The organism is Nonomuraea endophytica (assembly GCF_014203235.1).
Taxonomy (GTDB): Bacteria; Actinomycetota; Actinomycetes; order Streptosporangiales; family Streptosporangiaceae; genus Nonomuraea; species Nonomuraea endophytica.
Genome location: NZ_JACHIN010000003.1, coordinates 115590 through 230932 on the forward strand (window position 1 = coordinate 115590; position 115343 = coordinate 230932).

The following is a 115343-nucleotide window of genomic DNA, read 5'->3' on the forward strand; positions in this document are numbered from 1 at the left end:
TCTGAGCGGCCAGGGCTTCTCTGAGCGGCCAGGGCTTCTCTGAGCGGCCAGGGCTTCTCTGAGCGGCCAGGGCTTCTCTGAGCGGCCAGGGCTTCTCTGAGCGGCCAGGGCTTCTTGGAGCGGCCGGGTCTTCTCGGGCGGTTTCTTGGGCGGTTTTCTTGGGACTGCCGGTGCCCGGTGCGGGTCTGGGGTTTCCCTAGAATCGGAGCGTGCAGATCTCGCCCAGCATCCTGTCCGCCGACTTCGCCCGGCTCGCCGACGAGGCCGCCGCGGTGCCCAACGCCGACTGGCTCCACGTGGACGTCATGGACAACCACTTCGTGCCCAACCTCACCCTCGGGCTGCCCGTCGTCGAAGCGCTGCTCAAGGCCACGTCCACGCCGATCGACTGCCACCTCATGATCGAGGACCCGGACCGCTGGGCACCCGCCTACGCCGAGGCCGGGGCGGGCAGCGTGACCATCCACGCGGAGGCGGCCAAGGCGCCGGTGCGTACGCTGCGCCAGATCAGGGCGCTGGGGGCGCGGGCCGGTTTCGCCCTCAACCCCGCGACCGACGTCACCCAGTACGAGGACCTGCTGGGCGAGATCGACATGCTGCTGCTGATGACGGTCGAACCCGGCTTCGGCGGCCAGCGCTTCCTCGACGTCGTGCTCCCCAAGATCCGCCGCGCCCGTGAGCTGGTGTCCCGCCACGGTGGCCAGATCTGGATCCAGGTGGACGGAGGGGTGGCCGCCGACACGATCGAGCGCTGCGCCGAGGCGGGCGCGAACGTGTTCGTAGCGGGCAGCGCCGTCTACGGCACCACCGACCCCCGCGCCGCCATCGACCACCTTCGCGCCCTGGCCGAAAGCGCCCCCCGCCCAGGCGGCGCCATCTAACCCCTCAGGTCCACGCTCCCACCCTCAACCCGGCCCCACCCTCAACCCGGCCCCACCCTCAACCCGGCCCCACCCTCAACCCGGCCCCACCCTCAACCCGGCCCCACCCTCAACCCGGCCCCACGCCTCGACCTCAAGGCCCCACCCTCAGCCCGGTCCCGTGCTCAGGCTCGGCCTGGCGCACACCGGGTCCTCGGTGCGACGGCTCCTGCCTTCGACACCGGAAACCCGCCTTGCGGGTGTCGGCGTCTTGGACTTGGGCGACCCGGTCCCCCGGCGGCAAGTGGGCTGTTTGTCGCGCCGAGTGCCCCTTGTGCACGGGAAGCTCTCGGCTGCACGTGGGCAGGCTCGTGACGTGGGCAATCCCCGGGGTCTGGGTGGGGCAATCCGGGGTGCCGGGTTCGGGGGGCGTTCTGGAACGTTTGTCTGGTCGGGGGTTATGGGTAACTGCTTACTTATGACGGACCATGGGCTTTTCGGGCCGGAATCGGTGACCTGGCGGGTGATGGGGGAGCCCATCCTTCTGGTGGGCGGGTTCCGGGCACTGTTGATGCAGGGGCTGCACCCCCGGGCGATGCGCGGCGTCCTGCAGAACTCCGCGCTCATGCACCCCGACGAAGCCTGGTCACGGTTCATGCGGACCACCGAGTTCGTACGCGTCCGGACCTACGGCACGCTGCCCGAGGTCGAACGGGCCGGCAGGCGGGTACGGAAGATCCACGCCACGCTCCGCGCCGACGACCCCGACACCGGTGAGCGCTTCCGGCTGGACGAGCCCGGTGCGCTGATGTGGGTGCACGTCGGCGAGGTGGACTCCTACCTGTCGGTGGCGCGGCGGGCGGGGGTGCGGTTGTCGGCCGAGGATGCCGACCGGTTCGTCCTGGAATGGCGGCGGGCCGCGACGGTCGTCGGCCTGAATCCCGATGACGCCCCGGGCAGCGTCGCCGAGTTGCGCGCCTACATCGAGGCCGAGCGGCCGGGCCTGCGCCTGGTGCCCGAGGCGGCACACCCGCTGCTGCAGTCGCTGACCGCGCCGCTGCCGCTGCGCCTGGCGCCGCTCAAACCGGTGCTCCCCGCCCTGACGCTGCTGGCGTTCGCGACCCTCCCGCGCTGGGCGCGCCGCCTGTACGGCCTGCCCGCCACCCCGGTCGGAGACCTGTGGGCCACCGCCACCCTGCGAACGTTGCACGCGGGACTCGGCCTGGTACCCGCCCAGATGCGCTACGCCCCCGACGCCCGCCGGGCCCGTAAGCTCATGGCGGCTTGACCAAGCGAGCGCTTGGTTGAGAATATGGGGGCGGTCGCAGATGCCGATTCGGGCATGGCAGACTGATAGGCGAAAGAAGAGCTAGCGTGCTCCGGGGTCGGTGAAATTCCGAACCGGCGGTTACAGTCCGCGACCCGGCCGATGCCATCGGCCGGTTGACTCGGTGAAATTCCGGGACCGACGGTTAAAGTCCGGATGGGAGGAAGCGCGCAGGCGTCCGGCCGTGGCCGGGCGCCGTTGTGGTGGCGTACGCGCACCACGCACCCCCGGGGTTCGCCGTGGCTTGAAGCTACTGGCGAGTAGGAGGTCCGGGGGTGGACGAACCCTTCCGGGACAACCCCCTTTCTGAAGAACGGCCCGCCACAGGCGACCGGCACCCCACCGGTCAACGGCCCGCCGCATCCGAGCGGGATGCCGCAGGTCAACGCCCTGCCGCAAGTGAACGGCACGCCGCAGGTCAACGCCATGCCGCAGATGAACGGCCCGCCGCCGGTCAACGGCAGGCCGGTGACCGGGATGCCGGTATACGGGATGCCGGGCACATGGCGCGGGCCGTCGAACTGGCCGCGTTCGGGCTTGGCACGACCAGCCCCAACCCCGTCGTAGGCTGCGTCATCCTCGACGCCCACGGGCAGGTCGCGGGCGAGGGCTTCCACGCCTACGCCGGCGGCCCCCACGCCGAGGTCGTGGCCTTGCGTGACGCCGGTGAGCGGGCCCGTGACGGCACCGCTTACGTCACCCTCGAACCCTGCGATCACACCGGAAGCACCGGCCCGTGCACCGAGGCGCTCCTGGCCGCCGGCCTCGCCCGGGTCGTCTACGCGGTCCCCGACCCCAACCCGCTCGCGGCCGGCGGCGGTGAACGGCTGCGCGCCCACGGCGTCGAGGTCGCGCACGGTCTGCTGGGCGAGGAGGCCGAGCGGGTCAACGTGGCGTGGCTGACCTCCGTGCGGCTGGGCAGGCCGTATGTCACGTGGAAGTTCGCCGCCACCCTGGACGGCCGCTCGGCCGCCGCGGACGGCACCAGCAAGTGGATCACCTCGCCCGAGGCCAGGCAGGACGTCCACCGGCTCCGGGCCACCTCTGACGCGATCATCGCCGGCATCGGCACCGTCCTGGCCGACGACCCGCTCCTGACCGCCCGGCCAACACAACCCGTACCGGACACGGGAGCCGTATCGGACGCGGGAGCCGTGTCGGACGCGGGAGCCGTACCGGAGAAAGGGCTGGATGGGGCGATGCGGGAGCAGCTTGCCGAGGCGCGGCGGCGGGCGCGGGCGCCGTTGCGGGTGGTGGTTGATTCGGGGGCCCGTACGCCTCCCGGCGCGCGGGTGCTCGACCGGGCGGCGCCGACCCTGGTGGCCGTCGCCGACAGCACGCGGACGGGGCTTCAGGCCGAGCTGGTGCGGCTGCCGTACCGGCCGGACGGGCTGGATCTGCACGCGCTGCTCAAGGAGCTGCGCCGCCGCGGCGTGGTCAGCGCCTTCCTGGAGGGCGGCCCGACGCTCGCGGGCTCCTTCGTCAGGCAGGGCCTGGTCGACCGGGTCGTGGCCTACGTCGCGCCCGCGCTGCTCGGGTCGGGGCGGGCGGCGCTGGGGCAGGCGGGCGTGTCGACGATCGCCGGCATGCACGCCTTCGTCTTCGAAGAGGTTTCCATGATCGGTCCGGACCTGCGGATCACCGCGCGGCCGGGCACCCCTAAGGAGAAGTGATGTTCACCGGAATCATCGAGGAAATGGGCGAGATCGTCGCCCTCGAAACACGCGGGGACTCGGCCGTGTTGTCGGTGCGCGGCCCGATCGTCACCTCCGACGCCAGCCACGGCGACTCCATCGCCGTCAACGGCGTCTGCCTGACCGTCGTGGAGTCGGCGGACGGGGTGTTCACCGTCGACGTGATGAAGGAGTCGCTGGAACGCACCTCGCTGGGCGAGCTCAAGGCGGGCTCGGTGGTCAACCTGGAGCGCGCGGTCCGCGCCGACCAGCGGCTCGGCGGTCACATCGTGCAGGGCCACGTGGACGGCACCGCCGTACTGCTGTCGAGAGAGCCGGGCGAGGCGTGGGACAACCTGCGGTTCAGTCTGCCCGCCCAGCTCGCCCGTTATGTGGCGGAAAAGGGGTCGATCGCGATCGACGGAATCAGTCTCACGGTCACGACGGTTGACGACGACAGCTTCGGGGTGAGCCTCATCCCGACCACGCTGCGGCTGACCAACCTGGGCCGGCGGGTGGCGGGGGAGCTGGTGAACCTGGAGGTCGACGTGATCGCCAAGTACGTGGAAAGGCTGGTGGCACTGCGGTGAGCTGGGCAGATGCCTCAATCAATGTTTTCGGGTTGCCGGTCAAGTGGACCGATCTGCTCGGCAACGTGTTCGCGGTGGCGACCGTGCTGTTCGCCATGCGCAAGTCCATCTGGACGTGGCCGGTGCAGTTCACCGGGGCGGTGCTGCTGTTCGTCGCCTCGGTCAGCGCGCACGTCACGGGCAACGCCCTGAAGCAGGTCCTGTTCGCCGCGCTGGCGGTCTACGGCTGGTGGAAGTGGCGCCAGGGCACCCAGGGCGGCCAGGCCCTTGAGGTGCGCCCGGCCCGGATGTGGGAGCGCGTCGGGCTGATCACCGCGATGCTGCTCGGCACCGCCCTGGTCGCCACGGTGTTCTACGGGGCGTGGGTGCTGTTCGAGCTGCCGCTGTCGTGGGGCGTGCACGCGCCGGCGCCCGAGAGCTTCTTCCTCGTGGCCGCCGACGCCTACATCTTCGTCGGCGGGGCCGTCGCCACCTGGGCGCAGGGGCGGGCGCTGGTCGACTTCTGGATCGTGTGGATGGCCGTCGACCTGGTCGGCGTGCCACTGCTGTTCCGTTCCCAGCTCTACGTCTCCGGCGCCGTCTACGGCCTCTTCTTCATCCTCGTCCTCATCGGCTTCGTGAAGTGGCTGCGCGAGTACCGCACACGAACGGCCGAGCTCAAGCCCATGGCGGTGGCGACATGACCATGCTGGACCAAGTCGAACGGGCCATCAACGACATCCGCGACGGCCGGCCCGTCATCGTCGTCGACGACGAGAACCGGGAGAACGAGGGCGACATCATCTTCGCCGCCGCGAAGGCCACCCCGGAGCTCCTGACCTTCACCATCCGCCACACCAGCGGCGTCATCTGCGTGCCGATGGAGGGCAAGGAGCTCGACCGGCTCGGCCTGCCGCTCATGGTGTTCCAGAACCGCGAGCGGATGCGCACCGCGTACACCATCAGCGTCGACGCGCGCGACGGCGTCACCACCGGCATCTCTGCCGCCGACCGCGCCAAGACGATCCGCGCGCTCGCCGACTCCGCGACAGAACCCAATGAGCTGGTACGGCCCGGCCACATCTTCCCGCTGCGTTACCACGACGGCGGCGTCCTGGCGCGCAGGGGCCACACCGAGGCAGCCGTCGACCTGGCCCGCCTGGCCGGGCTGTCACCGGCGGGCGTCCTGGCCGAGATCGTCAACGACGACGGCACCATGGCCAGGCTGCCCGAGCTGCGCGCCTTCGCCGACGAGCACGACCTCGCGCTCATCTCCATCGAGCAGCTCGTCGAGCACCGGCGGCGCACCGAGAGCATGGTCACCCGGGTCGCCGAGACCCGCCTGCCCAACCGCCACGGCACCTGGCGCGCGTACGGCTACTCCAGCTCGCTGGACGGGGGCGAGCACCTCGCGCTCGTGCTCGGCGACCTCGGCGACGGCGAGAACGTACTGGTCCGCGCCCACTCCGAATGTCTGACCGGCGACGTGTTCGGCTCGCTGCGCTGCGACTGCGGCGTGCAGCTCGAGCACGCCATGGCCGCCATCGCCGAGGAGGGCAGCGGCGTCGTCGTGTACCTGCGTGGTCACGAGGGCCGCGGCATCGGCCTGCTGGCCAAGCTCAAGGCGTACAGCCTGCAGGACAACGGCAGCGACACCGTCGACGCCAACCTGGAGCTGGGGCTGCCGGTGGACGCCCGCGAGTTCTCCAACGCCGGCCAGATGCTGGCCGACCTGGGGGTCAAGTCGGTCCGGCTGCTGACCAACAACCCGGCCAAGCTCAAGGGCATGGACGGCTACGGCATCAAGGTGCTCGGCCGCGAGGCGATGCCGGTGGCCGTGAACCCGCACAACGAGCGGTACCTGACGGCCAAGCGGGAACGCCTCGGCCACTTCGTGGAGGAGACCTCATGAGCGGCGAAGGACGGCCCGGGGCGGCCGCGGTGGACGCCTCCGGCCTCAAGGTCGGGATCGTCGCGGCGAGCTGGCACGCGGGGATCACCGACCGGCTGGTGGCCAGGGCCGTACAGGCCTGCGCCGACAGCGGCGCCCAGGCCACCGTGGTGCGGGTGGCCGGCTCGCTGGAGATCCCCGTGGTGGCGCAGGCGCTGGCCAGGCGCTGCGACGCGGTGGTGGCGCTCGGCGCGGTCATCCGCGGGGAGACCGCCCATTTCGAGTACGTCTGCGACTCGGTGACCGCAGGGTTGACCAGGATCTCGCTCGACGAGGAGACCCCGGTCGGCAACGGCGTCCTGACCTGCGAGAACCTCCAGCAGGCCGAGGACCGCTCCGGCGGGCCCGACGCCAAGGAGGACAAGGGCTACGAGTCGGCCATGGCGGCGCTGGAGACGGCGCTGCTGCTGCGCGGCCTGACCGTCTGACCGCCCGTCAGGGGTGACCGGCGGATTCGCCGGCCACCCCTGACGGCCGCCCGCCGTCCGCTGGCCGGACCGACCCCGACGTGCGATAAGTTTCCTGCGTGCCCGAGCCAGTCAGCCCTCCGCCGCTGCCCGTGACCTTCCGTCCGCGCCGCGGCAGAATCGTCCCGTACGGCTTCGCCGTGATCATCCTCATCGGCGCCGTGCTGATGGCCCTGTTCATCGCCGAGCCGTTCCAGCTGGCCGACCGGATCGCCATCGTGCTGTTCGGCTGCGCGGTGGCGTACATCCTGCATCTGCTGGGCCGCGTCCGGGTGGAGGCCGACGAGCGGGGCATCACGCTCGTCAACGCCCTGCGCACCCACCACTACACCTGGCCCGAGGTCCTGGACGTCACGCTGATGGTCGGCGACCCCTGGCCCAAGATCGACTTCTCCGACGGCCGCACGGTCGGCGCCATGGGCATCCAGGGCTCGGAAAAGGCCCGCGCCAAGCAGGCCACAGCCGAGCTCAAGGCCCTCATCCGCGCCAAGGGCGAAGCCGGCGAAGACTGAAGTGGCCCTGAGGTTCGGGGCCGAGGTGGACCTTTGCCGGTGGCCACCCCGAGGCTACGCTGCACGGACATGAACGTGATCGCGCACCTCAGCGACGTGCACATCGACGCCGACCCCCGCAGCTCCGACCGCACCCGCGCCGTCATGGACTACCTGAACGACCTCCCGCACGACCTCGACCTCGTCCTGGTCACCGGTGACATCGCCGACCACGGCCTGCCGGAGGAGTACGAGCGGGCCCGCGAGCTGCTGGACTCCCGGCACCCCGTCCTGGTCTGCCCCGGCAACCACGACGACCGGGCCGCGTTCCGCACGCACCTGCTCGGCACGGACGCCGGCCGGGGCCCGGTCAACCAGGCGCACCACGGCTCCGGCTTCGTCGTCGCGGCGTGCGACTCCTCGGTGCCCGGCAAGGACGATGGGCTGCTGGAGGACGAGACGCTCCGCTGGCTGGACCAGGTCCTGGCCGAGGCGGGGGAACGGACGGCTCTGGTCGCCTTCCACCACCCTCCCGCGCTGCTGCACGTGCCGTACATCGACGGCATCAGGCAGTACGGCGAGCAGCGCCTGGCCGAACTCCTGGACCGCCACCCCCACGTGGCCGCCCTGCTGGCCGGGCACGCCCACACCCCGGCGGCCACCACGTTCGCCGGCCGGCCCCTGCTCGTGGCGCCCGGCGTCGTCTCCACGCTCCGGCTCCCCTGGGAACTGCCCAAGGGCGTGGTGGACCTCGACCAGCCGCCGTCCCTGGCCTTCCACGTGCTCGACGGGGGCCGCCTGACGACGCACTACCGAACGATCCTCTGAATGTCGGCGTAGCCTGAAGAGGTGCTGAGGCGGACCATCAGGGCAGCGGACATCGAGTCACCGGAAAAGCTGATCGAGCTGCTTGACCGGTACTCCTACCTGGCCGACGAAGGGCTGGCGACGGCGGCGTTCCTGGCGCTGCGGATGGGCCGGCCGTTGTTCCTGGAAGGGGAGGCGGGGGTCGGCAAGACCGAGCTGGCCAAGACGCTGGCCGAGCTGCTGAAGGCGCCGCTCATCAGGCTGCAGTGCTACGAGGGCCTCGACGCCGCCCAGGCGCTCTACGACTGGGACTTCGCCCGCCAGCTCCTCCACCTCAAGGCCGCCGAGGCGGCCGGGGTCACCGACGTGGCCCGGCTGGAGAGCGAGATCTACGACCGGCGCTTCCTCATCGCCCGGCCCCTGCTGAAGGCGGTCGAGACGCAGCCCAGCGTGCTCCTGGTGGACGAGATCGACCGGGCCGACGACGAGTTCGAGGCGTTCCTGCTGGAGGTGCTGTCCGACTTCACCATCTCCATTCCGGAGCTGGGCACGATCAAGGCGGCCACGCCGCCGGTGGTGGTCGTCACCTCCAACCGGACGCGGGAGGTGCACGACGCGCTGAAGCGGCGCTGCCTCTACCACTGGCTGGAGCACCCGGGGTTCGACCGTGAGGTGGCGATCCTGCTGCGCAGGCTGCCCTCGTGCACGGAGACGCTGGCCGTACAGGTCGCGGGGGCGGCGGAGCGGCTGCGGGCGGCCGAGCTGATCAAGCCGCCCGGCGTGGCCGAGACCCTCGACTGGACCGAGGCGCTGCTGACGCTCGGCGCGCGCGAGCTCGACCCGGGGCTGGCGGCGGCCACGCTGGGCGCGGCGCTGAAGTACCGGGAGGACGTCGAGGCGGTGCTCGCGAACGGGCTGCTGCGCCATGGATGAGCTGGCCGCGACGATGACCGGGTTCGCCAGGACGCTGCGGGCGGCAGGGGTCGCGGCCGACCACGAGCGCACCCGCAACCTGCTGCTCGCGCTGGACCACCTCGACGTGGCCGACCCCGCGCGGGTGTACTGGGCCGGGCGGCTGACGTTGTGCGCCGCGCCGGACGATCTGCCCAGGTACGACCGCTGCTTCGCCGCCTACTTCGGTGGTCTGCGGGCGGCCGGCCGTACCGCTGACAAGGTCGTCACCCGGCACGTGGCCGCGGGCGAGGCACGCGAGGACGGCGAGCAGGAGGACGCGGACGCGGCGCCCGGCACGGCCAGCCGCACCGAGATCCTGCGCCACCGCGACGTGGCCGGGATGACCGAGGCGGAACGCGCCGAAGTGCACCGGATGCTGGCGATGCTGCGCGACCGGCGGGCCCGCCGCCGCTCGCGGCGCTACCGGCCCGCCCACCGCGGCGTCCTCGACCCGAGGCGCACGATCCGCGAGGCGCTGCGCAAGGGCGAGGTGGCGCGGCTGCGCAGGAAGACCCACACCACGCGCCCGCGCGAGGTGGTGCTGCTGGTCGACGTGAGCGGGTCGATGTCGCCGTACGCGGAGACGCTGCTGCGGTACGCGCACGCGCTGGTGCGCGGCGAACCCCGGGCGACCAGGGTGTACTCGATCGGGACGCGGCTGACGCACGTCACCGCCGAGTTGCGCCACCGTGATCCGGGCACCGCGCTGAACGCGGCGTCGCGGGTGATACCGGACTGGAGCGGGGGCACCAGGCTGGGGGAGGAGCTCCGGAGTTTCCTGAAAAATCATGACGCGCGGGGGGCGATCGTCGTGCTCGCCTCCGACGGCTGGGAACGGGGTGATCCGGCGCTGCTCGGCGCCCAGATGGCCAGGCTCGCCCGGCAGGCGTACCGGGTGATCTGGGTCAACCCGCATAAAGGGTATGAGGGGTATGAGCCGCTCACCGGTGGGATGCGGGCGGCGTTGCCGTACATCGACGACCTCGTGGCCGGGCACAGCCTGGCCGCGTTCGAGGCGCTCAGCGAAAGGCTCGGCCATGCGTGAGGTGCTCCCGGAGATCATGCGGTGGTGGCGCTCGGGGCAGAGGTTCGGGCTGGCGACGGTGGTGAGCACGTTCAGCAGCGCGCCCCGGCCGCCCGGCGCCTCGATGGCCGTGCGCGGGGACGAGGTCGTCGGCAGCGTCTCCGGCGGCTGCGTCGAGGGCGCGGTGTTCGAGCTGGCCGCCGAGGCCGAGGTCCCCGTCCTGCGGAGGTACGGCGTGAGCGACGACGACGCCTTCGCGGTCGGGCTGACCTGCGGCGGCATCATCGACATCCTCGTCGAGCCGGTCTCCATCGAGACGTTCCCCGAGCTCGGCGACATCTACTCCTCGCTCCGCGCCCACGAGCCCGTGGCCGTCGCCACCATCGTCGCCGGGCCCGGCCGGATGGGGGCCAGAAGGGTGATCTGGCCCGACCGCACCGCGGGAACCCTCGGCCTCGACCGCCTCGACCAGGCCGTCGACGACGACGCCCGCGGCATGCTCGCCCAGGGCCTGACCGGCATCCGCCGCTACGGCGGCCACGGCGAGCGCCGCCTGGACGACCTGTCGGTGTTCGTGCACTCCTTCGCGCCGGCGCCGCGCATGCTGGTCTTCGGCGCCATCGACTTCGCCGCCGCCGTCGCCCGGGTCGGCAAGTTCCTCGGCTACCACGTCACCGTCTGCGACGCCCGCCCCGTCTTCGCCACCCCCAAGCGCTTCCCCGAGGCCGACGAGGTCGTGGTCAAGTGGCCGCACGACTACCTGGCCACGCAGAAGGTGGACGAGCGCACGGTCATCGCCGTGCTCACCCACGACCCCAAGTTCGACGTGCCGCTGCTGGAACTGGCCCTGCGCACCGACGCCCGTTACGTGGGCGCGATGGGCTCCCGCCGTACCCACGAGGACCGGCTGGAACGGCTGCGCGAGGCCGGGCTCACCGACGACGAGCTGGGACGGCTGCGCTCGCCCATCGGCCTCGACCTGGGCGCCCGCACCCCGGAGGAGACGGCGGTGTCGATCGCCGCCGAGCTCATCCAACTGCGGTGGGGCGGTTCCGGACGGCCGCTGAGCGAGACGCGTGGACGCATTCACGGATGGGCAGAAATGCGGGATGAAGCGATCTAGCGTGGCCGGGCTGCTGCTCGCGGCCGGGCGCGGGGCGCGGCTGGGCACGCCCAAGGCGCTCGTGGAGTACGAGGGCGAGCGGCTGGTCGATCGCGGGGTGCGGCTGCTGGAGACCGGCGGCTGCCATCCCGTCGTGGTGGTGCTCGGGGCCGCGACCGTGCCGGTGCGCGGGGCCGTCGTCGTGCGCAACCCCGAATGGCGCACCGGGATGGGCTCCTCGCTGCGCGTCGGGCTGGCCGCGCTGCCGCCGGACGCGGCCGCCGTCGTGGTGGCGCTGGTGGACCAGCCGTTCGTGACGCCCGCCGCCGTGGCCGCGCTGATCGCCAGCGGCGGCGAGGTGGCCGTCGCCACGTACGGCGGCGCCCGGCGCAACCCGGTGCTGTTCGGCCGGGACCACTTCGCCGAGGTGGCCGGGCTGGCGGTGGGGGATGTGGGGGCCAGGCCGTTCCTGAAGGCTTATCCGGAGCTGATCACCGACGTGCCGTGCGACGGGCTGGGCAGCCCGGCCGACATCGACACGCCCGAGGACCTGGAGCTTCTGAAGGGTCTCTAGCCTTTAGCTTCTGGCCGCTACCGGCCCGTCAGGGCTCTTATGACAGTTTCAGAGATGCGAGTGCGGCGCGGTGGTCGCTGCCGACGGCCGGGGCGACGCCCGCCTTGGTCGCGGTCATGCCCTTGTACAGGATGTGGTCGGGCCGGGTGATCGGGAACGACGACGGCCAGGTGAACCCGAACCCGTCGCCCGCCTCGCGCTGCGCGTCCCGCAGCGGCGGCGTCAGCCCGGACATGCCGCGGTCGGTGGTGGCGGTGTTGAGGTCGCCCATGAGCAGGATGCGCTTGCTGGAGTCCTTGTCGACCAGCGAGCGCGCGTGGGCCAGCGACTTGTCGCGGAAGGCGGTGTGCCCGGGGCGCGCCGAGGCCAGGTGCATCACGTACACGGTGACCTTGCCCTTAGGCGTGTCGGCCACCGCCCGCAGCGCCCTGGGCCAGCCCATGCCGACGTCGAGCTTCTGCTGCTTGCTCAGCGGGTAGCGGCTCCACAGCCCGACCGTGCCGACGGGGTACTTGTGCGGGAACATCCGGTCGAGCTGCTTGGCGGCCGGTCCGCCCGGGGTGAGTTCCTGGGCCGCGACCAGGTCGAGCCCTTCGGCGATCTTGCGCATGGCCTCGCCGGACGCGCTGTTGGTGACGCCGACGTTGACCGTGGCCACCTTGAGGTCGCTGGCGCCGCCGGGCGGCGACTGCAGCATGGTCGAGCCGAACATCAGCGCCCACACCAGGCCGGGCACCAGAGCCGCGACCGCCGCGCCCTTCGAGCGTGACAACGCCGCGCCCAGCAGAAGCACGGGCACCGTGAGCCCCACCCAGGGCAGCATGCTCTCCCAGATAGGTGTGAATCCACCCATGGCCGGAAAGAGCTGATGACCCGCCAAGGCCACGGCGACCAGGGCGGACACGACGATGACGACGCGACTCAGCACCTGTCCCAGGCTAGCCGGTGTGGGCTCGCGATGCGGACAGGCTAACCTGGTGCCGAATATAGTTCGGTTACTGCTCGGTTCGAGGGAGTCCGGCATGCGGATCGGTATGGCGCTCAACTATTCAGGCGGCTTCAAAGAGACGGTCGCCGAACTGGCCGACTACGAGCGGGCCGGGCTCGACATCGTCTTCGTGGCCGAGGCCTACAGCTTCGACGCCGTCAGCCAGATGGGCTACATCGCCGCCAAGACCGACCGCCTGGAGATCGCCTCCGGCATCCTCCCGATCTACTCCCGCACCCCGACCCTGCTCGCCATGACCGCCGCCGGACTGGACTACGTCTCCGACGGCCGCTTCACCCTGGGCCTGGGCGCCTCGGGCCCGCAGGTGATCGAGGGCTTCCACGGCGTGCCCTATACGGCGCCGCTGGGCCGTACCCGCGAGGTCATCGACATCTGCCGCCAGGTCTGGCGCCGCGAGAAGCTCACCTACTCCGGCAAGCACTACACCCTGCCGCTCCCTCCCGAGCAGGGCACCGGCCTCGGCAAGGCCCTCAAGATCATCAACCATCCGGTACGGCCGCGCATCCCGATCGTGGTCGCCGCCATCGGCCCCAAGAACGTCGAGCTGACCGCCGAGGTCGCCGAGGGCTGGGAGCCGATCTTCTACGTGCCCGAGAAGGCGGCCGAGGTCTGGGGGCCGTCGCTGGCCGCCGGGGCTGACCGTCGGGACCCCGCTCTTGGCCCCCTGGACACGATCGCGCAGGCGGCCCTTGCGATCGGCGACGACGTTCAGGGGCTTCTTGAGCTGGGGCGCGGCATGGCCGCCCTGTACATCGGCGGGATGGGCGCCAAGGGGCGCAACTTCTACAACGAACTCGCCCGGCGCTACGGCTACGAGAAGGAGGCCGAGCAGATCCAGGACCTGTACCTGGAGGGGAAGAAGCAGGAGGCGGCGGCGTTGGTGCCGCAGGAACTGCTGGAGAAGATGTCGCTGATCGGCTCGGAAGGCTTCGTCCGGGACCGGATCCAGGCACTGAAGGAGTCCGGAGTCACCACCTTGAACGTGACGCCGCTGGCCAACACGCACGAGGAGCGCCTCCGCCTGATGGAAAAGGTAAAGGCCCTAACCGCCTAACCGCCTAACCGCCTAACCGCCTAACCGCCTAACCGCCTAACCGCCTAACCCTGCCCCGCCCGCCCACGCCCCAGCCTGCCTGTCGCCCGCTCGGGACCTCGGCGTCCTGGGTCCGGTGTTCCGGGGCCGGGGTTCTTGGGTTTGGGTTGGTCGGGTCTGTGGGGCTTGCTGGGCTTTTGTGCGCCGCACGGACGGACGGGGTGCGGCGGAGCCCGGCGCACCCGGTGCGGCGGCCGGGGTGGGCCATGGCGGCCGGCCGGCGGATGGCTGTTGCGGCGCCCCGCCGGAGTGCGGTGGGGAGCATCGGCTGCGGCGGCGCGCCCGGGGCGGCGGGCGGTGGTTCGTGGGCGGAGCCGTACGGGATAGTGACCCAGATCACAGAGGGCGGCGGGAATAGCCAGAGATAAGAGCGGTGTTGTGACGATTCGTGAGGTTTTCGGTAGTCATCGTGTGGCTCGTTGAGCGGCTGCACATCGACCTGTGCCGCGTGACGGGGACGAGCTGTCGCTGATCGCGCCATGACGCGCTAGATCGCCACTCACCCCTTTTCTCCTTTCCGGTGTGCCTTCGGCATGCCGTCATCTCCGGAGCCTTCCTCACGTGAAGAGATTCAGCTTCTCCCTGCAACTGCTCGCCGGCCTCGTGGTCGGCATCGCCCTCGGATTCGTCGCCAAGATTTGGGACGTCTCCTGGCTCGCAGAGACCCTGACCCAGGTCGGCAAGATCTTCGTGCAGCTGCTGAAGCTGGCCGTGCCGCCGCTGGTGTTCACCGCGGTGCTGGTCAGCGTCGCCAACCTGCGCAACGTCAACGGCGCCGCCAGGCTGGCCTCGAAGACCCTGTTCTGGTTCCTGGCGACCGCCTTCATCTCGGTGGCGTTCGCCATCGGCCTGGGCCTCATCATCAACCCCGGCCAGGGCGTCACCCTCGACACCAGCACCGCCAAGGCCGTCGACACCGAGGGCGCCGGCACCTGGCTCGACTTCGTGACCGGCATCATCCCCACGAACATCGTCACCGCCTTCACCGAGCTGAACGTCCTCCAGATCGTCTTCCTGGGCGTCGTCCTCGGCGCAGCGGCCCTGGCGATCGGCGACAAGGCCGAGCCGTTCCTGAACCTGAGCCGCTCCGTCCTCGAACTCGTCCAGAAGGCCCTGTGGTGGGTCATCCGCCTCGCCCCCATCGGCACCGCGGGCCTGATCGGCAAGTCCGTGGCCACCTACGGCTGGGACCTGCTCGCCCCGCTCGCCAAGTTCTCGGCCGGCGTCTACATCGGCTGCTTCATCGTCCTGCTGGCGATCTACCCGACGCTGCTGGCCGTCTTCGGCAAGGTCAACCCGCTGAAGTTCTACCGCAACGCCTGGCCCGCCATCGAGCTCGCCTTCGTCTCCCGCTCCTCAGTGGGCACCCTCCCCCTCACCCAGCGCGTGACGGTAGAGCGCAACGGCGTCGACCGCGACTACGCCTCCTTCGCCGTCCCGTTCGGCGCCACCACCAAGATGGACGGCTGCGCCTCGGTCTACCCCGCACTCGCCGCCATCTTCGTGGCCCAGGTCTTCAACGTCCCGCTGGGCGTGGGCGACTACCTCCTGATCGCCTTCGTCTCAGTAGTAGGCTCGGCGGCCACGGCAGGCCTCACGGGCGCCATCGTCATGCTCACCCTGACCCTGAGCACCCTGGGCCTCCCCCTGGAGGGAGTCGGCCTCCTCCTGGCCATCGACCCCATCCTGGACATGATCCGCACCGCCACCAACGTCGCGGGCCAGGCAGTGGTCCCGGTCCTGGTCGCCCGCTCCGAGGGCCGCTTGGACGAGGCCGTCTTCAACGCCCCACCCCAGCCCCTCGACGACGACGCCCCCGCCGCCAAGTCCCCTGCCCGGGAACCGGCGCTGGCATAACCGCATAACGACAAAGGGCGAGAGGCTCCCGGCCTCTCGCCCTTTGCGCGCGCTAAAACCTCTATTTATGTGTGCCTTATCTCACATTTCCTCATGTTTGAGGGGTGGAGGTTACTCTCCGTATATCTCATATCCCGAAATAGGATCTTGTGGCCTGTTTGGGTGGTAGTTACGATTTGCCCGTTTGGTAATTTGCTCTGAGCCTCCGATCGAGCGGACGTGGTCCATGTCGGATGGCAGGGCGACGTCTGGCGTCCTCTTATTTGGATTGCCCTCGTTGGTTCGGAGTGTGGCGACGCATGCGTCGATTGTTGACGGGCTCTCGTATTTGGCATGCCATTACCCTGTCGGCCGTTTTAAGCTCGGGCCTCATTGTCCTTCCCATGGCGCCAGTGCTGGCCGCCTCAGAAGCGGCGAGCGCAATTGCCGACGGCGAAGTCGTAGCGCCCGTTCAGCAGAACGGAGCGGGTGCGCCGAAGGATTTCCTCGTGTCATCCGACGCGACGGCCGCGTCGGCGTCGGGCGGTCAGAGCGCGAGGCAGTTGCGGCGGCCTGCGGATGCGTTGCGGCTGGACGGCCGGGCCAATGGTGTGAGACCGATCAGCCGCACGATGAAGACGGGGCCTGCCCCACGCTCAGGTGCGGAACGTACGGAAGCGGTCGACCGGGCCGCTGCCCAAAGGCCCTTCATCGACGACATGTTTCCCGATGACCAGTCCCTGGCCGGCTCTGTGACGCCTGTGTTGAGTGTGGTCGCCACCAGGCTGGGCGGTGGCACGTCGGCCCAGTTCCGCTTCTTCTTCACGGTTTGCGAGAAGGTGGAGGCGGGTTCGCCGAGCGTGCCGTGTGTGGAGTCGGGCGGCTTGGACGGAATCGACGCGTGGCAGGTGCCCGCGGGCAAGCTCGCCTGGGCCAAGGAGTACGAGTGGCGAGTGCGGGTCACCGACCCCGAGCGCGGCACCGAGACCACGACGGAGACCAGGACGTTCACCACGGGTGTGCGTCAGCCGTTCATCGGGGCGACGCTCGGCGAGCGCGGCGCCGACGGGCAGGACTTCCACCAACTGTCGGGCAACTACCGCACGCAGATCACCGATGCCGCCGTCCCGGTGGCAGGCCCCCCACTCTCGGTGGTTCGAACGTACAACAGCCTCGACTCGCGTAGCCCGGGAATCTTCGGCGCTGGCTGGTCCAGTCGATGGGACATGAAGATCACCCCGGAGGTCAACACCGCCGGGACGGCGACACTACTGGTCACCCTCGCCAACGGCCGGCAGGCACGCTTCGCAGCCAAGGGCGCTGGAGCCTTCCAGCCGCCGCCCGGACTGGACGCGACGCTCACGGAAGTCGCTGGTGGAGGCTGGCGGCTGATGGACAAGTCATCCACGAACTACTTGTTCGACGCTCAGGGCCGTCTCACCCGGGTGGCCGACGCGCGCGACAGGGCGCAAGAACTGCTCTACGGCACCGGCGGGAAACTGGCGAAGGTGACGTCCACCGGCGGACGCTCGCTCACCTTCGCCTGGAACGGCAACCACGTCTCGGAGGTGTCGACGGACCCGGTCGACGGCACGAGCCTGAAATGGACCTATGAGTACGTCGGCGACAACCTGTCGAAGGCGTGTACGCCGGTGGCGGCGAACTGCACTCAGTACGGCTACGAAACCGGATCTCGATACCGCAGCCTCATCCTGGACGCCGACCCGGTCGCCTATTTCCGTCTGGGTGACAAGCAGTACGAGCCGCCTGCGAACGAGGGCAACACCGGTGGAAACGGCGTCTACGTCGATGTCGCCGTCGGTCAGCAGGGTGCGCTCGCCGGATCGGGCGACACCGCGGGAGGCTTCACGAAGTCCGCGCTCACCCTGCCGAGCGGGACCGTGGCCGAACTCAAGGACCGCTTGTCGATCGAGAACTGGTTCAAGACCACGTCCAACGGCGTGATCTTCTCCGCGGCCGACATCGGCTACCTGTACGGCGCGATGTTCCCAGCCCTCTACGTCGGCACCGACGGCAAGCTCCGAGGTCAGTACGGGAACGTCAGAAACGGCGCGGGTCAGTGGGTGTACACCCCGATCACCTCCGCCGGCCGGGTCAACGATGGCCAGTGGCACCACACGGTGTTGAACGTGGTTGGCGACAAGCAGCAGCTCTTCCTGGACGGTCAGTTGGTCGGTGAGCTCACCGGAGAGCTCGAGAACTCATGGCGGACCCACGCGGCCCTCGGCGGCGGTGACCGCGGATCCAACTGGGCGGATGTACCCGCCGGTTCCACCGTGGCCGGCGCCTGGACGTTCAAGGGCTCACTCGACGAGCTCGCCATCTACGGCAGGGCACTCACCACCGACGAGGTCAGCCGTCACTACGCCGCGCGCTTGGCGGCTCCCAACAAGCTGGCGAAGGTCACCCTGCCCTCCGGGCGAGTCTGGGCCCAGAACACCTACGACTCGGTCAGCGAGCGCGTCGCCACACATGTCGACCAGCACAACGGCACGTGGAAGGTCGGCAAGTCCGAGTACGACTGGATGACGGGCGAGTCGTCCATCACTGTGACCGACCCGCAGAACGCGACGCTCAAGTACGTCCATGACAGGTGGCGCGTCAACCAGCTCCTCTCCCAGACCGACCAGCTCGGCTACACCACCTCCTACGCCTACGACACCGGCGGTTACCTGGCGAAGATGACCGACGCCAACGCCAACGTCGTCGAGCAGGATCATGACAAGCGCGGAAACGTGATCAGCACGAAGACGTGCCGGGCGAACGGCAGCTGCCAGCGATCCTGGGCGGAATACCACGTCAACAAGGACGACCCTTTCGATCCAAAGAACGATCGTGTGCTGAAAGTCCGTGATGGCCGTTCCAGTGGTGAGACCGACAACACCTATGTGACGTCGTTGGAGTACAACCAGTTCGGCGAGCAGACCAAGCAGACGAGTCCCGCCACACCCGACTTCCCGAACGGACGCTCTTCCACAGTCGCCTACACCGATGGGACAGAACCGGCTGTAGGCGGCGGCACCACGCCCGCCGGACTGACCAAGACCAAGACAGACGCTCGCGGCAACTCCTGGACCTACCGCTACACGAAGGCCGGGGACCTCGCCGAGCAGACCGACCCCGAGGGGCTGGTCATGAAGCTGGAGTACGACACCGTCGGCCGGTTGGCCAGCTCGACGCAGGTGTCGTCGGCGTATCCCGGCGGCGTGAAGACCACGTTCACCTACGACGCCCTCGGCCGCCTGGAGACGCAGACCGATCCGGGCGTGAAGAACGAGGTCTCCGATGTCACCCACTCCAGGAAGACCACCCTGGCCTACGACCCGGACGGGAACAAACTCAGCGAGACCTTCGCGGACCTGACCGGCGGGGACGCGGCGCGGTCCACCGTCTACACCTATGACGGCCAAGGCCGGATGGAGACGTCGACCGGGCCGGAGGGCGGTGTCGTCCGGCAGATGTGGAACACACTGGGGCAACTGGCCCGGGTTACGGACGCTCGCGGGACAGTGATCGAGAACGGCTATAGCCCGCGCGGAGAGCTGATCACACGCACGGTGAAGGGCTGGACAGGCAGTCCGGTCAATCCGCAGCCCGCCAGGGACGTGGTGCTGGAGTCGTTCGCGTACGATCCGGCCGGTCGTGCGGCGACGCGGACCGACGCGATGGGGCGCAAGACGTCCTTCACCTACTTCGGCGACAACCTCCTGTCGCAGAAGATCAGTGACGATGCGAAGCTGAACGGCTCCGCGACCCCCAGAGACGTGGTGCTTGAGGATCACACCTACGACGCCGCCGGTAACCGTGTCAAGCTGGTGACTGGTGGTGGCACGGTCACCACGGAGGTCGTTTACGACGCCGCGGGCCGTATCACGTCGCAGACCTTCGACCCCGGGACACTCAAGCGCAAGACCGCGTTCACATACGACGCCAACGGCAACGTCCTCAAGGCCATGTCTACCGGCGCGGGGACGACGCGTACGGAGATCAAGGAGTTCGCCTACAACAAGGCCAACCAGCCGACGCGGGAGACCGTCGAGAACGGCGATGCAGATCTGGTTGCCAGCCTCGCCTACGATGACCGGGGTCTCGTCACGGCGATGACCGATCCACGGGGCAACGTATCGGGTGCATCGGCAGCGGACTTCACCACCACGATGCGCTATGACGCCATGGGGCGGCTGGTCGAGGCGGTGGGTCCGCAGGTAGCGGTGGACAAGGCCGGGTCGAGTGCGGGTGCGAAGCCGACAGCTCGCATCGGGTACGACACCTTCGGCGGTACGACTCACAAGACCGATCCTGAGGGCCGTACGATCACCTCGGTGTTCGACAAGGCGGGCCGATTGACCGGTGAGATAGCACCGTCGTACACGCCGCCCGGCGGGACGGCGGTGACGCCGACGACCGCTCACGCCTACGACCTGGCCGGACAACTCGTGCGCACCACCGACCCGCGCGGCAACAGTTCGACCTTCGAGTACGACCAGCTGGGTCGGCAGGTGCGTGCCAACGATCCGGCTCCCCAGGGGCAGCCCGCAGGGCAGTCGGTGGTGGACTACGACCTGGTGGGTGAGAAGCTGGCGGCGACCGGTCCTACCGGGGCACGTACCGAGGCGACATATGACGATCTGGGCCGGATGATCACCTCGACACAGGTCGAGCGCAAGCCGGCAGCGGCGGCGTACACGACGAAGCTCGAGTACAACGACGCCGGAGTGCTGACCAAGCAGATCGCGCCGGGCAATCGGACCACAGGCTTCGCGGTGAACGCGGCCGGTGAGGTCACCACCCAAACAGACCCGGCGACGAACAAGACGCTGATGGCATATGACCTGGCCGGCCGCTTGGTCAAGACCACCGATCCAGAGGGCAACGCCACGGTCGCCGAGTACGACCTGGCCGGACGCCAGACCGGCACCCAGGACCTGAACGCCACCGGCGCGCTGGTCCGCTCAGCCAGCACCGCCTACGACGCCGCAGGCAACCCCACCTCGGCGACCTCGCCCGAAGGCCACATCACCAAGCAGACCTACGACGCGCTCAACCGCGTGACCTCGCTGATCGAGCCCGTCTCGGCCGGAGAGTCGATCACCACCTCGTTCGGCTACGACGCCAGCGGCGCCCGCACCCGGCTGACCGACGGGCGCGGCAACGCCACCTGGACCAGCTACAACACCCTCGGCCTAACCGAAAGCGTCACCGAGCCGTCCACCACAGCACACCCGAGCCTGGCTGACCGCACCTGGACCAGCGTCTACGACCAGGCGGGCAACCCGGCCGCGTCGCTGCTGCCCGGTGGGGTCCGCATCGACCGCACCTTCGACCACCTGAACCGTCTCACGGCCGAGACCGGCGCGGGCGGCGGAGCGGCCAGCGCCGAGCGCACCTTCAGCTACGACCTCGCTGGCCGCGCCACCGCGATCGGCGACCTAACAGTGGACTACAACGACCGCGGCCTGCCCCTGAGCGTGAAGAAGGGCACTGTCCAGCAGACCGGCTACGCCTACAACGAGCTCGGCGCCCCCTCCCAGCGCGTCGACGCCGCCGGGACCGCCACCTTCACGTGGGACAACGTCGGCAGGCTGGCCACTGCTGTCGACCCGGTCACCGGCCGCACGCTCACCTACGGCTACGACAAGTCCAGCCGCCTCAAGACGCTGACCGGCAAGACCAGCACTGGCGCCGCGGCCGACTCCCAAACGTTCACCTACGACGCCGTCGACCGCCTCGAATCCCAGACGTTGAAGAACGGCGCGGGTACGCAGCTCGCGAAGATCACCTACGGGTGGGACAAGGACGACAACCTCACCACCAAGACCACAACGGGCACCGCCGGGGAGGGCAGCAACACCTACTCCTATGACCACGCAGGCCGGCTGACCTCCTGGACCGCCCCCGACGGCGCGAAGACCGACTACGGCTGGGACGCCTCCGGTAACCGCACCAGAGCCGGCGACAAAACATTCACCTACGACGAGCGCAACCGCCTCATTACCGGCGACGGCACCGAGTACACCTACACAGCGCGCGGCACGCTGGCCGCCGAGACCAAGAACGGCCACACCACAAACCTGACCTTCGACGCCTTTGACCGCCTCATCGCCGACGGCGACAGCCTCTACAGCTACGACGCCCTCAACCGTGTCACCTCCCGCACCCGAGGCACCGCCAAGCAGACCTTCGCTTACTCCGGCCTCAGCAACGACCTGGCCGCCATCAGCGACATCAGCGGCGGCATCCAGGCAAAGTACGGCCGCGACCCCTTCGGTGAACTGCTTGGCCTACAAGAAGGCACCAGCCCGGCCGCAGGCGCCTTCACCGACCTGCACCGCGACCTAGTCGCCACCTTTACCACCACCACGCTGGCCACCAGCACCGCCTACGACCCTTTCGGTGCCGTCACCGCCCAGACTGGAACCAAGACAAACCTCGACTACCAGAGCGAGTACACGGACCCCGATACCGGCAAGACCAACATGCACGCACGCTGGTACGAGCCTGGCACCGGCACCTTTACCAGCCGCGACACCGCCACCCTCAACCCGAACCCGTCGGTTCAGGCCAACCGCTACGCCTACGCCAACGCCTCCCCCCTCACCGGCATTGACCCCACCGGCCACGCGCGCGAATCCACCGGCCTCGAATACGGCGGCGGCGGCTACTCAGGCGACATCTGCAGCATTCCATCGCAAATCCAACGTTGCGGCGAAGAAAGTGGAGCCGGGGGCCTTCCTGTTGGAAACTCCTACGGAGGTGGGGGAGCAGTCGCCTGCAGCGGAGCTGGTCTGGATATTTGCGGTGCTTTTTACTACGGCGTCACAGTGATGACCATAGAGCAGATGAAGCGGGAGAATGTGCTGCCGAATGGCTGGACTCCAAAGAAGGGGTTCTGGAAGGCCGACAAAAGGGTAATTGACCAGTTCATTGAAGAGGCATACAACGGGGTGGACCCAGCCGACCTTGATCTCGCCTGGGAAGGCTACTTGGAAATGGTCGCCGCTGGGGATTTGCCTGTTGCCGGTGGAGCGAGTGGGGGATCCCGTAAGAAATCGAGTAAGAAGACCTCGAAGGCGAAGGGTGGAGGTAGTGACCGATTGTCAGAAGCGGAAAGGGCTTGGTGTAAAGCCAATATCGTACGCTGCTCGCACGCCTACGGTTTTGCAAAACTGGTATCAGAGTATCTCGATGACAAGCTTGGGGAGGGAAAGGGGGGTGCGCGCAGAAATGCGATCCGTCATTTCATCTGGCAAGTCCTGTTGACCTGGGAATATGGAGTCAGTGGAGCGGCAGAGATCGGCGATACTCACGAAAAGGGTGGGCAGCCGTGTCGGGCAGGTGTCCCGTGTGACACAAGAATAGATCAGTTTAATAACGCTGCGGCTCGAAAATGGGCGACCTATAATAGGACAGCCTGGTATCCCAGGTATCGGGAGGCGAGAAACAGCACTTACCCTATGGCGGAAGCATTCAAGCCCGTGCTGGACGCTTTGTTTAATGTCGGAGCCAGCCTGTATCAGACTGGGACGCTGACAAAGAAGGACCCCACGTGCGCGAAGGTCGGATGCAAATCTTAGCCTCATGGGCTAGCCTTGGTACGGAGGTCCGGACGGAAGGACGGCTCGATGAAGAATGGGCTGACCTGGCTCATACTCGTTGTAACGGCTGTTGCCACTGGATGCGCGAGCAGGGGCGGGCAGCAACCGTATCCCGAAGCGATGAAGTCCTGTTACGAGAGGGATAAGCGGGAAACCAGCCAGCTCGCCGCGATCACGCAGCGACTGCTCGGGGCTGATGTGGGAAAGACGCTACAGGAGCACAGCGACTGCGATTCAGAGGAAGCTGGTGGGGCGTGGATAACGTACGATCTTGATCGAAAAGCGTCACCCAAGCAATCGCTTAAGAAGTTCTACTCTGATGGATGGGTCAATGTGCCGCTTCCTATTGAATCATGCGGGGCAACGTGCATCGCGGGGGTAAAGAAGATGATTCAAGGGCGCCATATCCTGGCGACAATTGAAGATTTTCCGGACAGTCGCGACCTTGTTGTCGTGTTCGAGGAATGATTGCGGTCTTATTAGATGGGGGCGCGCGTCTCGCTGGATTGGATACTGGGAGGATTTTTTCCGTTGCTGGGGTGTCGGGTTGGAGCTGAGCTGTCGGCGGAAAGCGCATTTCAGGGCAGTGGGATTAAGCGTCGCGATGGAAGCTCCAATGCGGTGTGCCTGACAAGGCTCTGCCTGGTAGAAGACGCGATTCCTGGCCTACTTAGGCCTTCGCTGAAGTAGCTCCTGACCGGTACAGTGAGAGCTTTGCTTTGTCAACGACTCTGACTTCGGCGATGAAGAAGCCATGTGCATCGGCGCGGTGCTCAACGGCCTGCCGGGTCCCAAGACTTGCCCGACCAGCCTGCGCTAGTCGGGACCCAAGCTCAACTAGCTTGGGAACATCTCGCTGAGGCAGGGCTTTCTGCATCAGGATCTGTCTCCGCTTCCTCTTCGTAAGGTGAAGCGTGTGCGTGGGCGGTTGGCATTCATCACGTAATAGCAGCTGATCTGGCTGAAATCCTTGCAATTATCCATCCGTCCAGATCATCTCATCCACTTGCGCTCAGGTTGTAAATATCCCAGACTCAGTGGATATCTTCTTACCATCCAGACGGTGGTTATGGCCCTGGCGGGCACTCTTGACTATGACGAGGATGCATCTACCTTACGCACATTCATGCTGGCCCCGTTCACGGGGGAGGGTAGGGCAAAGCGATCGCCACGCCGGGCGCCTCACTGTCCCACTGTCGGCAGGGGTCCGCAGTCTCGAGTTACCCGTGCATTGCTGAGAAAGGCCGGTTGCACGGATGGCGGATGAGGTTCCGCAGAAGCGGTGAGGCTCGTAAAGGGATTCGGGGCGCCAAACGCAGAGAAACCTTGTGGTGAGAAGCAGCTGGACGATCAGGCGAGCTCATATTTGCTGTGAAACTCATGTGCTAAGGTGCGGATTTCGCGGAGGCCATCGACCTTTTCAGCCGCTCGGGCCTGGACGAGGATGTTGCCCAAGGCGGTGGCCTCTACGGGGCCTGCGACCACGGGGAGGCCGGTGGCGTCGGCGGTCAGCTGAGACAAGAGGCGGTTGCGGGCGCCGCCTCCCAGCAAATGGATGACTTCTACCTGGTGGCCGGACAATGCTGTCGCATCGGCTATGGCGTTTCGGTGGGCCAGGGCCAGGCTTTCCAGGATGCAGCGGACTGTTTCCGGCTTTGTTCTTGGTACGGGCTGGCCTGCTTTTCGGCAGGCTTCGGCTATGCGGGTGGGCATGTCGCCGGGGGCCAGGAATGAGGGGTCGGCGGCGTCGATCAGGGAGCGGTGGGGTTCGGCTTCCTCGGCGGACTGCAGCAACGCGGGGAGGTCGGGGGAGCCCCAGGTGGTGAGGCATTCCTGGAGGAGCCACAGGCCCATGACGTTGCGGAGGTAGCGGGTGGTGCCGTCCAGACCGGTCTCGTTCGTGAAATTTCCGGTACGGCTGGCCTCTGACAGCACCGGAGCGGAAAGCTCCACGCCTACCAGTGACCAGGTGCCGCAGGAGATGTAGGCGAAGGCGTCCGTCGCGGCCGGGGTGGCGATCACGGCGGAGGCGGTGTCGTGGGAGGCGACCGCCACGACCGGGGCCGACCAGGCCGGGAAGGCGTCGCGGCAGCACGCTTCGGGGGCGTGGGCGGGGGTCATGACGCCGATGGGGGAGCCGGGGTGGCGGATGGGGGGGAGCAGGTGGGTGGGGATGCCTGCTTTGCGCGCCACGTCGTGTGACCAGGTTCGGGAGTGGATGTCGAGGAGGCCGGTGGTCGAGGCGTTGGTAACCTCGGCGCCTGTTTCGCCGGTCAGCCAGTACGCGATCAGGTCCGGGATCAGGAGCATGGTCGCGGCGTCGGTCAGGTCGTCGGCCAGTAGCTGGAAGATGGTGTTGATGGGGTGGGGCTGGATGCCGGTGGCCTCGTAGAGGGGCTGGGCGCCCAGGCGGTCGATCGTCGCGGACACCACGCCTTCCGTACGGCTGTCGCGGTAGCTCACCGGGTCGCGGAGCAAGGTGCCGTCCGGGCCCAGGAGGCCGTAGTCGACGCCCCAGGAGTCGATGCCGATCGAGTCGACCGGGCCCGCTTTGGCCAGGCCGTACAGGATCTCGTGGAAAATGCGGTGGATGTCCCAGCGCAGGGCGCCCGCGCGCATCGTCGCGCCGTTGGGGAAGCGGTGGACCTCGGTCAGCGTCAGGGACTCGTCGCTGACGATGACGCGACCGCTGGAGGCGCCGAGGTCGATGGCGGCGAAGCGGGTCATCGGGTGGACTCCCTCACGACCAGTTCAGGCTGGAAGACGATCTGCTGGTGGGCGTGGGCGCTGGGGCGGTCGCACTCGTCGAGCAGCAGTTCCGTGGCCACTTTGCCCAACTGGTAGGTCGGCTGGCGGACGGAGGTCAGAGAGACGGCCGAGGCCGAGGCGAAGTCGATGTCGTCGTAGCCCATCAGGGCCACGTCGTCGGGGATGCGGACGCCGAGTCGCGTGAGGCCGCGCAGGACGCCGAGGGCGAGCAGGTCGTTGGCGCAGAAGACGGCGTCGGGGATGCCGGAGTCCAGGAGGAGCTGGGCGGCCTTTTCACCGGCGCGGGCGGTCATCGTGGGCATCTGGATCAGGCGCATGGCGCCGGGGAACGTCTGGGACGCGCCGTCGAAGCGGTCCTGGCACTGGCGGATGGTCAGCGGGCCGCTGACGTAGGCGACGGAGGTGGCGCCGACGGCCATGAGGTGTTCCACGGCCAGCTTGCCGCCGACCACGTCGTTCACCGCCACCGAGCACTGGTCGGCGCGGTGTGGCGGGTGGTCGACGAGGACGACGTTGATGTTGTGGGCGCGCAGGCGGTCCAGGCGCGCGGGGTCCTCGTCGGACGGGGTGATGAGCACGCCGCGGACGCGCTGCTCGGCCAGGACGCGCAGGTTGCGTTCCTCTTTGGTACGCGAGCCGGCCGAGTTGCCCAGGATGACCGCGTACCCCAGGGCACTGGCGGTCTCCTCCACCCCGGCGGCCACGTCGGTGAAGAACGGGTTGCCGATGTCGATCACCGACAGGCCGATCGTCCGGCTGTAGCCCGCGCGCAGCGTCGAGGCCGAGGCGTGCCGGACGAAGCCCAGGTTCTCGATGGCCGCCTCCACCCGTCGGCGGGTCGTCGGGGAGACCTTCTCCGGGCGGTTCAGGACGTTCGAGACCGTGCCGGGGCTGACTCCGGCCAGTTCGGCGACCTCCTTGATGTTCACCACGGGACCTGATTAAAACGTAACAACCGCGATACGGCAATTGACGGCAGCGAGATCGCTGTCTAGCGTCGCACACGTTGTTAAAACGATTCAAAGGATTGCGTGCATGGACATCAGACCGCGGCTCAGGGAGCAACGGATCGAGACCCCCTCGTGGGCGTACGGGAACTCGGGCACCCGCTTCAAGGTCTTCGCCCAGCCCGGCGTTCCGCGCGACCCCTACGAGAAGCTGGCCGACGCCGCCCAGGTGCACCGCTTCACCGGGATCGCGCCGAGCGTCGCCCTGCACATCCCCTGGGACAAGGTGGACGACTACGCCGACCTGCGCCGCCACGCGGACGGCCTCGGGCTGAGCATCGGGGCGATCAACGCCAACGTCTTCCAGGACGACGACTACAAGCTGGGCAGCGTCGCCAACCCCGACCCGCGCGTCCGCCGCAAGGCCCTGGACCACCTGCTGGAATGCGTCGACATCATGGACGCCACCGGGTCGGACACGCTCAAGCTCTGGTTCGCCGACGGCACCAACTACCCGGGCCAGGACGACATTCGCGCCCGCCAGGACCGCCTGGCCGAGGCTCTTGAATCGGTTTACGCGCGGCTGGGGGATGGGCAGCGGTTCCTGCTGGAGTACAAGTTGTTCGAGCCCGCCTTCTACACCACCGACGTCCCCGACTGGGGCACCGCCTACGCCCACTGCCTCAGGCTGGGCCCGAAGGCGCAGGTCGTCGTGGACACCGGCCACCACGCGCCGGGCACCAACATCGAGTTCATCGTGGCCTTCCTGCTGAGGGAGGGGAAGCTCGGCGGCTTCGACTTCAACTCGCGCTTCTACGCCGACGACGACCTGATGGTGGGGGCGGCCGACCCGTTCCAGCTGTTCCGGATCATGTACGAGGTGGCGGAAGAGCCCGGGATCGCGTTCATGCTCGACCAGTGCCACAACCTGGAGCCCAAGATCCCCGGGCAGATCCGCTCGGTGATGAACGTTCAGGAGGCCACCGCGAAGGCCCTCCTTGTCGACAAAAATGCCCTTAAATCCGCGCAGGAAGCCGGCGACGTCCTCGCCGCCAACGCCGTCCTCATGGACGCCTACAACACCGACGTACGCCCCCTGCTGGCCGATCTCCGCCGGGAGGCAGGCCTCGACCCGGACCCCATGGCCGCCTACGCCAAGTCCGGATATTTCCAGGAAATCAGCGCCACCCGCGTCGGCGGCGCCCAGGCAGGCTGGGGCGCCTGATGAGCAACGACACCCCCACCCAGGTCGGAGAACTGCTCGACCGCGCCCACGCCCTGGGCGGCGACCCCCGCAACACCAACTACGCGGGCGGCAACGCCTCCGTCAAGGCCGCCGGCCACGACCCCGTCACCGGCCAGGACGTCGATCTCATGTGGGTCAAGGGCTCCGGCGGCGACCTGGGCACGCTGAAGGAGAGCGGCCTGGCCGTCCTGCGGCTCGACCGCGTACGCGCCCTTAAAACGATCTACCCCGGCGTTGAACGCGAAGACGAGATGGTCGCGGCGTTCGACTACTGCCTGCACGGCAAGGGCGGCGCCGCGCCGTCCATCGACACCGCCATGCACGCCCTCGTCGAGGCGGCGCACGTCGACCACCTGCACCCCGACGCCGGCATCGCGATCGCCACCGCCCAGGACGGCCCCGCCCTCACCGAGCGGATCTTCGCCGGCCGCGTCGTCTGGGTGCCCTGGCGCCGTCCGGGCTTCCAGCTCGGCCTGGACATCGCCGCCATCCAGGCCACGAACCCGCAGGCCATCGGCGCCATCCTCGGAGGCCACGGCATCACCGCTTGGGGCGCCACCTCGGAGGAGTGCCGCGCCAACTCGCTGGAGATCATCCGCACCGCCGAGCAGTACATCGCCGCCCACGGCCGCCCCGACCCCTTCGGCCCGATCGTCCACGAGACCCCCGGCGAAGAGGTACGGCTGGCCAAGGCGGCCCAGCTCTTCCCGCTGCTGCGCGGCCTGGCCTCGACCGACGCGCCCATGGTCGGCCACTACACCGCGACCCCCGAGGTCCTCGACTTCCTCGCCCGCGCCGAACACCCCCGCCTGGCCGCGCTCGGCACCTCCTGCCCCGACCACTTCCTGCGCACCAAGGTCGCCCCGCTCGTCCTGCCCCCGGACCCGGCCGAGGAGCTGATCAGGCACCTCCACGCCGCCTACCGCGCCGACTACGCCGCGTATTACGCCCGCCATGCCGTACCGGAATCACCCCCCATGCGCGGCGCGGACCCCGCGATCGTGCTGGTACCCGGCGTCGGCATGTTCTCCTTCGGCAAGGACAAGCAGACCGCGCGTGTCGCCGGCGAGTTCTACCTCAACGCGATCAACGTCATGCGCGGCGCCGAGGCTTTGTCGGCGTATGCGCCGATCGAGGAGAGCGAGAAGTTCCGCATCGAGTACTGGGACCTGGAGGAGGCCAAGCTCCGCCGTCTGCCGCCGCCCAAGCCGCTGGCCACCCGGATCGCGCTGGTCACCGGCGGCGGATCCGGCATCGGCGCGGCGACCGCACGCAGGCTGGCCGCCGAGGGGGCCCGCGTGGTGGTCGCCGACCGCAACCTCGCCGCCGCCGAGAAGGTGGCCGCGCTGATCGGCGGTGCGGACGCCGCGGTGGCGGTCCGCGCGGACGTGACCGACGAAGCGCAGGTCCAGGACATGGTACGGCGGGCCGTGCTGGCCTTCGGCGGCCTCGACCTGGTCGTCAACAACGCGGGACTGTCCCTGTCGCGCCCCCTGCTGGAGACCACGGCGGACGACTGGGACATCCAGCACGACGTCATGGCTAAGGGCTCGTTCCTGGTCTCCCGCGAAGCAGCCCGGGTCCTGATAGATCAGGGCATGGGGGGAGACATCATCTACATCTCCTCCAAGAACTCGATCTTCGCCGGTCCCAACAACGTCGCCTATGGAGCCGCCAAAGCCGACCAGGCCCACCAGGTCCGCCTGCTCGCCGCCGAACTGGGCGAACACGGCATCCGCGTCAACGGCATCAACCCGGACGGCGTCGTCCGCGGCTCCGGCATCTTCGCCTCCGGGTGGGGCGCCAACCGCGCGGCCGTCTACGGGGTGCCCGAGGAGCAGCTCGGCGAGTTCTACGCCCAGCGCACGTTGCTGAAGCGCGAGGTCCTGCCGGAGCACGTGGCGGCCGCGGTGTTCGCCCTGACCGCCGGCGACCTGGACCTCACCACGGGCCTCCACATCCCGGTAGACGCAGGCGTCCCCGCCGCCTTCCTCCGCTAACCCACCCCCACCCGGCCGCTCCGCCCCACCCGTCCGGCTCCCGGTCACAGCTCGACGCGGGGATCGGGCGACGGCCTGTGGTGGGGCCGGGGCGGTTGCGCGGTGTGGGGAGGGGGCCGGGACACCGGTGTGGTGGGTGGCCTGTGGCGGACTGTGTAGGTGGGGCGGGATGCCGGGGTGTGGGCGGGTGTCGCGGTGTGGGTGGTCCCGGTGGGCCGGGGGCGTGGTGGGGGAGTTCGGGGGCTTGGGGGTGGGTGAGCCCCTAAGGTTGGGGGCAAATTGCCAACCTTGAGCGCATTGGCGGGGATATGTCCGAGGAGACGCTGGTCGCCGGCCGCTACCGGCTGGACGAGCTCATCGGCCGGGGGCAGGCCGGTGAAGTGTGGCGGGCGCACGACGAGAACGCCGACTGGACCGTCGCGGTCAAGATGCTCACCGCGGGCTCCAGCGAGCTGGCTCACAAACATGCCCAGACCGTGGCCAAGGTCATCCATCCCCATGTGGCCATGGTTCTGGACATCGGTGGTCATAACGGCGTGCCGTACCTGGTGATGGAGTTTCTGACCGGGGCGAGCCTCGGTGAGGAGCGGGTCGCGCACGGGCCGTTGGGGATCGTCGAGGCGTGTGACCTGTTCGGACAGGCGGCGGCCGGGCTTGACGCGGCGCACCGCGCGGGGGTGGTGCACGGGCAGATCGACCCGAACTCCTTCCGCCGGGCGGGCAGCGGAGTGCTCAAGGTGGTCGGATTCGGGATTCAGGGGGCGGATCAGGGGCCGGTGACGCCGTACCGTGCGCCCGAGCAGCTTGACGGGCCGGGCGGGCCCGCCGCCGATCTGTATGCGCTGGCTGCTGTTTGTTATGAGATGTTGTGCGGGCGGCCGCCGTTCGAGGGCGAGGGGGAGGAACTGGCCGAGCGCATCCGCACCGCCGAGCCGGAGCCGCCGACGCGGCACCGTCCCGCCGTTCCGGCCGAGCTGGAGCAGTTGTTGCTGGCGTTGCTGGCCAAGGATCCCGCCGCACGTCCCGCGGGCGGTGACACGGTACGGCGCCGCCTGGCGAGCATCGCCCGCCCCGGAGCCACCCAGCGCACCGGCCCCCTCCCCAACCTCCCGGACGCCCAGACCCCCTTCAACGCCCCCGTAACCGCCGAAGGCCAGACCGGTACCCATGCCGGAGCCGCCCCGCAAGCGGGCCACGGCGCCCCAGGCCAAGCAGGCCACGGTGCCCCAGGCCACGGGGGTCCACAAGCGGGCTACGGTGCCCCGGGCCAAGGCGGTCCACAGACGGGTGCCTCAGGGTACGGCGGCCCGCAAACGGGTGCCTCGGGGTTCAGCGGCCCGCAAGCGGGTCCCTCGGGGTACGGCGGCCCGCAAGCGGGTGCCTCAGGGCTCAGCGGGCCGCAAACGGGTGCCTCAGCGTATGGAGGCCCGCAAACGGTCCGAAACAGCTCCCAGCCAGGCATGCCGGGAGCTCCCGGCGGCCAGCCGCCCTTCAAGGACGGTCACACCCAGATCTTCGAAGGCCCCATCGAGGACCCTCCCAACCAGAACCGGCGCCTGATCATCCAGATGGTCGCCGCCCTGGCCGTGATCGCCCTGGTCACGATCGGCTTCATCGTCCTGTCCGGCCGCGACCAGCCGGCCGCGACCCCCGTGCCCAGCACGACGCCCAGCCCGACCCCGACCTTGGAGGTGCCGGTCCCCACGCCCACCCCGGAGGAGCCGACGCCGGAGCCGACAGGCCTGGTCGACACGCTGGGACCGGCCAACCCCCTGGACAACCTGACCCCTCAGCCGCGCGACACCACCGGCCTCACCCAGACCCCGCCGGGCGGCTGGCAGAACTGGCTGGGCCGCTTCGACGAGGCAGTCAGGCTTCAGCAGCAGTTGAAGGGCATCGACGGCAAGGTGGCCGCCGATGCCCGTAAGAAGATCGCCAAAGCGATGGACCGGGCCCGGAAGGGCCGCGAGGACCAGGCCCGCCGCCACGCCCTGGAGGCGGCGGCCGACCTGCGCGAAGCGGCCGGCGACGGCGACATGGCCGCCACTGGCCCCCTCGCGAACTTCCTCGCCGACTGGGGCCTCAACCGCCCCAGGACATCCGCGTGAACGGCTGAGGTCTCACCCGCTCCAGGGACGTCCGCGTGAGTGGCGGGGGGTCTAACGCGCCCCTCGACGTCCCCGTGAGCGGTTGAGGTCTCACCCGCTCACGGGACACGATGAACAGCGGGGCTTGCCCGCTGCGGGACATCCGCGTAGGGGGGTCCCCGTGAGCGGGTGGGGTCTCACCCGCTCACGGGACGGTCAACGGCGGGACTTACCCGTTGCGCGACATCAGCGTGAGCGCGTACAACGCCACCGCGGCGAAGTCGTCAGCCGGCTCGGACGCCTGCCACGACCGCACATCATCCACAAAACGGCTCCCACGGCCGGTGAAGGGGGCATAGCGGTCGACGCCGTCGGCGGGGCAGGGGCTCATGCGGTCCATGTGCCCGCCCAGCCCGTCGTCGAACAGCGAAGCGCTGTTAGGACCATTGACGACGGCACCGGTAGGCGACCGGCCGGTGATGTTGGACATCTGGTAATGCGGGCAGGTGATCGCGTTCTCGCCGACCCCGGAGACGAACGACACGCCCCACGCGTTGGCCCCGAAGGCCCAGCCACGCTGCCGGGTGCCGAAGGAGTCAAAGGATCGGTCACCGCTGACCGACCGGTACAGCCGCGAGGTGGCCGCCAGGCCGAACGCGTGCGGCACGGAGTCGAACTGGTCATAGCCGGCACCAGCCTGGAACGGATCCTGTGACGCCCGCGCCGCGCCGATCTCCAGCTGCGCCTTCAGGTCGCCGACGAGCTGCCGCTCGGTGACAGGCAGGGTGCCGCCTCGGGCCTGGCGGATGGCCTTGACCAGGTCGGCGTGGCCGAGGGCGCTGACGTCGTACAGGTTGAAGGTGTCGCCGCCGGCGTCGTGCTTCAGGTACTCGCCGGCCCAGTGGGCGGCCTGCCGCAGCCATTCGCCGGCCCGCGGGTCGCGCAGGCGCTGGGCGGCCAGGGCCAGTTCCGCGCCGCCGAGCTCCATGTCGTCGCGCCAGACGCTCTCCGGGTAGAAGGCGTGGGGGAGCGAGGTGACAAGCCGGCCGACGTTCTCGGTCTTGGCCATGGCGTAGACGGAGGCGCCCTTCTCCAGCAGCTCGCGGGCGCGCCCTCGGTCGGGCTCCACCTGCGCGGCCAGGGCGAAGGCGGCGGCGGTACGGCCGGCCAGGTTGGGGCTGATCGGCTGGCCGGGCGCGGCGGCGCGGAAGACGGGCCGGTCGCGGATGTACTTCTCGGTGGAGTGGTCGTCCTCCTCCGGCATGCGCCAGATGTCGTGGTCGCCGGCGAAGGTGCCCTCGGCGTTGCCGGCCCCGATGCCGACCTGGATGTAGAGGGTCTTCGACGTCTCGTCCCACATCTTGTCGAGGAACTTCAGGCCGTGGTCGGCCTCGCCGCGCAGGCGCGGGTCGATGGCGCCGTCGCGCTTGGCCGCCCACAGGAGCGTGTCGACATAGGCGAGGATGTGGGTGAACTTCAGGTAGTCGCCGGCGTCGAACCATCCGCCCGACACGTCCACCGGGCCGCCGACCTTGGTCAGGTCGCCCTTGATCTGGTCGGTGTCCGGGCTGGTGAACTCGGGCCAGTCATAGACCGAGGCGGCCTTGTCGCTCTTGTGCCAGCGGTCGCGCTGGCCGCCGAAGAACGTCACGATCTTGGCCGCGGGCAGCGACAGGGCGATCGAGGGGGCCACGGCGAACTCGGCCGAGGTCTGCCCGCCCGCCTTGACCCGGTAGCTGCCGGGGGTACGAACCCTGGACAGGTCCAGGTGGTAGACGTGACGGTAGGTGTCGTTCCACTTGCCGAGGTCGCGGCCCGCCGTACCGCGGAGGACCACCCGCCCCCGGCGATCGACGACGGTGAACGGGAGTGGACGGTCCGCCATGAGGTAGGCCTCCTTGGCCTCCTCCGGCGCGAAGCCCACCTGGTCGACCCTGATGAACGACGCGCTCTCGGCCATCGCTGGGCTCCCTGCGATCAGGACGGATAACGCGGTCAACGCCGCTGCCAGCTTCATGCACGCTCCTTGAAGGTTAGGAAACCTTACTAACCTTGCTGGGCACGGTAGCCGCGGAGCGTGAGGAAGGTCAATACGCGTACATTGACGAAATGACCGACACTCACGCGCGGCGCCGAGCCGCCCTGGCCGCGCTGCTGCCCGAGCGCGCGGTTCCCGCGGTGCTCGTCTCCTCCCTGGTCAACGTGAGATACCTGACCGGACTCGACAGCTCCAACGCCGCGGTCCTGGTCCGCGAGGACGGCAGCGCCACGCTCGCCACCGACTCCCGCTACATCGAGATGACCCGCGACCTCGGCGTCGAGGTCGTCGAGGCGCCGGACACCGCGGGCGCCCTGGCCGCGCCGGGCACGGGGATCGAGGCCGCGCACATGTCCGTCGCGACGTTCCGGCGGCTGGGGGAGGGCCTGGTCCCGCTGGAGCCGCTGGTGGAGCTCCTGCGGACGGTCAAGGACGAAGAAGAGATCGAGCTCCTGCGTACGGCATGCGCCATCTCTGACCAGGCATTCAGCGATATTTCCGAAAAAATCCGCCCAGGCACCACCGAACGCCAGCTAGCCCGCATCCTCGAGCACCGGATGATCGAACTCGGCGCCGACAAGATCGCCTTCGAGTCCATCGTCGCGGCGGGCGAGCACGGCGCCGTCCCGCACCACACGCCCACCGACCGCGAACTGCGCGCCGGAGACCTGGTCACCCTCGACTTCGGCGCCAACTACCAGGGCTACCACGCCGACATGACCCGCACCGTCAGCCTGGGCGAGCCCGCCGCCTGGCAGCGCGAGATCTACGACCTCGTCGCCGCCGCGCAGAAGGCGGGCCGCGAGGCCCTCGCGCCCGGCGCCACGGCCAAGGAAATCGACTCCGCCGCGCGCGACCTGATCGCCGAGGCGGGCCACGCGGAGCACTTCCGGCACGGCCTCGGACACGGCGTCGGCCTGGAGATCCACGAGGAGCCGTTCCTGGGCCCCGTCAGGAACGGTAGACTAGAGGATCGAGTTCCGATCACCGTCGAGCCGGGGGTCTACCTCCCGGGACAGGGCGGGGTCCGCATCGAGGACACGCTGGTCACGCGTGTAGGCGGGCCGGAACTCCTCACGAAGACGACCAAAGAGCTGCTCGTCCTTTAAGAGCGGCAACACGCGGGAGAAAACGAGTGGCGACGACCAACGACCTCAAGAACGGCATGGTGCTGAAGCTCGACGGCGGTGAGCTGTGGGCCGTTGTGGAGTTCCAGCACGTCAAGCCGGGCAAGGGCGGCGCGTTCGTGCGCACCAAGCTCAAGAACGTGCTCTCCGGCAAGGTTGTCGACAAGACCTTCAACGCCGGGGTGAAAGTCGACGTGGCCAACGTCGACAAGCGCGAGATGCAGTATTCCTACAAGGACGGCGACGACTTCGTCTTCATGGACACCGAGACCTACGACATGGTCAACGTGGGCGCCAAGACCGTCGGCGACGCGGCCAACTACATGCTCGAGAACACCATGGCCACGATCGCCTTCAACGAGGGCGCAGCGCTCTACGTCGACCTTCCGGCCGCGGTCGAGCTGCTGATCTCCAACACCGAGCCGGGCCTGCAGGGCGACCGCTCCACCGGCGGCACCAAGCCCGCCACGCTGGAGACCGGCGCCGAGATCAAGGTCCCGCTGTTCATCACCACCGGCGAGAAGGTCAAGGTCGACACCCGCAGCGGCGAATACCTCGGCCGGGCCTGAGGTGTCGGCACGCGGCAAAGCTCGCAGGCGCGCCCTCGACATCCTCTTCGAGGCGGAGGCCAGGGAAGAGGACCCGCTGAAGATCCTCGCCGAGCGGGTGGAGCGGAGCGAGCCGCCCGTCAACGAGTACACCTCGGCGATCGTCGAGGGCGTGGCCCGCCACCGGGCCCGCATCGACGAGCTCATCACCACCTACTCCGAGGGCTGGACGCTGGAGCGCATGCCCGCCGTCGACCGCAACCTGCTGCGCGGCGGCACCTACGAGCTGCTGTGGATGCCCGACGTCCCCGAGGGCGTGGTCATCAGCGAGTGGGTGCACCTGGCCGGCGAGCTCTCGACCGACGAGTCGCCCAGCTTCATCAACGGCCTCCTGGCCCGTTTCAAGCAACTCAAGCCGAGTCTTTCTCTCTGAAGGGAGCGCGCCGTTCTCCGGCGCGCTCCTTTTCTCATCCGTTACGGCTCCGCCACCCCACCCGCCCCGCCGTCGCTGGCGGGCGCCCGTCGAGCGCCGCTCGTGAGGGCTCACGGGGTCCCCGCCGCGACGACTCCGCTCTTGACCAGATCAGAGCTCAAGAAACCCGGATCAGAGCTCAAGGAAAACCCGGTCAGGGCTCCAAGGTCGTCGACTGGGTTCGTAGGTGGTCGAGCATGACCTTCGCCGCTGGGGTAAGAGCGCGGGACCCGGGCAGGGTGACGCCGACCGAGCGTTTCACCGAGGCCAGCGGCACCGGCAGGCACACGAGCTGCGGATCGGACCTGACCAGCAGCGCCGGCAGCGCGGCCACCATGTCGGTCTGCAGCAGCAGCGACCGGATCGTCAGGATCGACGTGCACTCCACCCGGTCCTCCGGCAACGGCAGGTCCTGGGCCTTGAAGACCTGCTCCAGCTCCTGCCGCAGCGACGTCTGCTCCAGCGGCAGGATCCACGGGTAGCCGAGCAGCCCGGCCAGCGTCGAGGTCGTCGAGGCGGGGTGGCCGGAGCGGGCGACCAGGAGGATGGGCTCGTCGTAGAGCGGGATCTGGCGTAGCCCGTGCCGGTCGTCGATGGGGTTGAGGCGGCCGAGGACCAGGTCGGTGTCGCCGTCGATGAGCCGGGGCACCAGCGAGTCGAACGTGCCCTCGCGCACGATGACCGTGATGCCGGGCCGTTCCGCCTTGAGCGCGGCGATGGAGCGGGGCAGCAGGACGTTCGTCGCGGCCAGGAGGGTGCCGACGGTGACGGTGCCGGTCTCGCCGTTGGCCAGGCCGGTGATGCGGTCACCGGCCCGGCGCAGTTCGGCCTGGACGGCGCGGGCGTGGTCGACGAAGGCGGTGCCGAACACGGTCGGGGTGACGCCGCGCGGCCCTCTGGTGAACAGTTCGACGCCGAGGATCTGCTCCACCTCGCGCAGGCCGCGCGTGGCGGCGGGCTGGGCGAGGCGGAGGTGCTCGGCGGCGCGCAGCACGCTGCCGTGGTCGGCGATGGCGGTGACCAGCACGAGGTGGCGGAGTTTGAGGCGGCCGCCGAGCAGGTCCAGGGCGCGGGTCATCACCATTTCAGCATAGCTTTCAGCCCTTGGCGGCCCGATCGGGTATGGCTTCGGGGACGTCGCCGAAGCGTTCCGCGTCGTTGCGGGGCAGGACCAGCGCGGCCACCAGGCTGACCGTGGTCACGACCGCCAGGTACGCGGTGATCGACCACGACGAGCCGGTCGAGGCCAGCAGGGAGGCGGCCACCAGCGGGGTGATGCCGCCGCCGAGCAGCGCGGCGAGCTGGTAGGCGGCCGAGGTGCCCGAGTAGCGGATCGCGACGGGGAAGAAGCTGGCCGTCAGCGTGCCCTGCGCGGCGTGGGTCATCGCCAGCACCGCGCCCATGGCCACCATGAAGACCGCGATCAGCACGTGGTTGCCGGTGTTGACGACGGGCAGGATGGCCACGGCTCCGGCCAGCAGGACCCACGAGCCGCGGGAGAACAGGGCCCGGAGCCCGAGCCTGTCGCCCAGGTGGGCCCAGAGCGGCGCGGTCGCCAGCCAGACCGTCGCGCCGCCGATCACGCAGGTCAGCAGGAAGGTTCTGGACAGGCCGAGTGGCGGGGCCTGGCCGTACTGGAGGATGTAGACCATGAAGATGTAGGCGACGGCGCTGTTGCCGATGATCACCGCGATGCTGTGCACGACGCCGCGCCAGTGGCCGCGCAGGACCTCGGCGATCGGCAGCTTGACGGGCTTGCGCCCCACCACGAAGTCGGGGCTCTCCTCGATGCGCAGCCGCAGGTAGATGCCGACCACCACGAGTACGACGCTCAGCAGGAACGGCACCCGCCAGCCCCACGCCATGAAGGCCTCCTCGCTCAGGGCCGAGGAGGTGCCCAGGAAGACCAGGTTGGCGCAGAGCATCCCGGCGGGCGTGCCCATCATCGGGAAGGCGCCGAACAGGCCGCGCCGGCCCTTCGGCGCGTGCTCCATGGTCAGCACCACGGCCCCGCCGAGTTCGCCGCCGAGGCCGATGCCCTGGGCGATGCGCATCACGACCAGCAGCACCGCGGCCCAGATGCCGATGCTGGAGTAGGTGGGCAGCAGGCCGATGAGCGTGGTCCCGATCCCCATGATCAGCAGCGAGACGACCAGCGTGTTGCGGCGGCCGAGCCGGTCGCCGAAGTGGCCGAAGACGATGCCGCCCAGCGGGCGGGCCAGGAAGCCCACGGTCATGGTGCCGAAGGCGGCGATGGAGCCGGCGACGGGGTCCATGGCGGGGAAGAACTGCTTGTTGAAGACGAGCGCGGCGGCCGTGCCGTACAGGAAGAAGTCGTACCACTCGATGGTCGTGCCGATGAAGGCCGCCCACGAGACGCGGCGCGCCGCCCTGCGGCGGTCAGTGTCCATTGTGCGTCTGTACCTTCCGATCAGGGGGTACGGACGAGGATGCACGCTGGTGGTATGTCACGGCGAATACTGTTCTGGCCGTCACCTATGTAAAAAGCGTCATATATCGGGATTGTCATAGCTCAGCCGCGATCAGGTATTGGCCTGATATGGCGACGCGGCCGGACAATGGCGACCATGAAGCATTACGTCAACGGGGTCTTCGAGACCTCGGGGACGGCCTTCCCGCTGATCTCGCCCGTCGACGGGCGCCAGATGGGGACCGTACCCGAGGCCCCGCGCGAGGTCGTGGACGCGGCGGTCGCCGCGGCCAGGGGGGCGCTGGCCGGTCCGTGGGGCGCCGCGAGCACCGAGGAGCGCTGCGCCTACCTGCGGCGGATCGCCGACGGCATCGAGGCCCGGTTCGACGAGTTCGTCGACGCCGAGGTCGCCGACACCGGCAAGCCGCGCAACCTGGCCGCCACCGTGGACGTCCCGCGCGCGATCGCCAACTTCCGCGCCTACGCCGACCTGTCCTACGGCCGCCCGGAACGCGCCCACCACACCCGCGTCCCCGGCTGGAGCGGCACCGGCGAGGCGCTCAACTACACCGTGCGCCGCCCGCTCGGCGTCGTCGCCGTCATCTCCCCGTGGAACCTCCCGCTGCTGCTGCTCACGTGGAAGGTCGCGCCCGCCCTGGCGGCGGGCAACGCCGTGGTGGCCAAGCCGTCGGAGGAGACGCCCTCCACCGCGACGCTGCTGGCCGAGGTCATCCACGACGTACGGCTGCCGCCCGGCGCCTTCAACCTGATCCACGGCCACGGCGCGGGAGCGGCCGGCGAGTTCCTGACCTCCCACCCCGGCGTGGACGCCATCGCCTTCACCGGCGAGTCGGCCACCGGCTCGGCCATCATGCGCGCCGCCGCCGACCACGTCACCCCGGTCTCCTTCGAGCTCGGCGGCAAGAACCCGGCCCTGGTCTTCGCCGACGCCGACCTGGACGAGGCGGTCGAGGGCACGGTCAGGTCGAGCTTCACCCACTCCGGCCAGATCTGCCTGTGCACCGAGCGCGTCTACGTGCAGCGCGAGATCTTCGCCGAGTTCACCCGGCGCCTGGCCGCCAGGGCCCGCGAGCTGAAGGACTACGGCCCGATGATCTCGGCCGGGCACCGCGACAAGGTGCTGTCCTACTACCGCCTGGCCGTCGAGGAGGGCGCCACGGTCCTCGCCGGGGGCGGCGCCCCGAGTTTCGGCGACGAACGCGACGGCGGCTTCTACGTCGAGCCCACCGTCGTCACCGGCCTGCCCGAGACCGCCAGGACCGTCCGCGAGGAGGTCTTCGGCCCGATCTGCCACGTCGCGCCCTTCGACGACGAGTCCGAGGCGATCCGGCTGGCCAACGACAGCCCGTACGGCCTGGCCGCCACCCTCTGGACCGGCGACCTGTCACGCGCCCACCGGGTCGCGCCCAGGATCGAGGCCGGGATCGTCTGGGTGAACTGCTGGAACCTGCGCGACCTGCGCACCCCGTTCGGCGGGGTGAAGGCGTCGGGCATCGGCCGGGAGGGCGGCGAGTACTCGCTCGACTTCTTCTCTGAACCGGTCAACGTGTGCGTGAAGTTCTGACGTTAAAAGATTTGAGGTCATCGGTGACGAACGTTCAACAGGCCGCCGAGCGGCTGCTGGGGGCGCACGCCTCCGGTCAGCCTTGCGAGCCCGTGCGGGACCTGGTCGGCGGGGTCGAGGAGGCGTACGCCGTACAGAACTGGCTGACTGACAGGTGGCTCGGTGAGGGACGGCGGCTGAGCGGCCGCAAGATCGGCCTGACCAGCGCGGCCGTGCAGAAGCAGCTCGGCGTGGACCAGCCGGACTTCGGGGTGCTGTTCGCCGACATGGCGGTCCCCGACGGCGCCGAGATCCCGGCCGGTACCGTGCTGCAGCCGCGCGCCGAGGCCGAGGTGGCGCTGGTGCTGGAGCACGACCTGCCGCACGAGCGCCACACGGTGGCCGACGTGGTCAGGGCGACCGCGTTCGCGCTGCCCGCGATCGAGGTCGTCGGCAGCCGGATCCGCGGCTGGGACATCACGCTGGCCGACACCGTCGCCGACAACGCCTCATCCGGCCTGTACGTGCTGGGCAACCGGCCCGTCCCGCTCAAGGACCTGGACCTGCGCCTGGCCGGAATGGTCATGGAGCGCCGCGGCGAGCAGGTCTCGACCGGGATCGGCGCCGCGTGCCTGGGCCACCCGCTGCACGCCGCCGTCTGGCTGGCCGACACCCTGGCCCGCCTCGGCCGCCCGCTCCGGGCGGGCGACACCGTGCTGACCGGCGCGCTCGGGCCCGTGGTGCCGGTCGTGCCCGGCGACGTGCTGGAGGCCAGGATCGACGGGCTCGGCGACGTCCGGGCCGCCTTCGCGAAGGAGCCTTACGCGAAGGAGAGCACGTGAACCGCCTGGCCCAGCGCCTGGACGAGGCGGCGCTGAGCCGTACCGCCATCGCGAAGCTGACCGAGGAGACGGCGCTCGACGTGCCCGCCGCCTACCAGGTGCAACGCGAGGTCATCGCGCGCCGCGAGGCCCGCGGCGAGAAGCTCATCGGCGTCAAGATGGGCTTCACGAGCCGGGCCAAGATGATCCAGATGGGCGTGGACGACGTCATCTGGGGCCTGCTCACCGACGCCATGCTCATCGAGTCCCACCTGGACACGGGCACGCTCATCCACCCGAGGGTCGAGCCCGAGATCGCCTTCCTGCTGGAGCGCCCGGTGCGCTCGCCCGCCGACGTGGGCGCGGCCGTCGGCGGCGTGGCGGTCGGCTACGAGGTGCTCGACTCCCGCTTCGCCGACTTCTCCTTCACACTGGAGGACGTCATCGCCGACAACGCCTCCGCCAGCGGGTTCGGCCTCGGCCCCTGGCACCCGCCGCGCGCGGTCGCCAACGTCGGCCTGACCCTGGAGATCGACGGCCGGACCGTCGCCTCGGGTTCGTCGGCGGCCATCCTCGGCGACCCGATGCGCTCCCTGCACGCCGCCGCCCGCCTGGCCCACGCCGCCGGGATCGAGCTGGAGGCGGGCTGGATCGTGCTGGCCGGCGCGGCGACCGCCGCCGTGCCCCTGCCGCCCGGCGCGCACGTGCGGGTCAGCGGCCAGGGACTCGGGCACGCGGAGGTGACCACATGAGCGACGACGCTGTGCCGGCCACGGGGCTCGTGCCCGGCAAGGCCCGCCCGCGCGGGCGCTTCCCGCACTTCAGGCGGGCCGGCGACCTGGTCTTCGTTTCTGGTACGAGCTCCCGCCGCCCCGACGGCACCTTCGCCGGGGCGAGCGCCGACGAGATGGGCACCACCAGCCTCGACATCCGCGAGCAGACCCGCGCCGTCATCGAGAACCTCGCCGACATCCTCAAGGCCGCAGGAGGCGGGCTGGCCGACGTCGTCAACGTCACCACCTACCTGGTCTCCATGAACGACTTCGGCGGCTACAACGAGGTCTACGGCACGTACTTCGACGAGAACGGCCCCGCCCGCACCACCGTCGCCGTCCACCAGCTGCCCCACCCGCACCTGCTGATCGAGATCTCCTGCACCGCCCACATCCCGACGAGGAGCATCCCATGATCCCGCCGTTCAACCTCGCCACGTGGATCGACGAGCACGCCGACCAGCTCAAGCCGCCCGTGGGCAACGTGCAGATCTGGAAGGAGGCCGACCTGATGGTGACCGTCGTCGGCGGCCCCAACCAGCGCACCGACTTCCACGACGACCCGATCGAGGAGTTCTTCTACCAGCTCAAGGGCGGCATGGTGCTGCGCGTCATGGAAGAGGAGGGCAAGCCGCCGGTCGACATCCAGATCCGCGAGGGCGACGTCTTCCTGCTGCCGCCGCACGTGCGCCATTCACCGCAGCGGCCGGTGCCCGGCTCCATCGGCCTGGTCGTGGAGTACGCCCGCCCGCAGGGCGACCTGGACGCCTTCGAGTGGTACTGCGTCTACTGCCACCGCCTCGTGCACCGCGCCGAGGTGCAGCTGGAGTCGATCGTGGACGACCTGCCGCCGGTCTTCAACGCCTTCTACGGCAGCGACCGCACCTGCCCGCACTGCGGCGCGGTGCACCCGGGCAAGGACTGGCCCGACGAGCTCCGCCCGGTGGTCCAGTGATCGACATCCACGCCCACGTCTTCCCGCGGATCTCCCGCGAGGAGGCGCGCACCCTGGCCGGGGCCGGCGAGCCGTGGCTGCGCGAGGGCATGATGATGAGCGGCGACGAGGACTACCGCCCCGTCACCCCCGAGCTGTGGGACGCCGGGGCGCGCCTGGCCGCGATGGACCGCACCGGCGTGGCGGTACAGGCCGTCTCCTCCACGCCGCTGCTGTTCGGCTACGAGGCCGAGCCCGGCCGCGCCGCCGACTGGTGCGACATGGTCAACGACCGGATCCTCGCGTACTGCTCGGAGGACCTCGCCCGGCTCGTCCCGCTGTGCCAGGTGCCGCTGCAGGACCTCGGCCGCGCCACCGAGACGCTGGCCAGGGCGAAGGCGGCCGGGCACCGGGGCGTGCACATCGGCAACCACGTCGGCGAGCGCAACCTCGACGACGCCGATCTGCTCGCCTTCCTGGAGCACTGCGCGCACCAGGACATGCCGGTCCTCGTGCACCCGTGGGACATGATGGCCGCCGAGCGCATGCGCGGCTACATGCTGCCCTGGCTGGTCGGCATGGCCGCGGAGACCCAGCTCGGCATCCTGACGATGATCCTTTCCGGCGCGTTCGAGAAGCTGCCCGGCAACCTGCGGCTGTGCTTCTGCCACGGTGGCGGCAGCTTCGCGTTCCTGCTCGGCCGGGCCGACAACGCCTGGCACCGGCGCGACCTGGTCCGCCGCGACTCGCCCAAGCCGCCCTCCGCCTACACCGACCGCTTCTCCGTGGACTCCGCCGTCTTCGACCCCCGCGCGCTGCGCCTGCTCGTCGACGTCATGGGCGCGGAACGCGTCATGCTCGGCACCGACTTCCCCTTCCCGCTGGGCGAGGAGGACCCCGGCTCGGTCGTGCGCGCCTGCCCGGGGCTGTCGGAGGCCGAACGCGAGGCGATTCTCGGCGGCAACGCCGCCCGCTTCCTGGGCCTGACCGAGAGCGCGCCGCGCGCATGACGCTCGCCCACACCCCGCAGGGCACGCTGCGGGGGCTCGCACTCGGGGGAGCGCTGGCGTTCGAGGGCATCAGGTACGCCGCCCCCGCCCGCCGCTTCACCGCCCCCGAGCCGCCCCGGCCATGGGAAGGGGTACGCGACGCGCTCACCCCGGGCCCGCCCGCCCCGCAGCGGCCGGGGCGGATGGCGTGGGTGCCCGGCCTGGAGATCGACCCGGCCACCGGCCGCGAGGACTGCCTGTTCCTCAACGTCTGGACCTCGGGCACCGAGGGCCGCCGCCCCGTGCTGGTGTTCCTGCACGGGGGCGCGTTCGTGTTCGGCTCCGGCGCGCAGGCCATGTACGACGGGACCGTGCTGGCGCGTGATCACGGCCTCGTGGTGGTGACCGTCAACTACCGCTTCGGCGCCACCGGCCTGTGGTACGGCCCGGGAGTGCCGTCCAACCTGGCGTTGCGCGACCAGATCGCCGCGCTGGAGTGGGTCAGGAACGCCATCGACGCGTTCGGCGGCGACCCGGGCAACGTGACGCTCGCCGGGCACTCGGCGGGCGGCACCAGCGTCCTGGCCCTGCTGGCCTGCGCCCCCGGCCTGTACGCGCGGGCGGCGGCGATGAGCCCCGTCCCCTACGGCTTCGCCACCCCCGGCCAGGCGGAAGCCTGGACCCGCGCGGCGGCCGTCCCCGACCCCGCCAAGACGCCGATCGAGGCACTGCTGGCAGGCGAGGAACGGGCCGCCCGCGCCCGGCCCCCGGCCGGAGGACTGCTGCCGGTCGCCCCGGTGCTGGACGGCGACCTGCTGAAGGAACACCCCATGTCCGGAAATCTCGCGAAAGTGCCGCTGCTGGTGACCACCACCGCGCAGGAGGCACGGCTGTTCACCGCGGCCGGCATGGGCGAGCCGTCCACCCGCGAGATCTTCACCGAGCCCGCGCGGGAACTGGTGCGCGTCCACCCGGGCACCGCCCGCCACCTCGTCAGCGACGCGCGTTCACCCATGACGCGCGACGGCGTCGAACTCGGCGCCTGCCACCTCGCCGACGTGCCGCTGTACTTCGGCAACCACGGCACCCCGCTCACCGGCCACAAGCCGGTGCCGGAGATGACCCAGGAGTTCGCCCGGTTCTGCCGCGGCGAGGAGGACACATGAGCAAGATCGCCATCATCGGGTCCGGCAACATCGGCACCGACCTGATGATCAAGGTGAAGCGCACGTCCGCTTCGCTGGAGGTGGCCGCGATGGCCGGGATCGACCCCGGCTCCGACGGCCTGGCCAGAGCCCGGCGGATGGGCGTGGCCACCACCCACGAGGGCGTCCAGGGCCTGATCGCGCTGCCCTGCTTCGAGGAGGTCGCGGTGGTGCTCGACGCCACCTCGGCCGGGGCCCACCGGCACAACGCGGCGGCGCTGGCGCCGTACGGGAAGAAGGTCGTGGACCTGACGCCCGCCGCCATCGGCCCCTACGTCGTGCCCGCCGTGAACCTCGGCGACCACCTCGGCGAGGACAACGTCAACATGGTCACCTGCGGCGGCCAGGCCACGGTGCCGATCGTCGCGGCCGTCTCCCGCGTCGCGCCCGTGCGCTACGCCGAGATCGTCGCCTCGATCGCCTCCCGCTCGGCCGGTCCCGGCACCCGCGCCAACATCGACGAGTTCACCGAGACCACCGCGCGCGCCCTGGAGAGCGTCGGCGGCGCCGAGCGCGGCAAGGCGATCATCGTGCTCAACCCCGCGGAACCACCGGTGATCATGCGCGACACCGTCTACTGCCTCGTGCCCGGCTGCGACGAGGCCGAGGTCGCCGCCTCGGTCAAGGAGATGGTGGCCGCCGTGGCCGCCTACGTGCCCGGCTACCGGCTCAAGCAGGACGTGCAGTTCCGCCCGGCCGACGGCGGCACACTCGTCTCGGTCTTCCTGGAGGTCGAGGGCGCCGCCCACTACCTGCCCGCCTACGCCGGCAACCTGGACATCATGACGTCGGCGGCGCTGCGCGTCGCGGAGAGGCTCGCGGCCCGATGAAGCTCTACATCCAGGACGTGACGCTGCGCGACGGCATGCACGCCATCCGCCACCAATACACCGCGGACCAGGTCGCGGCCATCGCGCGCGCCCTCGACGCCGCCGGGGTGGCCGCCGTCGAGATCGCCCACGGCGACGGGCTGGCCGGAAGCAGCGTCAACTACGGCTTCGGCGCCTGCCCCGACGAGGAGTGGATCGAGGCCGCCGCCTCCGCCATGGACCGCGCGGTCCTCACCACGCTGCTGCTGCCCGGCATCGGCACCATCGCCGACCTGCGCCGCGCCCACGCGCTCGGCGTCCGCTCGGTACGCGTGGCCACCCACTGCACCGAGGCCGACATCTCCGCCCAGCACATCGGCGTCGCCCGCGAGCTCGGCATGGACGTCTCCGGCTTCCTCATGATGTCCCACCTCGCCCCGCCCGCCGAGCTCGCCCGCCAGGCCAAGCTCATGGAGTCGTACGGCGCGCACTGCGTCTACGTCACCGACTCCGGCGGCAGGCTGACCATGGACGGCGTGAAGGAGCGGGTGCGCGCCTACCGCGAGGTCCTCGACCCCGGCACCGAACTCGGCATCCACGCCCACCACAACCTGGGGCTGGGCGTCGCCAACTCCGTCGTCGCCGTCGAGAACGGCGTCACCCGCGTCGACGCCTCCCTGGCCGGCATGGGCGCCGGGGCCGGCAACTGCCCGCTGGAGGCGTTCGTGGCCGTCGCCGACCTGATGGGCTGGGAACACGGCTGCGACCTGTTCGCGCTCATGGACGCCGCCGACGACCTCGTCCGGCCCCTGCAGACCCGCCCCGTCCAGGTGGACCGCGAGACCCTCACCCTCGGCTACGCGGGCGTCTACTCCAGCTTCCTGCGCCACGCCGAGGACGCCGCCGCCCGCTACGGGCTCGACACCCGCGCCATCCTCGTGGAGGTCGGCCGGCGCGGCATGGTCGGCGGCCAGGAGGACATGATCGTGGACATCGCGCTCGATCTGGCCGGCCGCCGGAGGTGACAATCGGTTCATGGTGACCGAGGAAGACGTCCGCCGCCTGGCACTCGCCCTGCCGGAGACCGGCGAGAAGCCCATGTACGGCACGCCAGCCTTCTACGTGAAGGCCAGGTGGTTCGCCCGCATCCGCGAGGAGGGCGACGTGCTGGCGCTGCCGCTGGCCGCCGAGGAGGACAAGCACGAGCTGATCGCCGCCGACCCGGACGTCTTCTTCACCCTGCCGCACTACGACGGCCACGCCGTGGTCCTGGTCCGCATGCCGGTGGTCGGGGAGCAGGAGATGGCCGAACTGCTCGCCGACGCCTGGCGGCTGCGCGCGCCCAAGAAGCTGCGCTCACTCGTGCCCTGAGCCCTCGTGGGCGGCGTGCCCGGCCGGCTCCAGCTGGATCGTGGAGTGCTCGACGTCGAAGTGCCCGGTCAGGCACTCGTGCAGCTCGTCCAGCAGCCGCCCGGCGTCGGGCAGCCGCTCGTCGGCCACCACGACGTGCGCCGTCAGCACCGGCAGCCCGCTGGTCAGCGTCCAGGCGTGCAGGTCGTGCACCCCGAGCACGCCCTCGCGCTCCAGCATGTGCGCGCGCACCTGGGACAGGTCCATGCCCTTGGGCGTGGCCTGCAGCAGCACCTCGACCGCCTCCCGCAGCAGCCGCCAGGCCCGGGGCAGGATCATCACCGCCACCACGACCGAGGCGATCGGGTCCACCACGAACCACCCCGTGACCTGGATGACCAGCGCCGCCACCAGCACCGCGACCGACCCGAGCATGTCGCCCAGCACTTCCAGGTACGCGCCGCGCACGTTCAGCGACTCCTTCTGCCCCCGGTAGAGCAGCGCCATCGAGACCAGGTTCACCGCCAGCCCGACGCCCGCCACCACCAGCACCGTCCCCGAGGCCACCTCGGGCGGCTGGAAGAACCGCTCCCACGCGGCCGCGAACACCCACACCGCGATCCCGAACAGCAGCACCGCGTTGGCCACCGCCGCCAGGATCTCCAGCCGGTAGTAGCCGAACGTGCGCCGCTGACTGGCCGGGCGCGCGGCGAACATGGAGGCGATGAGCGCCATCAGCACCCCGGTGACGTCCGTGGCCGAATGCAGCGCGTCGGAGATCAGCGCCAGGCTGTTGGCGAGCAGCCCGCCTGCGATCTGCGCCACGAAGATCACCGAAGTGATCCCGATGACGACCGCCATCCGCCCGCGATACCGCGCCGTCGCGCTCGCCGAGCCGTGCCCATGCCCCCCGGTCATGCAGATCGTTTTCCCGCTACCCTGAACGTTCATGCAGGTAGCCGCCTTCACACAGTTCATGAGCGCCGACCGGATCGCCTCCTACGTCTACGGCGGCGCCGACCCCGGCGATGACCCGTTGTGGCGGCAGTCGGGCGCGCGCACCCGGGAGGAATACTCCCGCTGGTGCCGCCACGCGTGCGGGATGGCCTGCCTGCGCATGCTCCTGCACCACCGCGACGGCCACGCGCCGCCCCTGCTCGACCTCGTGTACGGCTGCCGCGCCTACGGCGGCTACCGCGAGGAGCCCGAGGGCATCAAGGGCCTCTACTACGCCCCCTTCGCCGACTACGCGCGGGCCGAGCACGGCCTCACCGCCGACGTCCACCCGCTGATGGACCTGGGCGAGCTCGAAGAGCTGCTGGCCGCCGGCCGCATGGTGATCGCCTCCGTGCACCCGGAGATCCGCCGCCCCGAGCGCCCCGCGCCCGGCCGGGGCGGGCACCTGGTCCTGGTCACCGGGTCCGCGAACGGGACGGTGCGCTTCAACAACCCCTCCGGCCACACCGAGGAGAGCAGGCGGGCCAGGCTCCCGCTGGCCCGCTTCGGCGACTTCTTCGCCGGTCGGGGCATCAGCGTTCTCGCCCCGGACACCGGGGTGGCGCCGGAGAGCGTAGGCTGACACCGGCTGGCTCGAGTGGGAGGGGAACACGTGACGAGGAGCCCGGTGCGCACTGCCGTGGTCTGGGACGCTCTGCGGGCAGTGCTGGCCGAACGGGCCGGATCCGCCGGGCGCGGCGTGCTCGACATCGTGGACGCCGGAGGGGGCACGGGCGGCTTCGCCGTACCGCTGGCCGAGCTCGGGCACAACGTCACCGTCGTCGACCCCAGCCCCGACTCGCTGGCCGCGCTGGAGCGGCGGGCCAAGGAGAAGGGCGTCGGGGTCAGGGCGATCCAGGGCGACGCCGCCGACCTCGGCGAGCTGCTGCCCAAGGACAGCGCCGACCTGGTGCTGTGCCACAGCGTCCTGGAGTATGTCGAGGACCCCATCAGCGCGCTCACCGCCGTCTCCGGGCTGCTGCGCCACGGGGGAGCCGTCAGCGTGCTGGCCGCCAACCCCGTCGCCAGTGCCCTGCACCGGGCGCTCACCGGCCACTTCGACGAGGCGCTGGCCGTACTCGACGATCCGCAGGGGCGCTGGGGCGATCGCGACCCCACGCCGCGCCGCTTCACGCCCGCCGCGCTGTCGGAGCTGCTGGCGGTGACCGGGCTCGCGGTCGGGCCGGCGCTCGGGGTGCGGGTCTTCGCCGACCTGGTGCCCAGCAGGCTGGTCGACGGCGAGCCGGGGGCCGCGGCGGCGCTGGTGGCGCTGGAGCAGGCCGCCGCCGCCCATCCGGTCCTGCGGGAGATCGCGTCCCAGGTCCACATCCTCGCCCACAAGCCGTAGAACGTCTGTTCGGATAGAATCACGGAGTGGCACGCAAGCAGATCACCGGCATCGGCCCCGCTCCCACCACCGGGGCCGACGACACCGGCTGCCCGATCCTCCACGTCGACATGGACGCCTTCTTCGCCAGCGTCGAGCTGCTGGAGCGGCCCGAGCTCAGGGGCCGCCCGGTCATCGTGGGCTCGCCCGCGGGCCGCGGCGTGGTGCTCAGCGCGACCTATGAGGCCAGGGCGTTCGGCGTGCACTCGGCGATGCCCATGAGCAGGGCGCGGCGCGTGTGCCCGCAGGCCGTGATCATCCCGCCCAGCCACGGCAAATACTCCGAGGTCTCCAAGGGCGTCATGGAGATCTTCCACTCGATCACCCCGTTGGTCGAGCCGATCGCCTCCGACGAGGCCTTCCTCGACGTCGGCGGGGCGCGGCGCAGGCTGGGCTCGCCCGCGGAGATCGCCGTGCTGGTCCGGGAACAGGTTCGGGAAAGATATGGCATCACCTGCTCCGTGGGTGTGGCGGCGAGCAAGTTCATCGCCAAACTTGCCTCAAAACAGTGCAAGCCCAACGGGTTGCTGGTGGTGCCGGCCGACCAGGTCGTCGCCTTCCTCCACCCGCTGCCGGTCTCGGCGCTGTGGGGGGTGGGCGAGCGCACCGAGCAGGCCCTGGTCCGCCTCGGCATCCGCACCGTGGGCGATTTGGCCAGGGTGCCGCCCACGACGCTCCAGCGCGAGCTGGGGCCCGCCGCGGGCGGTCATCTGGCGGCGCTGGCCTGGGGGCGCGACGAGCGCGCGGTGACCGTCCACACCCCCGACAAGAGCATCGGCAACGAAGAGACATTCGCCACAGATGTGGACGATCCCGAGATGATCAAGCGCGAGCTGCTCCGCCTGTCGGAGAAGGTGGCCGCCAGGATGCGTAAGAGCGGACACGTGGGCAGGACGGTGAGTGTGAAGCTGCGCCGTGCCGACTTCTCCACGATCAGCCGCTCCCGCACGCTCAGGGAGCCGACCGACGTGGCCCAGGAGATTTACACCACGGCCTGCGACCTGTTCGACGCGGCCGGCCTGGAGCGCGTGCGGCTGCGCCTGGTGGGCGTCCGGATGGAGAACCTCGGGCCGGCCGAGACGGCGTCTCGCCAGCTCAGCCTGGGTGCGCGGGAGACCGGCTGGCGCGAGGCCGAACAGGCTATGGACAAGGCGATCCGGCGGTTCGGGCCGGATGCGGTACTCCCGGCTTCGCTTGTTCGGGGCAGACTTGATGAAATGGAGGCATGACGCCCATGTCGCGAATGGCCCAAAATGGAGGTATGACGTCACCTCCGGTTTGGTCTGCGTTGGACGTTTCCTTTCGCCTACGTCTACAGGCTCGTATTCTGGGGATAACCGACCGCGAGGTTCGGACACCCCGTGTCGTCCGTTGCCGTCTTCCCCGTCCTGGGGCCGTCCTTGGGAGGCGCCGTGCCGCTCTCTGAGCACGAGCAGCGCTTGCTCGACCAGATCGAGCAGGCCCTCTACGCCGAGGACCCGAAGTGGGCCAACACCGTAAGGATCAGTGACCCGCGCAGCCATTACAAGCGTCGCCTGATCAAAGCCTCCATCGGCTTTGCTCTGGGCGTCGTCATCATGATGGTTGGCGTCGTCATCCAGATGATCCCGCTCGGCGTCGGCGGTTTCGTGGTCATGCTCGCCGCGTGTCTGTGGGGTCTGTCCAGCTGGAAACGTATGAACGGGTTCGGTGACTCCGGCTCTGCCCAAGGCGCTCCGGTGCCCGGCAGCAGCAAGGGAGCCAGGAAGAGCCGTGGCTCGTTCATGGAACGCATGGAGGAGCGCTGGCGCCGTCGTCACGACGACCGCTGACTATCTCCATACGTCACGGCGGTGCCGCCCCACCGCCACCCGCCGATGAGGGCTGGCCTCGATCGGGGGGATCGCTTCTCACGTCGGACGTGGTCCCCGCCGTCACGGTCACGCTCGACCGGCTGACGGGGACGATCTGACCGGGGCGCACAGACGAAGGTGGCCTGCCCAGAACCGGGCAAGCCACCTTCCTTCATCTGACCTGTGATCTACCTGGTCGCGCTCCTCCTGAACCTGAGGGTCTCCAGGCGGTCGAAGCCGTCCAGCACGCCCTCGCCCATGGACCGCAGCCTGCGCAGCGTCGACGGGGGCAGCAGCGCCGCCCTGATCCGCCGGCCGCGGGAGAGCGTGGCGGCCAGGGCCCGCCGTACCTTGCGCAGGTCCTTGCCCAGCGGCCCGACCACGCCGGGGTCGCGGGCGAACAGCACCCGCTCGACCGTCGCGGCGATCGAGGTCATGGCCGCCGCCGACTCGGCGTCGAACTCGTAGCGCTGCGTCAGCCGCCGGGCCAGCGCCCGTGGCGTCTCGCTGGGCTCACGGGCCATGCCGTAGTCGTACAGGATGTCGTCCAGCTCCGCCCACGCCGCCGCCACAGACGGGTGGCTGCCCGCGATCACGCGCGCGGTGAGCTCGTCGGAGGGCGCGGAGACCTTCCAGCCGAGCGCGCGCACCCGGCGGCTGCGGGTGATCTGCCGGATCGCCGCCGGGATGAGCAGGAGCAGCAGCAGGATCGCGACCCCGATGCCGATCTTGGCGATCAGCGGCGTCGGCTCCTCCGCCGGCAGGCCGGCGCCGCCGAGCCTGGCCTCGCGGTCGTCGATCTCGCGCGGGTTGCGGCCGGGCTGCTGACCGGGGGGCAGTTCCTCGCCCCGCGCGGTGGCGCCGGGCGTCGGGCTGGAGGACGTCGCGGTCGGCGTCGGCTGCGGGCGGGCGTACTCGGGGACCCGCGCGCTGCCCTGACCGGCCGAACCCGCCGGAGTCGGCTCGAACGGCAGCCATCCGACGCCCTCGAAGTAGAGCTCCGGCCAGGAGTGGGAGTCGTCGGTGCCGACCGTCCACCGGTCGCCGACCTTGTCGCCGCCGGTGTAGCCGACCGCGACCCGGGCAGGGATGCCGATCGCCCTGGCCAGCACCGCCATCGCGCTGGCGAACTGCTCGCAGTACCCGACCTTGCTGCTCAGCAGGAAGTCGCGCAGCGCCGAGGTGCTGCTGCCCTGGGTGCGCAGGTCGTAGGTGAAGTTGCCGGTCTTGGTGAAGAACTCCTGCAGCTTCAGCGCCGCGTCGTACTGCGTCTCGGCGCCCTTGGTCTGCTCATAGGCCAGGTCGCGCAGGTCGGCGGGGAAGTCCTCGGGCAGCCGCAGGTAGCGCGCCTCGACGTTGGGCTGCTGCGGGGGCTGGAGCGCGCGCAACTGGTCGGGCGTCGGCTGCGGCTCGCTCGTGGCCACCTGGTACTCCAGGCCGGAGGCGCTGTCGCGGGTGGAGAAGACCATGAGCGTGCTCACGTCAGCCCGCCAGTCGCCGTCCGCGCGCACCTCGCGCGGCGGGTACGGCAGCGGCAGGAACGCCAGGTTCTCGACCTCTTCGCTGATCTTGATGTCGGTCACCGCGTTCACCGTCTCGACCCCGCCGCCCAGCCCCGGAGGAGGCGGCAGCGGGCCGGCGTCGGTGCGGTTCTCCGGCGCGCCCTTCGGCTTGGTCAGGCCGAACTGGTCGCCGTCGAAGATGTCCAGCGAGTAGATCCGCAGGTAGCGCGGGACGTCGTCGTTGTTGGTGTAGGTCAGCACGGTCCGCTTCTCGGGAAGCGTGAGCTGGCCCTTCATGTTCGTGACCGGATTGGGGATCTGGATCATGTTTCCCCGGCCCCCGGTGCCCTGGCCGCCCACGCCGAAGCTGAAGAACGACACCGGCTCCAGCGGCGGCAGGAACGCCGGCACCACCACGGCGATCGCGATCGCGGCGAACCCGATCCGCTTGCCCGACAGCCGCAGCCCCCGCGTGTCCGCGCTCTCGCCCGGCGACGGGGTGGTGGCCGCGCGGGTCCTGCGCACCAGGACCGCCCGGCCCCAGTGCCCCACCCGCTCGCGGCCGTCGGCGATCAGCAGGCCGGTGAAGCCGAGCGCGGCGATGATGAACGCCCACCAGGCGATCGGCTCCAGCAGGATCGTCGCGGGAACGGTCGCCAGCGCCAGCATCGGCAGCCCGGCCAGCGCCGCCCGCCGCATCCGGGCGGCCAGCAGGTCCACCGCGATCGCGATGATCCCCACGCCGCCCGTGGTCAGCAGCGCGATCCCCGGGTTGTCGCCGGGCACCGGCGCGGCGAAGCGCTGGATGTCGTCCCAGCCGGTCGCCAGCAGCTTCAGCAGCTCGGCCGCCGAGCCCTTCGTCGGCACGAACAGGGCCCACGCCTTGTCTCCGGCGAACGACGCGGTCAGGTAGACGCCGAGCGTGGCCAGGCTGACCAGCCCTGCCGCCCACGTGGGCAGGGACAGCCGGCCGCTGATCGCGCTGGCGACCAGCACGGTCAGGACCGCGCCCAGCGAGCCCCAGAACCAGGCGCCGCCCTCGAACAACGGGTGCAGCAGGATGGCCGCGCAGAACGTGGCGACGGCCGCGGCGACGGACAGCCTCATGCGGCACCTCCCGGATGGACGGCGAAGCGGCCCCGGCTGGCGGCGTCCTGCCACACCGAGGCGATGGACGTGCCGGCCGGGAGCCTGACGGTGCGCCAGCCGTACCCGGCGAGAACGGTCTGGACCGCCAGATAGCTCTCCGAGGTGGTCGGCTCGACGGCGTCCCAGGTGTCGACGTCGAGCAGGACGGCCACGCCGGTGATGCCGCTGTGCCTGATCCTGGCCAGGTCGCGGGCCTCCTCCGGGTCCATGGAGCCGAGCACGGCGACGACCAGGCCGTCACCGCTGCCCTGCCGCAGCGCCGAGACGCCGATCTCCAGCGAGCGCGCCGGGCTGTTGCGAACCATCGCGAGCGTGTCGAGCAGCGACCAGCTCAGCCCGCTGTCGGTCAGGTGCTCGGCCCCCTGGTCGGTGACCAGCCGCAGGCCCAGCCCCTCGTGCGCCAGGTGCACGCCGATGGAGGCCGCGGCCGAGACCGCCACCTCGAACGACGAGCGCGGGCCCTCGCCGCGGTGCGCCGAGCGCCGGGTGTCGAGCAGGAGCGCGCCGCGGCTCTGCCACTGCTGCTCCTCGCGCCGCACCATCAGCTCGCCGTGGCGGGCGGTGGAGCGCCAGTGCACGCGCCGCAGGTCGTCGCCCTGGCGGTACTCGCGCGGCGCCACGTCGTCGTCGCCCGCAGCGGCCACACTCCTGGTACGGCTGTCGCCGCCGCCGGTCCACTCGCCCGACAGGCGTACGTGCGGCAGGGCCACGACCTGCGGCGTCACCACGAGCGTGTCGCTGATGGTGAACGCGCGGGCCAGCTCCACCAGCCCGAACGGGTCGGCGATGCGCACCGACAGCGGCCCGATGGTGAACCGGCCGCGCAGGTCGGAGCGGACCCGGTAGTCGATCTCCCTGATGCCCTTGGCCTCCACCCGGTCCAGGACGAAGCGCGGGCGCACGCCCAGGGCGTACGGGACGGTGTCCTCGATGAGCAGCAGGCCGGTGGGCAGCCGGGTGACGTTCTCCAGCCGCAGCGTCACGGTCGCCTCGCCGCCGACCTCGGCCCGCGAGGGCGACAGGCGGCGGGCACAGCTGAGCCGGTACCTGGTGCGCGCCACCACCATCGCGGCCAGCAGCGGCAGCGCCGTCACCAGCACGCCGATCCGCAACAGGTCGTGCTCACCGAGCATCAGGGCCATGACCAGCGCCGCCAGCCCCGCGGCCAGGAACGACCTGCCGCGCGCGGTCAGTGCCCGCAGTCCCGTTCTCACGCCCGGGTCTCCGGTACGGGCACCCTCCTGACCAGATCGCCCACGACCTGCTCAGGCAGGCGGCGCTGGCCCTGCGCCTCGACGCTGGGCAGCAGCCGGTGGGCCAGGACCGGCACGGCCAGGTCCTGAAGGTCGTCGGGGATGACGTAGTCGCGCCCGGACAGGGCCGCGTGGGCGCGGGCGGCGCGCACGAGCTGCAGCGTGGAGCGCGGGGAGGCGCCCAGTCGCAGGTCGGGGGAGTGGCGGGTGGCGACGGCCAGGTCGATGGCGTACTTCTTGACCGGCTGCGAGACGTACACGCCGCGCACCGCCTCGATCAGCGCCCGCACCTCGGCGGTGGTGGCCACCGGCTCCAGCTTGTCCAGCGGAGGGGTGCCGCCGTGCACGTCGAGCATCTCCAACTCGGCGGCCGGTTCGGGGTAGCCCATCGCCACGCGGGCGGTGAAGCGGTCGCGCTGGGCCTCGGGGAGGGGATAGGTGCCCTCCATCTCGATCGGGTTCTGCGTGGCGATGACCATGAAGGGCGACTCGAGGTGGTACGTCACGCCGTCGACCGTCACCTGGTGCTCCTCCATGCACTCCAGGAGGGCGGACTGCGTCTTGGGGGAGGCGCGGTTGATCTCGTCGCCGACCACGATGTTGGCGAAGACGGGACCGGGCTTGAACTCGAACTCGCGCGTCTGCTGGTTGTAGGCGCTGACGCCGGTGATGTCGCTGGGCAGGAGGTCGGGCGTGAACTGCACGCGGCGCACCGGGCAGTCGATGGAGCGCGCCAGAGCCTTGGCGAGCATGGTCTTGCCGACTCCGGGCACGTCCTCGATGAGCAGGTGCCCCTCGGCGAGCAGCACCGTCAGGGTGAGGCGGACGGCGTCGCTCTTACCCTCGATCACCGACTCGATGGCCTGCCGAATGCGGTGCGCGGTGGACACGAGCTCTTCCAGCCGCTGAGGGACATCATGGGTTACTGCCACCAGGCCTCCATGAGAAGTGCGACGGCTGTCCCGCTGGAGCGTGCCTTGGCGGGAGCCATGCCATTCCTTTTCCATTGTGTGTACCGACCCTACGACGCTGGGGGTTCTTGAGCGACATTTGTCGGTATTCCTCCAGACCTGACAGTGTTCGAAGGAACCTTCGTGTTCGTGTCCCGTCGCGGTGCGAATCCCGTGACAGTCGGTGGCGCGAAGCGCTCCACTTTCCTCCACCACTGCCCCCGAGAGGGCTCCACAGGCCCTATTCCGTGGGCCGTTTCAACTCTCGACACGCCCATGAGGGTTGACCGGCCGCCCAGCCCGCTCCACCGAGCTCCATCGCGCTGACCTGGGGTTTTGCAAGACGTATAGGCGGCGACCTGGGTTGTAATCAGTTGACGGTGGGGAGAAGTGGAGTATGGTGGTGCGCAGTGGAGGGCCGGTGCACCAGCGCTAGGCGCTTCATGAGGCACGGGAGGTGGGGCCGATGTTCCTCGGCACCCATCAGCCGCGTCTCGACGACAAGGGACGGCTGTTCCTGCCGGCTAAGTACCGTGAGGAGCTGGCGGAGGGTCTTGTGATTACCAAAGGCCAGGAGCGATGCCTCTACGTCTTTCCCGTGGAGGAGTTCCAGCGCATTACCGAGGCTCTCAGCACCGCCCCGGTCACCGCCAAGGCGGTGCGTGACTACAGCCGTGTCTTCTTCGCCAGCGCATCCGATGAGACTCCGGACAAGCAGGGACGCATCACGATCCCGCAGGGTCTGCGCACGTACGCGGGCCTGGAACGTGACTGTGTGGTCATCGGGGCCAACACCCGCCTGGAGATCTGGGACGCGCAGGCCTGGGAGACCTATCTCAACGCACAGGAGCAGGCCTTCGCCGATCTCTCGGAGGAGGTGCTGCCAGGGATTCTGTAATCGTCACGGTCGATTCGACGGTGTGGTCGTTCGGCGAGGTCTCCACCCGCAACCACTGTCCGGCAGCTGATGCACCTTCCCCGGTGTCAGATGACCGGTATCTCGAAGAGGATGCGGATGGGGACCTGGCCGGACGGGCACCGGGTGGGGACCTTTGGAAGGATCGGCCGTCGCGTCATCCGCGAGCAAGGACGCGAGAGGGGGGTTGGAGAGATGGCAGAGAGCGCTCACGTTCCGGTGATGCTCGAGCGCGTTCTGGAGTTGCTGGCGCCGGCGTTGACCGGTGCGCACCCAGTCGTCGTCGACGCCAACCTCGGCCTCGGTGGCCATACGGAAGCCCTGCTCGCCGCCCACCCTTCACTGCACGTGATCGGGATCGACCGCGACCCTTTCGCGATCGAGTTCTCCACGCGACGGCTGGCGCCGTACGCCGAGCGGACCTCGCTCGTCCACGCCACATCGGACGAGCTGGCCTCCGTGCTCGCGCGGCTGGGCCGTGAGAAGGTCGACGGAGTGCTGTTCGACCTGGGCGTCTCCTCGCCTCAGCTCGACGAGGCCGAGCGCGGGTTCGCCTATTCCTACGACGCTCCGCTCGACATGCGGATGGACACGAGCCAGGACCTCACGGCGGAGAAGGTGGTCAATACCTACTCGGCTGGGGAGCTAACTCGCATCCTTCGTGATTACGGAGAGGAACGGTTCGCACCGCGTGTCGCGGGCCTAATTATCAAGGAAAGGGCCAAGGAGGCCATAACGTCGACTAAGCGGCTTGCCGACATCGTCCGCGAGGCGATTCCTGCCGCTACTCGGCGCACAGGGGGAAACCCCGCCAAGAGGACTTTTCAAGCGCTGCGCATCGAGGTGAACGCGGAACTCGCCGCCCTGGAGGCGGCGCTGCCCGCCGCCCTCGACGCGCTGGTGCTGGGTGGGCGAGTCGTCGTGCTCGCCTACCACTCCCTGGAGGACCGGCTGGCCAAGCAGGTCCTCACGGCGCGAACCAGGGACACCAGCCCGCACGGGCTGCCCGTCCCGCTCCCGGCCCACCAGCCGAGGTTCCGCCTGCTGACGAGGGGAGCGGAGCTCCCAAGTGAAGAAGAGGTCACCCGCAACCCGCGGGCGACTTCGGCCCGGCTGAGGGCGGCAGAGAGGATCCGTGTTGACGACGAGGACTGAGCAGGAGATCAGGAGGAGCGCGCCCGCACGCGGCGCCGGCACGCCGAAGAGTGGCGCCGGCAGGTCCGGTACGGCGGCCAAGCCCGTCCCGCCCCCGCGTCCCGCCGCCTCCACCCTTGACCACGCCGACGAGGCCCGCGACGAGCGGACCGGCCAGGCACGGCCCCGCCAGGGCGCCGAGCCCCGCGACGGGCGCACCACCACCCGCGCCCGCCGCGGCCCGACCGGCCGCGCCCGCCGCCCCGAGGACACCGACGACCACACCCCGGCCCGCGGCACCACCACGCGGCAGGCCGAGGACGGCGTCGACGAGCGTTCCGGTGGCATGCGGTCCCGTCAGGGCGAGGCGCGTGTCACGACGCGCGGCGCCGACCAGGACGGGCGTGTCAGCGCGCGGCGTGCAGACGGCGAGGAGCGGGTGACGTCCCGGCGTGCCGACGGTGGCGAGCGTGTCTCGGCGCGGCGTGCTGAGGACGTCGTCGACGAGCGGGCCAGTGGGCTGCGGACGCGTCAGGGTGACGAGCTTCGCGACGGACGCTCCGCCGGTTCGCCCGAGGCCGAGGGCGAGCCTCGGGTCGCGTCGCGGACGCGTGGCGGGCGGTCGGTGCGGCCCCAGGGGACGCGGCGGCCGGCGAGCGCGCGGCGCGGGCCGGCGCGGCGGCAGCGGGGTCCGTTCATCGTGCTGGTGCTCGGGCTGCTCGGCGGCGGGCTGGTCAGCCTGCTGCTGCTCAACACCGTGCTGGCGCAGGACTCCATCCGCGCGGGCAACCTGAAGTCCGAGATCGCCCAGCTCGAGCTCGGCAACCAGCAGCTCGGGGTGGACAACGAGCGCCGCAAGCAGCCCGCCGAGATCGCCGAGGCGGGCAAGCGGCAGAACCTCGAGCCCGACTGGAAGGACCCCAACGTCATCACCCCCGCCAGCGAGGATTCCAGCAAGGTGGGCGGCGCGAACCGGTGAGGGACTCAGGCGGCCGAGGGCAGGGACCCGGCCGCGGACCAGGCGGCGCCGGCTCTCAAGGAGGGCCCGGCGCCGCTCGGCGTACGCCCCGGGGCACGGGCGGCGCCGGGCGGAGCGGCAGGACCGGGCGACCGGTGTCGGGCGACGATCCGTTCGACCTGCCCTTCACCGACGACCGCCGCCGCCCCAAGCCCGGCGACGGGCCGCAGGACGAGCGTCCACGCGGCCGCGCCTCCCAGGACGGCCGGACGTCCCAGGAGGGCCGGACGTCCTCAGAGGGGCGCACGTCCTCAGAGGGGCGCACGTCCCAGGATGGCCGCACTTCCCGCGAGCGGCGGGGCGCTCAGGACGACGAGGAGCGGGGGCCCCGGCAGCGGCCGGGCAGGGCGGACGAGCGTGATCCGCGGACGCGGCCCGGCAGGTCCGGCGCTGACGGTGGGCGCCCTGACGGAGGGCGCGCCGACGGAGGGCGGACGAGGGGTGAGGTGCCGCGGCCGCGTGGCGGGGCGCCGCGTGGGCCCGGCGACCCCGAGCGCGGCCCGCGCAGGGGTGGCATGCCGCCGCGCCGGCCGCCGGTTCCGCCGCGGCCGCCCAGGCCGCCGCTGGTGCTCAGGCTGGGCAACCCGCGCCGCCGCATCAACATCGGCATGATCGTCATGACGTTCATCCTGTCGATCTTCGCCGGCCGCCTGATCCAGATGCAGGGGCTCGACTCCAAGATCTACGAGGCCAAGGCCGTGGGCCAGCGCATGATCACCGAGGTCATCCCAGCCAAGCGCGGCTCGATCACCGACGTCAACGGCCACGCCCTGGCCATGACCGTCGAGGCCCGCGAAATGGCGATCGACCCGTCGAAGGTGCACCCGAACGTACGCGCCAAGGTGGCCAACGTCCTGGCGGCCGAGCTCGGCAAGTCCCAGCAGGAGATCGCCGGCAAGCTCGCCAAGGACACCACCCAGTACCAGCTCCTGGCCAAGGACGTGGATCCGGTCGTGGCCAACCGCCTGCTCAAGGCGCAGATCCCGGCGCTGACCGCGAAGAAGCAGTACAAGCGCATCTACCCGGCCGGCGACCTGGCCGGCACGCTGGTGGGCTTCGTGGGCGTGGACGGCACCGGCCTGGGCGGCCTGGAGGAGGCCAAGAACTCGGTCCTGGCGGGCCGCGACGGCAAGCAGCGGGTGGAGCAGGGCCGCGACGGCCAGCGCATCCCGATGACCCACAGCCAGCGCCAGGCGCCCCTGGAGGGCAGCCACGTGCGGCTGACGATCGACCGCGACATCCAGTGGGCGGCCCAGAAGTCGATCGCCGAGCAGGTCCGGGCGGTCGGCGCGGAGAGCGGCACGGTCATCGTCATGGACGTGAAGACCGCGCAGGTCGTCGCCATGGCCAACGCCCCCGAGCTCGACCTCAACAACTGGCGCCAGGCCCCCCAGGAGAACTACGTCAACCGGGCGGCGGCCGACGTGTTCGAGCCGGGCAGCACCAACAAGGTGATCACCGCCGCGGCGGCGCTGGAGAGCGGCGCGGTCAGGCCGACGACGAGCTTCCGCGTCAAGGACAACATCCGCTGCTACGACCGCACGCTGCGCGACGCCGAGCCGCACCCGACGGAGACGATGACGTTCCAGACGGCGATCGCCAAGTCCAGCAACGTCGCCACGATCATGGCCGCCCGCAAGGTGGGCTCGCAGCGGCTGCACGGCATGCTGAAGTCCTTCGGGTTCGGCGCCAAGCCGGGCGGCGGCGTGCCGGGCGAGGAGGCCGGGCTGCTGCCCGACTACAAGACCTGGTCGGGCAGCCAGAGCTGCACGATCGCCTACGGCCAGGGCGTCTCGGTCACGGCGCTGCAGATGGCCAGTGTCTATCAGACGATCGCCAACGGCGGCGTCAGGGTGCCCCCGCAGATCGTCGCGGGCACCACCGGCGAGGACGGCAGGTTCACCGCGGCCGCCACCGGTAAGCAGACCAGGGTGGTCAGCGACCAGACGGCCAAGGAGATCACCGCGATGCTGGAGAGCGCGGCCAGCGAGGAGGGCACCGGCGGCCTGGCGGCCATCCCCGGATACCGCGTGGCGGGCAAGACCGGTACCGCGAACCGCTACGATCCGAAGCTGGGCCGCTACGACGGCTATACCGCATCCTTCGTGGGCTTCGCGCCCGCCGACGCGCCCCGCCTGGTGGTGCTGTCGGTGCTGCAGAACCCGCAGAAGGGCCACTTCGGCGGGCAGCTCGCGGCCCCCGTGTTCAAGCAGGTGATGACGTTCGCCATCAAGAGCAGGAAGATCCCGCCCACAAGCTCGACCGCGCCTCCGGTGCGGTTGAGCGCCGGACAGTGACCGGGGAAGGTACGCTCTCGCCGTGCGTCCCCCGTCGTCTATGCGTCCCACGACCAGCCCGCCGCGCCCGCTGACCGGCCTGGCCACCATGCTCGACGCCGATTCCGGCACGGCGCGTTCGCCGCATGCCGCGATCACCGGCGTCACCATCGACTCCCGCCAGGTGCGGCGCGGAGACCTCTACGTCGCGCTGCCCGGCAGCCACGCCCACGGGGCGAGCTTCGCCGCCGAGGCCATGGCCCGTGGCGCGGTCGCCGTCCTCACCGACCCGGCCGGCCGCGACGCCGCGGTCGCGACCGGGCTGCCGGTGCTGGTCGTGCCGGAACCTCGCGGCCTGCTCGGGCAGATCTCCTCCTGGGTGTACGGCCAGCCGTCCCACGACCTGTCGGTCATCGGCGTGACCGGCACGAGCGGCAAGTCCACGACCACGTTCCTGCTGGAGGCCGGGCTGCGCGCCGCGGGTCACACGACGGGCCTGATCGGCGGCGTGGAGATCCGGGCCGGCGAGGTGCGCTTCGAGTCGCGGCTGACCACGCCGGAGGCCTCGGAGCTGCACGGGCTGTTCGCCTTCATGCGCGAGCAGGGCGTCTCGTCGGCGGTGATGGAGGTCTCCAGCCACGCGCTGGCGCTGGGCCGCATCGACGGGATCTTCTACGACGTGGCCCTGTTCACGAACCTGTCGCAGGACCATCTCGACTTCCATCGCGACCTGGACGACTATTTCGCCACGAAGGCCAGGCTGTTCCAGCCGGAGCTGAGCCGGGCCGGCGTGACGAACCTGGACGACCCGCACGGGCGCGAGCTCCTGACGGTGGCCAAGATCCCGATGACGACGTTCTCGCCCGCGGGCGACCCGGAGGCCGACTGGCGGGCGCTGGACGTACGGCTGGGCGCCGACGGCAGCTCCTTCCGCGTCGTGGGCCCCGGCGGCGTCGAGGCCGACGCCCAGGTGGCGCTGCCGGGCTCGTTCAACGTCGCCAACGCGCTGGGCGCGATCGTGACGCTCGTGGAGGCGGGCGTGCCGTTGCAGGCCGCGGTGCACGGCGTGGGCACGCTGAAGGGCGTTCCCGGCCGCATGGAGCGGGTGACGGCGTCCGAGGACGAGTTCCAGGCCGTGGTCGACTACTCCCACAAGCCGGGCGCCGTCGAGTCGGTGCTCAATTCGCTGCGCCAGGTGACTTCTGGCAGGCTCACCATCGTGCTGGGCTGCGGCGGCGACCGCGATAAGGGCAAAAGGCCCATTATGGGAGAAGCTGCGGCGCGCCTCGCGGATGTGGCCATTTTCACCAGCGACAATCCACGCACAGAGGATCCTCTCCATATTCTTGCCGCAATGATGGAGGGGGCGCTCGGCGTTCCCCAGCATGAGCGCGCTCATGTGATCATTGAGCCCGACCGCGCGGCGGCGATCGACCTGGCCGTGCGCCGGGCCGGGCGCGGCGACGTGATCGTCGTGGCGGGCAAGGGCCACGAGCAGGGCCAGTACATCTCAGGTGAAGTGATCCCCTTCGACGACCGCGAGGTGGTCGCCGAAGCGATCCACAGGAAGGTTTACCAATGATCCCGTTGCCACTGGCCAGGATCGCCGAGCTCACCGCGGGCGCTCTGTCGGGCATGGCCGACCCTCGGGCCGTGGTGCGCGGCCCCGTCGTGATCGACTCGCGGCAGGTCGAGCCGGGATCGTTGTTCGCCGCCTTCCGGGGCGCCAACGTCGACGGGCACGAGTACGCCGTCCAGGCGGTGCGCGCGGGCGCGGTGGCCGTGCTGGCCAGCCGTCCGGTCGAGGCGCCCACGGTGATCGTCCCCGACGTGGCCGCGGCCCTGGCGGCGCTGGCCACCGCGGTGGCGGGCTCGCTGCCGCAGGCGACCGTGCTCGGCGTGACCGGCTCGGCCGGCAAGACCACCACCAAGGACCTGCTGGCCCGCCTGACCGGGCGGATCGGGCCGACGATCGCGCCGGTCGGCTCGTTCAACAACGAGATCGGCCACCCGCTGACCGTGCTCAAGGCCGATCTCGACACCCGCTTCCTGGTGCTGGAGCTGAGCGCCCGCGACGCCGGGCACATCGCCCACCTGGCCGCCATCGCGCCGCCGAGCATCGGCGTGGTGCTCAACGTCGGCACCGCCCACCTCGGCGTCTTCGGCGGCAAGGACGCCATCGCCAAGGCCAAGGGCGAGCTCGTCGAGGCGCTGCCCTCCACCGGCGTGGCCGTGCTCAACGCCGACGACCCGCTGGTGCGCGACATGGCCGGGCGCACCGACGCCCGCGTCACGTTCTTCGGCCGCGGCGAGGAGGCCGCCATCCGCGCCGAGGAGGTGACGCTCGACGAGCGTGGCCGCGCCTCCTTCCGGCTGCGCACGCCGTCCGGCGTCGCCTACGTGCGGCTGCGGCTGTACGGCGAGCACGCCGTCGACAACGCGCTGGCCGCCGCCGCGGCCGGCTACGAGCTCGGGCTGCCGGTGGCCACGATCGCCGAGGAGCTGTCGGAGGCCGAGCCGCGCAGCCGCTGGCGCATGGAGGTCACCGACCGCCCCGACGGCGTGACCGTCATCAACGACGCCTACAACGCCAACCCCGACTCCATGCGGGCCGCCTTCGAGGCGCTCGGCGTGGTCGGCGCCGGGCGGCGGCGCTTCGCCGTCATCGCCGCGCTGCGCGAGCTGGGCGAGGAGAGCGCCACGCTCAACGAGGAGCTGGGCCGCCTGGCCGGGAACGCCGGGCTGACCGGGCTGATCGTGGCGGGGCCCGACGCCGGGCCGGTGCTCGAAGGCGCCTTCGCCGCCTCCAGCCAGGCGGCAGCGGCCCAGGGTGCCCCGCCGCCGGGTGCGCCGCCGGCCGGGCCGTACCCACAGCAGGGCACGAGAATCGTGCACGTCGCCGACGCCGAGGCGGCGGCGCAGGAGCTCGCGTCGTGGCTGATGCCCGGTGACGCGGTGCTGGTCAAGGGCCCGCGGGCGATGGGGCTCGAACGCACGGCCGAGCGCGTTCTCGGGAGCGCGCGGTGACCAACATCATCATCGCCGGCGCGGTGGGATTGATCCTGTCGATGCTCGGCACCCCCCTCGCCATCCGCCTGTTCGCCAGGCGGGGCTACGGACAGGAGGTCCGCGAGGACGGCGTCCAGGCGCACCTGAGCAAGAAGGGCACGCCCACGATGGGCGGCGTGGTGTTCGTGCTGGCCTCGCTGCTGGCCTACGGCGCCTCGCACCTGGTCACGTTCGAGTCGCCGACGATCTCGGGCCTGCTGGTGCTGTTCCTGATGACCGGGCTCGGCGCGGTCGGCTTCCTCGACGACTTCATCAAGATCTACAAGCAGCGCAGCCTCGGCCTGCGCTCGGGCGCCAAGGCGCTGGGCCAGCTGATCGTCGGCGCCGTCTTCGCGGTGCTGGTGACCCAGCAGGCCAACGTGTACGGCATCACGCCCGCCGAGACCCGGCTGTCGTTCCTGCGCGACTTCGGGCCGTCGATCGGCCTGGTCGGGTTCACCATCTGGGTGCTCATCATGATCGTCGGGTTCTCCAACGCGGTGAACCTCACCGACGGCCTCGACGGCCTGGCCAGCGGTGCGACCGCCGTGGTGCTGGGCGCGTACGTGCTGATCGGCAACTGGCAGCTGCGCAACAACTGCATCGACCAGCTCGGCCCCAACTGCTACTGGGTGCGCGACCCGCTCGACCTGGCGGTGGTGGCGGCGGCGGTGCTGGGCTCGCTGATCGGGTTCCTGTGGTGGAACGCCCCGCCGGCCAAGATCTTCATGGGCGACACCGGGTCGCTGGCGCTGGGCGGCGTGCTGGCCGGTCTGGCGATCGCCACCCGCACCCAGCTCCTGCTGATCATCCTGGCCGGGCTCTGCGTGATCATCACGATGTCGGTGATCATCCAGGTCGGGTTCTTCAAGATGACCGGTAAACGGGTGTTCCGCATGGCGCCGCTGCAGCACCACTTCGAGCTGAAGGGCTGGGCGGAGACCACGATCGTGGTCCGCTTCTGGCTGATCGCCGGGTTGTGCGCGGCCGTGGGACTCGGACTGTTCTACGTGGAGTGGATGCCACGCCCATGACGTTGACGTGTGTCGCGGGGCTCGGAGTCTCCGGTACGGCGGCCGCCCGGGTGCTGGCCGAGCGGGGCGAGCGGGTCGTCGTCCTGGAGGCGGTCGAGGGGGAGCGGCAGCGGCTCGTCGCCGCCGAGCTGGCCCGGCTGGGCGTCGAGGTGCGCTTCGGGCCCATGGAACTGCCCGAGCGGACCACCCGGCTGGTCACCACCGGCTGGGCGCCCCACCACCCGCTGATCGCCGCCGCGCTGGCGGCCGGGGTCGAGGTCGTGGGCGAGGTCGAGCTGGCCTGGCGGCTGCGCCCCGAGCAGGCGGCCCCCTGGCTGGCCCTGACCGGCACCAACGGCAAGACCACCGCCGTGCGCATGCTCACCTCGATGCTGCTGGCCGCGGGGGAGAAGGCGCTGGCCGTCGGGAACGTGGGCGTGCCGGTGGTGGAGGCCGTCGCGGAGCCGTACGACGTGCTGGCCGTGGAGCTGTCCAGCTTCCAGCTGCACTGGTCGGGGTCGCTGGCGCCCAAGGCGGCGGCGCTGCTCAACGTCGCGCCCGACCACCTCGACTGGCACGGCTCGCTGGAGGACTACGCGGCGGCCAAGGCGAGGATCTTCGAGCGGGCCGCGACCGTGGTCTACAACGCCGACGACCCGATCGCGGCCGTGCTGGCGGCGCCTTATCGGGGCGCGGTGGGCTTCACGCTGCGGGTGCCGAGGGCGGGTCAGATCGGCGTGGTGGAGGACCTCATCGTCGACCGGGCCTTCTGTCCCGACCCCGTGCACGCCGCCGAGGAGCTCGCGAACCTGGCCGACGTGCACCCGTTCGCGCCGCACAACGTGGCCAACGCCCTGGCCGCCGCCGCGCTGGCCCGCGCGCACGGCGTACCTGCCGATGCGGTACGGCAGGGCCTGCGCGACTTCGTGCCCGACCCGCACCGCATGTCGTTCGTCGAGCGGGTCGCCGAGGTCGACTACGTGGACGACTCCAAGGCCACCAACCCGCACGCCGCAGCCGCGGCCCTGGCCGCCTACCCGTCGGTCGTCTGGGTGGCCGGCGGGCAGCTCAAGGGCGCCGATGTGGAGGACCTCGTCCGCACGGCGGCGCCGAGGCTGCGCGGCGCGGTGCTGATCGGCGTGGACCGCGCCAGGATCGCCGAAGCGATGTCGCGACACGCGCCGAATGTCCCCGTGGTGGACATCGCCGACCAAGACACTGGGGTGATGGACCGCGTCGTCACCGAAGCCGCAGCGCTCGCCTCCCCGGGGGACACCGTGTTGCTGGCGCCCGCGGGCGCCTCGCTGGACATGTTCGCCAACTACCCGGCGCGGGGGGAGGCCTTCGCGCGAGCCGTACACGAGCACGGCCTGCGCCGGGAGCCGCGGACGTGAGCGCGACCACGGACGAGCGGCCACGCAAGAGCGGCGCCGTCGAGGGGCCGACGGTGTGGGCGCGCGAGCAGATGGGCGCGCTGCGCGAGCTGCTCGGCAAGCCGCTGACCACCTACTACCTGATCATCGGTTGCAGCGCGCTGCTGCTGATCCTCGGGCTCATGATGGTGCTGTCGGCCTCCAGCATCGAGGCGCTGAACAAGACCGGCAGCCCGTTCTCGTGGTTCATCAGGCAGACGGTGTCGGCGGCGATCGGCGTGCCGGTGATGTACCTGTGTTCCCGGCTGCCGCACAAGTTCTTCCGCTGGGCGGGCTACCCGCTCATGGTGCTGTCGATCATCGCGCTGGTCATGGTGCTGTTCATCGGTTCCTCGGAACTGGGCGCGCAGCGGTGGATCTACATCGGGCCACTGACCGTCCAGCCGTCGGAGCCGGCCAAGCTCGGCCTGGCGCTGTGGGGCGCGGACATGCTGGCCCGCCGGGCGCGCGCCGGGCGGATCGAGTGGCGGCAGATGCTCATCCCGCTGATGCCGGGCACCGCGATCCTGGCCGTCATGGTCATGCTCGGGCGCGACCTCGGCACCACGCTGGTGCTCATGATGATCTTCCTGTCGCTGCTGTGGGTGGTGGGGGCGCCGGTGAAGCTGTTCGGCGGCATCCTGGGCGTGGCGGTGCTGGCCGCGGTCATCATGATCAAGGTCGAGCCGTACCGTATGGCGCGCATCGGCGCCTTCCTCGATCCGTGGGCCGAGGCGCAGGGCGCCGGATATCAGGCCGTCCAGGGGCAGATCGCGATGGGCTCCGGCGGCTGGTTCGGGCTCGGGCTCGGGTCCAGCCGGCAGAAGTGGAGCTGGCTGCCGCACGGCGAGAGCGACTTCATCTTCGCCATCCTCGGCGAGGAGCTCGGCCTCATGGGCACGCTCGTCGTCGTCGCGCTGTTCGGCCTGCTCGGCTACGCCGGTCTGCGGGTGGCCGGGCGGGTGAAGGACCCGTTCATCAGGCTGGCCGCCGCCGCGGTCGTGGCCTGGATCTGCGGGCAGGCCATCGTCAACATGGGCGCGGTGATCGGCGTGCTGCCGATCACCGGCATCCCGTTGCCGCTGGTCTCCTACGGCGGCTCGGCCCTGCTGCCGACGCTGGCCGCGCTCGGGATGCTCCTGTCGTTCGCCAAACAGGAACCCGGCGCGCGCGAGGCGCTGGCCGCTCGTGGCCCCGGACCGGCCGCTCGGGCTCTAAGCTGGCTTGGCCTGGGGGGAAGAACGAGCAGGGGCCGAGCGAGACGTTAGGGAGTGACCGATCATGAGGGTGGTCCTCGCCGGTGGCGGGACGGCCGGGCACATCGAGCCCGCTCTCGCCCTAGCGGACACGCTGCGCGGGCTCGACCCGGGCATCGGCATCACCTGCATGGGCACCGACCGCGGCCTGGAGACCCGGCTGGTGCCCGCCCGGGGGTATGAGCTGGAGCTCGTGCCCGCCGTACCTCTGCCCAGGGCGATCACCCCGCAGCTGCTGACGATGCCGGGCCGGCTGGCCGGGGCGGTCAACGCCGCGGCCGCGGTGCTCGACCGGGTGCGGGCCGACGTGCTCGTGGGCTTCGGCGGGTACGTGGCCACGCCCGCGTACCTGGCCGCCAAGCGGCGCGGCGTGCCCATCGTCGTGCACGAGGCGAACCCGCGCCCCGGCCTGGCCAACCGGCTGGGCGCCAAGCTCACCGACCACGTCTTCACCGGGCACCCCGACTGCGTGCTGGCCAAGGCCGAGTACATCGGCACGCCGCTGCGGCGCGAGATCGTCCAGCTCGACCGGCTGTCGATGGGCGACAAGGCGCGCTCCTGGTTCGGCCTGCAGACCGACCGGCCGACGCTGCTCGTCTTCGGCGGCTCCCAGGGCGCCCGCTCGATCAACCAGGCCGCGCTGGCCGCCGCGCCCGCGCTGCGCTCGGCGGGGGTGCAGGTGCTGCACGTCGTCGGCCCGAAGAACACCGTCGAGCGGGAGCCGCCGCCGGGCGACCCGCAGTACGTGCTGCTGCCCTACCTCGACCGCATGGACCTCGCCTACGCGGCCGCCGACCTGGCCCTGTGCCGCAGCGGCGCGCTCACCTGCGCGGAGCTGACCGCGGTCGGCCTGCCCGCGGCGTACGTGCCGCTGCCCCACGGCAACGGCGAGCAGCGGATCAACGCCGAGCGCATCGCCGGGGGCGGCGGCGGGCTGCTCATCGACGATGCCGATTTGTCACCTGATTGGATCATCCAGAACGTGCTGCCCATACTGCGGGACCCCGAACGCGTCGCCGTCATGTCCGAGGCCGCGGTCAGACTGGGACGCAAGGACGCGGACACCACGCTGGCCAGGAAAGTGTTGGAGATAGCCCAATGAGTCTCGTGAAGCTGGTCGATCCGGTCGCCGCCGAGGACCTGGGGAGGGTCCACTTCATCGGCATCGGCGGCGCCGGGATGTCGGGCATCGCCCGCATCCTGCTCAAGCGCGGCGTACGCGTGACCGGCAGCGACGCCCGCGGCTCCGAGCTGGTGAACGAGCTGCGCGAGCTCGGCGCGACCGTCCACATCGGGCACGCCGCCTCCCACGTCAAGGACGCCGACACCGTCGTGGTCTCCACCGCCATCCGCGACTCCAACCCGGAGCTGGGGGAGGCGCTCAAGCGCGGGGTGCGGGTCATCCCGCGGGCCGCCGCGCTGGCCTCGGTGATGGCCGGGCGCACCGCGGTGGCCATCGCCGGAACCCACGGCAAGACCACCACCACCTCGATGCTGACCGTGGCGCTGCAGAAGTGCGGGGCCGACCCGTCCTACTGCGTGGGCGGGCAGCTGGTCACCACCGGGCTCGGCGCGGACGAGGGCAACGGCGACGTGTTCGTGGCCGAGGCCGACGAGAGCGACGGGTCGTTCCTGATGCTGGCGCCGGACATCGCGCTGGTGACCAACGTCGAGGCGGACCACCTCGACAACTACGGGGACCCGCGGGCCGTCTACGACAGCTTCAACCGGTTCGTGGAGCGGGTCGGCTCGCTGCTGGTCATCTGCGCCGACGACCCGGGGTCCGCCGCGCTGGCCGAGGTGGCCGCCAAGCGCGGGCTGAAGGTCAGGACCTACGGCACCGAGTCCGACGACTACCGCGTCACCGGGGTGCGGCCCGACGGGTTCGGCACGCGCTTCACGATCGAGGGGCGCGGCGAGGTCAGGCTGGCCGTTCCCGGGGCGCACAACGCGCTCAACGCCACCGCGGTGGTGGCCGTGGCCGATGCCTTGGGCCTGCCGTTCGAGGAGATCAGGGACGGTCTGGCGGCCTTCACGGGGGCCAAGCGGCGCTTCGAGGCCAAGGGCGAGGCGGGCGGCGTGGCGGTCTTCGACAGTTACGCCCACCACCCCACCGAGTTGGCCGCCGACCTGCGCGCCGCGCGTGACGTGGTCGCCTCCTACTCGGGTGACGGGCGGGTCATCGCGGTCTTCCAGCCGCACCTGTACTCGCGGACCCGGTTCTTCGCCGACGAGTTCGGCGCGGCGCTCGGCCTGGCCGACCGCGCGATCGTCCTGGACGTCTACGGCGCCCGCGAGGATCCCGAGCCCGGGGTGTCGGGCGCCATGGTCGCCGAGCGGGTCAACCTGCCCGAATCCCACGTCGACTACGCGCCCGACAAGGCCACCGTGCCCGCGCTGGTGGCGGACAAGGCGCGGCAGGGCGACATCGTCCTGACCATGGGCGCGGGCGACGTCACCGAGCTCGGGCCGCAGATCGTCGCGGAGCTGTCCACCCGGTGAGGGCACGGACCGCCTTCATCGGGCTGCTGACCGCCGGGGTGGTAGGCACGGCGGTATGGCTGGTTTTCTACTCACCTGTCCTCGGCGTGCGAAATGTCGAGATCGTGGGGAATCTCACAGTTCCCGCCGACCGGATCGAGCAGCAGGCCGCCATCGCCGCGCTGCACCCGCTGGCCACCGTCGACCTGGCCGCGGTCGAGAGCCGCGTGCTGGGCATCAGGCAGCTCGCGACCGTGAAGGCCGCGCGAGTGTGGCCGTCCACGCTGGAGATCACCGTCGCCGAACGCGAGCCGGTCGCCGTGCTGCCCGTGGGCGGCAAGGCGGCGCTGGTGGACAAGCAGGGCGTCGTGACCGAGATCCGCGCCATCGGGCCGCCGCATCTGCCGGTGCTGCACATGGACCGGCCCAGCCCGACCGACCCCGTGACACTGGCCGCGCTCAAGGTGGTCAGCACACTTCCTGACACGTTGTCGGGGAAAGTGAAGACGGTGCGCGCGTCGTCGGCCGAGGGGATCACGTTCGGCCTCAACGACGGGCGGACCGTGGTGTGGGGCGGCGCCGACCGTGGCGAGGACAAGGCGGCCGTGCTGCTCTCCCTCCTCTCCCGCAAGGCGGACGTGTATGACGTCAGCTCTCCTGACGTCGTGACGCTCAAGTGATGCCTTTTCTCCTTTACGGCAAGCCGGCCTGACGCCACCCGCCCGCGCGGGGAGGTGTGATGTCCTCTCTCCTTTACGGCAAGCCGGCCTGACGCCACCCGCCGACATGCGCCGGGGCAGGTCGGGGGGATCGCTTCTCACGTCGGACACCTCACCCGCCGTCACGGCCCCGGTCAACGGGCGGTCCCTCCACTTGACCGGCGCCACCCCGCCGGGTCGTCCGGCGCGCCCTGCTCCTCCCCGCCGGGTCATCCGGCGCCCCGCTCCTCCCGGCCGGATTCCGCCGCGCCTCGTCCCGCCGCACCTCGTCCCGTGGATCCCCGACTCGCCGTGCGCCAACTCGGCGCGCCCGGTGCTTTTCCGGAGCGTCCTGGTCGGTGCGGGTGGTCCTGGCGCCTGCGCGCACCCCGTTGGCCGCCCGGCGTCCTTGCTTCGGTAGTGGCCACGTGGCTGCTCTGGGGGTGGCCGTGCGGGTCGGCGGATGGTGCCCTCTGTGGGCTGGCCGTACCCGGGGGTGGGGGGTGTGAGCTGGGGTGGGAGTGGGTTAACACATGTATTGCCCGATGCGTGGTAGTTGCCAGGCAACCCGGGGCGGCTTGGGGTGGTGAGGGTTTGGGAGGAGAATGGGTGGAGCCTGTCCGATCCGGGGGGTGGAGCGTGAGAGTCTGTATCCCGGACGGGAGCCCGGCCAGGCATGACACGGGAGCGAATCGGACAGCCCGCGACACGCCGGACGTGCTTGCGGCGCGGTTAGTTGACCCGCCCGGAGCGTAACTCCTACTGTCCGTATCAATCCTCAGGTTGACATAAATCTAAATCTCAACCTGAGGTTGAGAGTTACCCGAAGTGAGAAATGGCGGAGAACAATCCGCACCGAAATGGCAAGTCAACGAGCGGAAAGGCCCCTCGTCGTGGCAGCACCGCAGAACTACCTCGCGGTCATCAAGGTCGTCGGCATCGGCGGCGGCGGAGTCAACGCCGTCAACCGGATGATCGAAGAGGGACTCAAGGGCGTCGAGTTCATCGCGATAAACACCGACGCCCAGGCGCTGCTGATGAGTGACGCCGACGTGAAATTGGACGTGGGCCGTGAGCTCACGCGCGGACTTGGCGCGGGCGCCAACCCCGATGTGGGGCGCAAGGCGGCCGAGGACCACCGTGAAGAGATCGAAGAGGTGCTCAAGGGCGCCGACATGGTCTTCGTCACGGCCGGCGAAGGCGGCGGCACCGGCACCGGTGGCGCACCCGTGGTGGCCAACATCGCCAGGTCACTTGGCGCGCTGACGATAGGTGTAGTGACCAGGCCGTTCAGCTTCGAAGGGCGGCGCAGGGCCTCACAGGCCGAAGCCGGCATCGAGACGCTGCGCGACGAGGTCGACACCCTGATCGTGATCCCGAACGACCGCCTGCTGTCGATCTCCGACCGCCAGGTCAGCGTGCTGGACGCCTTCAAGGCGGCCGACCAGGTGCTGCTGTCCGGTGTCCAGGGCATCACGGATCTGATCACCACGCCCGGTCTGATCAACCTGGACTTCGCGGATGTGAAATCCGTCATGTCCGGCGCCGGCTCCGCCCTCATGGGGATAGGGCATGCGCGCGGTGACGACCGTTCCGTGGCGGCGGCCGAGATGGCGGTCTCCAGCCCGCTGCTGGAGGCCTCGATCGACGGCGCCCACGGTGTGCTGCTGTCCATCGCGGGCGGCTCCGACCTGGGCCTGTTCGAGATCAACGAGGCCGCCCAGCTGGTGTCGATGGCCGCCGCGCCCGACGCCAACATCATCTTCGGCACGGTCATCGACGACGCGCTCGGCGACGAGGTGCGGGTCACCGTCATCGCCGCCGGCTTCGACGAGGTGCCCAAGCTGCCTCCGGCGGCCGTACGGCCGGCCGCGTCGTCGGCCACCGCCGCCCAGGCCTCGGCCCCGGTGCGCCCGAGCAGCGTCCAGCCGCCGAGCGTGAAGGCCGAGCCGGTGGCGCCGCCGCGCGCGGAGCCCGCCCGACCCGAGCCCGTACGCTCGGACTCGGTGCCCTACTCGCAGCTGCGCGCCGAGCCGATGCGCCCCGACCAGCGGCCGGAGCCCAGGCCTGAGCCCAGGCCTGAGCCCGTCCGCCCGGCCGAGCCGCACACCCCGGAACCTGCGCCCGCGCAGCCCGCGCCCGCCGCCCAGGTGGCTCCCGCGGTGGAGCCGGTCGCGGAGGAGCCGCCCGCGCCGGTGTCCATCCCCCGCCCGGCCCCCGAGCCCCCGAACCCGCCGACGCCGATCAACTCCCGGATGTCGGAGCCGGCCAAGCGCCGGCCGGTGGTCTTCGAGGAGCAGGAAGAGGAACTGGACGTCCCGGACTTCCTCAAGTAGCCGCAGCACCACTGTGCGCCCGCGCCGCGACCGGCGCGGGCGCTCTGCTGTCCACCGCCCGCCAACCCCGCCGATCAGCGGGAGAGGACTTCCTGCTGCCGGACCCTCACCGATCCTGCGGCGAGCCCGCCCTGCTGCCGGACCCTCACCGATCCTGCGGCGAGCCCGCCCGGTTGCCGGACCTCACCGATCCGCGGCGAGCAAGATGCCCCGCCCGCAGGGCCGCGCTGATCTGTGGCGCGGAGGCCCTGCCGCTGTCCCTGTGTTCTCCCCATGGCGACATGCCGCCCAAAACAAAGAGTGATCGAACTCACGTGCGAGGCTCCACCCTGCCCTGGAGTAGCGTTCTTACGGCAGGCCTCCTGGCGACGGCGGCCTGCCGTACAGGGAGAAAGGTGTGAAGTGACGCGCAAGGCGGAGATCGGCGAGCGGCTGGGCGAGGTGGAGGAGCGGATCGCGCAGGCGTGCCGCGCCGCCGGACGGGACCCGGCGGAGGTGACGCTGATCGCGATCACCAAGACCTATCCCGCCGACGATGTGCGGATCCTCGCCGAGCTGGGCGTCCGTGACGTCGGCGAGAACCGCGACCAGGAAGCCGCCGGCAAGGCCGCCGAATGCGCTGATCTGCCGCTGACCTGGCATTTCGTGGGGCAGCTGCAGACGAACAAGGTCAGGTCCGTGGTCGGGTACGCCGACGTGATCCACTCCGTCGACCGCGAGCGGCTGGCCAGGGCGATCTCCAAGGAGGCCGTCAGGGCGGGGCGCGAGGTGACGTGCCTGGTGCAGGTGGCGCTCGACGACGACCCGGAACGCGGCGGCGCGCTGGCGGCGGACGTGCCCGCGCTGGCCGATGTGATCGCGGCGGCCGAGAACGTGCGGCTGGGCGGGGTGATGGCGGTGGCGCCGCTGGGGGAGGATCCGGGCAAGGCGTTCGGCAGGCTGCGGGAGATCGCGCTCGCGCTCCAGTCGCGGCATCCAGGCGCGGTCATGGTGTCCGCGGGGATGAGTGGGGATTTGTCCGAGGCTGTGGCAAACGGTGCGACACACGTGCGGGTCGGTACGGCGTTGCTCGGTCGCCGCAAGCCCTTCGTCAGGTAATGTCCCCTCAAGTGGGTCTTAGTAGAGGTCGATCTGCGGTGAGCTCCAAGGGGGTACGGCTACCGCCTCGGGACCCCGCCCGAGCGAGTGCGACCATGAGCAGGAGGACGACGTAGTATGGCCGGCGCAATGCGCAAGATGGCGGTCTACCTCGGTCTCGTGGAGGACGACCGTTACGAGAGGTACGAGGCCTACGCGGACTACGACCCTCCGTACGAGGAGGAGTCGCCGCGGACCGGTGAGGAGCGGGCCGTCGCGGTCCAGGACCGCGATGACGAGACCGACCCCGGTGTGCCCGCACCCAGACCCTCGACGACGGTCCTGGAGCGGCGCACCACCGACCTCGCGAGGATCACCACGCTCCATCCGCGCACGTACAACGAGGCGCGTACGATCGGAGAGCACTTCCGGGACGGCACCCCGGTCATCATGAACTTGACTGAAATGGTTGACAGCGACGCGAAGCGGCTTGTGGATTTCGCGGCAGGTCTGGTCTTTGGCCTACATGGCAGCATTGAACGTGTTACCAACAAGGTGTTCCTGTTGTCCCCTGCCAATGTCGAGGTGACCGCCGAGGACAAGGCTCGAATCGCGGAACGCGGATTCTTCAACCAGAGTTAGAGTCTCTGTATGTCTATCGGACCCAACCTGGTCTCACCGAGACCGTCGGGAGGGCTCATCAGAAGTGGAGGCGCGGCCACGCCGTGGGGATCGTAGGTCAGATCTTGGTGGTTGTCCTGTCCCTCTACCTGGTGTTGCTCATCGGAAGAATGATCTTTGAGACGGTGCAGGCGTTCGCCCGCCAGTGGCGGCCCTCCGGCGTCGTGCTGGTCCTCGCAGAGGCCACATACACCGCAACCGACCCACCTCTCAAGTTTCTCCGCCGTTTCATTCCTCCCCTCCGGTTGGGTACGGTGGCCTTTGACCTAAGCTTCACAGTCCTGTTCATCGTGGTGCTGATCCTGATCCAGATCGCGGGATCGCTCGCCAGGTGACGTGCCTGCGAGGTCCGGTCGAGAACCGACTCGTGTCCGCGCTGATGTGATTCGGGTCTGCCCCCTCCGGACAGACCCCAAGCGCGCCAAGGAGACCAAAAAATGCCGCTGACGCCCGCTGACGTGCGGAACAAGCAGTTCAGTACCACCCGGCTGCGGCCGGGCTACGACGAGGAAGAAGTAGACGCCTTCCTCGACGAGGTGGAAGCTGAGCTTGACCGCCTGATCCAAGAGAACGAGGAGCTGCGCGCCAAACTGGCCGAGTGCCTGCGTGGGAAGGTGCCCGGCGGCATGAACATGCCCATGGCCTCCGCCCCCGTGCAGGAGCCCAAGGCCGAGATGCAGCTGCCGCCGCAGCCGGAGCCCATGCGGGCCCCCGAGCCGCAGCCGATGCAGCCCATGCAGCCGCAGCCCCAGCCCGTTGCCATGAACATGCCTCCCGCCGAGGACAACATGGACACCGCGGCCCGCGTGCTCGCCCTCGCCCAGCAGACGGCCGACCAGGCCATCGCCGACGCCCGCCGCGAGGCGGACGAGACCGTCACCCGCGCCCGCCGCGAGGCCGACGACATCCTGACCAAGGCTCGCCGCCAGGCCGAGCAGGTCATCGGTGACGCCCGTGCCCGCGCCGAGACGCTGGAGCGCGACGCGCAGGAGCGCCACCGTCAGGCCATGGGCTCCCTCGTCCAGACCCGTGACGAGCTGGAGCGCAAGGTCGAGGAGCTGCGCAGCTTCGAGCGCGAGTACCGCAGCCGCCTCAAGCTCTACCTGGAGAACCAGCTCGCCGAGCTGAACGTCTCCGCGGAGGGCAGCGGCGGGTTCCCGGTTCTGCCGAACCCCGGCGCGCCGGCCATGTCGCACGCCGTACCCCAGGGTGGTCAGCAGCCGCTTCCCGGCGGTCCCAGCCCGTTCGGCGGCGAGGCTCCCCAGGGCGCCTTCCCCGGCGCCGACGGCCCGCACAACGACCGCCGGTAAAGTAGCGGGTCAACACAAGGACCCGTCACTCGAGAGAGCCCCCTAGTGATCCTTATCTCTGCTGGTCTGGTGCTCGCGGCGGTCGTGCTACTGATCGCGGGCTTCGTGCTGGCAAAGCCGTTTCTGATCATGTGGTCCATCGTGGTGAGCGTGCTTTCCGCGTTGTTCCTGGTGATCGGGGCGCTGCTGCGGCGTCATGAGCTGTTCCCCGGCGGGCGTGCCGGGGCCACGGCCACCCCTCCCGAACCCGCGAAGTTCGGGTACCCGCAGCCGCCACACTCCGACCAGGCTCCCGCGGGAGCGCCGCCGTCTCCTCCGCGTACCCAGACGTTCCAGCAGACGGCGACCATCCCCTCACCGGCTCCCCGCCGGCCCGCGGCACGCGGGATCTCCCCGGACGCGCTCGTCCTGGTGATCCCCGGGCGCAAGCGTTACCACGTACCGGGATGCCGCCAGCTGATCGGACGGGATCACGAGGAGCTCACCTTCGAGGAGGCGCGCGAGGAGGGCTTCACGCCCTGCACGAGCTGCCTGCCCGACGCGGCGCTCGGTGGACGGCAGCTGCCGCCTGCCGCCGACCCCGAGCCCGTCACGCCCCACCCCGCTGCCTCGCCGGAGACCAGGACCGTCTCCGCCGAGCTTCCGGCGGAACCCTCCGAGGCGACCCGCGACCTGCGGCCCGCGGGCCCCGTCGCAGCGCCGAAGCCGGCCCCCGCCGCTTCCACCCCCACTCCGGAGTCCGGGCCCGACCAGCCTGGCGGCTGGTTCGCCCCCAAAGCCTCTTCCTCCGGTACGGCGAAGCCCTCCGCGGCCGGTGACGACACCCCGCCCGCACCGGGGCCGGACGACGAGTCCGACGCCGAGACGACCAACCCGCACCTCCGGCTCCCCGCCATGGATTCCCCGTCCAAACCACCGACGGGCGGTTCTACGAGCGCGGCAGGCAGTTCGACGAGTGCGACGGGCAGTCCCACGGGTGCGGGCAGGCCCGCGAGTGTGGACGGCAAGCCCGAGAGTCCTTCGGGCGACAAGCCCGCAGGTCCTTCCGGCAAGGCCGCGAGCCCTTCGGACAAGCCCTGGAAGGACGAGAAGTCCGGGGCTGACAAGCCCGAGCGTTCTGCTCTGACCGGGCAGGGGCCTTCGGCCGGGCAGCGGCCTCCGGCCGAGGAGAAGATCGGGCATCCGGTCACCGGTGACAACGGCGCGGGCCGACGGCCCGAGGCGCCGGTCGCCGACGAGGGCAGGCCCACCGGCAAAAGCCCGTCAGGGCCCCGCGTGGCGCCCTATGTCGCCCCCTCGGCCACCAACGGCGAGGCCAAGCCCGCACCCCCGGAGAAGAAGCCTGAGCCCGGCTCACGACCCACGCCCAGGCCTGGCGAGGAGTCCGGCAAGCGGTCTGCGACCACGTCCGCGGCAGAGGGCAAGCCCGAGGGGCCGTCCCCGGAGCCGGAGCCGAAGCCCCGACCGGCCGCCGAGGACGTCGCCGGTGATGTCGCGCCCGCCAAGGACACGCGGCCGGGCACGGTGAAGGTCATCGTCGGCACGCGGCGCTACCACAGCACCGCCTGCCCGCTGATCCGCGGCGCCGGTGACACGGGCGTGGAGACCATGACCCTGGCCCAGGCCGAAGCCGCCGGGCTGACCAGCTGCTCGGTCTGCCAGAACGACCGCGAATCAGTCAGCTGACGTACCGGTCCCGCACGTAAGAAAGACGCGGCCCCCAAACAACGGGGACCGCGTCTTTTTCGCGTCTACGCGCGGCGGAGCTGGAAGGTCAGGCCCAGGTCGGTGTCGGTGAACACCGGCAGGTCGGACGAGCCCTCCGTGACGGACAGGGCCAGGACCTCGTCGGCCACCAGCCCGCCGTCCGACCGCAGCGCTTCGGCGAGGTCGGCCGAGTCAGCGGTCCACCACAGGTCGATCCGGTCGGTGATCGCCAGCCCGCTCGACTTGCGGGCGTCCTGCACCAGCCGGATGACCTCGCGGATCAGCCCGGCCCTGCGCAGTTCGCCGGTCATGGCCAGGTCGAGCGCGACGGTCTCGCCGGTGCCGGTGTCGACGGCGCCGGTCTCCACCGCCCAGCCGGAGCGCGGCTGCTCGGTGACGATCACGTCGTCCGGGCCCACCTCTACGGTGCCGAGCTCGGCCGCCTCCAGCGAAGCCGTACCCCCGGAGCGCAGGGTGCGCGCCAGGGAGGTGGCGTCGGCGGCGGAGACGGCGGCGGCGACCAGCTTGGTCTGGGAGCCGAACCGCTTGCCGAGCGCGCGGAAGTTGGGCTTGACCGTGTAGGAGACGAGGTCGGCGCTGTAGCCGGACATGTCCTCCAGTGTCTGCACGTTCAGTTCGTCGGCGATGAGCTCGCGCAGCTCGTGGGGCAGGGCGGGCCAGTCGTGGGCGCCGACCAGCGCGCGGCCCAGCGGCTGGCGGGTCTTGACCCCGGACGAGGCGCGGGCGGAGCGGCCCAGTTCGACCAGCCGCCGCACCAGCGCCATCTGCTGGGACAGCGCGGGGTCGAGCAGATCCTCGCGTACGGCCGGCCACGTGGTCAGGTGCACCGAGGCGGGGTCGCCCGCCCGGCGCAGCACGTCCCACAGGTAGTCGGTGACGAACGGGGTGATCGGCGCCATGAGCCGCGTGACGGTCTCCAGGCACTCGTACAGGGTGGCGAAGGCGTCCTGCGAGCCCTGCCAGAACCGGCGGCGCGAGCGGCGCACGTACCAGTTGGACAGGTCGTCGAGGAACTCCGCCAGCCGGCGCCCGGCCCGCACGGTGTCGTACTCGTCGAGCGCCGCGCTCACCTCGGCGACGGTGCGGTGGAGCTCGGCCAGCGCCCAGCGGTCGATGAGCGGCCGCTCGGCGGCGGGGGAGGCGTCCTGGGGCGTCCAGGATGAGGCGTTGGCGTAGAGGGTGAAGAAGGAGGCGGTGTTCCAGTAGGTCAGCAGGACCTTCCTGACGATCTCCTCCAGCGTGCCGTGGCCGACCCGGCGCGCCGCCCAGGGCGAGCCCGAGCAGGCCATGAACCAGCGCAGGGCGTCGGCGCCGTGCTGGTCCATGAGCGGGATGGGCTGCAGCACGTTGCCCAGGTGCTTGCTCATCTTGCGGCCGTCCTCGGCCAGGATGAGGCCGAGGCAGAGCACGTTCTCGTAGGAGGACTGGCCGAAGGTCAGCGTGCCGACGGCCATGAGCGAGTAGAACCAGCCGCGCGTCTGGTCGGTGGCCTCGCAGATGAACTGCGCCGGGTAGACGCCCTCGGGCTTGCCGCGGGCGCCCCACTGGGCGAACGGCATCGAGCCGGAGTCGTACCAGGCGTCGATGACGTCGGGCACCCGCCGCGCCTCGGCCGAGCAGGACGGGCAGGGGAAGGACACGTCGTCCACGAACGGGCGGTGGGGGTCGAGCGCGGACAGTTCCTGACCGGCCAGCTCGCCCAGCTCCTCCAGGGAGCCGACGCAGGTGATGTGGCTCTCGTCGGCGGTGCACACCCACAGCGGCAGCGGCGTGCCCCAGTAGCGCGAGCGCGACAGCGACCAGTCGACGTTGTTGCGCAGCCACTCGCCGAAGCGGCCCCACTTGATCGTGTCGGGGAACCAGTTGGTCTTCTCGTTCTCGGCGAGCATCTGGTCCTTGACCGCGGTGGTGCGGATGTACCAGGAGGGCAGCGCGTAGTAGAGCAGCGCGGTGTGGCAGCGCCAGCAGTGGGGGTAGCTGTGCTCGAAGTGACCGCCGCGGAACAGCAGGCCGCGGGCGCGCAGGTCATCGGTGAGTCCCTCGTCGGCGTCCTTGAAGAACTGGCCGCCGACCATGGGCACGTCGTCGAGGAAGCGGCCGTCGGGGCCGATCGGGTTGACGACCGGCATGCCGTACTTCTTGCAGACCGTGAGGTCGTCGGCGCCGAACGCGGGGGCCTGGTGGACCAGGCCGGTGCCGTCCTCGACGGTGACGTAGTCGCCGAGCACGACGTAGTGCGCGCCCGGGATGTCGACGAGGTCGAAGGGGCGCGCGTAGGAGGTGCGCTCCAGCTCGCGGCCGGTGAAGCGGGCCACCTCGGTGGCGCCGTCGCCCAGCACGCCGAGCAGCGGCTCGGCGACCACGAGCACCTCGCCGTCGGCGGTGCGCGCGGCGACGTAGGTGACGTCGGGGTGTACGGCGACCGCCGTGTTGGACACCAGCGTCCACGGCGTCGTCGTCCAGACCAGCAGCGAGGCGCCGAGCTCCTGGAGGCGGCCGGAGGTGGCGGGCATGCGCACGTACACCGACGGCGACGACACGGTCTCGTAGCCGCCCGGCTGGCCCAGCTCGTGGTCGGACAGGCCGGTGCCGCAGCGCGGGCAGTACGGGGTGATGCGGAAGTCGCGGAACAGCAGGCCCTTGTCGAAGATGACCTTCAGCGACCACCAGACCGACTCGATATAGGACGGGTCCATGGTCCGGTAGGCGGTGGACAGGTCGATCCAGTAGCCCATCCGCTCGGTGAGCTCTTCGAAGGCGTCGACGTGGCGCAGCACGGACTCGCGGCACTTGGCGTTGAACTCGGCGATGCCGTACGCCTCGATGTCCTTCTTGCCGGACAGGCCGAGTTCCTTCTCGATGCCGACCTCGACCGGCAGGCCATGGCAGTCCCAGCCGGCCTTGCGGGGGACGCTGAACCCCTGCATGGTCTTGTAGCGCGGGAACAGGTCCTTGAAGACGCGCGCCTCGACGTGGTGGACGCCGGGCAGGCCGTTGGCGGTGGGCGGACCCTCGTAGAAGACCCACGACGGGTTGCCTTCGTTCTGCTCCACCGAGCGCTCGAAGATCTTCCCGTCGCGCCAGCGGTCGAGGACCTCGCGCTCGAGCGCGGGCAGGTCGACCTGCGCGGGAAGAGAGCGGAAAGAGTGGGAAGACATCTCGGGCGGGACCTCCACGCTGGTCACAAGCTGACAGGTGCGTGAAGGGACGAAGCCGGACGGCTCCGCGGTACCACCCTTCTTGGCCCCGGAAAGGGGCCCTCTTCGTTCAGGGCTGCGGCCGGTTCTAGTGAGCTCGGTGACGAGCCGTTCTTCCGGCGGCTCCGGGGTGATATCCCTCACAGTCGGGCCCCATCAACGCCTTGCAGGCTCAAACCATAACGCAGAGTGGAGCGAAAGACTTCCCCGTTTTCCGAGGGCCGCGTCCGTGGCGGGCAAAGCGGTGGGAATGGACTCTTCAGTGGAGGAGTTGAATTCGCGGGGCGGGATAGTACGGGAGGGGTAAACCGCACGGCGGGTCGTTTGCCGATCCGTTATCGGGCACCTAAGCTGCCCGCACCATTCACCGGCCTTGATCAGCATGGAGGCAGCCATGGCGGCAGTCACGCAGACCGCAACACCGTCGATGTGGTCGGAGCAGGAGCTGGCCGAGGTACGCGAGTCCCTGCAGAGGGAGATAGACGAGCTCAACGCGGACATCCGCCGCCACGAGTCGGAGATCGCCTCGGGCGACGTGACGCAGGGCGCCGGCGACGACCAGGCGGACGCCGGAGCCAAGACCTATGAGCGCGAACGCGAGATCGCCCTTACCCTGAATGCGCGCGACCTGGTCGCGCAGAACGAACGTGCGATCGCCAGGATCGACGCAGGGACTTATGGAGTGTGCGAATCGTGCCAGAAGCCGATCGGCAAGGAGCGCCTGCAGGCGTTCCCGAGGGCGACGCTGTGCGTGACGTGCAAGCAGCGGGAGGAGCGCAGGTAAAGCGCAAGCTCCTCCTCCTGCTGGGCGCGCTCGCCTTCGTGATCTACGTGGCGGACCTGGTCACCAAGACCGTGGTGCTGCGGACACTCGAAGGCGAGCCGCCCAACGTGATCATCCCGGGCGTGCTCCAGTTCCGGGTGATCTTCAACTCCGGCGCCGCGTTCAGCATCGGGACCGGGATGACGTTCGTGTTCACCATCATCGCTTCGGGCGTGGTGGTCGCGATCATCCGGACCGCCCGCAAGCTGCGCAGCCTGCCGTGGGCGATCACGCTGGGCCTGTTGCTGGGCGGCGCGCTGGGCAACCTCACCGACCGGTTGCTGCGCTGGCCGTCCGGCTTCGGCCGGTCGACCCAGCTGCAGGGGCACGTGGTCGACTTCATCGAGGTGCTGCCGGGCAACTTCCCGATCATCGACTACTTCCCGGTGTTCAACATCGCCGACTCCGCGATCGTGTGCGGCGGCATCCTGGCGGTCATCCTGGCCTGGCGTGGTCTGCAGATCGACGGCACCCGCGAGGTGAAGAAGTGAGCGAACAGCGCAGCCTGCCCGTCCCGGACGGGCTGGAGGGGGAGCGGCTGGACGCCGCCCTGTCGCGGCTGTTCGGCTTCTCCCGTACGCGCGCCGCCGAGCTGATCGCCACCGGCGAGGTGCTGGTCGACGGCAACGAGGCGGCCAAGTCCGACCGGGTGCACGCGGGCGCCTGGCTGGAGGTGACGATGCCGCCGCCGGTCACCACCCCGATGCCGGTGGCCGAGCCGGTGCCCGGCATGACGATCGTGTACGAGGACGACGACATCGTCGTGGTCAACAAGCCGATCGGCGTGGCCGCCCACCCGACCGTCGGCTGGACCGGCCCCACCGTCATCGGCGGCCTGCTCGGCGCCGGGCACACCATCGCCACCAGCGGCGCGGCCGAGCGCCAGGGCATCGTGCACCGGCTCGACGCCAACACCACCGGGGCGATGGTCGTGGCCAAGAGCGAGCACGCGTACTCCCACCTCAAGCGCGCCTTCAAGGAGCGCACGGTGGACAAGCGCTACAACGCCCTCGTCCAGGGGCATCCCGACCCGTTCCGCGGCACCGTGGACGCGCCGATCGACCGGCATCCGGCCGGTGACGGGCGCTGGGCGGTAGTGGCGGGCGGCAAGCCGTCGGTGACGCACTACGACACGATCGAGGCGTTCCGGGCGGCGTCGCTGCTGGACATCAAGCTGGAGACGGGCCGCACGCACCAGATCCGGGTGCACATGTCCGCCCTGCGGCACCCGTGCGTGGGCGACCTCCTCTACGGCGCCGACCCGACGCTGGCGGCCCGGCTGGGCGTCACGCGCCAATGGCTGCACGCGGTGTCCCTGGGCTTCGAGCATCCCTCTTCGGGGGAGTGGATCTCCTTCACCACGGACTACCCCGAAGACCTCCAGAAAGCCCTCGACCTGGTGCGCTCCGAGTCCTAACCTTTCTCGGGCTTTCCATCCGTTACGGCGAGCCGCCCCCACGCCACCCGCCGCCGTGCGCGGGCGCAGATCGTGGGGGTCGCTTCTCACGTCGGACAGACGCGCCACCGTCACGGCCCACCCTGACCACCTGGACCGGCCCCACGTGTGCCTTTGAGGGCCGGGACCGGGTTAGCCGGTGGGTACCGGGGTTCGGGTGAGGTAGTCGGTGACGAACGCCGTGGTGTGGGTGCCCGCGGCGAACTCGGGCTGGGCCAGCAGTGCGCGTAGCAGCGGGATGGTGGTGGCCACGCCGGGGCCCTCGACGGCGAACTCGGCCAGTGCCCGGTCGGCCCTGGCGATCGCCTGTGCCCTCGTCGGCGCCCACACGACCAGTTTGGCGATCAGCGAGTCGTAGTCGGGTGGCACTCGGTCGCCCTGGGCGAAGCCCGAGTCGACGCGGACGCCCGGCCCGCCCGGTGGGCGGAACACGGTGAGCAGGCCCGGTGTGGGGCGGAAGCCGGTGGCCGGGTCCTCGGCGTTGACGCGGCACTCGATGGCCGCGCCGGTGAGCGTGACCTGGTCCTGGGTGAGCGAGAGCCGTTCACCTGAGGCGGCCCTGATCTGTTCGGCGATCAGGTCGACGCCGGTGAGCAGTTCGGTGACCGGGTGTTCGACCTGGATCCTGGCGTTGATCTCCATGAACGTGGCGTTGCCGTCGGCGTCGACCAGGAACTCCATCGTGCCGGCGCCGGTGTAGCCGACGTGCCTGGCCCCGGCGACCGCGTACGCGCCGAGCCGGTGGCGCAGGTCGTCCGGCAGCAGCGGGGATGGCGCCTCCTCGACCAGCTTCTGGTTGCGGCGCTGCAGTGAGCAGTCGCGTTCGCCCAGGTGGATGACGGCGCCCGAGGCGTCGCCGAGCAACTGCACCTCGACGTGCCTGGCCGCGGGGACGAACCGTTCGACGTAGACCGACCCGTCGCCGAACAGCTGCTGGGCCAGCGCGGTGGTGGCGCGGTAGACCTCGCGCAGCTCGCCGGCGTCGCGGGCGACCGCGATGCCGCGCCCGCCGCCGCCCGCCGCCGCTTTGACGATCACCGGGTAGCCGATCTCGGCCCCGATCCTCTCGGCGTCGGCCGGCGAGGGCACCGCGCCGTCGCTGCCGGGCAGCACCGGCAGGCCGGCCTCGGCCATCAGCGCGCGCACCCGCGCCTTGTCGCCGACCAGGTCCATGACCTCGGGGCGTGGGCCGACGAACGTGATGCCGTGGGCGGCGCAGATCCGGGCGAAGTCGGCGTCCTCCGACAGGAAACCGTAGCCCGGGTGGATCGCGTCCGCCCCGGTGCGCAGCGCCGCCTCGATGATCGCCGGCACGTAGAGGTAGCTGCGGCGGGCCGGGGGCGGGCCGATGCTCACCGCCTCGTCGCAGGCCGCCACGTGCCCGGCCGTCCGGTCGGCGCTCGAGTACACGGCCACCGTGGGGATGCCCAGCTCCCGGCAGGTCCTGGCCACGCGGACCGCGATCTCGCCCCGGTTGGCGATGAGGATCTTGCGCGGCCTCATCCGTCCACCCTGATCCGCACCAGGTCCTGGCCGTACTCCACCGGCTCGGCGTTGCCCGCCAGCACCTCCACGACCTCGCCCGACTGCTCGGCGGCGACCGGGTTCATCAGCTTCATCGCCTCCACGATGCCGATCGTCTGGCCCGCCTCCACCCGGTCTCCCGCGCGCACGAACGGCGCCGCCCCCGGCTCGGGCGCGACGTAGAACGTGCCGACGAGCGGCGCCGTCACGACCGCCAGCGCCGGATCGGCCGCCTCCTGCGGCGTCTCCTCCCACTCAGCCTGTACGGCCGGCGGCCCCGCGGGCACGGCTCCGGCCCACGACACCTCCAGGGAGCAGTCGCCCAGCCGTACCGAGACCGACGACACCGGTCCGGGAACCGTCTTGACCAGGTTCCCCACTTCCTCGCGCAGCAGCCGCAGCGCCGCGTGCAGATCCTGCTCATCCACCCTCGACCACCCCCAGCCGGCGAAACCGCTCGTACCTGTCCTTGCGCAGCTGGGCGCCGTCCATCCCGGCCAGCTCGCCCAGCGCCTCCAGCACCGCCTCGCGCAGCGCGTCCATCGCGGCGGCCGGGTTCTCCTGGGCGCCGCCGGGCGGCTCGGGCACGACGCCGTCCACGACGCCCAGCCGTAGCAGGTCGGGCGCGGTGATGCGCAGCGACGACGACAGCTCCAGCGCGTGCGAGGGGTCGCCGTGCAGGATCGTGGAGCAGCTCTCCGGGCTGATCACCGAGTAGACGGCGTGGCGCAGCATCAGCACCCGGTTGGCCACGGCCAGCGCCAGCGCGCCGCCGCTGCCGCCTTCGCCGATGACGGCGGCGACCACCGGCACGGCCAGCTCCGACATCCCGGCCAGGCACTCGGCGATGGCCCACGACTGGCCGCGGTCCTCGGCGCCGACGCCCGGTGCCGCGCCCTGCGTGTCCACGAAGGTCACCACGGGCAGGCCCAGGCGGTCGGCCAGGCGCATCAGGCGCAGCGCCTTGCGGTAGCCCTCGGGGTGGGCCAGGCCGAAGTTCCTGGCGACCAGCTCCTTGGTGTCGTGGCCCTTCTGGTGGGCCACGATCATCACCGGGGCGCCGCCGAGCATCGCCGGGCCGCCGACGATCGCCGGGTCGTCTCCGTGCAGGCGGTCGCCGTGCAGTTCGACGAAGTCGGTGCACAGGTGCCAGATGTAGTCCAGGGCGGTGGGGCGGGCGGTGTCGCGCGCCAGCCGTACCGTCTCATGGGGGCGTGACGGACCGGTCAGCTCGTCGGGGTCGCGCACCACAGCGGGCGGGCGCGGGCTGGTCAGCTCGTCCGGGTCGTGCACCACGACGGCGGGTGGCTGTGGGGGGTGCGGGGTGGTCAGGGCGAGCAGGCGGGAGAGCAGGGGGCGCAGGCCCTCGCGGGGTTCGACGCGGTCGAGCATGCCGCCGGCGAACAGGTACTCGGCGCTCTGGAAGCCCTCGGGCAGCCGCTCCCTGGTGGCCGCGGCGATGACGCGCGGGCCGGCGAAGCCGATGAGCGCGCCCCGCTCGGCGACCAGCACGTCGCCCAGTGTCGCGAACGACGCGGTCACGCCGCCGAACGTGGGGTCGGTGAGCACGCAGACCGACAGCAGGCCCTCCTGCCGCAGCCGGCTCATGGCCTGGGCGGTCTTGCCCATCTGCATGAGCGAGAGCGTGCCCTCCTGCATGCGGGCGCCGCCGGACGCGATGGCCAGCACCAGCGGGAGGCGGGTGCGCACGGCCAGTTCGCAGGCGCGGGTGACGGCCTCGCCGACCGCCGAGCCCATGCTGCCGCCGAGGAAGGCGAAGTCCATGGCGGCCACGACCGCGGGGCGGGCGCCGATGCTCGCGCGGCCGTAGACGATCGCGTCGTCGAGGCCGGTCTTGGCCCTGGCCCGCGTCAGGCGCTCGGTGTAGGGGAGGGTGTCGGAGAAGCCCAGCGGGTCGCCGCCCCTCACCTGGGGTACGGCCGGCCGGAAGGAGCCCTCGTCGACCAGCGTGGCGATCCGCTCCATCGCCCGCAGACGGTGATGGTGGCCGCACTCGGGACAGACCTGGTGCGCGCGGGCCAGGCGGGGCAGGTAGACGATGGCCGAGCAGCCGGCGCACCGGGTCCACTCGTCGGTGGCGGTGACGGTCACTGCGCACCTCCGCCGGGGGTCCAGTGGTAGAAGCGGGTGGCCATGGCGTCGGCGGGGCTGCGCCAGGTGGCCGGGTCGTACGGGGCGACGTGCGGGCTCAGCTCCTCGCTCAGGCCGCGGAAGTCCGCGCGGTCGCGCGCCTGGGCCATCGCCTGGCCGGCCGGGCCGTCGAAGTCGACGACGTGGAAGTACAGTTCGCGGTACTGGTACAGCTCGCGCCGCCGGACCCCGAGCGCGTGGGGGAGCTCGCCGTCGTCGGACTCGCCGAACAGGCGGGCGACCTCGGGGGCGCTGCCGGGACTGAGCCTGGCGACGATGAGGATCCTTTCGGACACGTGACCTCCTGGTGGCAAGAGCCTTCGCGAAAAGAGCTTTCGCGAAAAGAGCTTTCGCGAAAAGAGCTTTCGCGAAAAGAGCTTTCGCGAAAAGAGCTTTCGCGAAAAGAGCTGCTGTGTCGGTCTCACCGTAGGAAGCGCCCCCGGCGGGTGTCGCCCACCGCATGCCTGATTGCCCGCCTCCTCCGCGCGGGGGAGAGCCCTAACGCGCGGAGGAGGGGACCAGGCCGTTCTCGTAGGCGTAGATCACGACCTGGACGCGGTCGCGGACGCCGAGTTTCTGGTAGAGGTGCTGGACATGGGACTTGACGGTGCTGTCGCCGAGGACGAGCTCCCTGGCGATCTCGTCGTTGCTGTAGCCGCGTACCAGGAGGCGGAAGACGTCCCGCTCCCGGTCGGTGAGCTGCTGCAGGCTGCCGCCGGTCGTGCTGGAGAGGGTGGGCCGCTTGGCGAACTCGTCGATGAGCCGCCGGGTGACCGAGGGTGACAGCAGGGCGTCGCCCTCGGCTGCCTCGCGTACGGCCTCGATGACCCGCTCGGTGGGCGCGTGCTTGAGTATGAAGCCGCTGGCGCCGTTGCGCAGGGCGTCGAACAGGTGCTCGTCCTGGTCGTAGATGGTGAGGATGACGACCTTGGCGGGACTGCGCGCGCCGATGATCTCCCGGGTCGCGGTGAGGCCGTCCATGCGCGGCATGTTGATGTCCATGAGCACGACGTCGGGGCTGAGGCGCTTGACCGCCTGCACGGCCTCCACCCCGTTGGCGGCCTCGCCCACGACGGCGAGGTCGGGCACGCCGCTGAACGTGGCGTGCAGGCCGGTCCTGATGAGCGGCTGGTCGTCGACGATCAGGACGCGGATCGTTCGCACGGGCGGTCCTCCCATAAGTGGCCGCCCTCCAGCGGGAGCAGTGCGCGTACGGCGAAGCCGCCCCCGGCCAGCGGGCTCGACTCCAGCACGCCGCCGTGCTCGGCCACGCGCTGCCGCAGTCCTTCGAGTCCGGTGCCGCCCCCTCCTTCGGGCGGGACCGCCTTGGGCCCGCCGCCGCCGTGGCTGATCACCTCGACGGTGAGGCAGCCGTCGATCGAGGCCGACAGCAGGATCGGGCCGTCGGCGTGCTTGAGCGCGTTGGTCAGGGCCTCCTGGGCGACCCGGAAGGCGGTGTGCTCGACGTCCGCCCCCGCGGCGTTGACGCTGGAGAGGTTCTCCAGCACGAGCGTGATCTGGCCCTCCGGGGCGCGGCCGGTGAGTTCGGCCAGCCGGACCGCCAGTGGGGTCCCGGATGGCGCCACCAGGCCGGGCTCTCCTCCCGGCGGTGGAGCGGGCATGGCCCGCAGGCTGCCCAGGGCGCCGCGCAGTTCGCCCAGTGTGGCCTGCGCGGTGCTGTCGATGACGTCGGCCGCGTAGCGCGCCGAGGGCAGCGCGGCGGCGAGTTGACGGGCGTGGAAGGCGATGACGACGAGGCCGTGTCCGACGCCGTCGTGCAGGTCGCGGGCGATTCGGCTGCGCTCGCGCAGCATGGCGCCGGACTTGAGCCGGCAGTGCGCCCCGGTGACGACCAGGGCCGCGGTGGTGAGGCCGAGAAGCACGGCCAGCAGTACCTCTACCTCAAGGAGCTGGATGTCCCCAAGTAAGTGAGTATTTCCCCATTTAACCCCCATGATCGGGGAGCCTAGTTGACCCACATACCCATGACAAGAAAATCGTAAGAATGGTCACAGGGGCTTCACATAGAGCGTTATTCGGTTCGCTGGAGCTCCGTCTGTGCAGGGCATACCATGCTGACCTGCCCGGATCAAGCGCTCACAGCGTTCTCCCAGCGTTCGCTATGGCTTCTCTATGCCCCGCGTAACACTGCGAAATGGTGTGCGCTTCAACAATTTACATTTGGGTTTTATTAGGGTGAATCCTTTATGTCTCATTCGAGGAGGGGAGGAGATCCCCCGAAGTGAGGGGACGCGGGTTCGCCAAAGCGGTGGAAGACACCCGGCCCCCCTCCGAACACGCTGAAGGCATGCAACGTCATGCGATCACATTCCAGATCAAGCCCGGCTCTGAGGCGGCCGTACGCGAGCTGCTGGCCACCTACGATCCGCCCGACTGGGACACCCCCGACGGCGCGCGGCTGATCAGCACCTCGATCTTCATGAAGGACACCACGGTGATCCGCGTCGTCGAGATCGACGGCAGCCTGCCGAGCGTGATGGCGCACCTGTCCAGGCAGCCCAGCATCCAGCAGCTGGAGCGCGCCCTCGACCCCCACCTGGCCGTGCCCCGCGACCTGAGCACGCCCGAGGGCGCCCGCGCCTTCTTCATGACCGCGATCATGGAGCACGTCACCACCCGCGTGGCGGAGCCCGTCCGATGACGGCGCCGGCGCTCATCGTCACCGGGGCCACCGGCGGCCTCGGCCCCGCCGTCGTCAGCCGGCTGGCCGAGCGCGGCGACCGCCTCCTGCTCACCGGCCGCGACAAGGCCAGGCTGGCCGAGCTGGGCAAGGAGTACGACGTCGAGACGCTGGCCACCGACGTCTCCGACCCTGCCGGCGCCCGGGAGGCGGCCGAGGCCGCGCTGGCCGCCTTCGGGCGGATCGACGGGCTCGTGCACCTGGTCGGCGGGTTCCGGGCCGGGCCGTACTTCCTCATGGACCCGGCCGCCTACGAGGGCATGCTGCGCGACAACTTCCTGTCGGCCGTCACCGCCACCCAGGCCCTGCTGCCGCATCTCACCGACGGCGGCCGGCTGGTGTACTTCAGCACCCCGCTGGCCGACGAGCCGATGCCCGCGCTGTCGGCTTACGCCGCCTCCAAGGCCGCGCTCGTCGCGTGGGTGCGTTCGATCGCGCACGAGCTCAAGCGCGGCGGCGTGCACGCCAACGTCGTGTCCATGACCATGGCCGACACCCCGCAGAAGCGCCGGGAGCGCCCCGACCTCGACACCGACCACATGGTCGCGCCCGAGCTCGTGGCCCGCGTGGTCGCGTTCCTGACCAGCGCCGAGTCCGACGGCCTGTACGGCAGCGTGGTGCCGGTGCTCGGCCGCTTCGAGTTCACCTCCGAGCTGTCCGGGAGGCCGCCCCGATGAGCGCCCGCATCGTCTTCCTCATCCGGGTGCCCGCCGAGCGCACCGACGACTTCCTCACCGCCTACGAGAAGATCCGCTACGAGGTCGCCGGCGGCGTGCCCGGACACCTCAAGGACCAGGTCTGCCAGTCGGCCACCGACCCCGAGCAGTGGCTCATCACCAGCGAGTGGGCGAACCTGGACGCGTTCCTGGCGTGGGAGGCCGGCGAGGAGCACCGCGAGCTGGTCAAGCCCATGCGCGAGTGCATCACCGAGGCGCGCTCGCTGCGCTTCCACATCAGGCAAGAGACCAGCAGCCCGTCGTGAGCGCGCGCAGGATCGCCGTGGTCGGCGGCGGCATCGGCGGTCTCAGCGCCGCGATCGCGCTGCGCCGCGCCGGCGCCGCCGTCACCGTGCACGAGCGCGCGCCGGCGCTGCGCGCCGCCCAGTCCGGCCACGGCCTGGTGCTCTGGCACAACGCCGTGCTGGCGCTGCGGCAGCTCGGCCTGGACGCGGGCAAGGCCGGCTACGAGCTGCACACCCACCACTTCCGCAACCGGCGCGACCGCACGCTGGCCACCTGGCCGATGGCCGACATGGCCCCCGTCTACGACGCGCCCGTCTACAGCGTCAGCCGTCCCGACCTGCACCAGCTCCTCGCCGAGGAGGTCGGCGGCGACCTGGTGCTCGGCTCCCGCTGCACCGGCTTCTCCGCCGGCGCCGACGGGGTCACGCTCCGCTTCGACGACGGCAGGGAGGAGCGGGCCGACCTGCTCGTCGGCGCCGACGGGCTGCGCTCGTCCGTGCGGGCCGGGCTCATCCCGCACGAACCTCCTCCCAGGTACGCGGGCTTCACCGCCTTCCAGGGCGTGATCAAGCTGCCCGGCTCCGGAGTTCCCCCGCACACCTTCCTCAGCACCTGGGGGGAGGGCCGCTGGTTCGTCTGCTACCGGCTGGGCGGCGAGCACGTCTACTGGGACGGCGTGCTCAGCGACCACATCACCGCCCCGCTGGGCACGAGGATCACCGGCCTGCTGGCGGAGCAGTTCGCCGGCTGGCCCGATCCGGTGCCCGCGCTCATCGCCGCCACCCCCGAGGCGGACCTGACCCCCGTCCCCATCTACGACCGGCCGCCGGCCGCGCGCTGGAGCCACGGCCCGGTGACGCTGCTCGGCGACGCCGCCCACCCGATGACCTTCAACCTGGGCCAGGGCGCCGGGCAGGCCATCGAGGACGCCGTCGTCCTCGGCCAGGTCATGGCCGAGCCGGACCTGCCCGCCGCCCTCGCCCGCTACGAGGCCAGGAGGGTCGCCAGAACCGCCCGCATCGCCCGCAGGTCCCGGGCCAACGGGGCGCTCACCCGCTGGCGCAACCCGGTGGCCTGCGCGGCCCGCGACGCCTTCATGCGGCTCACCTTCGACCGCCTCGTCTTCCGCAAGACCTACGACCTCACCATGGCCGTCGACTTCGCCGAGAGGAACACACCATGACCGGGCTGCCCAGCGGCGTGAGCCGTACAGCCGTGCTGATCGCGCAGGCACGAGAGGGAGAGAGCGCGCGCCCGAGCGGCCTCTTCCGCGACCCCCTCGCCCGCCCCCTCGTCGAGGCGGCCGGGCGGATCGACGGCGTCAGCGAGGCGGGCCGGCGCGCCGCCGACCACTTCGTGCTGCGCACCCGCTACTTCGACGACCGCCTCACCGAGGCCGCCGCGGCCGGAATCCGGCAGGTCGTGCTGCTGGCCGCCGGGCTCGACACCCGCGCCTTCCGCCTCGACTGGCCGGAGGACCTCGCGCTGTTCGAGGTGGACCTGCCCGATCTGGTGGCCTTCAAGGAGAAGGTGCTGGCCGACCAGGGCGCCCAGCCCCGCTGCGCGCGCAAGGCGGTCGCCGCGGACCTGCGCGAAGACTGGCCCGCCGCGCTCACCGAGGCCGGGTTCGACCCGGAGCGGCCGACCGCGTGGCTGATCGAGGGCGTGCTCATGTACCTGGCGCCCGAGGACGGCGCGCGGGTGCTGGAGCGCGTCGGCGAGCTGTCGGCCCCCGGCAGCCGGCTGTCGGCCGAGCACGTCAACGAGGCCTACCTGCGCCAGCCCGCCATGAAACCGGCCATGAACCGCCTGCAGGCCACCCAGGCCGCCTGGCTGTCGTCGGTCGAGGACCCCGTCGACTGGCTCGCCGGTTTCGGCTGGCGCGCCGAGGTCACCCACCAGGCCGACCTCGCCAGGAGCCTCGGCCGTCCCGTTCCCCCGATGGCCGACTCGTCGGTCGTCGGCGCCGCCCGTATCTGGCTTGTCACCGCACTCAGCTGAAAGGATCATGATGGAATTCACCGATAGCACGCTGCGCGACCTGCTGGCCTCCGTGGGCCTGCCCTCCCAGGCCGGGGACGGCGCCGCCGAGAGCACCTTCGACGAGCTCGGCCTTGACTCCCTGGCCCGCGTCGAGCTGGCCACCCGCATCGAGGACCGCTTCGGCGTCGACGTGGAAGACCGCATCACCGAGCACGCCACGCCTTCCGAGGTACGCGAGCTGGTCAACCAGCGGCTCACGGCGGTGACCCGATGATCGGGCACACCGACAACGCGATCGAGATCGCCGCCCCGGCCGCCTTCGTGTGGGAGCACACCAACGACGTCACCACCTGGCCCGGCCTGTTCTCCGAGTACGCCAAGGCCGAGGTGCTGGAGGAGAGCGAGTCCTCCGTCACCTTCCGCCTCACCATGCACCCCGACGAGCAGGGCCGCGTCTGGAGCTGGGTCTCCGAGCGCTCCTGGGACCGCGACACCTGGACCGTGCGGGCCCGCCGCGTGGAGACCGGCCCGTTCGAGTTCATGAACATCACCTGGGTGTACGAGGAACTGGCCGACGACCTCACCCGGATGCGCTGGGTCCAGGACTTCCACATGAAGCCCGACGCCCCGATCGACACCGCCGCGATGACCGACCGGATCAACACCAACACGCTGGTACAGATGGGACTCATCAAGGAGAAGCTGGAGAGCCGCCGCCGCGCGGTGATCGGCTTCCACGACGTGCCGTCCAACCAGCGGCGCGGCGGCGACCTGCGCACCCTGCTCTCGCCCGCCACCTGCGGCGCCACGGCGGGCTTCAGCGGCGCGGTGCGCGTCGCGCCCGGCGAGAAGGTCGCCGAGCACTACCACCCGTACTCGGAGGAGTTCCTCTTCCTGGCCGCCGGCACGCTCAAGGTGGACCTGGACGGCGAGCCCGTCGTCCTGGAGGCCGAGCAGGCGCTGTTCGTGCCCCGCAACGTGCGCCACCGGCTGACGAACGTCGGCGAGGTCGAGGCGCTCGTCGTCTTCCAGCTCTGCCCGCTCGCGCCCCGGCCCGAGCTGGGCCACGTCGACACCGAGGAAGTCTCGTGAGCTCCAGGCGTGTGGTCGTCACCGGCCTCGGCGTCATCGCGCCGGGCGGCGTGGGCCGCGAGGAGTTCTGGAACCGGATCGTGGACGGCAAGCCGGCCGTACGGCGGATCACGGCCTTCGACCCCTCGCCCTTCCGCTCCCAGATCGCCGCCGAGGTGGACTTCGACCCCGCCGCGGCCGGGCTGACGCCGCGGGAGATCAGGCGCACCGACCGGTTCGTACAGATGGCGCTGGTCTGCGCCGACGAGGCGCTCGCCGACTCCGGGCTCGACCTGGAGACGGCCGACCGCGACCGGATGGGCGTCTCGCTCGGCTCGGCCGTCGGCGCCACCATCACGCTGGAGGACGAGTACGTGGTCGCCAGCGACCACGGCCGCGACTGGGAGGTGGACCACCGGCACCTGCGGCCCTTCCTCTACCAGGCGCTCGTGCCCTCCAGCGCGGCCAGTGAGCTGGCCGTACGCTATGGCGCCCACGGCCCCGCCGCGGTGGTCTCCACCGGCTGCACCTCGGGCATCGACGCCATCGGCCGCGCCTTCCAGCTCATCCAGGACGGCGAGGCGGACATCATGATCACCGGAGCGGCCGACGCGCCCATCTCGCCGATCACCGTCGCCTGCTTCGACGCCATCCGCGCCACCACGCCCAGCAATGACGACCCGGAGGGCGCCTCACGGCCCTTCGACGCCGACCGCAAGGGCTTCGTGCTCGGCGAGGGCGCCGCCGTACTCGTCGTGGAGGAGCTCGAGCACGCCAGGCGGCGCGGCGCGACGATCTACTGCGAGGTCTCCGGGTACGCCGCTCGCGCCAACGGCTTCCACATGACCGGCCTGCGCCCCGACGGGCACGAACTGGCCGAGGCGATCTCCGCCGCGCTCGGCCAGGCCAGGCTCGACCCGGAGGCGATCGGCTACATCAGCGCCCACGGCTCCGGCACCAAGCAGAACGACCGCCACGAGACCGCCGCCTACAAGCGCGCGCTCGGCGAGCACGCCAGGCGGGTGCCGATCAGCTCGATCAAGTCGGTCGTCGGCCACTCGCTCGGCGCCATCGGCTCGATCGAGATGGCCGCCTGCGCGCTGGTGCTGAAGCGCGGCGTCGTGCCGCCCACGGCCAACCTGGCCACGCCCGACCCCGAGTGCGACCTCGACTACACGCCGCTGGTCGCCCGCGAGGTCCGGGCCGGGCACGTGCTGTCGGCGGGCAGCGGCTTCGGCGGCTTCCAGTCGGCGATGGTCTTCTCGGGGGCCGCATGAGCGCGCGCCGCGCGGTCATCACCGGCCTCGGCGTGGTGGCGCCCACGGGGGTGGGCGTCACCGACCACTGGGAGGCCTCCCTCGCCGGCGAGAACCGCATCGCCGCCGTCGGCTCGGGCCCGGTGCCCCTGGCCGGTCAGGTACGCGGCTTCGACGACAGCGAGTTCGTCGACAGCAAGCTACGCGTCCAGACCGACAGGTGGACCTGGTTCGCGCTGGCCGGGGCCCACCTGGCGCTGGCCGACGCCGCCTTCGACCCGAGCATGGAGAACCCGTACGACCTGTCGGTGGTGACCGCGAGCGGCTCGGGCGGCAACGCCTTCGGCCAGCGGGAGATCCAGGCGCTGTGGAACCAGGGCCCCAAGGCGGTCAGCGCCTACCAGTCAATCGGTTGGTTTTACGCCGCCAGCAGCGGCCAGCTCTCGATCAAACACCAGCTCAAGGGCGCCTGCGGCGTCCTGGTGGCCGACGCCGCCGGGGCGATCGACGCACTGGCCGAAGCCGCGCGGCTGGTCCGTGGCGGGACCGAGGCGGTCGTCACCGGCGGCACCGAAGCGCCGCTGTCCCCTTATGCGCTGGCCTGCCAGTCCAGCGAGACGGCCCTGTCCGGCGGCGCCGACCCGGACCGGGCCTACCGGCCCTTCTCGCCCGACGCCGCCGGGTACGTCCCCGCCGAAGGGGGCGCGATCCTGCTCGTCGAGGAGAGAGACTCGGCCTACGGCAGGGGCGCGCCCACGGTCTACGCCGAGATCGCCGGGACCGCCTCCACCCACGACGCCCACCACGTCACCGACCCCAGCCCCGACCACCGCCAGTACGCGCGGGCCATGCGCGAGGCCATCGCCAGAGCCGGGCTGGCCCCCGCCGACATCGGCGTCGTCTTCGCCGACGGCGCCGGCAGCCGGGACCGGGACGAGGCCGAGGTGGCCGCGCTCCGCGAGGTCTTCGGGGCGCGCCGGGTGCCGGTGACCGTCCCCAAGACCATGACGGGCCGCCTGTGCTCGGGCGGGGCCGCGCTCGACCTCGCGTGGGCCGCGCTGGCCCTGGCCGACGGGGTCATCCCGCCCACCATCAACACCACCTCCACCGACCTGGACCTGGTCACCGAGCCACGCCTGGTGCGCGGGCTCTCGGCCGCCCTCGTCACCGCCCGCGGCGCCGGCGGCTTCAACTCCGCCGCCGTCCTCACCCGCCCCTGACCACCCCACCCGATCAGCCCGCCTCCTCACCCGGAGGCGGGCTTTTCGCCGTCCCACACCGACCTTTCGCTCCCCAGGGTCCTCTTGCTCCGCACGGCCTCCCCACTCCGCACGGCTTTCTCGCTCCGCACGGCTTTCTCGCTCCGCACGGCCCTCCCACTCCGCACGGCCCTCCCACTCCGCACGGCCCTCCCACTCCGCACGGCCCTCCCACTCCGCACGGCCCCTTCCGCTCCGCGCGGTCCTTCCGCTCCGGATGGGCCTCTCGCTCCGCATAGGCCTTTCGCGCTTCGCGCCGGGCCTTTCGAGCTTTGCGCCGGGGGCTTTCGCCCCACGCCAGGGCCTTTGGGGCTGTGCGGCCCTTGGTCTGCGAGGGCTGGGTCCGTGAGGGCTTGGTCCGTGAGGGCTCTTGGCCTGTGAGGGGGTTTTGGTCTGTGGGGGGCCGCCGCCCCGGGTGGGGTGGCGGCCCGTTGGTCGGGGGTCAGCCCACTGGTTCCGGTACGGCCGGCGCCACCCGATCCTCATGACGCAGCGGCGAAGGCCGCACGAACAGCACGCGCGCCGCCCACCCCGGCAGCCACCAGTTCCAGCGCCCCATCATCGCCACCGCCGCCGGCACGAGCACGGCCCGGATGAGCGTGGCGTCCAGGGCGATCCCGAGCGCCAGCCCGCTGGCGAACACCTTGACGTCCAGCTCCGGCGTCATAGCCAGCACCGCGAAGGAGATGAACAGGATCAGCGCCGCCGAGGTCACCAGCCGCCCGGTGCGCCCCACCCCCTCCACGACCGCCTGCGCCGTGTTTCCGGACTTGTCGTACTCCTCCCGCATCCTGGCCAGGAGGAAGACCTCGTAGTCCATGCTCAGCCCGTACAGGAACGCGAAGATGGTCAGCGGGACGAACTCCCCGATGGCCCCGGTCGGCTGGATGTCCAGGATCTCCCTGGTGCCCCAGCCGTACTGCCAGATGAGCACCATCGCGCCGATCACCGCGCCCAGCGACAGCAGGTTGAGCAGGACCGCCTTCAGCGGCAGCAGCAGCGAGCGGAACGCGCGGGCGAGCATCACGAACGTCACCAGCGCGATCATCGCGAACATCCACGGGAACGCGCCGTAGGTGTGCTCGCGGAAGTCCATGCTCTGCGCGGCGTTGCCGCCGACCAGCACCCCGTCCGGCACCGCGGCGCGCACGCGGGCGATGGTCGCCTCGCCGGCGTCGGTGCCGTTCTCGGCCGAGGGCAGCACGGCCAGGACGGCGGTGCCGTCGCGGCGCCAGCCCGGCTGGTCGGGCGACAGCACCGCCGAGACGCCCTCCACCCCGGCGATCATGGCGGTGGCCGTGGCCGGGTCGCCCTTCACCAGCACGTCGAACGGGGTGATGGCGCCGGTCGGCACACCTGCCTGCCGCAGCGCGGTCAGCCCGGCGTACCCGGAACCCGAGGTGCGCAGGTGCGTGCTCTCCGGCAGGCCGAGGTTGACGCCCAGGGCGGTGTAGCAGAGCGCGGCCAGCAGCCCGCCGGCCACGATCGCGGCCGGCCAGCGGCGGCGCACCACCACCTGTGCCCACGCCGACCAGGCCCGGCCCGCGCGCGCCTCGCGGGCGAAGCGCACGTCGGCGCCCGCCGAGCCGCTCCTCTTACGGTCCAGGCGCTGGCCGGTGCGGGCGAGCAGGACCGGCAGCACGGTCAGCGTCACCAGCACGCTCACCGCCGCGATGATCATCCCGGCCACACCCAGGCTGCGCAGGAACGGCACCGGCAGCACCACCATGGTCACCAGCCCGATCGCGACCGCCACGCCGCTGAACAGCACCGCCCGCCCGGCCCCCGCCATGGCCCGGTGGACCGCCTCGTCGCCCCGGTGGCCGTTGGCCTGTTCCTCCCGCCAGCGCGCCACGATCAGCAACGAGTAGTCGACCGCGATGCCCAGCCCGAGCAGCGGCATCGTGGTCAGCGCCACGTCGTGCACGGTCATCACGAACGTCAGCAGCAGGATCGCGATGAACGACACGAACACCGCCAGCACCGAGATCAGCACCGGCACCAGGGCCAGCGCCGAGCGGAAGACCAGCAGCAGCACGATCACGGCCGCCAGCACGCCGATGCCGATCTTCGTGGGCACGTCCACGCCGCCGGCGTCCACGCTGGGCGCCAGCGCGTCCAGGCCGGTCACCTCGACCTGGCTGCCCGGGGGCAGGTGCGGGCTCATCGCCGCCCTGATCACCGGGCCCTCGTCGGGGGTCTCGCCGAGGCCGCCGCCCGGTGGGCTGCCGTCGGAGTAGGTGCCGGGGTAGACCAGGCCGAAGGTCGTGCGGCCGTCCGAGCCGACCAGCTTCGCGTCCCCGGCACTGGCGTACGACACGACGCGCGCCTGCGGCATCGCCGCGGACACCGCCTCGTACGCGCGGCCGAGCGCCGCCCGCTGGTTGGCGGCGGTCGTGCCCTCGGGCAGCACCACGACCGGCACGAACGGCCGCTGGTAGCCGCCGTTGCCGTAAAGACGGACGATCTCCTGGTTGGCGTCGAAGGCGGGCATGCCGGCGTGGGAGTACTCCTCCGACAGCCGCTGGATCGCGATCGGGGTGGCGCCCATGCCGATCAGGAAGGCAAGGGCGGCCAGCAGTGTGACGAGGCCCTTGCGGCCGAGTACGAAGGCCGAGATTCTCTCCATGGAATCAGTCGAGCAGCGCCGCCGGTGCCCGCTCTGTGGGCGTTCTTAGGAAAGCATGTGAGTGCGGTTTCACAGAGATCTTTATGGGCTTTCACAGAACGGACGGGAAAGACTGGCCTCGTGAGCCGAATCCTGGTCGTCGACGACGAACCGTACCTGGCCGACCTGGTCTCCACCGCCCTGCGTTACGAGGGTTTCGAGACCCGGATCGCCGGCAGCGGGGCGTCCGCGGTGGCGCTGGCCCAGAGCTTCGACCCCGACCTGATCGTGCTGGACGTGCTGCTGCCCGACATCCTCGGCACCGAGGTCTGCCACCGGATCAGGACCGCCGGTTCTCAGGTGCCCGTCGTCTTCCTCACCGCGCGTGACGCCACCGAGGACAAGATCACCGGGCTGACCGTCGGCGGCGACGACTACGTCACCAAGCCGTTCAGCCTGGAGGAGCTGATCCTGCGCATCCACGCCGTGCTGCGCAGGACCAGCGGGGCCGCGCAGATCCCGGCCCGGGTCGGGTTCGCCGACCTGGTCGTGGACGACGACACCTACGAGGTGTGGCGGGCCGGTCAGCGCATCGACCTGACGCCGACCGAGTTCAAGCTGCTGCGCTTCCTGGTCGCCAACGCGGGCAAGGTCATGTCCAAGCGCCAGATCCTCGACCACGTCTGGGACTACGACTTCGGCGGCAACGACGGCGTCGTCCAGACGTACATCAGCTATCTGCGCCGCAAGGTCGACGCCTTCGAGCCGCCGCTGATCCACACCATGCCCAGGATCGGGTACGTGCTGCGCCTGCCCAGGGAGGACCGATGACCCTGCGCACCCGGCTGGTGCTCACCACGGTCGGGCTGGTCACGCTGGCGCTGGGCCTCGTGGCCGGAGCGACCTTCGGCGCGCTGCAGGACTGGCGCGGCTCCGACGGCAGCAGGCTGCTGGCCATGAACACGCCCGAGGCGCTCGTGGCCGCCTCCGACGAGCTGACCTCGCGGGTGGCGTGGGTCCTGGCCGGCACCTCGGCGGCGGCGCTGGTCCTGCTGACGTTCCTGGCCGCCCACCTGATCCGCAAGGGGCTGCGCCCGCTGGACCGCATGGTCGAGGCCGCCGCCGACATCGGCGCCGGCAACCTGGAGCGCCGCATCGAGGCCGCCCGCCCGGTTGGCGAGGTGGGCCGCCTGGCCCACGCGCTCAACGCCATGCTCGGCCAGCTGGAGGGGGCGTTCCGTCAGAGAGAGTCCTCGGAGGAACGGCTGCGCAGGTTCGTCGCCGACGCCTCCCACGAACTGCGCACCCCGATCGCCACCATCCGCGGCTACGCCGAGCTGTTCCGCCGCGGCGCCGACGGCCGTCCCGAGGACCTGGCACGGGCCATGCACCGCATCGAGGCCGAGGCCGGGCGCATGGGCTCGATGGTCGACGAGATGCTGCTCCTGGCCCGCCTCGACCAGGGCCGTCCCCTGGAACGCACGCCCGTCGACCTGATGGCGCTGGCCGCCGACGCCGTCTCCGACGCCCACGCCATGGACCCGGGACGCGTGATCGGACTGGAGTGCGCCACCCCCGTCACCGTCACCGGCGACCCGCTCAGGCTCCGCCAGGTCATCGGCAACCTGCTCAAGAACGTCCTGGACCACACGCCGCCCGGCACCCCCGCCGTCGTCCGCCTGGGCCGGGAGGGCGGCCACGCGCTCCTGGAGGTCGCCGACGAGGGGCCGGGCCTGAGCGAGGAGCAGACCGAACGGGTGTTCGAGCGCTTCTGGCGCGGCGAGCACCGGCAGGCCGACGGGCGGCGGCTCGGCGGGTCGGGGCTGGGGCTGTCGATCGTGGCCGCCGTCGTGGCGTCCCACGGCGGCGAGGTGCGCGCCGCCTCCACCCCGGGCGCAGGCGCCACGTTCACGGTACGGCTACCGCTCTGACCTGACCGGCACCGGTGCTTCAGCTGGTCGTGTCGGTGCGGCCCATCGCTATGCCGGAGCCGGGGTCGTCGTTCTGCTGGTCCTCTGCTTGCTGGTCCTCGTTCTCGCCCTCGTCCTGTTTCTTCTTGCCGCCCTTGTCGTCGCCGTTCTCCGACGGGTCGACCTCGCCGGGCTTGTCGTCGTCGCCCTTCTGGGTGGCCGAGCGGGTGGGGGTGGGCTTCTTGGTCGGGGTGGGATCGGGCTCCGGGGCTCTGGTGGTGGGCTGGGAGGTGGGCTGGGTGGTGGGGCTCTGCCGTACCGGGGAGTCGGTGGGCGGGGCGGAGGACGGCGGGGGAGTGTCGGACGGCGAGGGATTCTCCGTGGGCGTGCTCTTGACCACGGGCGTCGAGGGCGTCCGGGTGGCCACGTCGCGCTCCGACCACCACGCCACCCCGCCCGTCACCAGGCCCGCCGCCAGCACGAGCCCAGTCAGCCCGGCCACCCGCCACGCCCGCCCGGACCCACGCCCGTGCCGCCCAGTCCCACGCCCGCCACCCCGGCCACCCCCGCCCGGCCCACCCTGCCCACCCGCGCCCTGCCCGCCCGCACGGCCCGCGCCCGGCCCGCCATACCCAGCCGCGACGCCGGCGCCGGCACCCACGCCACCCGCCCCCACCCGGCCCGCCCCCGCGCCAGCGCCCGTCCCCGCACCCGCACCCGTACCACCTGAGCCTGCGTCACCCCAGCCTGCGACTCCCGCGCCACCCGCGCCACCCGCGCCCACGCCCGCGCCATCCACGCCCGCCCTTGCGACTCCCGCGCCCACGCCCGCGCCATCCACGCCCGCGCCCGCGACTCCCGCGCCACCCATCCCGGCGCCCGCGCCACCGCCTGCGCCACCCATGCCTGGGGTTCCGGGCACGGGGATGGGGGCGGTGGGTTCGGGGGCGAGGCCGGTGGTGATGGCGTGCAGGTGACGTTCGGTGTCTTCGCCGGTCAGGCGGTCGACGGGGTTCTTCTCCAGCAGTCCCAGGATGACCGGGCCCAGCGGGCCCGCCTTGGACAGGGGTCCCGGGGGGTCGTGCATGACGGCGCCCAGCGTGGCCAGGGCGTGGCCGCGCTGGAAGGGGGACTGGCCCTCGACGGCCACGTACAGGGTGACGCCCAGCGACCACAGGTCGGCGGCGGGCTGGGCGGTGTTGCCGGCGGCGCGTTCGGGGGCGATGAAGGCGGGGGTACCGACCAGGATGCCGGTCCTGGTGAGGGAGGCGTCGTCCTCGGTGGTGGCGATGCCGAAGTCCGTCAGCACCGCCCTGCCGTCATCGGTGAGCAGCACGTTGTCCGGTTTGACGTCGCGGTGCAGGACTCCGGCCGCATGGGCGGCCCGCAGCGCCTGCATGAGCTGCAGCCCGATCGCCGCCGCCTGGACCGGTGGCAGCGCGCCCTCGTCCCGCACGAGTTCGCCGAGGGTGCGGGAGGGGACGAACTGCATGATGATCCACGGGTGCCCGTGCTCCTCCAGCACGTCGTACACGGTGGCCACGCCCGGATGGGCGACCCGCCCCGCGGCCCGCGCCTCGCGGAAGGTCCGTACGGTGAACACCTCGAGCTCGGGGCCGCTGAGGCCGGGCGGCGGCTGGATCTCCTTGACCGCCACGTCCCGGCCGAGCACCTCGTCATGGGCCTGCCAGACGGTGCCCATGCCACCCTTGCCGATGGTTTTGAGCAGACGGTAGCGGCCGCCGACGATCCCCGCAGATTCGGACATGCGGGGCGTCTACCCGGTAAAGAGCCTTACAAGCGCGGTGACGACGGCGGCCGACGCCAGCACGGCCAGGAACGGCGCGCGCAGCAGCAGCGCGACCACCGCGGCGCCCAGCCCGGCGGTCCTGGCCAGGTCGAAGTCCAGGCGGCCCTGTTCGGTGAACATCTGCACCGCGATCAGCGCGGCCAGCAGCGCCACCGGCACCAGTTCGGAGAAGCGGTGCACGAGCGGGTGGTCCAGCACCTTGCGCGGGGCGGCCAGGCCGGCCAGCTTCAGCGCGTAGCAGCCCGCGCAGACGATCGCGATCGCCCACCAGAGCGTCATCGGACCATCACCACCAGCACGGCCGCCGCGGCCACCAGCACGGGCACGCCCGGAGGCAGGAACGGCGTGGCGGCCAGCGCGATGAGCGCGCCGGTCAGCGCGAGTGTGCGCAGTTCGGAACGTTCCCGCAGCCTCGGCCACAGGATGGCCAGGAACGTGGCGGGGCCGACGACGTCCAGGCCCAGCATGCCCGGGTCGCCCAGGAAGGAGGTGCCGAGCGCGCCGGCGAGCGTGGTGAGGTTCCACATGACGTAGAGCGTGACGAACGTGGTGGTGAACCCGGCCCTGGCGGCCGCCGGGTCCGGCTGGGCGAGGGCTACGGCGGTGCTCTCGTCGATGACGCCGTGCGCGGCCACCGCCCGGCGGGTGCCGCGTACCTGGAGGAGGTCGGCCAGGCGCAGGCCGTACAGGGTGTTGCGGGTGCCGAGCAGCAGGGCTCCGGCGGTGGCCGAGACCAGGTCGCCGCCCGCGCCCACGGCTCCGGTCAGAGCGAACTGCGAGGCTCCCGTGAAGGTCAGCAGGCTCAGCACGCACGCCTGTGCCACGTCCAGTCCCGCGGTGACGGCCGCGGCGCCGAAGGCCACGCCGGACAGCCCCACTGCCAGCCCGACGCCCAAACCGTCCCGGATCGCGGCGGAACGGGTTGTTGTCTGTTCCATGTGGGTAAGGCTAGGAAGCTGGGCCTTCCTCCGTCTTGTACGTTCCTGCGGAGCGCTGGTACGCCGCGGGTGGCACGCCCACGATGCGTTTGAAGTGCCGGTTCAGGTGGGCCTGGTCGGTGAAGCCCACCTCGGCGGCCACCAGGGCCGGCGGGCTGCCCGTCTCCAGGAGTGAGCGGGCCTGCCGTACCCGCAACGAGGTGAGGTAGGCGTGCGGCGGCAGGCCGGTCGCCGCCTTGAACGCCCGCAGCAGCGGGAACGGCCGCGCGCCCACCGTCGCGGCCAGTTCCTCCAGCGTCGGCGGGTCCACCATGCGCCCGCGCAGCACCTCCAGCGCCGCCTCCACCTCGCGCCCGCCCGCGGACGGACCGGTCGACGGAACGCGCGGCCGCGTCGAGTGGCGCGACATGAGCTGGGCGAAGAACGTCCGGATCAGGGTCGAGGCCGTCAGGTCGTCGCCGCGCTCGGCCGCCAGATGCGTGCGCCCCAGCAGCCCCGCCAGCGCCGGATCGCTCACCACCTGTTCGGGAAAGAACGGCCGCGCGTACGGCAGGCCCAGCTCGGCCGCCACCTCCGCCATGGCCTCGGCCGACGGGTAAAGCATCCGGTAGGCCCACCCGTCCGGCGTCCCCGCGTGACCGGTGTGCACCGAGTCGGCGTTGACCAGCACGATCTCGCCCGTGCCCGCCCGGTGGGTGGCGCCGCGGTTCTGGAACTCCTCGACGCCGTCGACTATCAGCCCGATGGCGTACTCGGCGTGGGTGTGCCGGGTGAAGCGGTGGGTGACGTAGCGGGCTTTGAGCAGGTTGACCTCGGGCACCGCCGGGTGCCGCCAGAAGTTCGCCTGCTCCCTCACAACACCCGAAAATACTCCACGAAGGTGTTGAAGTAGTTCACGTGGTCCTCCCAGCGGCTGTCGGGCAGCTCCCAGTACACGGCGTACGGGCGGCCGTCGGCGGCGCGGAAGCCGCGCGTGATGACGTGCACCCTCGTCGTGCCCTTCGCCCGGGTGAACTCCCAGTCGGCGGCGGGGCGGCCCAGGTACGTCAGCCGCCGGATCGCGATCCGCCGGTAGTCGCGGAACTCCTTCCTGCGCAGGATGTCGCCTTCGACGTTCTTCCAGTGCTGGACGGGGTCGCTCCAGACGTCGTCGGTCCATTCGACGATGAGCTGGCCGCCGGGTCCCGGCCCGGTCCAGGAGATGCTGTCGCGGTCCGGGGTCTTGCTGCCCTTCCAGCCCTTGGGCACGGCCAGGGAGAAGGCGCCGGTCCTGCTGGTGACCGTGCGCCAGCCGTCGGGGAGCTTCGGTGACGGCTTGGCGGTCGTCGTGGGGGTGGCCGTGGCGCTGGGGCTGGCGGTGGGCGGGGTGGGGGTGGGTTTGGGCGCGGCGGTGCCGGCCAGCCGGCCCGACAGCAGGAAACCGGCCGTGGCCAGGCCGCCCACGGCGACGAGCGCGGTGGAGGCGGCGATCCAGCGCGGGCGGCGGGAGGGCTTGGCGCGCCTGGTCCGCGACTCGCCGGTGGGGCGGACGCCGTTGTGGAGGGTCGGCTGGTGGGGTGGCGGGGCCGTACCGGATGCCGTGTTGAGCAATTCGGCGGCCTGGGCGGCGGGGATGCGGGCGGCCGGATCGCGGCGCAACAGGCCCTCGATGACCGGCGCGATCGCGCCCGCGCGCGCCGACGGGGCGGGCGGGTCGCGCAGGACGGCGGCCACGGTGGACGCCCACGAGTCGCCGCGGAAGGGCGGCCGGCCCTCGACCGCGGTGTACAGGGTCGCGCCCAGCGCCCACAGGTCGGACTCCGGCCCGGCGGGCAGGCCGTTGAGGCGCTCGGGCGGCATGTACGCGGGCGTGCCGACCAGGTGGCCCGTCGCGGTCAGACCCTGCTCGGCCTCCAGCGTGGCGATGCCGAAGTCGGTCAGCACCACGCGGCCGTCGTCGGCCAGCAGCACGTTCTCCGGCTTCACGTCGCGGTGCAGCACGCCCGCGGCGTGCGCGGTGCGCAGCGCGTCCAGCAGCGCCGCGCCGATCGCCGCCACCCGGCCGGGCGGCAGCGGGCCGTCGTCGCCGACCACTCTGGCCAGCGAGCGCGAGCGCACGAGGTTCATGACGATCCAGGGGCGGCCGTCCTCCTCGACCACGTCGTATACCACGACCACCGACGGGTGCTCCAGCCGCCCGGCGGCCCTCGCCTCCCGGATCGTGCGCCGGTTGAGCTCGGCCCGCTTGGCCTCGCCGACGCCGGAGTAGCGGACCTCCTTGACGGCCACGGGACGGTCGAGCAGCTCGTCATGGGCGCGCCAGACCACGCCCATGCCGCCCTCGCCGATCGGCTCGATGAGGCGATAGCGGTTGCTGACCAGCCGTTCCACGCCGTGCAGCCTACTTGGCTGGTTTGAAGGTGGCGGCGAAGGTGTCGAAGAAGTGCAGGTCCTTCTTCCACCGGCTGGCCAGGTTGTGCCAGTAGATGGAGTAGCCCATCCCGCCTTCGGTGACGAAGCCCCGGTTGCGGACCCGGGTCTCACCGGTGTTGGTGTTCCAGGTGAACTCCCAGTCGGCCGCCGCCACCATGTAGTCGACCTTCTTGATGTGGATCTTCTTGTAGCCGCCGAAGTTGTTCTTGGCCGACTTCTCCTGCCGCTTCCAGTCGCCGACCGGGTCGTCCCCGGCCTTGTCGATCTGGTCGATCGCCACGAAGGCGTTGGGGCCGGCGCCGGGACCGCGGTAGAAGACCTGGCTGCCCTCGCGCTTGAACTCCTCCCAGCCCTTGGGCAGGGCCAGGGAGAAGCCCGACTTGTCCTTGTGCATCTTCCAGCCGTCGGGCAGCACGCCCTCAGCCTTGGACTCCTCCGGGGTGGGGGAGGGGTCGGCCTGCTCCGTTGGGCTCTTTTCCGGGCTAGAGGTCACCGCGGTGGTCTGCTGGGCGGGCCCCGGGCCCTCCTTTTCGTTTCCCCTGTCCGCCGCCGAGTTCAGGCCGAGGTAGCCGCCGATCCCGGCGACCACGATCACGGCGGCGCCGACGGCGATGAGCGGGCCGTAGCGGCGGCGGCCGCCCTCGCCGGAGGGATGGGTCAGCTCTGCGGACGGGGGCTGCGGGATCAGGTCCCAGGAGTCCGGGTCGTCGGCGTCGGCGGGCGCCTCGGCGGCCAGCGCCGCCCGCTGCCTGGCCGCTTCCCGCTCGCGCTCCCTGGCGGCCTCGCGCTCCCTCGCCCTCTCCCGCTCACGGGCCCGCTCGCGCTCGGCGGCCTTCTCGCGCTCGCGTTCCGCCGCCTTCTCCCGCTCGCGGGCCCGCGCCCGTTCGCGCTCCAGCTCCCGCTTGCGGATCTGCTCACGTTCGCGTTCGGCGGCGGCGCGCTCGCGCTCGGCCGTGCGCGCCTGCTCCACGGCCGCGCTCTCCAGCGCGGAGGTGTCGATCCGCGTCCCGGTTTCCGGTACGGCTGCCGCCACGGGCTTGAGGTTGGGGTCGGTGGGCATGTCGTCCACGGCCACCACGGCCTCGGAGTGCGACTGCATGACGATCCGGCGCAGCATGCGCGCCGTCTCCTCGTACGTCAGCCGCTGCACCGGCTCCTTGACCAGCAGACCGTCGATGATGGGCTTGAGCGGTCCGGCCTTGTGCGAGGGGTCGGGCTCGTCGGTCAGCACCGCGTGCATGGTCGCCAGTGCCATGCCGCGCTCGTGCGGCGACTTGCCCTCCACCGCCGTGTAGAGCGTGGCGCCCAGCGACCACAGGTCCGACTCCCGCCGCGCGGGCAGGCCCTTGAGCCGCTCCGGCGCGATGAACGCGGGCGTGCCGGCCAGGCCGGTCATGGTCAGCTGCGTCTCGGTCTCCAGCGTGGCGATGCCGAAGTCGGTCAGCACCACGCGGCCGTCGTCGGCCAGCAGCACGTTCTCGGGCTTGACGTCGCGATGCAGGACGCCCGCCTCGTGCGCCCGGTGCAGCGCGTCGAGGACGGCCACCCCGATCTCGGCCACGCGTGCGGGCTGCAGCGGCCCGTCCTGCTTGATGACCGCGCCGAGGGAGCGCGAGGGCACGAGCTGCATGACGATCCAGGGCCGGTCGTCCTCCTCGATCACGTCGTGCACGACGATCACGTTGGGGTGCTCGAACCTGGCCGCCGCCCTGGCCTCGCGCATGGTACGCCGGTTGAGCAACTGGACCTCGTCGCCCAGGGCGGCCGCGTAACGGACCTCCTTGACCGCGACGGTGCGATCGAGCAGCTCGTCATGGGCCCGCCAGACGATCCCCATGCCGCCCCTGCCGATGGGCTCCTGCAGTTGGTAGCGGCCGGCGATGCGGCGACCACGCTGCGTACGATCCGACGTCAACGGCCTCAAACCCTCCTCTAGGCCAAGAAATACTCCCATAGCGGGGGATCAACGGCGACTCACGTAAGAGTCAGACCGTTCTGCGGCTAGCAAGCTATGGCAGGTAGACGCCGGATGTAATCCTTTCGACATCATTTGTCGTCACACGTTCACCGGACCGGCGGTCTACGGCGTGGCGGAGGGCCCCGCGCGGTGGGCGCGCCGCCGCGCGGCGGTGATCTTCCAGCCGATCACGATCCCGGCAGCGAGCAGCGGCAGCAGGAAGAACGCCACCCGCTGGTCGGCGTCGGCGAACGGCATGAGCAGCACCACCAGCGCCAGGAACGCCAGCGTCGCCCAGTTCGAGTACGGCGTGCCCGGCATCCTGAACGGTGAGACGTGCCCGCGCCTGCGCAGCCGGAGCTGGCAGTAGACCAGCGTCCCCCACGTCGTGATCACGCCCAGGGAGGCCACCGCGGTGGCGATGTTGAACGCGCGCTCGGGCACGAAGTAGAACAACGCCACCCCGCCCAGGAAGACGGCGGCCGTCAGCAGGATGCCGCCGATGGGCACGTGCCGCCCGCTGAGCCGCGCCGCGAAGGCGGGCGCCTCGCCTTTCGTCGCCATCGAGCGCAGGATGCGGCCCGTGGAGTAGAGGCCGGAGTTGCACGACGACATCGCGGCGGTGATCACGATCAGGTTCATGGCGTCGGCCGCCCACGGCACGCCGAGGCTGGCGAAGAACGTGACGAACGGCGAGTTGTCGGCGCTGTAGGCGGTCCACGGCAGCACCATCGCCAGCAGGATGATCGAGCCGACGTAGAAGACGGCGATGCGCCAGATGACGCCGTTGATGGCCTTGGGCATGACCTGGCGGGGGTTGGCGGTCTCACCGGCGGTGATGCCGACCAGCTCGATGGAGGCGTAGGCGAAGACCACGGCCTGCAGGCTCATCAGCACGACGCCGAAGCCGTTGGGGAAGAAGCCGCCGTGCGCGACCAGGTTGGCCGGGGTGGCCGCGCCCACGGAGAACAGCACCGCGCAGAGCCCGACCACGAGGAAGGTGATGATCGCCAGCACCTTCAGCAGCGCGAACCAGAACTCCAGCTCGCCGAAGAGCCGCACCGACAGCAGGTTGACCACCAGCACCAGCCCCAGCGCCAGCAGAGCGGTGGCCCAGGTGGGGAAGTGGGGCGCCCAGCGGTGGACGTAGGTGGCGATCGCGGTCAGCTCGGCGATGCCGGTGAAGGCCCAGTTGATCCAGTACATCCAGCCGCTGGCGAAGGCGGCCCACGGGCCGACGAACTCGTCGGCGTAGTCCACGAACGAGCCGGAGGTGGGCCGGTAGAGCACCAGCTCGCCCAGCGCCCGCATGACGAAGAAGGCCGCCAGCCCCGCGGCGGCGTAGGACAGCACCAGCGCCGGCCCGGCCGCGGCCAGCCTGCCGCCAGCGCCCAGGAACAGGCCGACCCCGATCGCGCCGCCGATCGCGATCATCTGGACGTGCCGGTTGCCCAGCGCGTGGGTGTAGCCTTCGTCCGTCTGCACTGTGTGAGCCTTTCGTCGCTTTCCGTAATGGCGACGATATCCACGCAGGTATCCGCGACGGGGGGGACGCGCCGGTCGTACGGCTCTCGCGGGCGGCACCGAATTGTCGGCGCGGACCACTAGAGTCGGAGCGCACACCACGTCCGTCCGGGAGGCGCCGCTCCATGTCGTCCAGCGACTCGTTCGTCCATCTGCACGTGCACACCGAATACTCCATGCTGGACGGGGCCGCGCGCCTCAAGCAGATGTTCAAACAGGTCGGCGAGCTGGGCATGCCCGCGATCGCCATCACCGACCACGGCAACATGCACGGCGCCTACGACTTCTACCGGCAGGCCACCGGGGCCGGGGTGAAGCCGATCATCGGCATCGAGGCCTACGTCGCCCCCGAGATGCGGCAGAACAAGAAGCCCGTGCTGTGGGGCGAGCCGCACCAGAAGAAGGACGACGTCTCCGCGGGCGGCTACTACACCCACATGACGATCTGGGCGCGCAACAAGACCGGCCTGCACAACCTGATGCGGCTGTCCTCGCGCGCCTACACCGAGGGCTTCCACCGCAAGTGGGCCCGCATGGACGCCGAGATCCTGGCCGAGCACTCCGAGGGCCTCATGGCCACGACCGGCTGCCCGTCCGGCGAGGTGCAGACCAGGCTCAGGCTGGGGCAATACGACGAGGCCGTGCGGGCGGCGGCGAAATACCAGGAGCTCTTCGGCAAGGAGCACTACTTCCTGGAGATCATGGACCACGGCCTGGAGATCGAGCGCCGCGTCCGCGACGGCCTGGCCAGGATCAGCAAAGAGCTGAACATCCCGCCGCTGGTGACCAACGACTCCCACTACACCTACGAGTCCGACGCCGCCTCCCACGACGCCCTGCTGTGCATCCAGACCGGCAAGCAGCTGTCCGACCCCGACCGCTTCCGCTTCGACGGCTCCGGCTACTACATCAAGTCCGCCGACGAGATGCGCGCGGTCGACTCCTCCGACCTGTGGGCCGAGGGCTGCCGCAACACGCTGCTGGTGGCCGAGAAGGTCGACGCGACCGGGTTCTTCGAGCACAAGAACCTCATGCCGAGCTTCCCGGTGCCCGACGGCATGACGGAGGAGGAGTTCTTCCGCCAGACGGTCTGGGAGGGCATGCGCCGCCGCTACCCGGAGGGCTGGGACGACGAGCGCACCGAGCGGGCCGAGTACGAGATGGGCATCATCCTCCAGATGGGCTTCCCGTCCTACTTCCTCGTGGTCGCCGACTTCATCATGTGGGCCAAGGACAACGGCATCTCGGTCGGCCCCGGGCGAGGCTCGGCCGCCGGGTCGCTGGTGGCGTACGCGATGGGCATCACCGACCTCGACCCCATCCCGCACGCGCTGCTGTTCGAGCGGTTCCTCAACCCCGAGCGCGTCTCCATGCCCGACGTCGACATCGACTTCGACGAGCGCAGGCGCGCCGACGTGATCCGCTACGTGACCGAGAAGTGGGGCGCCGACAAGGTCGCCATGATCGCCACCTTCGGCACCATCAAGGCGAAGGCCGCCATCAAGGACGCCGGCCGCGTCCTGGGCTTCCCCTACGCGCTCGGCGACCGGGTCTCCAAGGCCTTCCCGCCCGCCGTCATGGGCAAGGACATCCCGCTGTCCGGCATCTTCGACAAGGACCACCCGCGCTACAGCGAGGCGGGCGAGCTGCGCAGGCTCTACGAGGAAGACGTCGACGTCAAGGCGACGATGGACCTCGGCAAGGGCCTGGAGGGGCTGATCCGGCAGACCGGCGTGCACGCCGCCGGCGTCATCATGTCCGCCGAGGTGCTGACCGACCACATCCCGATCATGCGCCGCGACTCCGACGGCGTGATCATCACGCAGTTCGACTACCCGACCTGCGAGACGCTCGGCCTGCTGAAGATGGACTTCCTCGGCCTGCGCAACCTCACCATCATGGACGACTGCCTCAAGGCCATCGAGGCGACCACCGGTGAGACGATCAACCTGCTGGAGCTCCCGCTCGACGATCGCAAGACGTACGAGCTGCTGAGCCGCGGCGACACCCTGGGCGTCTTCCAGCTCGACGGCGGCGGCATGCGCTCGCTGCTGCGGCTGATGAAGCCCGACAACTTCGAGGACATCTCCGCCGCCCTCGCGCTCTACCGCCCCGGCCCGATGGGCGCCAACTCCCACACCAACTACGCGCTGCGCAAGAACGGCCAGCAGGACATCACCCCGATCCACGAGGCGCTCGAAGAGCCGCTGAAGGACATCCTCGACACGACCTACGGCCTGATCATCTATCAGGAGCAGGTCATGGCCATCGCGCAGAAGGTCGCCGGCTACTCCCTCGGCGGCGCCGACCTGCTGCGCCGCGCGATGGGCAAGAAGAAGAAGTCGGAGCTGGACAAGCAGTACGAGTTCTTCGAGAAGGGCATGAAGGACGGAGGCTACCCGGCCGCCGCCATCAAGGCCCTGTGGGACATCCTGCTGCCGTTCTCCGACTACGCCTTCAACAAGGCCCACACCGCCGGATACGGCCTCGTCTCCTATTGGACCGGCTACCTCAAGGCCAACTACCCGGCCGCGTACATGGCCGCCCTGCTCACCTCGGTCAAGGACGACAAGGACAAGTCGGCGCTCTACCTCAACGAGTGCCGCCGCATGGGCATCAAGGTCTTCCCGCCGGACGTCAACGACTCCGACTTCGACTTCACCCCGCGCGGCACCGACATCCGCTTCGGCCTGTCGGCGATCCGCAACGTCGGCGGCAACGTCGTCGACGGCATCATCGGCGCGCGCAAGGAGAAGGGGCGCTTCGCCGACTTCAAGGAGTTCCTGCGCAAAGTCCCGGCGATCGTGTGCAACAAGCGGGTCATCGAGTCGCTGATCAAGGCGGGCTCCTTCGACTCGCTCGGCCACGTCCGCAAGGGCCTGGTCATGGTGCACGAGCAGGCCGTCGACGCGATCATCGACATCAAGAAAAACGAGGCCATCGGCCAGGACTCCCTGTTCGGCGCCATCGAGGGCGGCGAGGACCAGACCTTCGACGTGCAGATCCCGGTGGGGGAGTGGGACAAGAACACCCTGCTGCAGTTCGAGCGGGAGATGCTGGGCCTCTACGTCTCCGACCACCCGCTGTTCGGTGTCGAGCACATCCTGGCCTCCGGCGCCGACTGCTCGATCGCGGCCCTGCAGGACGAGAGCCGCGCCGACGGCATGGTCGTCACCGTCGGCGGCATCCTGTCGGGCGTGCAGCGCAAGGTCACCAAGAAGGGTGACACCTGGGTCCTCACCCAGCTGGAGGACCTCGAAGGCGCCATCGAGGTCATGATCTTCCCGTCGGCCTACCAGCTGTGCTCGACGATCCTGGCCGAGGACGCGATCGTCTTCGTCAAGGGCCGCATCGACAAGCGCGAGGACGTCGCGAAGATCATCGCGATGGAGGTGACCGCGCCCGACCTGACCCAGGAGGCGGGCGGGCCGCTGACGGTCAGCCTGCCGCTCGGCCGCTGCACGCCGCCGGTCGTCACCCGGCTGAAGGAGATCCTGACCACCCACCCCGGCACCTCCGAGGTGCACCTGCAGGTGCACAACGGGCCGAAGACGACGGTCATGCGGGTCGAGGACCGGTTGCGGGTCACGCCGTCGCCGGCGCTGATGGGCGATCTCAAGCAGTTGCTCGGCCCGACGTGCCTCGGAGGTTAAGAAACCTTCCTAACTAACTTGACACGCGCGTTGCCGCTTGCCACGATCGCCGGTAAGTGGCTCGGCGCGGCCCCGTGACGGGGTGACGCGCTCGGCGTGGAAACCACCCGCTGTCCCGGCTGCTCAACGGATCATGCCCAGATCTCGCCCCCAGGAGATTCGCCATGTCCAGAGCACGCTGGTCTCTGCTCTCCGTCCTCGTCCTGATGGCCGGGTTGTTAACCCCGGCCACCGCCACCGCAACCGCTGTCGTCGAGACCCTGCTGTCGCAGGGCAAGCCCGCCTCGTCCTCCTCCAAGGAGGGCAGCTCCTACAGTTCGGGCAAGGCCTTCGACGGCAACCTCACCTCCACCCGCTGGGCCTCCCTGGAAGGCCGTGACCCCGAATGGGTCAGGGTCGACCTGGGCAGCGTCCAGCAGATCTCGCGGGTCAAACTGTTCTGGGAGGCCGCCTACGGCAAGGCGTACCAGATCCAGGTCTCGCCCGACGCCTCCACCTGGAGCACCGTCTACTCCACCACCTCGGGTGACGGCGGCCTCGACGACCTGACCCTCACCGCCTCCGGCCGTTATGTCCGCATGTACGGCACCGCCCGCGGCACCACCTACGGCTACTCGCTGTGGGAGATGCAGGTGTACGGCGGCACCCCCGACCCCGGCGGCACCTCCTTCACCGTCGCCGCCGCCGGCGACATCGCCGAGCAGTGCACCTCCGGCTCCTCCTGCATCCACCCCAAGACCGCCGCCCTGGTCGAGTCCATGAACCCCGAGTTCGTGCTCACCATGGGCGACAACCAGTACGACGACGCGCTGCTGTCGGACTTCCGGAACTACTACGACAAGACGTGGGGCAGGTTCAAGTCCAAGACCCGCCCCTCGCCGGGCAACCACGAGACCTATGACCCGGCGGGCCCGCTGGCCGGCTACAAGTCGTACTTCGGGTCCATCGCCTACCCGCAGGGCAAGCCGTACTACAGCTACGACCGCGGCGAATGGCACTTCATCGCCCTCGACTCCAACTCCTTCGACAACCAGGCCCAGCTCGACTGGCTCAGCGCGGACCTGGCCGCCAACACCAAGCGGTGTGTCGCCGCCTACTGGCACCACCCGCTGTTCAGCTCCGGTGAGCACGGCAACGACCCGGTCAGCCGGCCCGTCTGGCAGCGCCTGTACGCCGCCCGCGCCGACCTCGTCCTCAACGGGCACGACCACCACTACGAGCGATTCGGGCCC

The 115343-nt window shown here is 70.7% G+C and carries 97 protein-coding genes and 1 riboswitch (1 of these 98 only partly in view); of the genes, 72 read left to right on the forward strand and 25 right to left on the reverse strand.

Features of this window, described 5'->3' with window-relative positions; translation table 11 throughout:
• Positions 1-209 precede the first annotated feature (209 nt).
• The 13 genes from rpe (at position 210) to HNR40_RS12555 (ending at position 11799) form a co-directional block, all read left to right on the forward strand.
• The gene (rpe, locus tag HNR40_RS12495) at positions 210-881 is read left to right on the forward strand and encodes a ribulose-phosphate 3-epimerase (protein WP_184960657.1); all 672 of its coding nucleotides are present in this window, start codon (positions 210-212) and stop codon (positions 879-881) included.
• Between the two features lie 505 nt (positions 882-1386).
• Entirely contained in the window at positions 1387-2148 is a 762-nt protein-coding gene (locus HNR40_RS12500; RefSeq protein ID WP_246509027.1) for an oxygenase MpaB family protein, read from the forward strand.
• A gap of 82 nt (positions 2149-2230) precedes the next feature.
• Positions 2231-2361, forward strand: a riboswitch (FMN riboswitch).
• Positions 2362-2690: 329 nt separating this feature from the next.
• The gene (ribD, locus tag HNR40_RS12505) at positions 2691-3860 is read left to right on the forward strand and encodes a bifunctional diaminohydroxyphosphoribosylaminopyrimidine deaminase/5-amino-6-(5-phosphoribosylamino)uracil reductase RibD (RefSeq protein WP_184960659.1); all 1170 of its coding nucleotides are present in this window, start codon (positions 2691-2693) and stop codon (positions 3858-3860) included.
• Positions 3860-4450 (forward strand): riboflavin synthase, encoded by a 591-nt coding sequence (locus HNR40_RS12510; RefSeq protein WP_184960660.1) that lies wholly within the window; start codon positions 3860-3862, stop codon positions 4448-4450. The genes ribD and HNR40_RS12510 overlap by 1 nt, the downstream gene beginning before the upstream one ends.
• A gap of 32 nt (positions 4451-4482) precedes the next feature.
• The gene (locus HNR40_RS12515; protein ID WP_221340291.1) at positions 4483-5133 is read left to right on the forward strand and encodes a nicotinamide mononucleotide transporter family protein; all 651 of its coding nucleotides are present in this window, start codon (positions 4483-4485) and stop codon (positions 5131-5133) included.
• On the forward strand, positions 5130-6341 hold the full coding sequence (locus HNR40_RS12520; RefSeq protein WP_281395222.1) for a bifunctional 3,4-dihydroxy-2-butanone-4-phosphate synthase/GTP cyclohydrolase II: 1212 nt from the start codon (positions 5130-5132) through the stop codon (positions 6339-6341). Before HNR40_RS12515 ends, HNR40_RS12520 begins: the two co-directional genes overlap by 4 nt.
• Positions 6338-6808, forward strand: coding sequence for a 6,7-dimethyl-8-ribityllumazine synthase (ribH, locus tag HNR40_RS12525; protein WP_184960662.1), 471 nt, complete (start codon positions 6338-6340; stop codon positions 6806-6808). The genes HNR40_RS12520 and ribH overlap by 4 nt, the downstream gene beginning before the upstream one ends.
• Positions 6809-6906: 98 nt before the next feature.
• Positions 6907-7359: a PH domain-containing protein gene (locus HNR40_RS12530; RefSeq protein WP_184960663.1), complete on the forward strand. Its 453-nt coding sequence runs from the start codon at positions 6907-6909 to the stop codon at positions 7357-7359.
• A gap of 69 nt (positions 7360-7428) precedes the next feature.
• Positions 7429-8166, forward strand: coding sequence for a phosphodiesterase (locus HNR40_RS12535; RefSeq protein WP_184960664.1), 738 nt, complete (start codon positions 7429-7431; stop codon positions 8164-8166).
• Positions 8167-8187: 21 nt separating this feature from the next.
• Positions 8188-9078: an AAA family ATPase gene (locus HNR40_RS12540; RefSeq protein WP_184960665.1), complete on the forward strand. Its 891-nt coding sequence runs from the start codon at positions 8188-8190 to the stop codon at positions 9076-9078.
• Positions 9071-10144, forward strand: coding sequence for a vWA domain-containing protein (locus tag HNR40_RS12545; protein WP_184960666.1), 1074 nt, complete (start codon positions 9071-9073; stop codon positions 10142-10144). Before HNR40_RS12540 ends, HNR40_RS12545 begins: the two co-directional genes overlap by 8 nt.
• Complete coding sequence (locus HNR40_RS12550) at positions 10137-11246, forward strand: XdhC family protein (protein WP_184960667.1); 1110 nt, start codon at positions 10137-10139, stop codon at positions 11244-11246. Before HNR40_RS12545 ends, HNR40_RS12550 begins: the two co-directional genes overlap by 8 nt.
• Complete coding sequence (locus tag HNR40_RS12555; RefSeq protein WP_184960668.1) at positions 11233-11799, forward strand: nucleotidyltransferase family protein; 567 nt, start codon at positions 11233-11235, stop codon at positions 11797-11799. Before HNR40_RS12550 ends, HNR40_RS12555 begins: the two co-directional genes overlap by 14 nt.
• A 37-nt stretch (positions 11800-11836) precedes the next feature.
• Here HNR40_RS12555 and HNR40_RS12560 read toward each other — a convergent pair whose 3' ends face one another.
• A complete protein-coding gene (locus tag HNR40_RS12560; protein WP_312896307.1) occupies positions 11837-12727 on the reverse strand; it encodes an endonuclease/exonuclease/phosphatase family protein in 891 nt (296 codons plus the stop codon).
• 94 nt (positions 12728-12821) lie between these two features.
• Here HNR40_RS12560 and HNR40_RS12565 point away from each other — a divergent pair, with 94 nt between their 5' ends.
• The 5 genes from HNR40_RS12565 to HNR40_RS12580 all read left to right on the forward strand — a co-directional run bounded on the left by HNR40_RS12565 (position 12822) and on the right by HNR40_RS12580 (position 23821).
• On the forward strand, positions 12822-13862 hold the full coding sequence (locus HNR40_RS12565) for an LLM class F420-dependent oxidoreductase (RefSeq protein ID WP_184960669.1): 1041 nt from the start codon (positions 12822-12824) through the stop codon (positions 13860-13862).
• 448 nt (positions 13863-14310) lie between these two features.
• Positions 14311-14373 carry a putative leader peptide gene (locus HNR40_RS57830; RefSeq protein ID WP_376773472.1) on the forward strand — a complete coding sequence of 21 codons (63 nt, stop codon included), beginning with the start codon at positions 14311-14313 and terminating at the stop codon, positions 14371-14373.
• Between the two features lie 89 nt (positions 14374-14462).
• Positions 14463-15758, forward strand: a complete 1296-nt coding sequence (locus tag HNR40_RS12570; RefSeq protein WP_184960670.1) for a dicarboxylate/amino acid:cation symporter — start codon at positions 14463-14465, stop codon at positions 15756-15758.
• Positions 15759-16141: 383 nt separating this feature from the next.
• Positions 16142-23332, forward strand: a complete 7191-nt coding sequence (locus HNR40_RS12575; RefSeq protein WP_184960671.1) for an RHS repeat domain-containing protein — start codon at positions 16142-16144, stop codon at positions 23330-23332.
• A gap of 48 nt (positions 23333-23380) precedes the next feature.
• Entirely contained in the window at positions 23381-23821 is a 441-nt protein-coding gene (locus HNR40_RS12580) for a hypothetical protein (RefSeq protein WP_184960672.1), read from the forward strand.
• An 882-nt stretch (positions 23822-24703) separates the two neighbouring features.
• On the opposite strand, the gene HNR40_RS12585 is transcribed toward HNR40_RS12580, so the two are convergent.
• Both HNR40_RS12585 and HNR40_RS12590 read right to left on the reverse strand, forming a co-directional pair.
• A complete protein-coding gene (locus HNR40_RS12585) occupies positions 24704-26080 on the reverse strand; it encodes a rhamnulokinase (protein ID WP_184960673.1) in 1377 nt (458 codons plus the stop codon).
• Positions 26077-27054 (reverse strand): LacI family DNA-binding transcriptional regulator, encoded by a 978-nt coding sequence (locus HNR40_RS12590; protein ID WP_184960674.1) that lies wholly within the window; start codon positions 27052-27054, stop codon positions 26077-26079. The genes HNR40_RS12585 and HNR40_RS12590 overlap by 4 nt, the downstream gene beginning before the upstream one ends.
• Before the next feature lie 103 nt (positions 27055-27157).
• Here HNR40_RS12590 and rhaI point away from each other — a divergent pair, with 103 nt between their 5' ends.
• The 3 genes from rhaI to HNR40_RS12605 all read left to right on the forward strand — a co-directional run bounded on the left by rhaI (position 27158) and on the right by HNR40_RS12605 (position 32423).
• Entirely contained in the window at positions 27158-28294 is a 1137-nt protein-coding gene (rhaI, locus tag HNR40_RS12595) for an L-rhamnose isomerase (RefSeq protein WP_184960675.1), read from the forward strand.
• Positions 28294-30315, forward strand: a complete 2022-nt coding sequence (locus tag HNR40_RS12600) for a bifunctional aldolase/short-chain dehydrogenase (protein WP_184960676.1) — start codon at positions 28294-28296, stop codon at positions 30313-30315. The genes rhaI and HNR40_RS12600 overlap by 1 nt, the downstream gene beginning before the upstream one ends.
• A gap of 308 nt (positions 30316-30623) precedes the next feature.
• Complete coding sequence (locus HNR40_RS12605; RefSeq protein ID WP_184960677.1) at positions 30624-32423, forward strand: serine/threonine-protein kinase; 1800 nt, start codon at positions 30624-30626, stop codon at positions 32421-32423.
• A gap of 208 nt (positions 32424-32631) precedes the next feature.
• Here the strand turns inward: HNR40_RS12605 and HNR40_RS12610 are convergent, their stop codons facing one another.
• The gene (locus HNR40_RS12610) at positions 32632-34419 is read right to left on the reverse strand and encodes a glycoside hydrolase family 9 protein (protein WP_184960678.1); all 1788 of its coding nucleotides are present in this window, start codon (positions 34417-34419) and stop codon (positions 32632-32634) included.
• A 92-nt stretch (positions 34420-34511) separates the two neighbouring features.
• On the opposite strand from HNR40_RS12610, the gene HNR40_RS12615 reads away from it, so the two are divergent.
• From HNR40_RS12615 to nusB, 3 genes are read left to right on the forward strand one after another with little or no spacing between them, the layout of a single operon-like run.
• Positions 34512-35549 (forward strand): M24 family metallopeptidase, encoded by a 1038-nt coding sequence (locus tag HNR40_RS12615; protein WP_184960679.1) that lies wholly within the window; start codon positions 34512-34514, stop codon positions 35547-35549.
• Positions 35550-35575: 26 nt separating this feature from the next.
• Positions 35576-36136 (forward strand): elongation factor P, encoded by a 561-nt coding sequence (gene efp, locus HNR40_RS12620; protein ID WP_184960680.1) that lies wholly within the window; start codon positions 35576-35578, stop codon positions 36134-36136.
• Between the two features lies 1 nt (position 36137).
• Positions 36138-36548 carry a transcription antitermination factor NusB gene (nusB, locus tag HNR40_RS12625; RefSeq protein ID WP_184960681.1) on the forward strand — a complete coding sequence of 137 codons (411 nt, stop codon included), beginning with the start codon at positions 36138-36140 and terminating at the stop codon, positions 36546-36548.
• A 193-nt stretch (positions 36549-36741) separates the two neighbouring features.
• On the opposite strand, the gene HNR40_RS12630 is transcribed toward nusB, so the two are convergent.
• Both HNR40_RS12630 and HNR40_RS12635 read right to left on the reverse strand, forming a co-directional pair.
• Complete coding sequence (locus tag HNR40_RS12630; RefSeq protein WP_221340293.1) at positions 36742-37665, reverse strand: LysR substrate-binding domain-containing protein; 924 nt, start codon at positions 37663-37665, stop codon at positions 36742-36744.
• A gap of 19 nt (positions 37666-37684) precedes the next feature.
• Positions 37685-38998 (reverse strand): MFS transporter, encoded by a 1314-nt coding sequence (locus HNR40_RS12635; RefSeq protein ID WP_184960683.1) that lies wholly within the window; start codon positions 38996-38998, stop codon positions 37685-37687.
• Between the two features lie 177 nt (positions 38999-39175).
• On the opposite strand from HNR40_RS12635, the gene HNR40_RS12640 reads away from it, so the two are divergent.
• From HNR40_RS12640 to HNR40_RS12685, 10 genes are read left to right on the forward strand one after another with little or no spacing between them, the layout of a single operon-like run.
• Positions 39176-40603: a 2-hydroxymuconic semialdehyde dehydrogenase gene (locus tag HNR40_RS12640; protein WP_221340294.1), complete on the forward strand. Its 1428-nt coding sequence runs from the start codon at positions 39176-39178 to the stop codon at positions 40601-40603.
• Positions 40604-40626: 23 nt separating this feature from the next.
• A complete protein-coding gene (locus tag HNR40_RS12645) occupies positions 40627-41424 on the forward strand; it encodes a 2-keto-4-pentenoate hydratase (protein WP_312896308.1) in 798 nt (265 codons plus the stop codon).
• Positions 41421-42155 carry a 2-keto-4-pentenoate hydratase gene (locus HNR40_RS12650; protein ID WP_184960685.1) on the forward strand — a complete coding sequence of 245 codons (735 nt, stop codon included), beginning with the start codon at positions 41421-41423 and terminating at the stop codon, positions 42153-42155. Before HNR40_RS12645 ends, HNR40_RS12650 begins: the two co-directional genes overlap by 4 nt.
• Positions 42152-42592, forward strand: a complete 441-nt coding sequence (locus HNR40_RS12655) for a RidA family protein (protein ID WP_184960686.1) — start codon at positions 42152-42154, stop codon at positions 42590-42592. Before HNR40_RS12650 ends, HNR40_RS12655 begins: the two co-directional genes overlap by 4 nt.
• Positions 42589-43131, forward strand: a complete 543-nt coding sequence (locus HNR40_RS12660) for a 3-hydroxyanthranilate 3,4-dioxygenase (RefSeq protein WP_184960687.1) — start codon at positions 42589-42591, stop codon at positions 43129-43131. Before HNR40_RS12655 ends, HNR40_RS12660 begins: the two co-directional genes overlap by 4 nt.
• The gene (locus HNR40_RS12665; RefSeq protein ID WP_312896309.1) at positions 43128-44120 is read left to right on the forward strand and encodes an amidohydrolase family protein; all 993 of its coding nucleotides are present in this window, start codon (positions 43128-43130) and stop codon (positions 44118-44120) included. The genes HNR40_RS12660 and HNR40_RS12665 overlap by 4 nt, the downstream gene beginning before the upstream one ends.
• The gene (locus tag HNR40_RS12670; RefSeq protein WP_184960688.1) at positions 44117-45265 is read left to right on the forward strand and encodes an alpha/beta fold hydrolase; all 1149 of its coding nucleotides are present in this window, start codon (positions 44117-44119) and stop codon (positions 45263-45265) included. The genes HNR40_RS12665 and HNR40_RS12670 overlap by 4 nt, the downstream gene beginning before the upstream one ends.
• Entirely contained in the window at positions 45262-46134 is an 873-nt protein-coding gene (locus tag HNR40_RS12675; protein ID WP_184960689.1) for an acetaldehyde dehydrogenase (acetylating), read from the forward strand. The genes HNR40_RS12670 and HNR40_RS12675 overlap by 4 nt, the downstream gene beginning before the upstream one ends.
• A complete protein-coding gene (dmpG, locus tag HNR40_RS12680) occupies positions 46131-47138 on the forward strand; it encodes a 4-hydroxy-2-oxovalerate aldolase (protein WP_184960690.1) in 1008 nt (335 codons plus the stop codon). Before HNR40_RS12675 ends, dmpG begins: the two co-directional genes overlap by 4 nt.
• A 10-nt stretch (positions 47139-47148) precedes the next feature.
• Positions 47149-47484 (forward strand): MmcQ/YjbR family DNA-binding protein, encoded by a 336-nt coding sequence (locus HNR40_RS12685; protein ID WP_184960691.1) that lies wholly within the window; start codon positions 47149-47151, stop codon positions 47482-47484.
• On the opposite strand, the gene HNR40_RS12690 is transcribed toward HNR40_RS12685, so the two are convergent.
• Positions 47470-48381, reverse strand: a complete 912-nt coding sequence (locus HNR40_RS12690) for a cation diffusion facilitator family transporter (RefSeq protein WP_184960692.1) — start codon at positions 48379-48381, stop codon at positions 47470-47472. The genes HNR40_RS12685 and HNR40_RS12690 overlap by 15 nt on opposite strands.
• A 31-nt stretch (positions 48382-48412) precedes the next feature.
• Between HNR40_RS12690 and HNR40_RS12695 the strand changes: the two genes are divergently transcribed.
• From HNR40_RS12695 to HNR40_RS12710, 4 genes are all read left to right on the forward strand, one after another.
• Positions 48413-49042 (forward strand): cysteine peptidase family C39 domain-containing protein, encoded by a 630-nt coding sequence (locus tag HNR40_RS12695; protein ID WP_184960693.1) that lies wholly within the window; start codon positions 48413-48415, stop codon positions 49040-49042.
• A 45-nt stretch (positions 49043-49087) separates the two neighbouring features.
• Positions 49088-49807 (forward strand): methyltransferase domain-containing protein, encoded by a 720-nt coding sequence (locus tag HNR40_RS12700; protein ID WP_184960694.1) that lies wholly within the window; start codon positions 49088-49090, stop codon positions 49805-49807.
• Between the two features lie 26 nt (positions 49808-49833).
• A complete protein-coding gene (gene dinB, locus HNR40_RS12705; RefSeq protein WP_184960695.1) occupies positions 49834-51075 on the forward strand; it encodes a DNA polymerase IV in 1242 nt (413 codons plus the stop codon).
• Positions 51076-51258: 183 nt separating this feature from the next.
• Entirely contained in the window at positions 51259-51657 is a 399-nt protein-coding gene (locus tag HNR40_RS12710; RefSeq protein WP_184960696.1) for an SCO2097 family morphological protein, read from the forward strand.
• A 209-nt stretch (positions 51658-51866) separates the two neighbouring features.
• Here the strand turns inward: HNR40_RS12710 and HNR40_RS12715 are convergent, their stop codons facing one another.
• The 3 genes from HNR40_RS12715 to HNR40_RS12725 are packed head-to-tail and all read right to left on the reverse strand — an operon-like array spanning position 51867 to position 56589.
• Positions 51867-54287: a transglutaminase TgpA family protein gene (locus HNR40_RS12715; RefSeq protein WP_184960697.1), complete on the reverse strand. Its 2421-nt coding sequence runs from the start codon at positions 54285-54287 to the stop codon at positions 51867-51869.
• Positions 54284-55543, reverse strand: coding sequence for a DUF58 domain-containing protein (locus HNR40_RS12720; RefSeq protein ID WP_184960698.1), 1260 nt, complete (start codon positions 55541-55543; stop codon positions 54284-54286). Before HNR40_RS12720 ends, HNR40_RS12715 begins: the two co-directional genes overlap by 4 nt.
• Complete coding sequence (locus HNR40_RS12725) at positions 55540-56589, reverse strand: AAA family ATPase (protein WP_376773467.1); 1050 nt, start codon at positions 56587-56589, stop codon at positions 55540-55542. The genes HNR40_RS12720 and HNR40_RS12725 overlap by 4 nt, the downstream gene beginning before the upstream one ends.
• A gap of 409 nt (positions 56590-56998) precedes the next feature.
• Here HNR40_RS12725 and mraZ point away from each other — a divergent pair, with 409 nt between their 5' ends.
• The 18 genes from mraZ (at position 56999) to HNR40_RS12815 (ending at position 78874) form a co-directional block, all read left to right on the forward strand.
• A complete protein-coding gene (gene mraZ, locus HNR40_RS12730) occupies positions 56999-57430 on the forward strand; it encodes a division/cell wall cluster transcriptional repressor MraZ (RefSeq protein WP_184960700.1) in 432 nt (143 codons plus the stop codon).
• Positions 57431-57643: 213 nt separating this feature from the next.
• Entirely contained in the window at positions 57644-58603 is a 960-nt protein-coding gene (gene rsmH / locus HNR40_RS12735) for a 16S rRNA (cytosine(1402)-N(4))-methyltransferase RsmH (protein WP_184961635.1), read from the forward strand.
• Positions 58587-59561 carry a hypothetical protein gene (locus HNR40_RS12740; RefSeq protein ID WP_184960701.1) on the forward strand — a complete coding sequence of 325 codons (975 nt, stop codon included), beginning with the start codon at positions 58587-58589 and terminating at the stop codon, positions 59559-59561. The genes rsmH and HNR40_RS12740 overlap by 17 nt, the downstream gene beginning before the upstream one ends.
• Positions 59562-60166: 605 nt before the next feature.
• Positions 60167-61897, forward strand: a complete 1731-nt coding sequence (locus HNR40_RS12745; protein ID WP_446685775.1) for a peptidoglycan D,D-transpeptidase FtsI family protein — start codon at positions 60167-60169, stop codon at positions 61895-61897.
• Positions 61898-61937: 40 nt separating this feature from the next.
• Positions 61938-63458, forward strand: a complete 1521-nt coding sequence (locus HNR40_RS12750; protein WP_184960703.1) for a UDP-N-acetylmuramoyl-L-alanyl-D-glutamate--2,6-diaminopimelate ligase — start codon at positions 61938-61940, stop codon at positions 63456-63458.
• A complete protein-coding gene (locus HNR40_RS12755) occupies positions 63455-64903 on the forward strand; it encodes a UDP-N-acetylmuramoyl-tripeptide--D-alanyl-D-alanine ligase (protein ID WP_184960704.1) in 1449 nt (482 codons plus the stop codon). The genes HNR40_RS12750 and HNR40_RS12755 overlap by 4 nt, the downstream gene beginning before the upstream one ends.
• Positions 64900-65958 (forward strand): phospho-N-acetylmuramoyl-pentapeptide-transferase, encoded by a 1059-nt coding sequence (gene mraY / locus HNR40_RS12760; RefSeq protein ID WP_184960705.1) that lies wholly within the window; start codon positions 64900-64902, stop codon positions 65956-65958. The genes HNR40_RS12755 and mraY overlap by 4 nt, the downstream gene beginning before the upstream one ends.
• Positions 65955-67331, forward strand: a complete 1377-nt coding sequence (gene murD / locus HNR40_RS12765; RefSeq protein WP_184960706.1) for a UDP-N-acetylmuramoyl-L-alanine--D-glutamate ligase — start codon at positions 65955-65957, stop codon at positions 67329-67331. The genes mraY and murD overlap by 4 nt, the downstream gene beginning before the upstream one ends.
• Positions 67328-68617, forward strand: coding sequence for a putative lipid II flippase FtsW (ftsW, locus tag HNR40_RS12770; RefSeq protein WP_184960707.1), 1290 nt, complete (start codon positions 67328-67330; stop codon positions 68615-68617). Before murD ends, ftsW begins: the two co-directional genes overlap by 4 nt.
• A 13-nt stretch (positions 68618-68630) precedes the next feature.
• Positions 68631-69707 (forward strand): undecaprenyldiphospho-muramoylpentapeptide beta-N-acetylglucosaminyltransferase, encoded by a 1077-nt coding sequence (murG, locus tag HNR40_RS12775; RefSeq protein ID WP_184960708.1) that lies wholly within the window; start codon positions 68631-68633, stop codon positions 69705-69707.
• Complete coding sequence (gene murC, locus HNR40_RS12780) at positions 69704-71107, forward strand: UDP-N-acetylmuramate--L-alanine ligase (RefSeq protein ID WP_184960709.1); 1404 nt, start codon at positions 69704-69706, stop codon at positions 71105-71107. Before murG ends, murC begins: the two co-directional genes overlap by 4 nt.
• Entirely contained in the window at positions 71104-71766 is a 663-nt protein-coding gene (locus tag HNR40_RS12785; protein WP_184960710.1) for a cell division protein FtsQ/DivIB, read from the forward strand. The genes murC and HNR40_RS12785 overlap by 4 nt, the downstream gene beginning before the upstream one ends.
• Before the next feature lie 911 nt (positions 71767-72677).
• Positions 72678-74120, forward strand: coding sequence for a cell division protein FtsZ (gene ftsZ / locus HNR40_RS12790; protein WP_184960711.1), 1443 nt, complete (start codon positions 72678-72680; stop codon positions 74118-74120).
• A gap of 402 nt (positions 74121-74522) precedes the next feature.
• Positions 74523-75218, forward strand: coding sequence for a YggS family pyridoxal phosphate-dependent enzyme (locus HNR40_RS12795; RefSeq protein WP_312896311.1), 696 nt, complete (start codon positions 74523-74525; stop codon positions 75216-75218).
• A gap of 117 nt (positions 75219-75335) precedes the next feature.
• Entirely contained in the window at positions 75336-75839 is a 504-nt protein-coding gene (locus tag HNR40_RS12800; protein ID WP_184960714.1) for a cell division protein SepF, read from the forward strand.
• Positions 75840-75922: 83 nt separating this feature from the next.
• Entirely contained in the window at positions 75923-76213 is a 291-nt protein-coding gene (locus tag HNR40_RS12805) for a YggT family protein (RefSeq protein WP_184960716.1), read from the forward strand.
• Between the two features lie 102 nt (positions 76214-76315).
• The gene (locus tag HNR40_RS12810) at positions 76316-77188 is read left to right on the forward strand and encodes a DivIVA domain-containing protein (protein ID WP_184960718.1); all 873 of its coding nucleotides are present in this window, start codon (positions 76316-76318) and stop codon (positions 77186-77188) included.
• A 45-nt stretch (positions 77189-77233) separates the two neighbouring features.
• Entirely contained in the window at positions 77234-78874 is a 1641-nt protein-coding gene (locus HNR40_RS12815; RefSeq protein WP_184960720.1) for a hypothetical protein, read from the forward strand.
• A 65-nt stretch (positions 78875-78939) separates the two neighbouring features.
• Here HNR40_RS12815 and ileS read toward each other — a convergent pair whose 3' ends face one another.
• Positions 78940-82074, reverse strand: coding sequence for an isoleucine--tRNA ligase (gene ileS / locus HNR40_RS12820; RefSeq protein WP_184960722.1), 3135 nt, complete (start codon positions 82072-82074; stop codon positions 78940-78942).
• Positions 82075-82507: 433 nt separating this feature from the next.
• Between ileS and HNR40_RS12825 the strand changes: the two genes are divergently transcribed.
• From HNR40_RS12825 to HNR40_RS12835, 3 genes are read left to right on the forward strand one after another with little or no spacing between them, the layout of a single operon-like run.
• Positions 82508-82897: a TraR/DksA family transcriptional regulator gene (locus HNR40_RS12825; RefSeq protein ID WP_184960723.1), complete on the forward strand. Its 390-nt coding sequence runs from the start codon at positions 82508-82510 to the stop codon at positions 82895-82897.
• A complete protein-coding gene (gene lspA / locus HNR40_RS12830; RefSeq protein ID WP_312896312.1) occupies positions 82861-83427 on the forward strand; it encodes a signal peptidase II in 567 nt (188 codons plus the stop codon). The genes HNR40_RS12825 and lspA overlap by 37 nt, the downstream gene beginning before the upstream one ends.
• Positions 83424-84353: an RluA family pseudouridine synthase gene (locus tag HNR40_RS12835; RefSeq protein ID WP_184960728.1), complete on the forward strand. Its 930-nt coding sequence runs from the start codon at positions 83424-83426 to the stop codon at positions 84351-84353. The genes lspA and HNR40_RS12835 overlap by 4 nt, the downstream gene beginning before the upstream one ends.
• A 171-nt stretch (positions 84354-84524) precedes the next feature.
• Here the strand turns inward: HNR40_RS12835 and HNR40_RS12840 are convergent, their stop codons facing one another.
• From HNR40_RS12840 to HNR40_RS12865, 6 genes are all read right to left on the reverse strand, one after another.
• The gene (locus HNR40_RS12840) at positions 84525-85895 is read right to left on the reverse strand and encodes an acetyl-CoA carboxylase biotin carboxylase subunit (RefSeq protein WP_184960730.1); all 1371 of its coding nucleotides are present in this window, start codon (positions 85893-85895) and stop codon (positions 84525-84527) included.
• Positions 85892-86344, reverse strand: coding sequence for an acetyl-CoA carboxylase biotin carboxyl carrier protein (locus tag HNR40_RS57160; protein WP_184960732.1), 453 nt, complete (start codon positions 86342-86344; stop codon positions 85892-85894). Before HNR40_RS57160 ends, HNR40_RS12840 begins: the two co-directional genes overlap by 4 nt.
• Positions 86337-88028, reverse strand: a complete 1692-nt coding sequence (locus HNR40_RS12850; RefSeq protein WP_184960733.1) for an acetyl-CoA carboxylase carboxyltransferase subunit alpha — start codon at positions 88026-88028, stop codon at positions 86337-86339. Before HNR40_RS12850 ends, HNR40_RS57160 begins: the two co-directional genes overlap by 8 nt.
• Positions 88025-88363 carry a TcmI family type II polyketide cyclase gene (locus HNR40_RS12855; protein ID WP_184960734.1) on the reverse strand — a complete coding sequence of 113 codons (339 nt, stop codon included), beginning with the start codon at positions 88361-88363 and terminating at the stop codon, positions 88025-88027. Before HNR40_RS12855 ends, HNR40_RS12850 begins: the two co-directional genes overlap by 4 nt.
• A 202-nt stretch (positions 88364-88565) precedes the next feature.
• Positions 88566-89231 carry a response regulator gene (locus HNR40_RS12860; RefSeq protein WP_312896313.1) on the reverse strand — a complete coding sequence of 222 codons (666 nt, stop codon included), beginning with the start codon at positions 89229-89231 and terminating at the stop codon, positions 88566-88568.
• Positions 89210-90022, reverse strand: coding sequence for a sensor histidine kinase (locus tag HNR40_RS12865; RefSeq protein ID WP_184960738.1), 813 nt, complete (start codon positions 90020-90022; stop codon positions 89210-89212). Before HNR40_RS12865 ends, HNR40_RS12860 begins: the two co-directional genes overlap by 22 nt.
• Positions 90023-90375: 353 nt before the next feature.
• Here HNR40_RS12865 and HNR40_RS12870 point away from each other — a divergent pair, with 353 nt between their 5' ends.
• The 9 genes from HNR40_RS12870 to HNR40_RS12910 are packed head-to-tail and all read left to right on the forward strand — an operon-like array spanning position 90376 to position 97260.
• Positions 90376-90729, forward strand: a complete 354-nt coding sequence (locus HNR40_RS12870; protein ID WP_184960740.1) for a SchA/CurD-like domain-containing protein — start codon at positions 90376-90378, stop codon at positions 90727-90729.
• The gene (locus HNR40_RS12875; RefSeq protein ID WP_184960742.1) at positions 90726-91445 is read left to right on the forward strand and encodes an SDR family oxidoreductase; all 720 of its coding nucleotides are present in this window, start codon (positions 90726-90728) and stop codon (positions 91443-91445) included. Before HNR40_RS12870 ends, HNR40_RS12875 begins: the two co-directional genes overlap by 4 nt.
• Positions 91442-91750, forward strand: coding sequence for an antibiotic biosynthesis monooxygenase family protein (locus HNR40_RS12880; protein ID WP_184960744.1), 309 nt, complete (start codon positions 91442-91444; stop codon positions 91748-91750). Before HNR40_RS12875 ends, HNR40_RS12880 begins: the two co-directional genes overlap by 4 nt.
• Positions 91747-92913: an FAD-dependent oxidoreductase gene (locus tag HNR40_RS57165; protein ID WP_184960746.1), complete on the forward strand. Its 1167-nt coding sequence runs from the start codon at positions 91747-91749 to the stop codon at positions 92911-92913. Before HNR40_RS12880 ends, HNR40_RS57165 begins: the two co-directional genes overlap by 4 nt.
• Entirely contained in the window at positions 92910-93731 is an 822-nt protein-coding gene (locus HNR40_RS12890; protein ID WP_184960748.1) for an SAM-dependent methyltransferase, read from the forward strand. The genes HNR40_RS57165 and HNR40_RS12890 overlap by 4 nt, the downstream gene beginning before the upstream one ends.
• Before the next feature lie 10 nt (positions 93732-93741).
• Complete coding sequence (locus tag HNR40_RS12895; protein ID WP_221340297.1) at positions 93742-93987, forward strand: acyl carrier protein; 246 nt, start codon at positions 93742-93744, stop codon at positions 93985-93987.
• A complete protein-coding gene (locus HNR40_RS57170) occupies positions 93984-94805 on the forward strand; it encodes a cupin domain-containing protein (RefSeq protein WP_184960751.1) in 822 nt (273 codons plus the stop codon). The genes HNR40_RS12895 and HNR40_RS57170 overlap by 4 nt, the downstream gene beginning before the upstream one ends.
• On the forward strand, positions 94802-96061 hold the full coding sequence (locus HNR40_RS12905) for a beta-ketoacyl-[acyl-carrier-protein] synthase family protein (protein WP_184960753.1): 1260 nt from the start codon (positions 94802-94804) through the stop codon (positions 96059-96061). The genes HNR40_RS57170 and HNR40_RS12905 overlap by 4 nt, the downstream gene beginning before the upstream one ends.
• Positions 96058-97260, forward strand: a complete 1203-nt coding sequence (locus tag HNR40_RS12910; protein ID WP_184960755.1) for a beta-ketoacyl synthase N-terminal-like domain-containing protein — start codon at positions 96058-96060, stop codon at positions 97258-97260. The genes HNR40_RS12905 and HNR40_RS12910 overlap by 4 nt, the downstream gene beginning before the upstream one ends.
• Before the next feature lie 481 nt (positions 97261-97741).
• On the opposite strand, the gene HNR40_RS12915 is transcribed toward HNR40_RS12910, so the two are convergent.
• Positions 97742-99928 (reverse strand): MMPL family transporter, encoded by a 2187-nt coding sequence (locus HNR40_RS12915; protein WP_184960757.1) that lies wholly within the window; start codon positions 99926-99928, stop codon positions 97742-97744.
• Positions 99929-100048: 120 nt separating this feature from the next.
• On the opposite strand from HNR40_RS12915, the gene HNR40_RS12920 reads away from it, so the two are divergent.
• Positions 100049-100738 (forward strand): response regulator transcription factor, encoded by a 690-nt coding sequence (locus HNR40_RS12920; protein ID WP_184960759.1) that lies wholly within the window; start codon positions 100049-100051, stop codon positions 100736-100738.
• Entirely contained in the window at positions 100735-101838 is a 1104-nt protein-coding gene (locus HNR40_RS12925; protein WP_184960761.1) for a sensor histidine kinase, read from the forward strand. Before HNR40_RS12920 ends, HNR40_RS12925 begins: the two co-directional genes overlap by 4 nt.
• A gap of 19 nt (positions 101839-101857) precedes the next feature.
• Here the strand turns inward: HNR40_RS12925 and HNR40_RS56200 are convergent, their stop codons facing one another.
• The 7 genes from HNR40_RS56200 to HNR40_RS12960 all read right to left on the reverse strand — a co-directional run bounded on the left by HNR40_RS56200 (position 101858) and on the right by HNR40_RS12960 (position 110419).
• Positions 101858-103585: a serine/threonine-protein kinase gene (locus HNR40_RS56200; protein WP_184960763.1), complete on the reverse strand. Its 1728-nt coding sequence runs from the start codon at positions 103583-103585 to the stop codon at positions 101858-101860.
• Positions 103586-103594: 9 nt separating this feature from the next.
• Positions 103595-103906: a branched-chain amino acid transport AzlD family protein gene (locus HNR40_RS12935; RefSeq protein WP_184960765.1), complete on the reverse strand. Its 312-nt coding sequence runs from the start codon at positions 103904-103906 to the stop codon at positions 103595-103597.
• Entirely contained in the window at positions 103903-104565 is a 663-nt protein-coding gene (locus HNR40_RS12940; protein ID WP_184960767.1) for an AzlC family ABC transporter permease, read from the reverse strand. The genes HNR40_RS12935 and HNR40_RS12940 overlap by 4 nt, the downstream gene beginning before the upstream one ends.
• 10 nt (positions 104566-104575) lie before the next feature.
• Positions 104576-105421 carry an AraC family transcriptional regulator gene (locus HNR40_RS12945; protein WP_312896314.1) on the reverse strand — a complete coding sequence of 282 codons (846 nt, stop codon included), beginning with the start codon at positions 105419-105421 and terminating at the stop codon, positions 104576-104578.
• Positions 105418-106935, reverse strand: coding sequence for a serine/threonine-protein kinase (locus HNR40_RS54475; protein WP_312896315.1), 1518 nt, complete (start codon positions 106933-106935; stop codon positions 105418-105420). Before HNR40_RS54475 ends, HNR40_RS12945 begins: the two co-directional genes overlap by 4 nt.
• A gap of 10 nt (positions 106936-106945) precedes the next feature.
• Complete coding sequence (locus HNR40_RS12955) at positions 106946-108892, reverse strand: serine/threonine-protein kinase (RefSeq protein ID WP_184960770.1); 1947 nt, start codon at positions 108890-108892, stop codon at positions 106946-106948.
• Between the two features lie 165 nt (positions 108893-109057).
• On the reverse strand, positions 109058-110419 hold the full coding sequence (locus tag HNR40_RS12960; protein ID WP_312896316.1) for an amino acid permease: 1362 nt from the start codon (positions 110417-110419) through the stop codon (positions 109058-109060).
• 164 nt (positions 110420-110583) lie between these two features.
• Here HNR40_RS12960 and dnaE point away from each other — a divergent pair, with 164 nt between their 5' ends.
• The gene (gene dnaE / locus HNR40_RS12965; protein WP_184960772.1) at positions 110584-114111 is read left to right on the forward strand and encodes a DNA polymerase III subunit alpha; all 3528 of its coding nucleotides are present in this window, start codon (positions 110584-110586) and stop codon (positions 114109-114111) included.
• A 164-nt stretch (positions 114112-114275) separates the two neighbouring features.
• Positions 114276-115343, forward strand: partial view of a galactose-binding domain-containing protein gene (locus HNR40_RS56205; protein ID WP_184960774.1) — the 5' portion only. It continues 228 nt past the right edge of the window; the window shows 1068 of its 1296 coding nt (coding positions 1-1068); it begins with the start codon at positions 114276-114278; the stop codon falls past the right edge of the window.

Excerpts from the sequence above, each read along its gene's own strand:
- HNR40_RS12500 (WP_246509027.1), top strand. The coding sequence starts at position 1,387 with ATGGGGGAGCCCATCCTTCTGGTGGGCGGGTTCCGGGCACTGTTGATG.
- ribD (WP_184960659.1), top strand. The coding sequence starts at position 2,691 with ATGGCGCGGGCCGTCGAACTGGCCGCGTTCGGGCTTGGCACGACCAGC.
- HNR40_RS12510 (WP_184960660.1), top strand. The coding sequence starts at position 3,860 with ATGTTCACCGGAATCATCGAGGAAATGGGCGAGATCGTCGCCCTCGAA.
- HNR40_RS12520 (WP_281395222.1), top strand. The coding sequence starts at position 5,130 with ATGACCATGCTGGACCAAGTCGAACGGGCCATCAACGACATCCGCGAC.
- ribH (WP_184960662.1), top strand. The coding sequence starts at position 6,338 with ATGAGCGGCGAAGGACGGCCCGGGGCGGCCGCGGTGGACGCCTCCGGC.
- HNR40_RS12535 (WP_184960664.1), top strand. The coding sequence starts at position 7,429 with ATGAACGTGATCGCGCACCTCAGCGACGTGCACATCGACGCCGACCCC.
- HNR40_RS12545 (WP_184960666.1), top strand. The coding sequence starts at position 9,071 with ATGGATGAGCTGGCCGCGACGATGACCGGGTTCGCCAGGACGCTGCGG.
- HNR40_RS12550 (WP_184960667.1), top strand. The coding sequence starts at position 10,137 with ATGCGTGAGGTGCTCCCGGAGATCATGCGGTGGTGGCGCTCGGGGCAG.
- HNR40_RS12555 (WP_184960668.1), top strand. The coding sequence starts at position 11,233 with ATGAAGCGATCTAGCGTGGCCGGGCTGCTGCTCGCGGCCGGGCGCGGG.
- HNR40_RS12565 (WP_184960669.1), top strand. The coding sequence starts at position 12,822 with ATGCGGATCGGTATGGCGCTCAACTATTCAGGCGGCTTCAAAGAGACG.
- HNR40_RS12575 (WP_184960671.1), top strand. The coding sequence starts at position 16,142 with ATGGCGCCAGTGCTGGCCGCCTCAGAAGCGGCGAGCGCAATTGCCGAC.
- HNR40_RS12580 (WP_184960672.1), top strand. The coding sequence starts at position 23,381 with ATGAAGAATGGGCTGACCTGGCTCATACTCGTTGTAACGGCTGTTGCC.
- HNR40_RS12585 (WP_184960673.1), bottom strand. The coding sequence starts at position 26,080 with ATGACCCGCTTCGCCGCCATCGACCTCGGCGCCTCCAGCGGTCGCGTC.
- rhaI (WP_184960675.1), top strand. The coding sequence starts at position 27,158 with ATGGACATCAGACCGCGGCTCAGGGAGCAACGGATCGAGACCCCCTCG.
- HNR40_RS12600 (WP_184960676.1), top strand. The coding sequence starts at position 28,294 with ATGAGCAACGACACCCCCACCCAGGTCGGAGAACTGCTCGACCGCGCC.
- HNR40_RS12605 (WP_184960677.1), top strand. The coding sequence starts at position 30,624 with ATGTCCGAGGAGACGCTGGTCGCCGGCCGCTACCGGCTGGACGAGCTC.
- HNR40_RS12610 (WP_184960678.1), bottom strand. The coding sequence starts at position 34,419 with ATGAAGCTGGCAGCGGCGTTGACCGCGTTATCCGTCCTGATCGCAGGG.
- HNR40_RS12615 (WP_184960679.1), top strand. The coding sequence starts at position 34,512 with ATGACCGACACTCACGCGCGGCGCCGAGCCGCCCTGGCCGCGCTGCTG.
- HNR40_RS12630 (WP_221340293.1), bottom strand. The coding sequence starts at position 37,665 with ATGACCCGCGCCCTGGACCTGCTCGGCGGCCGCCTCAAACTCCGCCAC.
- HNR40_RS12635 (WP_184960683.1), bottom strand. The coding sequence starts at position 38,998 with ATGGACACTGACCGCCGCAGGGCGGCGCGCCGCGTCTCGTGGGCGGCC.
- HNR40_RS12640 (WP_221340294.1), top strand. The coding sequence starts at position 39,176 with ATGAAGCATTACGTCAACGGGGTCTTCGAGACCTCGGGGACGGCCTTC.
- HNR40_RS12655 (WP_184960686.1), top strand. The coding sequence starts at position 42,152 with ATGAGCGACGACGCTGTGCCGGCCACGGGGCTCGTGCCCGGCAAGGCC.
- HNR40_RS12660 (WP_184960687.1), top strand. The coding sequence starts at position 42,589 with ATGATCCCGCCGTTCAACCTCGCCACGTGGATCGACGAGCACGCCGAC.
- HNR40_RS12670 (WP_184960688.1), top strand. The coding sequence starts at position 44,117 with ATGACGCTCGCCCACACCCCGCAGGGCACGCTGCGGGGGCTCGCACTC.
- HNR40_RS12675 (WP_184960689.1), top strand. The coding sequence starts at position 45,262 with ATGAGCAAGATCGCCATCATCGGGTCCGGCAACATCGGCACCGACCTG.
- dmpG (WP_184960690.1), top strand. The coding sequence starts at position 46,131 with ATGAAGCTCTACATCCAGGACGTGACGCTGCGCGACGGCATGCACGCC.
- HNR40_RS12685 (WP_184960691.1), top strand. The coding sequence starts at position 47,149 with ATGGTGACCGAGGAAGACGTCCGCCGCCTGGCACTCGCCCTGCCGGAG.
- HNR40_RS12690 (WP_184960692.1), bottom strand. The coding sequence starts at position 48,381 with ATGACCGGGGGGCATGGGCACGGCTCGGCGAGCGCGACGGCGCGGTAT.
- HNR40_RS12695 (WP_184960693.1), top strand. The coding sequence starts at position 48,413 with ATGCAGGTAGCCGCCTTCACACAGTTCATGAGCGCCGACCGGATCGCC.
- HNR40_RS12715 (WP_184960697.1), bottom strand. The coding sequence starts at position 54,287 with ATGAGGCTGTCCGTCGCCGCGGCCGTCGCCACGTTCTGCGCGGCCATC.
- HNR40_RS12725 (WP_376773467.1), bottom strand. The coding sequence starts at position 56,589 with ATGGAAAAGGAATGGCATGGCTCCCGCCAAGGCACGCTCCAGCGGGAC.
- mraZ (WP_184960700.1), top strand. The coding sequence starts at position 56,999 with ATGTTCCTCGGCACCCATCAGCCGCGTCTCGACGACAAGGGACGGCTG.
- rsmH (WP_184961635.1), top strand. The coding sequence starts at position 57,644 with ATGGCAGAGAGCGCTCACGTTCCGGTGATGCTCGAGCGCGTTCTGGAG.
- HNR40_RS12750 (WP_184960703.1), top strand. The coding sequence starts at position 61,938 with ATGCGTCCCACGACCAGCCCGCCGCGCCCGCTGACCGGCCTGGCCACC.
- HNR40_RS12755 (WP_184960704.1), top strand. The coding sequence starts at position 63,455 with ATGATCCCGTTGCCACTGGCCAGGATCGCCGAGCTCACCGCGGGCGCT.
- murD (WP_184960706.1), top strand. The coding sequence starts at position 65,955 with ATGACGTTGACGTGTGTCGCGGGGCTCGGAGTCTCCGGTACGGCGGCC.
- murG (WP_184960708.1), top strand. The coding sequence starts at position 68,631 with ATGAGGGTGGTCCTCGCCGGTGGCGGGACGGCCGGGCACATCGAGCCC.
- murC (WP_184960709.1), top strand. The coding sequence starts at position 69,704 with ATGAGTCTCGTGAAGCTGGTCGATCCGGTCGCCGCCGAGGACCTGGGG.
- HNR40_RS12800 (WP_184960714.1), top strand. The coding sequence starts at position 75,336 with ATGGCCGGCGCAATGCGCAAGATGGCGGTCTACCTCGGTCTCGTGGAG.
- HNR40_RS12810 (WP_184960718.1), top strand. The coding sequence starts at position 76,316 with ATGCCGCTGACGCCCGCTGACGTGCGGAACAAGCAGTTCAGTACCACC.
- ileS (WP_184960722.1), bottom strand. The coding sequence starts at position 82,074 with ATGTCTTCCCACTCTTTCCGCTCTCTTCCCGCGCAGGTCGACCTGCCC.
- HNR40_RS12825 (WP_184960723.1), top strand. The coding sequence starts at position 82,508 with ATGGCGGCAGTCACGCAGACCGCAACACCGTCGATGTGGTCGGAGCAG.
- HNR40_RS12840 (WP_184960730.1), bottom strand. The coding sequence starts at position 85,895 with ATGAGGCCGCGCAAGATCCTCATCGCCAACCGGGGCGAGATCGCGGTC.
- HNR40_RS12865 (WP_184960738.1), bottom strand. The coding sequence starts at position 90,022 with ATGGGGGTTAAATGGGGAAATACTCACTTACTTGGGGACATCCAGCTC.
- HNR40_RS12870 (WP_184960740.1), top strand. The coding sequence starts at position 90,376 with ATGCAACGTCATGCGATCACATTCCAGATCAAGCCCGGCTCTGAGGCG.
- HNR40_RS12875 (WP_184960742.1), top strand. The coding sequence starts at position 90,726 with ATGACGGCGCCGGCGCTCATCGTCACCGGGGCCACCGGCGGCCTCGGC.
- HNR40_RS12880 (WP_184960744.1), top strand. The coding sequence starts at position 91,442 with ATGAGCGCCCGCATCGTCTTCCTCATCCGGGTGCCCGCCGAGCGCACC.
- HNR40_RS12890 (WP_184960748.1), top strand. The coding sequence starts at position 92,910 with ATGACCGGGCTGCCCAGCGGCGTGAGCCGTACAGCCGTGCTGATCGCG.
- HNR40_RS12895 (WP_221340297.1), top strand. The coding sequence starts at position 93,742 with ATGGAATTCACCGATAGCACGCTGCGCGACCTGCTGGCCTCCGTGGGC.
- HNR40_RS57170 (WP_184960751.1), top strand. The coding sequence starts at position 93,984 with ATGATCGGGCACACCGACAACGCGATCGAGATCGCCGCCCCGGCCGCC.
- HNR40_RS12910 (WP_184960755.1), top strand. The coding sequence starts at position 96,058 with ATGAGCGCGCGCCGCGCGGTCATCACCGGCCTCGGCGTGGTGGCGCCC.
- HNR40_RS12915 (WP_184960757.1), bottom strand. The coding sequence starts at position 99,928 with ATGGAGAGAATCTCGGCCTTCGTACTCGGCCGCAAGGGCCTCGTCACA.
- HNR40_RS12925 (WP_184960761.1), top strand. The coding sequence starts at position 100,735 with ATGACCCTGCGCACCCGGCTGGTGCTCACCACGGTCGGGCTGGTCACG.
- HNR40_RS56200 (WP_184960763.1), bottom strand. The coding sequence starts at position 103,585 with ATGTCCGAATCTGCGGGGATCGTCGGCGGCCGCTACCGTCTGCTCAAA.
- HNR40_RS12935 (WP_184960765.1), bottom strand. The coding sequence starts at position 103,906 with ATGACGCTCTGGTGGGCGATCGCGATCGTCTGCGCGGGCTGCTACGCG.
- HNR40_RS12940 (WP_184960767.1), bottom strand. The coding sequence starts at position 104,565 with ATGGAACAGACAACAACCCGTTCCGCCGCGATCCGGGACGGTTTGGGC.
- dnaE (WP_184960772.1), top strand. The coding sequence starts at position 110,584 with ATGTCGTCCAGCGACTCGTTCGTCCATCTGCACGTGCACACCGAATAC.